The 115343-nt window shown below is 63.1% G+C and carries 94 protein-coding genes and 4 pseudogenes (2 of these 98 cut by a window edge); 52 read left to right on the top strand and 46 right to left on the bottom strand.

Features of this window, described 5'->3' with window-relative positions:
* The 13 genes from OCX61_RS01980 to OCX61_RS01920 all read left to right on the top strand — a co-directional run.
* Positions 1–388: the 3' portion of a YqgE/AlgH family protein gene (locus tag OCX61_RS01980; protein WP_261942389.1), read on the top strand. Its footprint begins 182 nt before the window's first position; the window shows 388 of its 570 coding nt (coding positions 183–570); its start codon lies off the left edge, out of view; the stop codon is at positions 386–388.
* Positions 388–813: a Holliday junction resolvase RuvX gene (gene ruvX / locus OCX61_RS01975; RefSeq protein WP_103445989.1), complete on the top strand. Its 426-nt coding sequence runs from the start codon at positions 388–390 to the stop codon at positions 811–813. Before OCX61_RS01980 ends, ruvX begins: the two co-directional genes overlap by 1 nt.
* 59 nt (positions 814–872) lie before the next feature.
* The gene (pyrR, locus tag OCX61_RS01970) at positions 873–1391 is read left to right on the top strand and encodes a bifunctional pyr operon transcriptional regulator/uracil phosphoribosyltransferase PyrR (RefSeq protein ID WP_261942388.1); all 519 of its coding nucleotides are present in this window, start codon (positions 873–875) and stop codon (positions 1389–1391) included.
* A gap of 13 nt (positions 1392–1404) precedes the next feature.
* The gene (locus OCX61_RS01965) at positions 1405–2409 is read left to right on the top strand and encodes an aspartate carbamoyltransferase catalytic subunit (RefSeq protein ID WP_261942387.1); all 1005 of its coding nucleotides are present in this window, start codon (positions 1405–1407) and stop codon (positions 2407–2409) included.
* Complete coding sequence (locus OCX61_RS01960) at positions 2406–3677, top strand: dihydroorotase (RefSeq protein WP_261942386.1); 1272 nt, start codon at positions 2406–2408, stop codon at positions 3675–3677. Before OCX61_RS01965 ends, OCX61_RS01960 begins: the two co-directional genes overlap by 4 nt.
* 213 nt (positions 3678–3890) lie before the next feature.
* Complete coding sequence (gene hslV, locus OCX61_RS01955) at positions 3891–4421, top strand: ATP-dependent protease subunit HslV (protein ID WP_027920652.1); 531 nt, start codon at positions 3891–3893, stop codon at positions 4419–4421.
* Positions 4422–4495: 74 nt separating this feature from the next.
* Positions 4496–5839, top strand: coding sequence for an ATP-dependent protease ATPase subunit HslU (gene hslU, locus OCX61_RS01950; RefSeq protein ID WP_027920651.1), 1344 nt, complete (start codon positions 4496–4498; stop codon positions 5837–5839).
* 188 nt (positions 5840–6027) lie between these two features.
* On the top strand, positions 6028–6405 hold the full coding sequence (locus OCX61_RS01945; RefSeq protein WP_012274559.1) for a gamma-butyrobetaine hydroxylase family protein: 378 nt from the start codon (positions 6028–6030) through the stop codon (positions 6403–6405).
* A gap of 353 nt (positions 6406–6758) precedes the next feature.
* Positions 6759–8438 carry a class II poly(R)-hydroxyalkanoic acid synthase gene (phaC, locus tag OCX61_RS01940; RefSeq protein WP_261942385.1) on the top strand — a complete coding sequence of 560 codons (1680 nt, stop codon included), beginning with the start codon at positions 6759–6761 and terminating at the stop codon, positions 8436–8438.
* Between the two features lie 63 nt (positions 8439–8501).
* On the top strand, positions 8502–9353 hold the full coding sequence (gene phaZ, locus OCX61_RS01935; protein WP_060509739.1) for a poly(3-hydroxyalkanoate) depolymerase: 852 nt from the start codon (positions 8502–8504) through the stop codon (positions 9351–9353).
* A 52-nt stretch (positions 9354–9405) separates the two neighbouring features.
* Entirely contained in the window at positions 9406–11088 is a 1683-nt protein-coding gene (phaC, locus tag OCX61_RS01930; protein ID WP_261942384.1) for a class II poly(R)-hydroxyalkanoic acid synthase, read from the top strand.
* A gap of 13 nt (positions 11089–11101) precedes the next feature.
* Positions 11102–11716, top strand: coding sequence for a TetR/AcrR family transcriptional regulator (locus tag OCX61_RS01925; RefSeq protein ID WP_261942383.1), 615 nt, complete (start codon positions 11102–11104; stop codon positions 11714–11716).
* A gap of 131 nt (positions 11717–11847) precedes the next feature.
* Positions 11848–15861, top strand: coding sequence for a dermonecrotic toxin domain-containing protein (locus OCX61_RS01920; RefSeq protein ID WP_261942382.1), 4014 nt, complete (start codon positions 11848–11850; stop codon positions 15859–15861).
* 118 nt (positions 15862–15979) lie between these two features.
* Here OCX61_RS01920 and OCX61_RS01915 read toward each other — a convergent pair whose 3' ends face one another.
* The 3 genes from OCX61_RS01915 to OCX61_RS01905 all read right to left on the bottom strand — a co-directional run bounded on the left by OCX61_RS01915 (position 15980) and on the right by OCX61_RS01905 (position 17580).
* Positions 15980–16762, bottom strand: a complete 783-nt coding sequence (locus OCX61_RS01915; protein WP_261942381.1) for a phasin family protein — start codon at positions 16760–16762, stop codon at positions 15980–15982.
* 10 nt (positions 16763–16772) lie between these two features.
* Complete coding sequence (locus OCX61_RS01910) at positions 16773–17192, bottom strand: phasin family protein (protein WP_261942380.1); 420 nt, start codon at positions 17190–17192, stop codon at positions 16773–16775.
* Positions 17193–17304: 112 nt separating this feature from the next.
* Complete coding sequence (locus tag OCX61_RS01905; RefSeq protein ID WP_261942379.1) at positions 17305–17580, bottom strand: polyhydroxyalkanoic acid system family protein; 276 nt, start codon at positions 17578–17580, stop codon at positions 17305–17307.
* Positions 17581–17704: 124 nt separating this feature from the next.
* Here OCX61_RS01905 and ubiE point away from each other — a divergent pair, with 124 nt between their 5' ends.
* The 13 genes and pseudogenes from ubiE to OCX61_RS27250 all read left to right on the top strand — a co-directional run bounded on the left by ubiE (position 17705) and on the right by OCX61_RS27250 (position 27778).
* Positions 17705–18475 (top strand): bifunctional demethylmenaquinone methyltransferase/2-methoxy-6-polyprenyl-1,4-benzoquinol methylase UbiE, encoded by a 771-nt coding sequence (ubiE, locus tag OCX61_RS01900; protein ID WP_261942378.1) that lies wholly within the window; start codon positions 17705–17707, stop codon positions 18473–18475.
* Positions 18475–19098, top strand: a complete 624-nt coding sequence (locus tag OCX61_RS01895; protein ID WP_261942377.1) for a ubiquinone biosynthesis accessory factor UbiJ — start codon at positions 18475–18477, stop codon at positions 19096–19098. Before ubiE ends, OCX61_RS01895 begins: the two co-directional genes overlap by 1 nt.
* Positions 19095–20717, top strand: a complete 1623-nt coding sequence (gene ubiB / locus OCX61_RS01890) for a ubiquinone biosynthesis regulatory protein kinase UbiB (protein WP_261942376.1) — start codon at positions 19095–19097, stop codon at positions 20715–20717. Before OCX61_RS01895 ends, ubiB begins: the two co-directional genes overlap by 4 nt.
* 72 nt (positions 20718–20789) lie before the next feature.
* Complete coding sequence (hisI, locus tag OCX61_RS01885; RefSeq protein WP_079229999.1) at positions 20790–21182, top strand: phosphoribosyl-AMP cyclohydrolase; 393 nt, start codon at positions 20790–20792, stop codon at positions 21180–21182.
* A 1-nt stretch (position 21183) separates the two neighbouring features.
* Positions 21184–21519, top strand: coding sequence for a phosphoribosyl-ATP diphosphatase (locus OCX61_RS01880; protein ID WP_013974545.1), 336 nt, complete (start codon positions 21184–21186; stop codon positions 21517–21519).
* Positions 21520–21544: 25 nt separating this feature from the next.
* On the top strand, positions 21545–21817 hold the full coding sequence (locus OCX61_RS01875; RefSeq protein WP_261942375.1) for a twin-arginine translocase TatA/TatE family subunit: 273 nt from the start codon (positions 21545–21547) through the stop codon (positions 21815–21817).
* A 3-nt stretch (positions 21818–21820) separates the two neighbouring features.
* A complete protein-coding gene (gene tatB / locus OCX61_RS01870; protein ID WP_261942374.1) occupies positions 21821–22195 on the top strand; it encodes a Sec-independent protein translocase protein TatB in 375 nt (124 codons plus the stop codon).
* Positions 22192–22983: a twin-arginine translocase subunit TatC gene (gene tatC, locus OCX61_RS01865; protein ID WP_261942373.1), complete on the top strand. Its 792-nt coding sequence runs from the start codon at positions 22192–22194 to the stop codon at positions 22981–22983. Before tatB ends, tatC begins: the two co-directional genes overlap by 4 nt.
* On the top strand, positions 22980–23687 hold the full coding sequence (locus OCX61_RS01860) for a 16S rRNA (uracil(1498)-N(3))-methyltransferase (RefSeq protein ID WP_261942372.1): 708 nt from the start codon (positions 22980–22982) through the stop codon (positions 23685–23687). The genes tatC and OCX61_RS01860 overlap by 4 nt, the downstream gene beginning before the upstream one ends.
* 100 nt (positions 23688–23787) lie before the next feature.
* A pseudogene (locus OCX61_RS27265) lies at positions 23788–24801 on the top strand (methyl-accepting chemotaxis protein); the annotation flags it as partial.
* Positions 24802–24831: 30 nt separating this feature from the next.
* Complete coding sequence (locus OCX61_RS27260) at positions 24832–25704, top strand: methyl-accepting chemotaxis protein (RefSeq protein WP_410011110.1); 873 nt, start codon at positions 24832–24834, stop codon at positions 25702–25704.
* Positions 25705–25780: 76 nt separating this feature from the next.
* Positions 25781–26875, top strand: a pseudogene (locus OCX61_RS27255) (methyl-accepting chemotaxis protein); the annotation flags it as partial.
* A gap of 9 nt (positions 26876–26884) precedes the next feature.
* Positions 26885–27778 carry a methyl-accepting chemotaxis protein gene (locus OCX61_RS27250; protein WP_400809050.1) on the top strand — a complete coding sequence of 298 codons (894 nt, stop codon included), beginning with the start codon at positions 26885–26887 and terminating at the stop codon, positions 27776–27778.
* Positions 27779–27888: 110 nt separating this feature from the next.
* Here OCX61_RS27250 and OCX61_RS01845 read toward each other — a convergent pair whose 3' ends face one another.
* The 14 genes from OCX61_RS01845 to hutC form a co-directional block, all read right to left on the bottom strand.
* Positions 27889–28623 carry an amino acid ABC transporter ATP-binding protein gene (locus OCX61_RS01845; protein WP_027921052.1) on the bottom strand — a complete coding sequence of 245 codons (735 nt, stop codon included), beginning with the start codon at positions 28621–28623 and terminating at the stop codon, positions 27889–27891.
* Positions 28616–29578, bottom strand: coding sequence for an amino acid ABC transporter permease (locus OCX61_RS01840; protein ID WP_261942369.1), 963 nt, complete (start codon positions 29576–29578; stop codon positions 28616–28618). The genes OCX61_RS01845 and OCX61_RS01840 overlap by 8 nt, the downstream gene beginning before the upstream one ends.
* Before the next feature lie 78 nt (positions 29579–29656).
* A complete protein-coding gene (locus OCX61_RS01835) occupies positions 29657–30454 on the bottom strand; it encodes a transporter substrate-binding domain-containing protein (protein WP_025752328.1) in 798 nt (265 codons plus the stop codon).
* Positions 30455–30668: 214 nt separating this feature from the next.
* On the bottom strand, positions 30669–33242 hold the full coding sequence (gene mdoH / locus OCX61_RS01830) for a glucans biosynthesis glucosyltransferase MdoH (RefSeq protein ID WP_261942368.1): 2574 nt from the start codon (positions 33240–33242) through the stop codon (positions 30669–30671).
* Positions 33235–34971, bottom strand: a complete 1737-nt coding sequence (locus OCX61_RS01825) for a glucan biosynthesis protein G (RefSeq protein ID WP_315973264.1) — start codon at positions 34969–34971, stop codon at positions 33235–33237. Before OCX61_RS01825 ends, mdoH begins: the two co-directional genes overlap by 8 nt.
* Before the next feature lie 263 nt (positions 34972–35234).
* Positions 35235–35672 (bottom strand): D-aminoacyl-tRNA deacylase, encoded by a 438-nt coding sequence (dtd, locus tag OCX61_RS01820; RefSeq protein WP_261942367.1) that lies wholly within the window; start codon positions 35670–35672, stop codon positions 35235–35237.
* On the bottom strand, positions 35669–36640 hold the full coding sequence (pip, locus tag OCX61_RS01815; protein WP_261942366.1) for a prolyl aminopeptidase: 972 nt from the start codon (positions 36638–36640) through the stop codon (positions 35669–35671). The genes dtd and pip overlap by 4 nt, the downstream gene beginning before the upstream one ends.
* Positions 36641–37123: 483 nt before the next feature.
* The gene (gene hutG, locus OCX61_RS01810; protein WP_261942365.1) at positions 37124–37939 is read right to left on the bottom strand and encodes an N-formylglutamate deformylase; all 816 of its coding nucleotides are present in this window, start codon (positions 37937–37939) and stop codon (positions 37124–37126) included.
* 10 nt (positions 37940–37949) lie between these two features.
* Positions 37950–39155 carry an imidazolonepropionase gene (gene hutI, locus OCX61_RS01805; protein WP_261942364.1) on the bottom strand — a complete coding sequence of 402 codons (1206 nt, stop codon included), beginning with the start codon at positions 39153–39155 and terminating at the stop codon, positions 37950–37952.
* 15 nt (positions 39156–39170) lie between these two features.
* The gene (gene hutT, locus OCX61_RS01800) at positions 39171–40562 is read right to left on the bottom strand and encodes an L-histidine transporter HutT (protein WP_261942363.1); all 1392 of its coding nucleotides are present in this window, start codon (positions 40560–40562) and stop codon (positions 39171–39173) included.
* Positions 40563–40728: 166 nt separating this feature from the next.
* Positions 40729–42261 (bottom strand): histidine ammonia-lyase, encoded by a 1533-nt coding sequence (gene hutH, locus OCX61_RS01795; RefSeq protein ID WP_261942362.1) that lies wholly within the window; start codon positions 42259–42261, stop codon positions 40729–40731.
* A gap of 70 nt (positions 42262–42331) precedes the next feature.
* Entirely contained in the window at positions 42332–44005 is a 1674-nt protein-coding gene (gene hutU, locus OCX61_RS01790; protein ID WP_261942361.1) for a urocanate hydratase, read from the bottom strand.
* A 255-nt stretch (positions 44006–44260) separates the two neighbouring features.
* Complete coding sequence (locus tag OCX61_RS01785; RefSeq protein WP_261942360.1) at positions 44261–44833, bottom strand: HutD/Ves family protein; 573 nt, start codon at positions 44831–44833, stop codon at positions 44261–44263.
* Positions 44830–45540: a histidine utilization transcriptional repressor HutC gene (gene hutC, locus OCX61_RS01780; RefSeq protein ID WP_152955680.1), complete on the bottom strand. Its 711-nt coding sequence runs from the start codon at positions 45538–45540 to the stop codon at positions 44830–44832. The genes OCX61_RS01785 and hutC overlap by 4 nt, the downstream gene beginning before the upstream one ends.
* A gap of 145 nt (positions 45541–45685) precedes the next feature.
* Here hutC and OCX61_RS01775 point away from each other — a divergent pair, with 145 nt between their 5' ends.
* Positions 45686–47050 carry a formimidoylglutamate deiminase gene (locus OCX61_RS01775; protein WP_261942359.1) on the top strand — a complete coding sequence of 455 codons (1365 nt, stop codon included), beginning with the start codon at positions 45686–45688 and terminating at the stop codon, positions 47048–47050.
* A 34-nt stretch (positions 47051–47084) separates the two neighbouring features.
* Here the strand turns inward: OCX61_RS01775 and OCX61_RS01770 are convergent, their stop codons facing one another.
* Both OCX61_RS01770 and bamE read right to left on the bottom strand, forming a co-directional pair.
* The gene (locus OCX61_RS01770; RefSeq protein WP_261942358.1) at positions 47085–47657 is read right to left on the bottom strand and encodes a lipocalin family protein; all 573 of its coding nucleotides are present in this window, start codon (positions 47655–47657) and stop codon (positions 47085–47087) included.
* Positions 47654–47908, bottom strand: a complete 255-nt coding sequence (gene bamE / locus OCX61_RS01765) for an outer membrane protein assembly factor BamE domain-containing protein (RefSeq protein ID WP_261942357.1) — start codon at positions 47906–47908, stop codon at positions 47654–47656. The genes OCX61_RS01770 and bamE overlap by 4 nt, the downstream gene beginning before the upstream one ends.
* A 197-nt stretch (positions 47909–48105) precedes the next feature.
* On the opposite strand from bamE, the pseudogene OCX61_RS27245 reads away from it, so the two are divergent.
* Both OCX61_RS27245 and OCX61_RS27240 read left to right on the top strand, forming a co-directional pair.
* Positions 48106–49122 (top strand): annotated as a pseudogene (locus OCX61_RS27245) (cache domain-containing protein); the annotation flags it as partial.
* Positions 49123–49194: 72 nt separating this feature from the next.
* Positions 49195–50025: a methyl-accepting chemotaxis protein gene (locus OCX61_RS27240; RefSeq protein WP_400809045.1), complete on the top strand. Its 831-nt coding sequence runs from the start codon at positions 49195–49197 to the stop codon at positions 50023–50025.
* A 109-nt stretch (positions 50026–50134) separates the two neighbouring features.
* Here the strand turns inward: OCX61_RS27240 and OCX61_RS01755 are convergent, their stop codons facing one another.
* The 3 genes from OCX61_RS01755 to OCX61_RS01745 form a co-directional block, all read right to left on the bottom strand.
* Positions 50135–50731, bottom strand: a complete 597-nt coding sequence (locus OCX61_RS01755; RefSeq protein WP_085677983.1) for a DUF924 family protein — start codon at positions 50729–50731, stop codon at positions 50135–50137.
* Positions 50732–50734: 3 nt separating this feature from the next.
* On the bottom strand, positions 50735–51745 hold the full coding sequence (locus OCX61_RS01750) for a class 1 fructose-bisphosphatase (RefSeq protein WP_016712457.1): 1011 nt from the start codon (positions 51743–51745) through the stop codon (positions 50735–50737).
* A gap of 190 nt (positions 51746–51935) precedes the next feature.
* Positions 51936–54386 (bottom strand): glycogen/starch/alpha-glucan phosphorylase, encoded by a 2451-nt coding sequence (locus OCX61_RS01745; RefSeq protein ID WP_261942355.1) that lies wholly within the window; start codon positions 54384–54386, stop codon positions 51936–51938.
* A 185-nt stretch (positions 54387–54571) separates the two neighbouring features.
* Here OCX61_RS01745 and OCX61_RS01740 point away from each other — a divergent pair, with 185 nt between their 5' ends.
* Both OCX61_RS01740 and OCX61_RS01735 read left to right on the top strand, forming a co-directional pair.
* On the top strand, positions 54572–54976 hold the full coding sequence (locus OCX61_RS01740) for a YkgJ family cysteine cluster protein (protein ID WP_003249225.1): 405 nt from the start codon (positions 54572–54574) through the stop codon (positions 54974–54976).
* Positions 54977–55275: 299 nt separating this feature from the next.
* Positions 55276–55497, top strand: coding sequence for a hypothetical protein (locus OCX61_RS01735; RefSeq protein WP_261942354.1), 222 nt, complete (start codon positions 55276–55278; stop codon positions 55495–55497).
* A 9-nt stretch (positions 55498–55506) separates the two neighbouring features.
* On the opposite strand, the gene OCX61_RS01730 is transcribed toward OCX61_RS01735, so the two are convergent.
* From OCX61_RS01730 to thiI, 3 genes are all read right to left on the bottom strand, one after another.
* Positions 55507–56931: a PhoPQ-activated pathogenicity-related family protein gene (locus OCX61_RS01730; protein WP_261942353.1), complete on the bottom strand. Its 1425-nt coding sequence runs from the start codon at positions 56929–56931 to the stop codon at positions 55507–55509.
* A gap of 189 nt (positions 56932–57120) precedes the next feature.
* Positions 57121–58941 (bottom strand): translational GTPase TypA, encoded by a 1821-nt coding sequence (gene typA / locus OCX61_RS01725; RefSeq protein ID WP_261942352.1) that lies wholly within the window; start codon positions 58939–58941, stop codon positions 57121–57123.
* A 127-nt stretch (positions 58942–59068) separates the two neighbouring features.
* Positions 59069–60523, bottom strand: a complete 1455-nt coding sequence (gene thiI, locus OCX61_RS01720) for a tRNA uracil 4-sulfurtransferase ThiI (RefSeq protein ID WP_261942351.1) — start codon at positions 60521–60523, stop codon at positions 59069–59071.
* Between the two features lie 617 nt (positions 60524–61140).
* Between thiI and glnA the strand changes: the two genes are divergently transcribed.
* From glnA to ntrC, 5 genes are all read left to right on the top strand, one after another.
* A complete protein-coding gene (gene glnA, locus OCX61_RS01715) occupies positions 61141–62547 on the top strand; it encodes a type I glutamate--ammonia ligase (protein ID WP_261942350.1) in 1407 nt (468 codons plus the stop codon).
* Between the two features lie 152 nt (positions 62548–62699).
* Positions 62700–63242 (top strand): chorismate mutase, encoded by a 543-nt coding sequence (locus OCX61_RS01710; protein WP_261942349.1) that lies wholly within the window; start codon positions 62700–62702, stop codon positions 63240–63242.
* Positions 63243–63254: 12 nt separating this feature from the next.
* Entirely contained in the window at positions 63255–63722 is a 468-nt protein-coding gene (locus OCX61_RS01705) for a cupin domain-containing protein (protein WP_261942348.1), read from the top strand.
* Between the two features lie 312 nt (positions 63723–64034).
* The gene (glnL, locus tag OCX61_RS01700) at positions 64035–65120 is read left to right on the top strand and encodes a nitrogen regulation protein NR(II) (protein WP_079230025.1); all 1086 of its coding nucleotides are present in this window, start codon (positions 64035–64037) and stop codon (positions 65118–65120) included.
* Positions 65117–66553 (top strand): nitrogen regulation protein NR(I), encoded by a 1437-nt coding sequence (gene ntrC, locus OCX61_RS01695; protein WP_060484298.1) that lies wholly within the window; start codon positions 65117–65119, stop codon positions 66551–66553. The genes glnL and ntrC overlap by 4 nt, the downstream gene beginning before the upstream one ends.
* Before the next feature lie 417 nt (positions 66554–66970).
* On the opposite strand, the gene OCX61_RS01690 is transcribed toward ntrC, so the two are convergent.
* The gene (locus OCX61_RS01690) at positions 66971–67408 is read right to left on the bottom strand and encodes a hypothetical protein (RefSeq protein ID WP_261942347.1); all 438 of its coding nucleotides are present in this window, start codon (positions 67406–67408) and stop codon (positions 66971–66973) included.
* On the opposite strand from OCX61_RS01690, the gene trmL reads away from it, so the two are divergent.
* Positions 67407–67868 (top strand): tRNA (uridine(34)/cytosine(34)/5-carboxymethylaminomethyluridine(34)-2'-O)-methyltransferase TrmL, encoded by a 462-nt coding sequence (gene trmL / locus OCX61_RS01685; RefSeq protein ID WP_054884254.1) that lies wholly within the window; start codon positions 67407–67409, stop codon positions 67866–67868. The genes OCX61_RS01690 and trmL overlap by 2 nt on opposite strands.
* A 316-nt stretch (positions 67869–68184) precedes the next feature.
* Here the strand turns inward: trmL and secB are convergent, their stop codons facing one another.
* Genes secB through OCX61_RS01670 form a run of 3 tightly spaced genes read right to left on the bottom strand, consistent with a single transcriptional unit; the run spans position 68185 to position 69380 of the window.
* The gene (gene secB / locus OCX61_RS01680; RefSeq protein ID WP_085677971.1) at positions 68185–68670 is read right to left on the bottom strand and encodes a protein-export chaperone SecB; all 486 of its coding nucleotides are present in this window, start codon (positions 68668–68670) and stop codon (positions 68185–68187) included.
* Positions 68671–68710: 40 nt separating this feature from the next.
* A complete protein-coding gene (grxC, locus tag OCX61_RS01675) occupies positions 68711–68965 on the bottom strand; it encodes a glutaredoxin 3 (protein ID WP_003249204.1) in 255 nt (84 codons plus the stop codon).
* A 1-nt stretch (position 68966) separates the two neighbouring features.
* Positions 68967–69380, bottom strand: coding sequence for a rhodanese-like domain-containing protein (locus OCX61_RS01670; RefSeq protein WP_261942346.1), 414 nt, complete (start codon positions 69378–69380; stop codon positions 68967–68969).
* A 206-nt stretch (positions 69381–69586) separates the two neighbouring features.
* Between OCX61_RS01670 and gpmI the strand changes: the two genes are divergently transcribed.
* The 5 genes from gpmI to OCX61_RS01645 all read left to right on the top strand — a co-directional run bounded on the left by gpmI (position 69587) and on the right by OCX61_RS01645 (position 76237).
* Positions 69587–71122, top strand: a complete 1536-nt coding sequence (gene gpmI, locus OCX61_RS01665) for a 2,3-bisphosphoglycerate-independent phosphoglycerate mutase (protein WP_261942345.1) — start codon at positions 69587–69589, stop codon at positions 71120–71122.
* Positions 71123–71263: 141 nt separating this feature from the next.
* On the top strand, positions 71264–72565 hold the full coding sequence (locus OCX61_RS01660) for a murein hydrolase activator EnvC family protein (protein WP_261942344.1): 1302 nt from the start codon (positions 71264–71266) through the stop codon (positions 72563–72565).
* Between the two features lie 79 nt (positions 72566–72644).
* A complete protein-coding gene (locus tag OCX61_RS01655) occupies positions 72645–73979 on the top strand; it encodes a S41 family peptidase (RefSeq protein ID WP_261942343.1) in 1335 nt (444 codons plus the stop codon).
* Positions 73980–73987: 8 nt separating this feature from the next.
* Positions 73988–74755 (top strand): divergent polysaccharide deacetylase family protein, encoded by a 768-nt coding sequence (locus OCX61_RS01650; RefSeq protein WP_261942342.1) that lies wholly within the window; start codon positions 73988–73990, stop codon positions 74753–74755.
* Between the two features lie 78 nt (positions 74756–74833).
* Positions 74834–76237 carry a S1 family peptidase gene (locus tag OCX61_RS01645; RefSeq protein ID WP_261942341.1) on the top strand — a complete coding sequence of 468 codons (1404 nt, stop codon included), beginning with the start codon at positions 74834–74836 and terminating at the stop codon, positions 76235–76237.
* A gap of 494 nt (positions 76238–76731) precedes the next feature.
* On the opposite strand, the pseudogene OCX61_RS01640 reads toward OCX61_RS01645, so the two are convergent.
* A pseudogene (locus OCX61_RS01640) lies at positions 76732–78257 on the bottom strand (BCCT family transporter); the annotation flags it as partial.
* 532 nt (positions 78258–78789) lie between these two features.
* On the opposite strand from OCX61_RS01640, the gene betI reads away from it, so the two are divergent.
* From betI to trxC, 7 genes are all read left to right on the top strand, one after another.
* Complete coding sequence (gene betI / locus OCX61_RS01635; protein WP_261942340.1) at positions 78790–79446, top strand: transcriptional regulator BetI; 657 nt, start codon at positions 78790–78792, stop codon at positions 79444–79446.
* A gap of 37 nt (positions 79447–79483) precedes the next feature.
* A complete protein-coding gene (gene betB, locus OCX61_RS01630; RefSeq protein ID WP_261942339.1) occupies positions 79484–80956 on the top strand; it encodes a betaine-aldehyde dehydrogenase in 1473 nt (490 codons plus the stop codon).
* Between the two features lie 78 nt (positions 80957–81034).
* Positions 81035–82732, top strand: coding sequence for a choline dehydrogenase (gene betA, locus OCX61_RS01625; protein ID WP_261942338.1), 1698 nt, complete (start codon positions 81035–81037; stop codon positions 82730–82732).
* 255 nt (positions 82733–82987) lie between these two features.
* Positions 82988–84730: a potassium/proton antiporter gene (locus OCX61_RS01620; protein WP_261942337.1), complete on the top strand. Its 1743-nt coding sequence runs from the start codon at positions 82988–82990 to the stop codon at positions 84728–84730.
* A gap of 35 nt (positions 84731–84765) precedes the next feature.
* Entirely contained in the window at positions 84766–88101 is a 3336-nt protein-coding gene (gene mscK, locus OCX61_RS01615) for a mechanosensitive channel MscK (RefSeq protein WP_261942336.1), read from the top strand.
* A 162-nt stretch (positions 88102–88263) separates the two neighbouring features.
* Positions 88264–89724 (top strand): protein adenylyltransferase SelO, encoded by a 1461-nt coding sequence (gene selO, locus OCX61_RS01610; RefSeq protein WP_261942335.1) that lies wholly within the window; start codon positions 88264–88266, stop codon positions 89722–89724.
* Between the two features lie 16 nt (positions 89725–89740).
* Entirely contained in the window at positions 89741–90175 is a 435-nt protein-coding gene (gene trxC / locus OCX61_RS01605) for a thioredoxin TrxC (protein ID WP_261942334.1), read from the top strand.
* 274 nt (positions 90176–90449) lie between these two features.
* Here the strand turns inward: trxC and OCX61_RS01600 are convergent, their stop codons facing one another.
* Entirely contained in the window at positions 90450–91223 is a 774-nt protein-coding gene (locus OCX61_RS01600) for a ParA family protein (protein ID WP_261942333.1), read from the bottom strand.
* Positions 91224–91320: 97 nt separating this feature from the next.
* The gene (locus OCX61_RS01595; protein ID WP_261942332.1) at positions 91321–92220 is read right to left on the bottom strand and encodes a LysR family transcriptional regulator; all 900 of its coding nucleotides are present in this window, start codon (positions 92218–92220) and stop codon (positions 91321–91323) included.
* Between the two features lie 164 nt (positions 92221–92384).
* On the opposite strand from OCX61_RS01595, the gene OCX61_RS01590 reads away from it, so the two are divergent.
* The gene (locus OCX61_RS01590) at positions 92385–93572 is read left to right on the top strand and encodes an MFS transporter (protein ID WP_261944255.1); all 1188 of its coding nucleotides are present in this window, start codon (positions 92385–92387) and stop codon (positions 93570–93572) included.
* A gap of 91 nt (positions 93573–93663) precedes the next feature.
* Here OCX61_RS01590 and OCX61_RS01585 read toward each other — a convergent pair whose 3' ends face one another.
* From OCX61_RS01585 to pilM, 11 genes are all read right to left on the bottom strand, one after another.
* Complete coding sequence (locus tag OCX61_RS01585; RefSeq protein WP_261942331.1) at positions 93664–94011, bottom strand: YgiW/YdeI family stress tolerance OB fold protein; 348 nt, start codon at positions 94009–94011, stop codon at positions 93664–93666.
* A 113-nt stretch (positions 94012–94124) separates the two neighbouring features.
* Positions 94125–95189, bottom strand: coding sequence for a uroporphyrinogen decarboxylase (hemE, locus tag OCX61_RS01580; protein WP_159412473.1), 1065 nt, complete (start codon positions 95187–95189; stop codon positions 94125–94127).
* Between the two features lie 195 nt (positions 95190–95384).
* Positions 95385–96803: a glutamate synthase small subunit GltD family protein gene (locus tag OCX61_RS01575; RefSeq protein ID WP_060484277.1), complete on the bottom strand. Its 1419-nt coding sequence runs from the start codon at positions 96801–96803 to the stop codon at positions 95385–95387.
* Positions 96804–96909: 106 nt separating this feature from the next.
* Positions 96910–101355 (bottom strand): glutamate synthase large subunit, encoded by a 4446-nt coding sequence (gene gltB, locus OCX61_RS01570; protein ID WP_261942330.1) that lies wholly within the window; start codon positions 101353–101355, stop codon positions 96910–96912.
* A 375-nt stretch (positions 101356–101730) separates the two neighbouring features.
* A complete protein-coding gene (locus tag OCX61_RS01565) occupies positions 101731–103356 on the bottom strand; it encodes an AAA family ATPase (RefSeq protein WP_261942329.1) in 1626 nt (541 codons plus the stop codon).
* Between the two features lie 15 nt (positions 103357–103371).
* Entirely contained in the window at positions 103372–104469 is a 1098-nt protein-coding gene (aroB, locus tag OCX61_RS01560) for a 3-dehydroquinate synthase (protein WP_085677950.1), read from the bottom strand.
* A 94-nt stretch (positions 104470–104563) separates the two neighbouring features.
* Positions 104564–105082 carry a shikimate kinase AroK gene (gene aroK, locus OCX61_RS01555; protein WP_261942328.1) on the bottom strand — a complete coding sequence of 173 codons (519 nt, stop codon included), beginning with the start codon at positions 105080–105082 and terminating at the stop codon, positions 104564–104566.
* A 4-nt stretch (positions 105083–105086) separates the two neighbouring features.
* The gene (locus OCX61_RS01550; protein ID WP_261942327.1) at positions 105087–106355 is read right to left on the bottom strand and encodes a type IV pilus secretin PilQ; all 1269 of its coding nucleotides are present in this window, start codon (positions 106353–106355) and stop codon (positions 105087–105089) included.
* The gene (locus tag OCX61_RS01545; protein WP_261942326.1) at positions 106279–107295 is read right to left on the bottom strand and encodes a pilus assembly protein PilP; all 1017 of its coding nucleotides are present in this window, start codon (positions 107293–107295) and stop codon (positions 106279–106281) included. The genes OCX61_RS01550 and OCX61_RS01545 overlap by 77 nt, the downstream gene beginning before the upstream one ends.
* On the bottom strand, positions 107292–107828 hold the full coding sequence (locus OCX61_RS01540; protein ID WP_261942325.1) for a PilN domain-containing protein: 537 nt from the start codon (positions 107826–107828) through the stop codon (positions 107292–107294). The genes OCX61_RS01545 and OCX61_RS01540 overlap by 4 nt, the downstream gene beginning before the upstream one ends.
* Positions 107828–108688, bottom strand: a complete 861-nt coding sequence (gene pilM, locus OCX61_RS01535; RefSeq protein ID WP_261944254.1) for a type IV pilus biogenesis protein PilM — start codon at positions 108686–108688, stop codon at positions 107828–107830. The genes OCX61_RS01540 and pilM overlap by 1 nt, the downstream gene beginning before the upstream one ends.
* A gap of 177 nt (positions 108689–108865) precedes the next feature.
* On the opposite strand from pilM, the gene OCX61_RS01530 reads away from it, so the two are divergent.
* Positions 108866–111319, top strand: a complete 2454-nt coding sequence (locus OCX61_RS01530; protein WP_261942324.1) for a penicillin-binding protein 1A — start codon at positions 108866–108868, stop codon at positions 111317–111319.
* Between the two features lie 326 nt (positions 111320–111645).
* On the opposite strand, the gene OCX61_RS01525 is transcribed toward OCX61_RS01530, so the two are convergent.
* The 3 genes from OCX61_RS01525 to rpmE form a co-directional block, all read right to left on the bottom strand.
* The gene (locus tag OCX61_RS01525; RefSeq protein WP_085677944.1) at positions 111646–112914 is read right to left on the bottom strand and encodes a malic enzyme-like NAD(P)-binding protein; all 1269 of its coding nucleotides are present in this window, start codon (positions 112912–112914) and stop codon (positions 111646–111648) included.
* A gap of 185 nt (positions 112915–113099) precedes the next feature.
* Positions 113100–113915: a thermonuclease family protein gene (locus OCX61_RS01520; RefSeq protein ID WP_261942323.1), complete on the bottom strand. Its 816-nt coding sequence runs from the start codon at positions 113913–113915 to the stop codon at positions 113100–113102.
* Between the two features lie 2 nt (positions 113916–113917).
* Positions 113918–114133 carry a 50S ribosomal protein L31 gene (gene rpmE / locus OCX61_RS01515; protein ID WP_027920990.1) on the bottom strand — a complete coding sequence of 72 codons (216 nt, stop codon included), beginning with the start codon at positions 114131–114133 and terminating at the stop codon, positions 113918–113920.
* A 167-nt stretch (positions 114134–114300) separates the two neighbouring features.
* Here rpmE and OCX61_RS01510 point away from each other — a divergent pair, with 167 nt between their 5' ends.
* Positions 114301–115343, top strand: the start of a protein-coding gene (locus tag OCX61_RS01510) for a primosomal protein N' (protein ID WP_261942322.1). 1177 nt of this gene lie beyond the right edge of the window; only the first 1043 of its 2220 coding nucleotides appear in the window; its start codon is at positions 114301–114303; its stop codon lies off the right edge, out of view.

Below are 115343 nucleotides of genomic sequence, written 5' to 3'. Positions count from 1 at the left end.
CCCGAACGAGGTACCACCGGCCAGCACCTTGCAGGTCCCCATCTATCAGGGTGGCCCGGTGCAGACCGACCGTGGTTTCGTGCTGCACAGCAGTGAATGCAGCTTCCAGGCCACTGTGGCCCTGGAAGGGTTGTCGCTGACTACCTCGCAGGACGTGCTGCTGGCCATCGCCGCCGGGGTGGGGCCGAAACAAAGCCTCATCACGCTCGGCTATGCCGGCTGGGAAGCGGGCCAACTGGAGGCCGAACTGGCCGACAACGCCTGGCTCAACTGCCCGTTCGACCCAGAGATCATCTTCGGCCTGGCCAGCGACCTGCGCCTGGACGCCGCTGCCGCCAGCCTGGGGATCAACCTCAGCCTGCTGACCAGCCAGGCGGGGCACGCCTGATGAGTGAATTGCGTTTACTGCTGGGCTTCGACTACGGCACCAAGCAGATCGGCGTAGCCGTCGGCCAGGTGGTCACCGGCCAGGCCCGCGAGCTGTGCACCCTGAAGGCGCAGAACGGCGTACCGGACTGGGCCCAGGTGGAAAAGCTCATCGCTGAATGGAAGCCCGATGCCATCGTCGTAGGCCTGCCGCTGAATATGGACGGCACACCGAGCGAAATGAGCGAGCGCGCGGAAAAGTTCGCCCGCCGCCTCAATGGCCGCTTCAACCTGCCCGTGCACACCCACGACGAACGCCTGACCACCTTCGAGGCCAAAGGCGAGCGCCTGGCCCGTGGCGGCCAGCGCGGCAGCTACCGTGACAACCCGGTCGACGCCATCGCCGCCGCCCTGCTGCTGCAAGGCTGGCTGGAGGCCAATACCTGATCTTTTCGCGTTTACGTCGGGGCAATCACTACGCCCCCGGCGCCCCCAGGAGATACGCAATGAGCCTACCCAATCCCGCCGACCTGATCCGGCAGATGGCTGTCGACCTTCGCGCCCATCTGGCCCGCCGCAACATCACCGAGCCGCGCTTCATCGGCATCCGTACCGGCGGCGTCTGGGTTGCCCAGGCCCTGCAGCAGGAAATGGCCGACCAGAGCCCGCTCGGCACCCTGGACGTGTCGTTCTATCGCGATGACTTCAGCCAGAACGGCCTGCACCCGCAGGTGCGCCCGTCGGAGCTGCCATTCGAGGTCGAAGGCCAGCACCTGGTGCTGATCGACGACGTGCTGATGAGCGGTCGCACCATCCGCGCCGCACTCAACGAACTGTTCGATTACGGCCGCCCCGCCAGCGTCACCTTGGTCTGCCTGCTCGATCTCGATGCCGGCGAACTGCCCATCCGCCCCAATGTGCTCGGCGCCACCCTGTCGCTGGCCGCCCATGAACGGGTAAAATTGACCGGACCCGCACCGCTCGCCCTCGAGCGCCAGGACCTCGCCACCGCTTCTGCCCTTTAAGAGTCCCCTCGCGATGACGCCAATCGACGCCAAGCGCCCGCTGCAGCTCAATGATCAGGGCCAGCTGCGCCACTTTCTCTCGCTCGACGGTTTGCCCCGCGAACTGCTCACCGAGATCCTCGACACCGCCGACTCGTTCCTCGAAGTCGGCGCCCGGGCCGTGAAGAAAGTCCCGTTGCTGCGCGGCAAGACCGTGTGCAACGTGTTCTTCGAGAACTCGACCCGTACCCGCACCACCTTCGAGCTGGCTGCCCAGCGCCTGTCCGCCGACGTGATCAGCCTGAACGTGTCGACCTCCTCGACCAGCAAGGGCGAGACCCTGTTCGACACCCTGCGCAACCTCGAAGCCATGGCTGCCGACATGTTCGTCGTACGCCACTCCGACTCCGGCGCCGCACACTTCATCGCCGAGCATGTGTGCCCGGACGTCGCCGTGATCAACGGCGGTGACGGCCGCCACGCGCACCCGACCCAGGGCATGCTCGACATGCTGACCATCCGCCGCCACAAGGGCAGCTTCGAGAACCTCTCGGTGGCGATCGTCGGTGACATCCTGCACTCGCGTGTGGCCCGCTCCGACATGCTCGCGCTCAAGGCGCTGGGCTGCCCGGACATCCGCGTGATCGGCCCGAAGACCCTGATCCCGATCGGCATCGAGCAGTACGGCGTGAAGGTCTACACCGACCTCGCCGAAGGCCTGAAGGACGTCGACGTGGTGATCATGCTGCGCCTGCAGCGTGAGCGCATGGCGGGTGGCCTGCTGCCCAGCGAAGGCGAGTTCTACCGCCTGTTCGGCCTGACCACCGCACGCCTGGCCGGCGCCAAGCCTGACGCCATCGTCATGCACCCAGGCCCGATCAACCGTGGCGTGGAAATCGAATCGGCAGTGGCCGACGGCAAACACTCGGTGATCCTCAACCAGGTCACCTACGGCATCGCCGTGCGCATGGCCGTGCTGTCCATGGCCATGAGCGGGCAGAACGCGCAACGTCAATTCGACCAGGAGATCGCCCAGTGACCATCAGTATTCTTGGCGCCCGGGTCATCGACCCTGTCAGCGGCCTGGACCAGGTCACCGACCTGCACCTGGACGGCGGGCGCATCGCCGCCATCGGCGCCGCCCCGGCCGGTTTCAGCGCCAGCCGCACGATCAAGGCCGACGGCCTGATCGCCGCGCCCGGCCTGGTCGACCTCGGCGTGTCGCTGCGCGAGCCGGGCTACAGCCGCAAGGGTTCCATCGCCAGCGAAACCCGCGCCGCCGTGGCCGGCGGCGTCACCAGCCTGTGCTGCCCCCCACAGACCAAGCCCGTGCTGGACACCTCGGCAGTGGCCGAACTGATCCTTGACCGCGCCCGCGAAGCCGCCAACAGCAAGGTCTACCCGATCGGCGCCCTGACCAAGGGCCTGGAGGGCGAACAGCTGGCCGAGCTGGTTGCCCTGCGCGACACCGGTTGCGTGGCCTTCGGCAACGGCCTGAAGGAAATCCCCAACAACCGTACCCTGGCCCGCGCCCTGGAGTACGCCGCCACCTTCGACCTGACCGTGGTGTTCCACTCCCAGGACCGCGACCTGGCCCAGGGTGGCCTGGCCCACGAAGGTGCCATGGCCAGCTTCCTCGGCCTGCCGGGCATCCCCGAAACCGCCGAGACCGTGGCCCTGGCGCGCAACCTGCTGCTGGTGGAACAGACTGGCGTGCGTGCGCACTTCACCCAGATCACCAGCGCCCGTGGCGCACGGCTGATCGAGCAGGCCCAGCAGCTGGGCCTGCCGGTGACGGCCGACGTGGCGCTGTATCAGCTGATCCTCACCGACGAGTCGCTGCGTGAGTTCTCCAGCCTGTACCACGTGCAACCGCCACTGCGCACCGCCGCCGACCGCGACGGCCTGCGCGCGGCGGTGAAATCGGGGGTGATCCAGGCGATCTCCAGCCACCACCAGCCCCACGAGCGTGATGCCAAGCTGGCTCCGTTCGGCGCCACCGAACCGGGCATCAGCAGCGTCGAACTGCTGCTGCCGCTGGCCATGACCCTGGTCGAGGACGGCCTGCTCGACCTGCCGACCCTGCTGGCCCGCCTGAGCAGCGGCCCGGCCAAGGCCATGCGCCTGCCGGCCGGTGAGCTGAAAGTCGGCGGCGCAGCCGACCTGGTGCTGTTCGACGCCAAGGCCTCGACGATTGCCGGCGAGCAATGGTTGTCGCGCGGCGACAACTGCCCGTTCATCGGCCACTGCCTGCCGGCTGCCGTGCGTTATACCTTGGTCGATGGGCACGTCTGCCACGAGGCCTGAGTAGGGCCCTTCGCGGGTAAACCCGCTCCCACAGGGACCCTGCTGCCCTCAGGCGCAGCACTATACCTGTGGGAGCGGGTTTACCCGCGAAGGAAGCAACGCAGATATTCCTGCCAAGCGCGACCATTCATCCCCCGCGGTTGAAATCTTCCCCCCCACCCCCATATGAGTCTGCATCAGGCAATTTTGCCCCGCTGCGTGGAGACTCTCCCCTTGACCACCATCGTTTCTGTCCGCCGTAACGGCAAAGTCGTCATGGGCGGCGACGGCCAGGTATCCCTCGGCAACACCGTGATGAAAGGCAACGCCAAGAAGGTTCGTCGCCTGTACAACGGCGAAGTGATCGCCGGTTTCGCCGGTGCCACCGCCGACGCCTTCACCCTGTTCGAGCGCTTTGAAGCCCAGCTGCAGAAACACTCCGGCCACCTGGTACGCGCCGCCGTCGAGCTGGCCAAGGAATGGCGTACCGACCGCTCCCTGAGCCGCCTGGAGGCCATGCTGGCGGTGGCCAACAAGGACGCATCGCTGATCATTACCGGCAACGGTGACGTGGTCGAACCGGAAGACGGCCTGATCGCCATGGGTTCCGGTGGTGGCTATGCCCAGGCTGCGGCCCGTGCCCTGCTGAACAAGACCGACCTGTCGGCCCGGGAAATCACCGAGGCTGCCCTGAACATCGCCGGTGACATCTGCGTGTTCACCAACCACAACCTGACCATCGAGGAGCAGGACCTGGCCGAGTAATCAGCTGTTCTGGCGTCCCGCTCATAGCGGGACTTTTCCACGCCGAGCACTCTGCCCAAGGACCATTTTTGATCATGTCCATGACCCCCCGCGAGATCGTCCACGAACTCAACCGCCACATCATCGGCCAGGACGACGCCAAACGCGCCGTCGCCATCGCCCTGCGCAACCGCTGGCGGCGCATGCAGCTCCCCGCCGAGCTGCGTGCCGAAGTGACACCGAAGAACATCCTGATGATCGGCCCTACCGGCGTCGGCAAGACCGAAATCGCCCGCCGCCTGGCCAAGCTGGCCAACGCGCCGTTCCTCAAGGTCGAAGCGACCAAGTTCACCGAAGTGGGCTACGTCGGCCGCGACGTCGAGTCGATCATCCGTGACCTGGCCGATGCCGCGCTGAAAATGCTGCGCGAGCAGGAAATCGTCCGCGTCCGCCACCGCGCCGAAGACGCCGCCGAAGACCGCATCCTCGACGCCCTGCTGCCACAGGCGCGGGTCAGCAGCTTCAGCGAAGAAGCCGCGCAGACCAGCACCGACTCCAACACTCGCCAGCTGTTCCGCAAGCGCCTGCGCGAAGGTCAGCTGGACGACAAGGAAATCGAGATCGAAGTGGCCGAGAACATGGGCGTCGAAATCGCCGCGCCACCCGGCATGGAAGAGATGACCAACCAGCTGCAGAGCCTGTTCGCCAACATGGGCAAGGGCAAGCGCAAGACCCGCAAGCTGAAGGTCAAGGAAGCGCTGAAGATGGTGCGCGACGAGGAAGCCAGCCGCCTGGTCAACGAGGAAGAGCTCAAGGGCAAGGCCCTGGAAGCGGTCGAGCAGCACGGCATCGTGTTCATCGACGAAATCGACAAGGTGGCCAAGCGCGGCAACGTCGGCGGTGCCGATGTATCCCGTGAAGGCGTGCAGCGTGACCTGCTGCCGCTGATCGAAGGCTGCACGGTAAACACCAAGCTGGGCATGGTCAAGACCGACCACATCCTGTTCATTGCCTCTGGTGCGTTCCACCTGAGCAAGCCGAGCGACCTGGTGCCAGAGCTGCAAGGCCGCCTGCCGATCCGCGTCGAACTGAAGGCGCTGACCCCGGAAGACTTCGAGCGCATCCTGCAAGAGCCGCATGCCTCGCTGACCGAGCAGTACAGTGCGCTGCTGAAGACCGAAGGCCTGAACATCGAGTTCGCTGCCGACGGCATCAAGCGCCTGGCCGAGATTGCCTATCAGGTCAACGAAAAGACCGAGAACATCGGTGCCCGCCGCCTGCACACCCTGCTCGAGCGCCTGCTCGAAGAAGTGTCGTTCAGTGCCGGTGACCTGGCCAGTACCCACGACGAAGCACCGATCCTGATCGATGCGGCGTATGTGAATGGCCACCTGGGTGAACTGGCACAGAACGAAGACCTGTCGCGCTACATCCTGTAAGACCACAGGGGGCCGCTTCGCGGCCCAATCGCCGGCAAGCTCGGCTCCCACAGGTACAGCGCATGGCTTGAGGTCGATGCGGTCGTGTGGGAGCCGGCTTGCCGGCGATGGGCTGCGCAGCAGCCCCACTTGCACAATGGCCTGAATCACTCGAAGCTTGCGCCATCAGCTCCCGAGAGATTCAAGCCATGGCCCGCCTGCCCACCGCCATCAACCTGCACAAAGCCTCCAAGACCCTCAGCCTCACCTACGCCCCCGGCGAGGTCTATCAGCTGCCCGCCGAATTCCTGCGCGTGCACTCGCCTTCCGCCGAGGTCCAGGGCCACGGCAATCCCATCCTGCAATTTGGCAAGATCAACGTCGGACTCGTCGGCCTGGAACCGGCTGGCCAATATGCACTGAAACTGACCTTCGATGACGGCCATGACAGCGGCCTGTTCACCTGGGAGTACCTCGAGCAACTGTGCCTGCGCCAGGAGCAGCTGTGGGCCGAGTACCTCGATGAACTGCACAAGGCCGGCAAGTCCCGCGACCCGGCCGAATCGGTGGTCAAACTCATGCTCTAACTCAAGCCTTCCATGCTTTAGAGCGCATTTTCTAATCTCATCTGTTTGAATGCCTTACAGACAACTCTTCAACGGGTTGTCTTGCGCATTACATGAAAGTCGGGTAACCAATGGAGCTGGCAAGTTCCCTGCATTGCCTTTCGGGCAATCAGGCACTGGCCGGTATGTAGAGGTCGCGAGCGAAAGCAGGCTGTCTTCACACGCAGAATCCCCCGCAGCTCATCGCCGAATGCATCCGGCCCGCAGCACCGCTGTTCCTTATCACTGGTCACCCGAGTAGCAGTACCGGGCTGTCCGCTGTGCGTTGCGCCACAGCAATCCGGTACTCGTCTCAGGACAACGGAGCGTCGTAGATGAGTAACAAGAACAACGATGAGTTGCAGCGGCAAGCCTCGGAAAACACCCTGGGGCTGAACCCGGTCATCGGCATCCGCCGCAAGGACCTGCTGAGCTCTGCGCGTACCGTGCTGCGTCAGGCCGTGCGCCAACCGCTGCACAGCGCCAAGCACGTCGCGCACTTCGGCCTGGAGCTGAAGAACGTGCTGCTGGGCAAGTCCAGCCTCGCCCCGGAAGGTGACGACCGTCGCTTCCAGGACCCAGCCTGGAGCAAGAACCCGCTGTACCGCCGTTACCTGCAGACTTACCTGGCCTGGCGCAAGGAACTGCAGGAGTGGATCGGCAACAGTGACCTGTCGCCCCAGGACATCAGCCGTGGTCAGTTCGTGATCAACCTGATGACCGAAGCCATGGCACCGACCAACACCCTGTCCAACCCGGCGGCGGTCAAACGCTTCTTCGAAACCGGCGGCAAGAGCCTGCTGGACGGCCTGTCCAACCTGGCCAAGGACGTGGTCAACAACGGTGGCATGCCCAGCCAGGTCAACATGGACGCGTTCGAGGTCGGCAAGAACCTTGGCACCAGCGAAGGCGCCGTGGTCTACCGCAACGATGTGCTGGAGCTGATCCAGTACAGCCCGATCACCGAGCAGGTGCATGCCCGCCCGCTGCTGGTGGTGCCACCGCAGATCAACAAGTTCTACGTCTTCGACCTGAGCCCGGAAAAGAGCCTGGCGCGCTTCTGCCTGCGTTCGCAGCAGCAGACCTTCATCATCAGCTGGCGCAACCCGACCAAGGCCCAGCGCGAGTGGGGCCTGTCGACCTACATCGATGCGCTGAAGGAAGCGGTCGACGCGGTACTGGCGATTACCGGCAGCAAAGACCTGAACATGCTCGGCGCCTGCTCCGGCGGTATTACCTGCACCGCCCTGGTCGGCCACTACGCCGCGCTGGGTGAGCAGAAGGTCAACGCCCTGACCCTGCTGGTCAGCGTGCTCGACACCACGATGGACACCGAGGTCGCCCTGTTCGTCGACGAACAGACGCTCGAGGCGGCCAAGCGCCACTCTTACCAGTCCGGGGTGCTCGAAGGCAGCGACATGGCCAAGGTGTTCGCCTGGATGCGCCCCAACGACCTGATCTGGAACTACTGGGTCAACAACTACCTGCTCGGCAACGAGCCTCCGGTGTTCGACATCCTGTTCTGGAACAACGACACCACGCGCTTGCCCGCAGCCTTCCACGGCGACCTGATCGAACTGTTCAAGAACAACCCGCTGACCCGCCCGGATGCCCTGGAAGTGTGCGGCACCGCCATCGACCTGAAGAACGTCCAGTGCGACATCTTCAGCGTCGCCGGCACCTCCGACCACATCACCCCGTGGCAATCGTGCTACCGCTCGGCGCACCTGTTCGGCGGCAAGATCGAGTTCGTGCTGTCCAACAGCGGCCACATCCAGAGCATCCTCAACCCACCCGGCAACCCCAAGGCCCGCTTCATGACCGGCGCCGACCGCCCGGGCGACCCGGTGGCCTGGCAGGAGAACGCTGAAAAGCATGCCGACTCCTGGTGGCTGCACTGGCAGACCTGGCTGGGTGAGCGCGCTGGCGAGCTGAAAAAGGCCCCGACGCGCCTGGGTAACCGCGCTTATGTCGCCGGCGAGGCTGCACCGGGGACTTACGTCCACGAGCGTTGAGTCGCAATGCCGTGGCCGCTTGGAGCGTGCCACGGTACATTTTCAAGCCACAGAGCCACGCGCATGCCGCTACCCTACATATTCCGCACCGTAGAGCTGGACGACCAATCCATCCGTACTGCGGTGCGCCCGGGCAAGCCGCACCTGACGCCGCTGCTGATCTTCAACGGCATCGGCGCCAACCTGGAGCTGGTGTTCCCGTTCATCGAAGCACTGGACCCGGACCTGGAAGTCATCGCCTTCGACGTCCCCGGCGTGGGCGGCTCATCCACCCCGCGCCACCCGTACCGTTTTCCCGGCCTGGCCAAGTTGACCGCACGCATGCTCGACTACCTGGACTACGGCCAGGTCAATGTCATCGGCGTGTCCTGGGGTGGCGCCCTGGCCCAGCAGTTCGCCCATGACTATCCCGAGCGCTGCAAGAAGCTGGTGCTGGCGGCCACTGCTGCCGGTGCGGTGATGGTGCCGGGCAAACCCAAGGTGCTGTGGATGATGGCAAGCCCCCGGCGCTACGTGCAGCCATCCCATGTCATCCGCATCGCGCCGCTGATCTATGGCGGCGGTTTTCGCCGCGACCCGGACCTGGCCATGCACCACGCAGCCAAGGTGCGCTCCGGCGGCAAGCTGGGCTACTACTGGCAGCTGTTCGCCGGGCTGGGCTGGACCAGCATTCACTGGCTGCACAAGATCCAGCAACCGACTCTGGTGCTGGCCGGCGACGACGATCCGTTGATCCCGCTGATCAACATGCGCCTGCTGGCCTGGCGAATTCCCAATGCCCAGCTACACATTATCGACGACGGTCATCTGTTCCTGATCACCCGGGCCGAGGCCGTCGCCCCCATCATCATGAAGTTTCTCCAGCAAGAACGTCAGCGCGCGGTCATGCACCCCAGCCCGGCCTCTGGTGGCTGAATTGTTGCTTGCTGCATGAACCCGACCGTGGCCTGACAAGGGAGTTGTTGCCATGAAAGAAAAACCGGCCAAAGGAACGTCAACGCTCCCCGCCACCAGCATGAACGTACAGAACGCCATCCTTGGCCTGCGCGGTCGCGACCTGATTTCCACCTTGCGCAGTGTTGGCCGCCATGGCCTGCGCAACCCGCTGCACACCGCCCGCCACCTGCTGGCCTTGAGCGGCCAGCTGGGCCGGGTGATGCTCGGCGACACGCCCTATCAGCCGAGCGCGCGCGATACACGTTTCAGCGATCCGACCTGGAGCCAGAACCCGTTCTACCGGCGCGGCCTGCAGGCCTACCTGGCCTGGCAGAAACAGACCCGCCTGTGGATCGATGAAAGCCATCTGAACGATGATGATCGGGCCCGTGCGCACTTTCTGTTCACCCTGATCAACGACGCCCTGGCACCAAGCAACTCGCTGCTCAACCCGCTGGCGGTCAAGGAGCTGTTCAATACCGGCGGGCAAAGCCTGGTACGCGGTGTCGCCCACCTGCTCGATGATTTGCGTCACAACGACGGCCTGCCGCGCCAGGTGGACGAGCGCGCCTTCGAAGTCGGCGGCAACCTGGCCGCCACGCCCGGCGCGGTAGTGTTCCGCAACGATCAGCTGGAGCTCATCCAGTACAAGCCGATGAGCGAGAAGCAGCACGCCCGGCCCGTGCTGGTGGTGCCGCCACAGATCAACAAGTACTACATCTTCGACCTGCAGCCGACCAACAGCTTCGTCCAGTACATGCTCAAGAACGGCTTGCAGGTGTTCATGGTCAGCTGGCGCAACCCCGACCCACGCCACCGTGAGTGGGGCCTGTCGAGTTACGTACAGGCGCTGGAAGAAGCGCTCAACGCCTGCCGCAGCATCAGCGGCAACCGTGACCCGAACCTGATGGGTGCCTGCGCCGGTGGCTTGACCATGGCCGCGCTGCAGGGTCACCTGCAGGCCAAGCACCAGCTGCGCCGGGTACGTAGCGCCACTTACCTGGTCAGCCTGCTCGACAGCAAGTTCGACAGCCCCGCCAGCCTGTTCGCCGACGAGCAGACCATCGAGGCAGCCAAGCGTCGCTCGTACCAGCGCGGCGTGCTGGACGGTGGCGAAGTGGCACGGATTTTCGCCTGGATGCGGCCTAACGACCTGATCTGGAATTACTGGGTCAACAACTACCTGCTCGGCAAGACCCCGCCAGCCTTCGACATTCTTTACTGGAACGCCGACAGCACACGCCTGCCGGCCGCCCTGCATGGCGACTTGCTGGACTTTTTCAAGGTCAACCCACTGACCCACCCTGCGGGCCTGGAAGTGTGCGGCACACCGATCGACCTCAAGCAGGTCGACCTCGACAGCTTCACCGTAGCTGGCAGCAACGACCACATCACGCCATGGGACGCAGTGTATCGCTCGGCCATGCTGCTCGGTGGCGACCGGCAGTTCGTGCTGGCCAACAGCGGGCACATCCAGAGCATCATCAACCCGCCGGGCAACCCCAAGGCGTACTACCTGGAAAACCCCAAGCTCTCCAGCGACCCACGCGCCTGGTTCCATGACGCGCAGCGCCGTGACGGCAGCTGGTGGCCGCTGTGGCTGGAGTGGATCACGCCGCGCTCCGGCCCGCTCAAGGCGCCACGCACGGAGCTGGGTAACGCCACCTATCCACCGCTGGGCCCTGCGCCAGGCACCTATGTCCTGACCCGATGAGCACCACGACTGGATGAAGACCCGCGACCGTATCCTCGAGTGCGCCCTGCAGCTGTTCAACTCACAGGGCGAACCCAATGTATCGACACTGGAGATTGCCAACGAACTGGGCATCAGCCCGGGCAACCTGTACTACCACTTCCACGGTAAGGAGCCGCTGATTCACGGGTTGTTCGACCGTTTCGAGGAAGCGCTGATGCCATTGCTCGACCCACCGCTGGAGGTGCGCCTGGAGGCCGAGGACTACTGGCTGTTCCTGCACCTGATCGTCGAACGCATGGCCCAGTACCGGTTTCTGTTCCAGGACCTGTCCAACCTGACCGGGCGCCTGCCCAAGCTGGCACGGGGCATGCGCAGCCTGATCAATGCGCTCAAGCGCACGCTGGCGGCACTGCTGGCCAGCCTCAAGGGCCAGGGGCAAGTGGTCAGTGAGACGCAAGCACTGGGGCAACTGGTGGAACAGATCACCCTGACCTTGATGTTCTCGCTGGACTACCAGCGGGTGCTGGGGCGCGAGGGCGACGTGGGCATCGTGGTGTATCAGGTGATGATGCTGGTGGCGCCGCATCTGCAGGAACAGGCACGGGGGGCAGCCGAGACGTTGGCAGTGCGGTATCTGGAGGGATAGCACTCGCCCAAGCTCACTGCATGGGACTGCACGGGCACGTAGATTCGCACTGCGGGTGCCGTAAACATATACGGCAGTGGCCATCGGGCTCGTGCTCAGACTGAGGCTCCATGCCAACAGTGAGCCAAGCCATGCCCCCCTCCCTTACCTTCGAAACCCTCGTTGCCAGCCAATTCTCTGATCGCCCGACTCTGCATCAGGTATTGGATATCAATGCATCGAAGATTCTGCTCACGCATTGCCCGCGAATTGCAGACCTGGACTCGCTGGAAGAGCTCTTTCTCATCCGCGAAAGCGCTCCAAACAAGCCTGTGAACATGGGAGAGCTGTTGCTCGAAACCTTCATGAAAGGTGAACCACTGACGCTTTCCGGCACTGATCATCTCGCCCTGACCACCTCGGCTGATGCGACTGAGAAATACGCACTCGGCGCTGGCGTCGCCGAGTCGTTGAACGCGGAACTGACCACGCTGCTCAATGGCCTGCTCCAGACGTTCGAAGAAGCTCAAGTCTCATTCTGGAATGCCTTGGCGGGCGGACTTGACGTTACTCGACTGCGATGGATGGAGCACGTATTGAAAGTCGCCTTGCTGACCTGCATCGAGCGACAAGGGCTAGGGGCCCACGAGAAAAAAAGCCTCTATGCCGCATTGGATGGCGACTCGGTGACAAGCCAGGCGTTCGCGCTACGGGTCAGCCTGCTGTATCAAGGGCTGAGCACTGAGTTGAAGCTGGCAGATTGGCTACTGATCGACAAGTCCAGCACCGAGGCGACCTACCTTTGGTGCAAGCCCTGCGGAATCGTTCATGGTTTCAGGAGTGAACAAGAACTGGGCAGCGCAATGCAGGCAGCGATGGCTGACCGTCATGACTTCGATGAACTGCATTGGTCGCACCATCCGCTGTCGATCAATCCGTTCGAATTCCAGGCTCTGCAATTACTCGCTGGCAGTATTGAAGGCGTCGAAAGCCTGGAACTCGGTTCATTCGAAAGCGCAGAGAAACTGCAAGAGCAGTTACATCACCTCAGCGACCCTGCCAGCCATTTTTCCGATTTGATCCAGATTGACGAGCACACATGGGAGAGCCTCATACCGAACTGGGTAAGACAAGCTTCACCCCAGCATCATTATGATTACGGTCGACTGCTGATGGAATGGGTCGTTGCCCAAACTAACAGCCACTATTCGTTGGGCAGCACCCATGTAGAAAGCATCGAGCAATATGCCATACGCCGCCTGTGCGAACAGATGCACACCGATCACCCGCAGCAGACCGCTCTCGATCCCAATCTGCTGATGATCACGGTTGAGGCCAACGAATCCACCGTCCCCATTGAAGATGTGTTTTCCGATATCGCGCTCCGACCGGCAACGCCAGACATCTCGACGCGTGATATCAGCCTTGCTCAGCTGGCGATCTTCAGGCTTGACGTAGACAAGGGTGAGTTCACGACACAGGTCCGCAGACGTGATAACGACCAACCCTTGCCTGACGGGTTGACACTTGAGTATCTAGAGAGCCTGATCGAGACGGTGGATATCGGCAGGACTTATCCATGCTATCTGAAGCAACAACTTGATGTCGCAGCCACTCACCCGGGCTGGCTTCGGGACTGCGCCCAGGCCTGGCGCAAGAGCCTCTTGCTCAATGCATTCAAAGCCGTTGCTACGAACCGCTTGAGCGCGGATGCGTTCAACATGATCGCCGACTTCTGTAACGCTCCCGAGGCGCACGGCCAGCTGGTCAGCATTGCGCCGCTTGCCTTTCAGACCGGACCGCAACCGAACAGTCAGGATGTCGTCGCCGGCATGTTTGTACTGCACTTGCCTTCACTGGGTCGCTGGCTGCTTCACCGCCCTTGGCAGCAGGACAACGCCTTGCTCGAGTTTGACGCCTTCAAGGGCATTCTGGAAAAGCTCATCCAGGATGAAAACCTACAGGCGAGCATTCTTCGCTGGATGGATGAAAAGGCCAGCACCCTTCATGCGATCGAGGGTTTGGCCCATCCCCATTTAAAATCCCTCCTCGAATCGACCCTGGAGTTCCTGAACCCCGAACGCGCTCTGCTGATGGACCTCCAACCCAAGCCATTGATGATATTCGCGCCCTTCCAGGGTGAGCTGGATCATCATCTTTATGAATCCTGGATCCTGTACCTTTCCAGGCTGTCCATGGCCCAGTCGCCTTCCAATGCCAAGCTCCGCTATGAACAGTGGAGGCAGATCGCATGGGCAATATTCGATGTGACATCAATGTTCGCCTATGGATGGGTGGGCGACATGGTCGTATTGATCAATACCCTGCGAACTCTCGAGCAAGACCTTCCAGCCCTCGCCGAAGGTGGCGATACCCAGAAAGCAGGGGCATTTGTTGACCTCTTGTACAACGCAATCATGGTGACGATGCATGGCGCAGGCAAAATCCATGAGGCATCCGCCCTCCCTGACTCCACGCCAACAAGCCTTGAAGGCAAAGTCAGCCCTGCGCGAAACAAGAGGGACACCTTCGACGAGCCCATGCCCAGCGCAGAAGCTGTCAACAGAACGTCGGAAAGCAGGCTGCCAGCCGATGAGCCGCACGGGCAAGCCGAGGCCTTGCAGGCCAGGATCGACCAGCATGAACAAAAACTGAAGAGCATCGAGGATGCCATCGAACGACGCGAGAAGGACCTGGGTGATGCCGCATCACTGCATCCAGAACCTGACGCTCTTGCTCTGCACGTCTTTCTGCAGGTCAAAAAATTGGGCCAGTTGGTAGCTGCCCTCGAACAAGCTACTCAAGGCAGGATGAGGGCGAACAGGCATTTCGCCGAAAACCTGAAAAAGCTCGGGCGCTACCGGGCGAGGCTGAACAGCGTCAATGATAGTTACTTCAGACTCACGAGAGATCGATTGACGGAGATACAGGTGCCAGATGGGCCTGGCGCATCCTTTGAGGACTACAACTACTATCAGTCGGCACTCAGAAACAACGTCAAACACCGACTCAAGTTACTGGAATCGCTAGCGCTGTTTGAAGACGCCCCGCCTGCCCAGCCGGGTAAGCCATCACCCAAACAGCGATTATTTGCGCAAGGCATGACTGAACTCAAGGTACTCGGCGATGTGAATAAAGAGCTTGAGCAGTTGTCGGTACTGCCACCTATCACCATCCATGATGTTCCCGACCGGCCGCTATCGTCCCGATTCGATGAGGTGTTGGTCACGCAGAAGGCCATCGAGTCATCACCTGAGGCATTCAGCGATGTGGAGAGGGTCGAGAAGCTCGGCGAAGCGCTGGATACCTACAACGCCTCCATCGCCAGGGTCGAATATGCACTGAAGGATCCCGACCCTTGGTTGGACAGCAAACGGCTCGGTGAACTGCTGAATTATCTGAAAAAGCTCAAGCGCCTTACCCTGAGGCAGCTCGACGAAGCGACACATGTGCAATTTTCCAGCGACACCGGTACAACGAAACCGCCGAGCACCCACAAGGTACCTGCAGAACAGATAAAAGCCACGCCTGCCCCAGCGCCCCTTGGCAAAGCAAGAATAAAGCACATAAAACAGATGCTGATGAATGCTGACCAAACGTTCAGCACATACGCGAAAGACTACGGTAGCCAACCCAGTACATTGGCCAACTTGATGGATGACTATATCGAAGGGCTCAAGCGCGCGGCCGCCGATGTTGTCGCCGCTGCCTCCCCACCCGAAGGGCTCGAGCGGAAACTACAGATGGCTGTCACGGAACTGGAGGAAAGATCACTCGCGCTACAGATCGAGGCTCGAATGAAAAGCCCTCTGCCAGATGTCGACTCACTGCATTACTTGTTGGCACACGACAAGGTGTATTTACGAGCGGACACAACCAATAAGCGCCTGCAGCGCGCAGACGACTTTCTCGACGTTTATACGATTCATCGACGGTCCGACGGCAGCAAATTGCTGTGGCAAGCACATTTCCATTATGGGCGGGACGTCAAGGATCCACTGGACTTCAGCGCCGGTCACCTGAAGTCAGGACAGTCCCCCAGCTACCGGATGATGAGTGCGCGAGCCATTGGCGCAAGCCAGAGGATTGATGTGAGCCGCGCCGTCCTGAAAAAAGACACGGCCAAACAACTAATCCCCTTTCCCAAGCAGCGCAAGCTGGCTTGAGTGCCACCGAGCACCCGCATAAAAGGCCCGCTGGGCCGGCGTATAGCGGGTAAGCCCGCCCAACAGAGCTGTGAGCCTTGTTGGAGCGGGTTTATCCGTGGAGGGCACTATACCGCTGTCAGAGCAGCGAGCCAGTGCTGGCCGGAGCCGAAGGCGGGTTGCTGGCCGGGGCCGCCGTAGGCGCCGGCGCTGCGGTAGCGGCCGGAGCGGCGCTGGCCGCTGGTGCTGCCGGTTTGGCGGCTGCCGGTTTGGCCGGGGCCTTCTTCACCGCTGGCTTCTTCGCTGCGGCTGGCTTGGCTGCAACAGGCTTGGCAGCCGGTTTTGCTGCTGGCTTGGCCGCTGCGGTCTTGGCTGCGGGTTTGGCCGCTGCCGGTTTAGCTGCAGTTTTAGCTGCCGGTTTGGCAGCCGCCGTTTTTGCCGCAGGCTTGGCCAATGGCTTGGCCGCCTTGCTCGCTGCGGGCTTGGCCGCTGCAGAGCGCGAGGAGATCGGGGTGACCGAAGCGCCGGTCAGTTTCTCGATCTGCTTGGTCAGGCTGTCGACCTGCTGGTGCAGGGCCTTGATCTCGTTGCGGCTCGGTACGCCCAGGCGCGAGATGGCGCTGTTCAGGCGCTTGTCGAAGGCTTCTTCGAGTTCGCTCCACTTGCCCAGGGCACGGTCCTTCACGCCGGAAACGCGCGAAGTGGTCGACGACTTGGCGCCTTGGGCCACGTCTTCTGCGGTCTTCTTGGCTTGCTTCTCGGCCTTCTCGCCATCCTTCACCAGCGAGTCGAACAGCTTCGGACCGTCCTGGTCGACTTTCGAATAGATACCCAGCCCCGCCAGCCAGATCTTGCGGGAGTACTTCTCGATCCCGCCGATCCAGGAGCTGCCTTCTTTATCGGAATTCTTCTTGCCAGCCATCCTGCTCTCCTTATGGTTTGTGCGCGACGCGCTCGAGCAGCTCATGCAGCTGTTCAAGCTTGATGGACAACGCCTCAACGTCATGTTTAGACGGAATGCCAAGGCGATTCAAGGCGCGACCTACCCGTGCGTCGAAAGCTTTTTCGATCTTGTCGAGTTGAATCTCGACCTTGCCGCGTACGCGGCTGACCTCTTGGGTGGCTTCGTCGATCTGGTTGTTGGCGGCATCGAGCTCTTTGTCGATACGCTTCTTGCCGCGTTTCTCGACGCCTTCACCGGCTTTCACCAGCTCCTGAAAGTAGTCGGAACCTTCCTGGCCAACCCGCGCATAAGCGCCGATGCCCGCCAGCCAGATCTTGCGCGCGTAGCCGCGCACCTCGCCCAGGGTGCTCTGGGCGTCTTCCTTTTTCTTCACAGTCACTTTGGCCATGCTCTGTACCTCATGCTCATGAGTGGAGGGAGGATGCGCCCATGGAGGCTGGGCTTGAGCACAAGGTAAAGAGGAAAATTAGAATCCTCACCCTAAGGCAAGGGCAGCCGCTTCAAGCCAGGGCCTTGTCCAGCGCGCGCTCGATCTCGCTCTTGATGGTGCTGCTCATCATCGACAGCATCATGCCGAGCTTGAGTTCAACGCGGATGCTGTCCTCGCCAATATGCACGCTACCGTTGGCGCCGCTGCGCGCCACGTCGACCCGGTCACCGTTCCAGGTGGCCTTGAGGTCGTATTCGCGGCTGAGCCTGTCGACCAGCGCTTCGGCCTTGGCGCGGGCGGCATCGCGGCCGAGGGAGTGTTTGCGTTCGACGCTGATCTGGGTCATGCGGGTGTTCCTGGGTATGTAGACATAATCTGCATTATGCCCGCCCCTGCCCCAAGGCACACCCCGCCAAGACAAATCCGCCCGTTCGCCCTAGAATGGCGGTAATTTTTTCCGGTGAAGCGATATGAACGACCAGCGCAAAGGCGACCACGCCGAACCCACCACCCATTTCGGCTACCAGGACGTCCCTGAAAGCCAGAAGGCGAAGAAAGTCGCCGAAGTGTTCCACTCGGTGGCCGCCAAGTACGACCTGATGAACGACGTGCTCTCCGGCGGCATGCACCGCCTGTGGAAGCGCTTTACCATCGAGCTGTCGGGCGTGCGCGCCGGCAACCGTGTGCTGGACATCGCCGGCGGCACCGGCGACCTGGCCGCCAAGTTCTCGCGCCTGGTCGGCCCGACGGGCCAGGTGGTACTGGCCGACATCAACGATTCGATGCTCAAGGTCGGCCGTGACCGCCTGCTCGACCGCGGCGTGGCCGGCAACATCGAGTTCGTCCAGGCCGATGCCGAAAAGCTGCCGTTCCCCGACAACCACTTCGACTGCGTGACCATTGCCTTCGGCCTGCGCAACGTCACCCACAAGGACGAAGCCATCCGCTCGATGCTGCGCGTGCTCAAGCCGGGCGGGCGCCTGTTGATCCTGGAGTTCTCCAAGCCGACCAACAAGCTGATGTCCAAGGCCTACGACGCCTACTCGTTCGCCTTCATGCCGCTGGCCGGCAAGCTGATCACCAACGACGCCGACAGCTACCGCTACCTCGCCGAGTCGATCCGCATGCACCCTGACCAGGAAACCCTCAAAAGCATGATGGTCGAGGCCGGTTTCGACCGCGTCACCTACCACAACATGACCAGCGGTATCGTTGCCGTGCACCGGGGAATCAAGCCCTGATGCTGCTGGCCGGGCTGCTCGCCAGTGTCGAACATGGCCTGAACCGCGTCCTGCGCATGGACAGCACGGCGCTGCCGCGGCTGGCCGCGCTGGAAGGCAAGGTCATCGAGATCGACTGCCGCCAACCGGCCTTGCAGGTGTTCATCCTGCCCGATGAAGAAGGCCTGATGCTCGCCGCCCATTGGGCGGGTGAGGTCGACTGCAGCCTGCGCGCTCCGGCTGGCAGCCTGGTGCAACTGGCCGTGACCCGGGACAAGACCGCCGTGTTGCACAGCCCGCAGGTCGAGCTGCATGGCGACAGCGCCGTGCTGCTGGACCTGTTCGGCGTGCTGCAGGACCTGGAACTGGACTGGGAACACGAGCTGCAGCGCTGGCTCGGCCCGGTCGCCACGGCGATGCTCGCCGGCCATATCCGCCTGCGAGCACGCTGGACACGTCAGGGCCTGGCACGTTTCAGCCAGAACCTGTCCGAGTACCTGGCCGAGGAATCACGCACCCTGGTGGGCCAGCGCGAAGCCGAAGCCGCTTTCAGCGAGCTCGACACCCTCAAGCTCGATATCGAACGCCTCGAGGCGCGCCTGCTGCGCCTCTCCCGATCCCTTGATACCAGCGATAACGCATGAAGCTGCTCGCCGTCCGCCGTCTTTTTCGCATCCAGCGTGTGGTGATCCGCTACCGTCTCGATGACCTGCTGTTCGATCAGCCCCTGCTGCCCTGGTGGCTGGCCAGCCTGCGCCTGCTGATGCCATGGCGCTGGCTGCCACGCAAACCCTCCGAGCTCAGCCGTGGTGCACGCCTGCGCCTGGCGCTGCAGGACCTGGGGCCGATCTTCATCAAGTTCGGCCAGTTGCTGTCCACGCGCCGCGACCTGCTGCCCACCGACATCGCCGACGAGCTGATGCTGCTGCAGGACCGCGTACCGCCATTCGACCCGAAAAAAGCCGTGGCGTTGATCGAAGATCAGCTCGGTGCCAAGGTCGGCGAAGTGTTCAGCCGCTTCGACGTCGAGCCGCTGGCCTCTGCCTCGGTAGCCCAGGTGCATGCCGCCCGTCTCAAGAGTGGCGAAGAGGTGGTGGTCAAGGTGGTTCGCCCGGGCCTGAAGCCAGTGATCGCCCAGGACCTGGCCTGGCTGTTCCTGATCGCCAAGGCCGCCGAACGCGCCTCGGCCGATGCCCGCCGCCTGCACCCGGTGGAAATCGTCGGCGACTACGAAAAGACCATCTACGACGAACTCGACCTGCTGCGCGAGGCGGCCAACGCCAGCCAGCTGCGGCGCAACTTCGAAGGCTCCGAGCTGATGTACGTGCCCCAGGTGTACTGGGACCTGTGCCGCCCCAAGGTGCTGGTGATGGAGCGCATCTACGGCGTGCCAGTGACCGACATGGCGACCCTGGCCGACCAGCGCACCGACATGAAGATGCTGGCCGAGCGCGGCGTGGAAGTGTTCTTCACCCAGGTGTTCCGCGACAGCTTCTTCCATGCCGACATGCACCCGGGCAACATCTTCGTCAGCACGGTCAAACCGTGGAGCCCGCAGTACATCGCCATCGACTGCGGCATCGTCGGCAGCCTCACCGCCGAGGACCAGGACTACCTGGCGCGCAACCTGATCGCCTTCTTCAAGCGCGACTACCGCCGCGTTGCCCAGCTGCACATCGACTCGGGCTGGGTGCCGGCGCACACCAAGGTCAACGAGTTCGAAGCGGCAATCCGCACGGTGTGCGAGCCGATCTTCGAAAAACCGTTGAAGGATATTTCCTTTGGCCAGGTGCTGATGCGCCTGTTCCAGACCGCACGGCGCTTCAACATGGAAGTCCAGCCGCAACTGGTGCTGCTGCAGAAGACCCTGCTCAACATCGAAGGCCTGGGCCGCCAGCTGTACCCGGACCTGGACCTGTGGAGCACCGCCAAGCCGTACCTGGAACGCTGGATGCGCGAGCGCATGAGCCCCAAGGCCGTGTTCGGCAACATTCATGGCCAGGTCGAGCAGCTGCCGCACCTGGCCGGCATGGCCCGCGACCTGCTCGAGCGCCTGTCGCAGCCGCACCTGGAAGACCCACAACTGCCGGAACGCCGTCGCCAGGGCGACCGCTGGGCGCTGCGCCTGCTCGGCGCCGGCCTGCTTGGCGGCGGTGCGGTGCTGGCCACTGGTGCCGCCGAGGCCGCCAGCCTGGCCGCGCCTGGGGCCTGGCCGGCGTGGCTGATGCTGGCCGCCGGCCTTTACCTGATCGTGCGCCAATAGCCAGCCGCGCTGCTGGCTGGCACACTAGCGCAAAGGGCCCGGCACAGGAGCGGGCCCGCTTTGGAGTCGACGATGAAAGACTGGCTGGACGAGATCAAGTGGAACAGCGACGGCCTGGTACCGGCGATCGCCCAGGACCACAAGACCGGACGCGTGCTGATGATGGCCTGGATGAACCGCGAATCGCTGGCGCTGACCGCCGCCGAGCAACGTGCCATCTACTGGTCGCGTTCCCGTGGCAAGCTGTGGCGCAAGGGCGAAGAGTCCGGCCATGTGCAGAAGCTGCATGAAATGCGCCTGGACTGCGATGCCGATGTGATCATCCTGATGGTAGAGCAACTGGGCCATATCGCTTGCCATACTGGCCGTGAAAGCTGCTTCTACCGCGTCTACGAAGACGGCCAGTGGAAAACCGTCGACCCGGTTCTGAAAGACCCGGATGCCATCTACAGCGCAGGACACTGACATGAGCGACACCCTCAACCGCCTGGCCGAAGTGCTCGAAGAGCGCAAACAAGCGGCTCCCGACAGCTCCTACGTGGCCAGCCTGTACCACAAGGGCCTGAACAAGATCCTCGAAAAGCTCGGCGAAGAGTCTGTCGAGACCATCATTGCGGCCAAAGACGCCGCCGTGAGCAAGGATTACAGCGATGTCATCTATGAAACCGCAGACCTGTGGTTCCATAGCCTGGTCATGCTCAGCGCGCTGGGCCAGCATCCACAAGCCGTGCTCGATGAACTGGAGCGCCGTTTCGGGCTGTCCGGGCACGATGAAAAGGCCGCGCGTCAGCCCTCGGCCTGAGCAAACCGCATTCTAGGAGAGCACCATGGGTATTTTTGACTGGAAACACTGGATCGTCCTGCTGATCGTCGTCGTCCTTGTGTTCGGCACCAAGAAGCTGAAGAACTTCGGCAGCGACCTGGGCGAATCGATCAAGGGCTTCCGCAAGGCCATGAGCGAAGAAGAGAACAAACCGGCCGAGCAGACCCCGCCACCGGCCCAGCCTGTGCCGCCAGTGCAGAATACTGTGCAGCCGCAGCAAGGCCACACCATCGAGGGCCAGGCCCAGCCGGTCCAAGAGCCGCAGCGGAAAGACTGACCCATGTTCGGCATCAGCTTCAGCGAGCTGCTGCTCGTCGGCCTGGTCGCCCTGCTGGTGCTCGGCCCCGAGCGCCTGCCGGGTGCCGCGCGTACTGCGGGGCTGTGGATCGGGCGGCTGAAACGCAGCTTCAACGCGATCAAGATGGAGGTCGAGCGCGAAATCGGCGCCGACGACATCCGTCGCCAGTTGCATAACGAGCACATCCTGCAGATGGAAGAGGAAGCCAAGCGTATCCTCAACCCGCAGATACCGCCTGCACCGTCGCCAACCGCCACCCAGCCTGCCGCAGCACCAACGGCAACACCGGTCGCGCCGGTAACGCCGACGGCCACGCCGACACCGCCCGAACAGCCTCAACCGCCGCGAGCCCCATGAGCGAAAATCCGGAACACGACCAGCCAATGCCGCTGGTCTCGCACCTGACCGAACTGCGTACCCGCCTGCTGCGCTGCGTGGCGGTCATTTTCCTGATCTTTGCCGGGCTGTTCTCGTTCGCCCAGCAGATCTACACCCTGGTGTCGGCACCGCTGCGTGACCATTTGCCGGCCAACGCGACGATGATCGCCACCGACGTGGCCTCGCCGTTCCTGACGCCGTTCAAGCTGACCATGATCGTTTCGCTGTTCCTGGCGATCCCGTTCATTCTCCAGCAGATCTGGGGCTTCATCGCACCAGGCCTGTACCGCCATGAAAAGCGCATCGCCATTCCGTTGCTGGTGTCGAGCATCCTGCTGTTCTACGCCGGCATGGCCTTCGCCTATTTCCTGGTGTTCCCGCTGATGTTCAGCTTCTTCGCCAAAGCCACGCCCGAAGGCGTGGCGATGATGACCGACATCGCCGCCTACCTTGATTTCGTCATGACGCTGTTCTTCGCCTTCGGTGTCGCTTTCGAGATCCCGGTGGCCGTGGTGCTGCTGGTGTGGATCGGCGTGGTCGACGTGAAGTACCTGAAGAAGGTCCGCCCGTACGTGATCATCGGCTGCTTCGTGGTCGGCATGATCCTCACCCCGCCAGACATCTTCTCGCAGACGTTGCTCGCCGTGCCCATGTGGCTGCTGTTCGAGATCGGCGTGCTGTGCGGCAGCCTGATCCGCAAGCGCAGCCATGCCGACGACGAAGCCACCAACGATCATAACGACCAGCCGCCAGCGACCCAGCCGTGAACCTGTTACTCCTTGAAGAGGCCGACTTCGTCTCGGCCGATCGCGTCGTCCTCGCTGATCGGCGCTTCACCCACATGCAGGACATCCACCGTGTCGCCGTGGGCGATACGCTGCGCGTGGGCCGCATCAACGGCCTGATGGGCAAGGCCACGGTGCTGCGCCTGGAAACCCACGAAGCCGAGCTGGAGGTCGCCTTCGATCAACAGCCACCGGCCAAGCTGCCGCTGACCCTGGTGTTGGCCGTGCCGCGACCGAAGATGCTGCGCCGGCTGTTCCAGACCGTGGCGACCTTGGGTGTGCCGCGGCTGATCCTGATCAACAGCTACAAGGTCGAGAAAAGCTTCTGGCAAACGCCCTTTCTCAACCCTGAAACCATTCGCGAGAACCTGATTCTCGGCCTGGAACAGGCCCGTGACACGGTGCTGCCCGAGGTGATCATCGAGAAGCGCTTCAAACCCTTCGTCGAAGACCGCCTGCCTGCCATCGCCGACGGCACCCTCGGCCTGGTCGGCCACCCCGGCCCCTACCCGGCCTGCCCACGCGCCGTCGAGGGGCCAGTCACCCTGGCGATCGGGCCTGAAGGTGGCTGGATTCCCTACGAGGTGGACTTGCTGGGCAAGGCTGGCCTGGCGCCCGTGCAGCTGGGTGAGCGCATTCTGCGTGTGGAAACGGCTGTAACTGCCTTGCTCTCAAGGATTTTCTGACGAACGGGTCAGCTTTTCCCTATAAAGTTTCCCCGGCGCAAGCCGATGGTGTTGGCAACACTACAATAATTCGTGCCGCCACGTTGCCGGGGAGTCGAACATGTACCAATGGTTTTCCCAATCGCTGGGGAATGTAAGCGTCAATCGCAAGTTGGGACTGGGCTTTGGCCTGGTGTTGTTGCTGACCCTGGCCATCACCTTCACCGGTTGGCAAGGCCTGGACAGCGTCACCGCGCGCGGCGACAAGCTGGGCAACATCTCGGTGATCCACCAGTACACTCAAGAGCTGCGCATCGCCCGCCAGCACTACCAGCGTGACCGCAACGAAGCGGCCATCGGCGAGCTGGAAAAGGCCCTGGGCACTCTCGAGCGCCAGATCAACTTCATGCTCGGGCAGATCGAGCAACCCACCGACCAGCAGCGCCTGCAACAGCAGCAGGCTGCCGTGAGCCAGTACCTGCAGGCCTTCAACGACCTCAAGCAAGCCGCCCAGCGCCGCGAGGCTGCGCGCGGCGTATTGGGCGACAGCGCCGACAAGGCCGTCGAACTGATCAGCCGGGTACAGCAACGCCTGCTGCAGGCTGGCGATATCAACCAGTACCAGCATGCCGTGGACGTCAGTGCACTGGTGCAACAGGCGCGCTTCCAGGTGCGTGGTTACACCTACAGCGGCAACGCCGAGTACCAGCAGACCGCGCTGACAGCCATCGACCAGGCCCTCACCGAGCTCAAGGCACTGCCCGCCAGGTTGCCGGCCGAATACGCTGCCAGCCTTGACGACTCAGCCACCGCACTGGCCGCCTACCGCGATGCGGTGACCCAGTTCGGCACGGCTCAAAGCGCCAGCGAACAGGCGCTGCAACGCATGAGTGACCAAGGCACGGTACTGCTGCAGACCAGCGAGGCGATGACCCTTTCGCAGACCGCAGTACGCGATGCCGGCACCCACCAGGCCAAGATCATGCTCGGCAGCGCCACCGCACTGGCCCTGGTACTGGGCCTGCTCGCGGCCTGGGCGATTACCCGGCAGATCATCATCCCCCTGCGCCAGACCCTGGCTGCCGCCGAGCGCGTGGCCAACGGCGACCTGCGCCAGGACCTGCATTCGACCCGCCGCGACGAACTCGGCCAGCTGCAATCCAGCATGCAGCGCATGACCCAGGGCTTGCGCGAGCTGATCGGGGGTATCGGCGATGGCGTGACACAGATCGCCAGCGCCGCCGAAGAGCTGTCGGCGGTCACCGAGCAGACCAGCGCCGGGGTCAACAATCAAAAGGTCGAGACTGACCAGGTGGCAACCGCGATGAACGAGATGGCCGCCACCGTGCATGAAGTGGCGCGCAATGCCGAACAGGCCTCGGAAGCCGCAGCCATGGCTGACCAGCAGGCGCGCGAGGGCGATCGCGTGGTAGGCGAAGCGGTCGTGCAGATCGAGCGCCTGGCCAGCGAGGTGGTCAATTCCAGCGAAGCGATGAACCAGCTCAAGGCCGAAAGCGACAAGATCGGCAGCGTGCTCGACGTGATCAAGTCGGTGGCCCAACAGACCAACCTGCTGGCGCTCAATGCCGCCATCGAAGCGGCGCGTGCCGGTGAGGCCGGCCGTGGCTTCGCGGTGGTCGCCGACGAAGTGCGCAGCCTGGCCCAGCGCACGCAGCAATCCACCGAAGAAATCGAAGAGCTGATCGCCGGCCTGCAAAGCGGTACCCAGCGCGTGGCCAGCGTGATGGACGCCAGCCGTCAGCTGACCGACAGCAGCGTCGAACTGACCCGCCGCGCCGGCAACTCGCTGGAGACCATCACCCACACGGTGTCGTCGATCCAGGCCATGAACCAGCAGATCGCCACGGCCGCCGAGCAACAGAGTGCCACGGCTGAAGAGATCAATCGCAGCGTGATGAATGTGCGCGATATCTCCGACCAGACATCGGCGGCGAGCGAGGAGACCGCCAGTTCCAGTGTCGAACTGGCTCGCCTGGGCACCCACCTGCAAGGGTTGGTTGGACGGTTCCGGCTCTGACACGTCAGTGCATGCGCTGAATTTTCCTACATAGTTTTCAGGTCAAGTCCTACAGGCCATAGGCCGATGGGCAGGGATGAGATGCCAGCACTACGCCAGCATCCCATCCCCACCCACAGGACGGAGACCTGCCATGTTCGGCTACCTCAATCACAGGCTCGGCAATATCAGTGTCGGCGCCAAGCTTGCTCTCGGCTTCGCCGTAGTCCTTGCGCTTACCCTGGCCACCACGGTCAGCGGCTGGCGTGCCCTGGACGGCGCCATCAGCCGCTCGGAACAACTCAGCGAAATTGGCCGGATCAATGATCTGGTCAAAGACCTGCGCGCCGAGCGCATCACCTACCGGGTGCTGGCCGACGACGCCAGCAAGGCGCAGATCGCCGGAATTCTGCAGCAGCTGGATGCCATGCTGACCACCCTGCAACACCGCAGCAGCGTCGATGAATCGCGCCAGATGCTGACCCAGAAGCTGCAGCTGCTGCAGCGCCTGCGCGAGAACTTCACCACCCTGCAGCGCAGCGTCGACACGCGTCGCGCACTTCGCGCCGGCATGCAGGCGCAGGAACAGAAGCTGAACGACGTCATCGACCAACTGCAGACCCAGGCCCTGCTGAAGATGCCGGCTGACAGCCAGGGCGGCTTGCTGGGCATGATGGACACCCTGAGCCGCCAGGTCGACACCGCCAACCAGCAGAGCCTGGTGCCGGCCTACACGTTCTCGCCGCTCGAGGACTTCGCCAAGGTCGGTGATAGCGCCTTGAATGCAGCCGATGCCAGCCTCGGCCAGTTGCTCAAGGGCCTCGCCCCGCTTGGCCTGCCACCCACGCTGACAGAACAGCCAGGCATCGAGCTGGCCAAGTACCGCACCAGCCTGGACCAGTACCGCCGCACGGCGCTGCAGGTCGAACAACTGCAGAATGAAATGGAGCAGATGGGCAACGAGCTCAGGTCGGTCAGCCTGGAACTGGGTAAACGGAAGGTGGAACAACGAGACAGCGAGGCCGTGGCCGCCCGTTCCTTGCTCACCAGCGTGGCGCTGCTGGCCCTGATCGTGGGTATCGTCGCCGGCTGGCTGATAACCCTGCAGATCACTCAACCCTTGCGCCAGACCCTGGGCTTGGCCGCGCGCATTGCCAAAGGCGACCTGAGCCAGCTCGAACCCGTGCAGCGCCGCGACGAGATGGGGCAGTTGCAGACCCGCATGGGCGAAATGACCGTGAGCCTGCGTGAGCTGATCGGCGGCATCGACCACGGTGTCGGCCAGCTGTCACAGGCCGCATCGCAGCTGGCAGCCAGCAGTGAGGACACCAAGCTGCGCATCAACCAGCAGCGCGAGGAGACCGACCAGGTGGCCACCGCGATGAACCAGATGAGCGCCACGGTACAAGAGGTTGCACAGAATGCTGAACAAGCCTCGCTGGCAGCCACCAACGCCGACCAGCAGGCGCAACTGGGTGATCAAGTGGTGGCCGAAGCCATCGGCCGCATCGAACAGCTGGCACGGCAGATGGACCATTGCCTGGCCGCCATGCAGCACCTGGCCGGCGAAAGCCTGCGCATCAGCAGCATTCTCGATGTCATCAAATCAGTGTCGGAGCAGACCAACCTGCTGGCCCTCAACGCGGCGATCGAAGCCGCCAGGGCAGGTGAAGCGGGCCGTGGTTTTGCCGTGGTGGCCGATGAGGTGCGCGGGCTGGCGCAGCGCACCCAGCAGTCCACCGAAGAAATCGAGCAGCTGATCGGCAGCCTGCACAGCGGTACCGACGAGGTCACCCGCCTGCTCGACGACAGCAAGCGGCTGACCGAGCAGAGCGTTGAGCTGAGCCGCAGGGCCGGGCATGCCTTGGCGCAGATCACCGACACGGTATCGAGCATTCAGGGGATGAACCAACAGATTGCCACGGCCAGCGAGCAACAGAGCGTGGTGGCCGAGCAGATCAACCGTAGCGTGATCAGTGTGCGGGATGTGTCCGAACAGACCAGTGCGGCCAGTGAGCAGACGGCGACTTCCAGTGGCGAGCTGGAACAGTTGGGGCAGCAGTTGCGGGGAATGGTGGGGCGGTTCAGCCTTTGAGACCGAGTCGCACTCTTCGCGGGCAAGCCCGCTCCCACAGGTCAATCACCAGCCTTGAGAGCGGTGCAGTAGCTGTGGGAGCGGGTTTACCCGCGAAGGGGGCGGCGCGCTTACAGCACCTGGCGCAGGAAGGCCTGTGCCCTAGGATCCTTGGGCGCGGCGAAGAACGCGGCCGGTGCCGAGTCTTCAAGCAGCTTGCCGTGATCGAAGAACAGCACACGATCCGCCACTTCGCGGGCAAAGCCCATTTCATGGGTGACGCAGACCATGGTCATGCCTTCCTGGGCCAGGGTCTTCATCACGTCCAGTACCTCGCCGACCATTTCCGGGTCGAGCGCCGAGGTCGGCTCGTCGAACAGCATCACCTTCGGGTCCATGGCCAGGGCGCGGGCGATTGCCACCCGCTGTTGCTGGCCGCCCGAGAGGCGCGATGGATATTCGTTGGCCTTCTGCGAAATACCCACCTTTTCCAGCAACGCCCGGGCCTTGGCTTCACGCTCGGCCTTGTTGCGCTTGCGCACCACTTTCTGCGCCAGGCACAGGTTCTCCAGCACCGTCATGTGCGGGAACAGGTTGAAATGCTGGAACACCATGCCGACTTCGCGGCGGTAGGCGTTGATGTCGGTCTTCGGGTCAGCCAGTTGCAGGCCGTCGATGGCCACATGGCCTTCGTCGAAATGCTCCAGGCCATTGAGGCAGCGCAGGAAGGTCGACTTGCCCGAACCCGACGGCCCAAGCACTACCACCACTTCGCCCTTGGCGACTTGCGTGGTGACGTTATCCACAGCCCGTACCACATGGCCACGGGTGTCGAAGACTTTCAGCAGATCACGGACTTCAATCACTTTGTGCAAGCCTCCGCTCGAGCCGGCTGGCGATGTGCGACAGCGGCAGGTTGATCAGCAGGTACAGGCCTGCCACGCAGAACCAGATCTCGAAGGTCGAGAACGACGTGGTGATGGCCTCGCGGCCGCTCTTGGTCAATTCGGTAATAGCGATCACCGACACCAGCGAGGTGTCCTTGACCAGGCTGATGAACTGCCCGGCCAACGGTGGCAGCACGCGTTTGAACCCCTGCGGCAGGATCACGTGGCGCATCGACTGGCCGGCGTTCAGGCCCAGCGAGCGCGCAGCCTCGTTCTGCCCCTTGGCGATGGATTGCACGCCGGCTCGGACGATTTCGGCAACATAGGCGCCAGTGAACAGTGCCAGCGCCGCCACACCGGCAAACTCGCGGGACAGGTTGAGCACGGTGCCAATGAAGAAGTAGAAGATGAAGATCTGCACCAGCAGCGGCGTACCGCGCACCAGCTCGACATAAACGGTCGACAGGTCGCGCAGGGTGGGGTTGTTCGACAACCGGCACAGGCCAGCGAACAGGCCGATCACCAGGCCCAGCGCACCGGACACCACCGAGATCCACAAGGTGGTCCACAGGCCCCAGGCCAGCGGTCCAGCTGCCCAGTGACGGGTCACACCAATCTGGTCACCTTCGGCAACATCGTCGCCGCGGCTCAGTTGCAGGCTGTCCTTGGCCACGTCGAGCACTTGCTCTTCGCCGTTTTCGTCCTTGAGCGTGACACGCGCGGTGTCACCGGAAACGACGATTTCCTGCACGGTACCGTAACCGGCGGCGCGCTGTACTTCCTCGGCCTTGTAGGCGAAGTACTGCGGTACGCGGTTCCAGCGCCACTCGTAGGAAATCATCGAGGTGGCCATGTACAGGCTGAACGCCAGGCCCACCAGGACCAGGGCGGTCAACCCGTGCCAGGGCCACTGGGCTTTCTTGTGTTTGATCACGTGGGGTACTTCCGTAAATGCGAACGCGCAGGGTTTGCCTGCGCGTCGGGGTCAAAAGCCGGGCTTGTGGCCTGGGCCTTATTCCATTTCCTTCAGCCAGTCCTTGTTCTTGAACCACTTGTCGTGAATACGATCGTAGGTCCCGTCATGCTTGATCTGGTGCAGGAAGTTGTTGATGAAGTTGATGCTGTCGTAGTCGCCTTTCTTCAGGCCGAAGGCCAGCGGCTCGTAGGTGAAGGGTTCTTCGAGGAACAGCAGCTTGCCAGCGCCGGCCTTCTCGACCGCCACCACGTTGTACGGCGCGTCGTAGACGAAGGCGTCAGCCTTGCCGTTGACCACGTCCATCACCGCTTCCTGCTCGTTGTCGTAGCCGTGGTACTTGGCTTTGCCGATCAGCTTCTTGGACACCATCTCGCCGGTGGTACCGAGCTTGGAGGTAAGGCGGTACTTCTCGTTGTTCAGGTCCTTGTACGACTTGATCTCGCCAGCCAGCTCCTTGCGGATCAGCAGAGTCTGGCCAACCACGATGAAAGGTTCGCTGAAGTTCAGGCGCAGGTTGCGTTCCTGGGTCAGGGTCATGCCGCTGCCGATCATGTCGAACTTGTCGGTCAGCAGGGCCGGGATGATGCCGTCGTAGGCGGTGGAAACTGCCTCGAACTTGACGCCCATGGATTTGGCCATGGCTTTGAGGATATCGACTTCGAAGCCGATGATCTCGCCGCGCTTGTTGGTCATCTGGAACGGCATGTAGGTTGGGTCCATGCCCACCCGCAGGGTGCCGCGCTTGACCGCATCATCGATGGCGCCGGCCTGGGCCGCCGTTACGGCGACCAGGGCGGTGACACCGACCAGCAGCCGCGAAAGGTATTTCTTGATCATCACCAAGTCCCCTAGCAAATAAAGAAGCGAATCTTATTGTCTTGGCACAGCCGTACCGGCCGATGCGGATTATCGGAGAGGGATGCTAACGCATGGCGGCCCTGGGACCTAGAGCCGGTGGGGACTTTGTTGGCCAAAAAAGCATCGCGGATAAATCCGCTCCTACAGACGTAACCCTCGCAGGAGCGGATTTATCCGCGATTGGCCATTATCAGGCGCCGACGAGTGCCGGCTGGCCTTCATTCTCCGGATGCAGTGGCAACAGCGGCGAATGCGGGTCGTTCTTGATCGAGGCACGCCACACATCGATCCACGCCGCATTGTGCTCGGCCCAGACCTGCTCGTGCAGGCGGCTCAAGGCCACCGGGTCGCTGAGCAAGGCCAGACGGGTGTTGAGGTCCAGCCCTTTCGGCCCGAGTTCGATCGCCTTGGCCACGCGCTCTGCACGCAGCGCCTCGATCGGCGCAGCCTGGCCGTGACGGGCAGTGGCCATGGCGCAGGCCAGGGCATTCTGCCGTGGGTCGACCACCGCACGCACGAAGCCGTCGTGCAGGGCATGCCAGCGGTTCTCGTGGGTGTACTGGTCGGTCGCCAACAGCTCTTGCGGCGTCGCGTATTCCTCAGGGATGAGGAACAGCTTCTCGTCCTTGGCCGCCAGGCCCAGGCGCGTGCGGCTGGAGATCACCGATACCGGGATCGACAGCACCAGCGAGCCGACAATTGGCGCCAACCACCACAGGAACGCCGGGTTCAGCCATGCCACCAGCCCGGCCCAGGCAAAGCCCAGCAGGGTCTGTGGACCATGGCGGCGCACCGCTTCGCTCCACGGGGTAGAGTCGTCGTCACGCTGCGGCGAGTTCCAGGTTGCCGCCCAGCCGAGGAATGCAGCCAGCACGAAGCGGGTGTGGAAGATCATCCGCACCGGCGCCAGCAGCATGGAGAACAGCATCTCCATCAGCATCGACAGTGTAACCTTGATGCGCCCGCCGAACTCGACGGCACCCTTGGCCCAGATCAGGATGACACTGAGCAGCTTGGGCAGGAACAGCAGCACGATGGTGGTGGAGAACAGCGCCACGGCCTTCTCCGGGTGCCACTGCGGCCACAGCGGGTAGAGCTGGTACGGCTCGATGAAGTACTGCGGCTCCATCAGCGTATTGGTCGCCAGCAGTGCGGTCGACAGCACCAGGAACAGGAACCACAGCGGCGCCGACAGGTACGACATCACGCCGGTGAGGAACACCGCACGGTGCACCGGGTGCATGCCCTTGACCAGGAACAGGCGGAAGTTCATCAGGTTGCCATGGCACCAGCGGCGGTCGCGCTTGAGCTCGTCGAGCAGGTTCGGCGGCAATTCTTCGTAGCTGCCCGGCAGGTCATAGGCAATCCACACACCCCAGCCGGCGCGGCGCATCAGCGCGGCTTCGACGAAGTCGTGGGAGAGAATGGCCCCGGCGAACGCGCCCTTGCCCGGCAACGGCGCCAGGGCGCAGTGCTCGATGAACGGCTTCATGCGGATGATCGCGTTGTGGCCCCAGTAGTGCGACTCGCCCAGCTGCCAGAAGTGCAGGCCGGCGGTGAACAGCGGGCCGTACACGCGGGTGGCGAACTGCTGCATGCGCGCATACAGGGTGTCCATGCCCGAGGCTTTCGGCCCGGTCTGGATGATGCCGGCGTCCGGGTTGGCCTCCATCAGGCGCACCAGGCTGCTCAGGCACTCGCCACTCATGACGCTGTCGGCGTCGAGCACGACCATGTACTTGTACTCGCCGCCCCAACGACGGCAGAAGTCGTCGAGGTTGCCGCTCTTGCGCTTCACGCGGCGGCGGCGGCGGCGGTAGAAGATGCGGCCGAAGCCCTTGGTCTCGCGGCACACGTCCAGCCAGGCCTGTTGCTCGGCCACGGCGATGTCGGTGTCGTTGGTGTCGCTGAGCACGAAGAAGTCGAAGCGATCGAGGTTGCCGCTGGCCGCCACCGACTCGAAGGTCGCCCGCAGGCCTGCGAACACGCGCGGCACGTCTTCGTTGCAGATCGGCATGACCAGCGCGGTACGCGCCTCGGGTGCAATCGGCTCATTGCCTGCACTGCTGCCCGAGATCTTGTACTTGTCACGCCCGGTGAGCAGTTCGAGGAAGCCCATCAGGGCGGTCCAGAAACCCGCCGAAACCCAGCAGAACAGGATGCCGAACAGCACCAGGATGGACGTCTGCAAGGCATACGGCCAGACCTGCACCACGGTATCCCACAGCGGCTGCTTGATCACTTCGTCGAGGTCGACGAACGACCAGCCCTGGTACGGCAGAATGCCCTTCATGTAGAAGCCGGCGACGATGGTCTGGCCGATCATGAGGGCGAGCAGGATGTAGCGGCGGATCGAGCCGACCGTGCGCCAGCGCGCCGCGGGCAGCTCACGCTTGGGTGGCTGCGGGGCGTTGGTGCGCCCCGTCATGCGCCGCCACAGGCGGATCAGCACGTTGGTGCGCCATGGCTCGGGCACGACCTTGGTGCGCTTGATCGGCGGTGCGATCTTCAGACACAGGCGGCCGCTGCCGTCGACACCGAGCATCTCGGCGTCTTCCAGCTCGGCGGCGCTGCCCACGGTCAGGCGCGGGCCGACCGAGGCCTGCACGGCCTCGGTGGCGTTGGCGGCCGGGTTGGCCGCCAGGCGTTGGTGCAGCTCACTGAACGAGGTGCAGCTGGCGAGTTCCGCGCGCTGCTCATCGCTCAGAGGGAGGTGGGCCAGGTATTCGCCAAGCGATTCTGGCCTTGCGCTTGAGTTACTCATCGGCAGGCAACTGATAGCTCCAGGTCTCGGTCAGCACTTTTTCAGTGGTGGCCGGGGTCCCGTTGGTGGGCGCCGCATCGGCGGCAGGTTGTTCGGCCTTGGCTGGTTCCGCCTTGGCGGTCTTCTCATGCTTGGCATGCTTGGCCGCAGCCTTTTCCTGCTTGGTTTCAGCGGCAGGCTTGGCCGGCTCTACCGGCACGTCTCGCACCAGCGCAGCGCGCATTTCGGTGGACTTGTTGGCTTCCTTGACCTTCAGACGCAGGGTCAGGCGCCAGCCCTTGGTCTCCGGGTTATAGCGCAGGTTGTTCTCGACCACCTCGGCGTTGTCGCCAACGCTGACCTGGCTGCGCACCGGGGTGTCTTCCGGCAGGGCGGCAAGTGCCGGGCCGGCGAAGTCGACCAGGAAAGCGACGCTGCCGTCTGGCTGGCGGATCAGGTTGGACTGCTTGACGTCGCCAGTGGAACGCAGGGTCTGCTTGACCCAGCCCAGGTCAGGAGCCTGGAACTGCTGCTCGTCGATGGTCCAGTGCAGGCGGTAGGCGTATTCGAACGGCTTGCCTGGCTCAGGCAGCTTCTCCGGGCTCCAGAAGGCAACGATGTTGTCGTTGGTTTCGTCGGCGGTCGGGATTTCCACCAGGTCGACGGTACCCTTGCCCCAGTCACCTTTCGGCTCGATCCAGGCGCTCGGGCGCTTCTGGTAGTTGTCGTCGAGGTCTTCGAAGTCGCTGAAGGCGCGCTGACGCTGCATCAGGCCGAAACCACGCGGGTTCTCGACACTGAAGTTGCTCACGGCCAGGTGTTTCGGGTTGTTCAGCGGGCGCCACAGCCACTCGCCGTTACCGGCGTGGATCGACAGGCCTTCGGAGTCATGCAGGGCCGGGCGATAGTTCAGCACCTTGGACGGCTGGTTGGGGCCGAACAGGAACATGCTGGTCAGCGGGGCGATACCCAGACGGCTGACCTGGTCACGCAGGAACACCCGCGACTGCACGTCGACCACGGTGTCGCTGCCCGGGCGCAGGATCAGCTTGTAGGCGCCGGTGGAGCGTGGCGAATCCAGCAGGGCATAGATCACCAGGTGCTTGTCGGCCGGCTTGGGCTTCTCGACCCAGAACTCGGTGAAGCGCGGGAACTCTTCGCCCGACGGCAGCGCGGTGTCGATTGCCAGGCCACGGGCCGACAGGCCGTACACGTGCCCCTTGCCGACCACGCGGAAATAGCTGGCCCCGAGCAGGGTCATGATCTCGTCCTGCTTGTCGGCCTTGTTGATCGGGTAGAGCACGCGGAACCCGGCGTAGCCGAGGTTCTTGACGGTGTCCGGGTCGTGCGGCACGTCACCGAACTCGAAGCGGCTCGGGTCGTACTTGATTTCTTCGACATTGGTGGCCGTGATCTCGTTGATCTTCACCGGCGTGTCGAAGTGCATGCCCTGGTGGTAGAAGGACAGCTTGAACGGGGTCTTGTCCTTGGCCCACTCGGCCTTTTCCTGCAGGAAATGAATTTTCTGGTAGTCCGCGAACTTCATGTCGCGGAATACTGCCGGCAGATTGCTTTTTGGTGCTTCGTATTTCTGGCCGGCCAGATCCTTTGCCTTGGCTGCAACATCGTCAAGATTGAATGCCCACAGCTGGCCCGCGCTCATCAGGCCGACCAGTGCCACACTGGCCATCAGGGCCTTGCGCAGCCCGGTGCCGGGGATTCTAGATGCTTTTTGGGGACTAACAATCACGAGCAACCCTCGCCGAAAACAGATCATGAAACCAACGGCCAGCGACAAATGCCGGGTTGGCGAGCACTGTTCGGACCCCATGAGGGCGTAATGATTCCCCAAACAGGTCCAGACAATGCTCGAGTCAGAGTGAAACGAACCTGCGAACGCAGGCTCACGCAGCGCGCGATTATCCAGCAGGATGCGTTACAACGCATCAGGCTGGACCAACTATTTATCGTACAAAACCCCTTGTTTTCCTATAAACAAAGGGTTTTTCGACCTCATATTTGTAACAAGAATGTCACAGGGCCATCATTGACCAGGTGCACCTGCATGTCTGCACCGAAGCGCCCGCTCGCCACATCGGCATGCTGGCCACGAGCCTTGTTCAAAAGATAGTCGAACAATTGCGCCCCGAGCGCCGGCGGCGCAGCCGTCGAGAAACTCGGGCGCATCCCGCTGCGGGTATCGGCCGCCAGGGTGAACTGGGACACCAGCAACAAGCCGCCACCCACATCCTTCAGCGACAGGTTCATTTTGCCCTGATCGTCGCTGAACACCCGATAATTCAGCAGTTTGTGCAACAGCTTGTCGGCATGTTCGCGGGTATCTTCAGGTTCGACGGCCACCAACACCAGCAACCCCTGGTCGATGGCCCCGACAATCTCCCCGCCCACTTCCACGCGTGCGCCACGCACGCGCTGCAGCAAGCCCCTCATGCTTCTTCCAGCGGCAGGTCGAGCAGACGGCGGGCCATCTGGTCGGCCGCACGCACCAGGGCATCGGTGATGCCGGGCTCGGAGGCGGCATGGCCGGCGTCGCGAATGACCTTCAGCTCGCTGTTCGGCCAGGCCTGGTGCAGCGCCCAGGCGTTGTCCAACGGGCAGATCACGTCGTAGCGGCCATGCACGATAACCGCCGGCAGGTGAGCGATCTTCGGCATGTCGCGAATCAGCTGGTCTGGCTCCAGGAACGCGTTGTTCATGAAGTAATGGCATTCGATGCGGGCGATCGACAGCGCGCGCTGCGGTTCGGAGAAGCGGTCGACCACCAGCGGATTCGGGCGCAGCGTGGCAGTGCGGCCTTCCCAGGTGGACCAGGCCTTGGCCGCATGCATCTGGGCAATCTGGTCGTTGCCGGTCAGGCGCTTGTGGAAGGCCTTGACCAGGTCACCCCGCTCTTCCGGCGGGATCGGCGCGATGTAGTCCTGCCAGTAGTCCGGGAACATGCGGCTGGCGCCTGCCTGGTAGAACCACTCGATTTCCTGTGGGCGGCACAGGAAGATGCCGCGCAGGATCAGGCCGTGCACGCGCTCGGGGTGGGTCTGGGCATAGGCCAGGGCCAGGGTCGAGCCCCAGGAGCCGCCGAACAGCACCCATTTGTCGATCCCGAGATGCTCGCGGATGCGCTCCAGGTCCTCGACCAGGTGCCAGGTGGTGTTGTTCTCCAGGCTCGCGTGCGGCGTGGAACGGCCGCAGCCACGCTGGTCAAAGGTGATGATGCGGTACAGATTGGGGTCGAAATAGCAACGGCTCTGGGCATCACAGCCCGCGCCCGGGCCACCGTGGATGAACACCACAGGCAGACCTTCCGGCGAGCCGCTTTCATCGACATACAGCACATGCGGCGCTTCCACGGCCAGATCGTGCCTGGCGTAGGGTTTGATCTGCGGGTAGAGGGTCTGCATTGCGCACTCCGTGTGAGGTTTGGTTCGGCCGTGGGCCATCATAAACCTGAATTGCGCGAAGAGCATGTGTCCGTGTGAATCGTCGGGTTCTTGGGCTTGCTGGCGATGGCAGGCACTGGTGGGGCGTGCTGACTGGGAGGTTATGGTTTGAGAGTGTGTCAGGGCTGGCGGGTGTCCGACGACGGCTCTTCAGCGCCCTCAAGATCGAGCGCCGCCCGCGCGGCGCATCGCGAGCTGCGCTCGCTCCTACGTTTGTTTCGGGCCAATTATTCCTGTTGGATTTGCGCGCGAACACCTTGGTGCATGACTCGATATCGCGTCGTACCAACAAAGCGGTCGCGCGCGCCTGCCACGGGCGTTACTGGCCTGAAACAAACGTAGGAGCGAGCGCAGCTCGCGATGCGCCGCGCGGGCGGCGCTCGATCTCATAGGCGCAGAAAGGGTCATGGCGAACACCTGCCAGCCCTGACACGGTCAAACGCCCTACCCTCGCGAACCACCTTGGTACCGCTCCTCACCCCACGCCAGCACAGTCTCCAGCAGGCGCTTGAGCACTACCTGCGTCGGCTCTGCCAGATCCTCACGATAGCCGAACGGCTCCACCTCATTCATATAGGTGCACTGCCCCAACTCCAGCTGTACGGCATGGATGTGATTGGCCGGTTCACCATAGTGGCGAGTGATGTGCCCGCCCTTGAAGCGGCCATTGAGTACATGGGTGTAGGCCGGGAACCCGGCGCAAACACCCTGCAGCCGCTCAGCCAAGAGCGGATCGCAACTGGCGCCATTGAAGGTCCCCAGGTTGAAATCCGGCAACTTGCCGTCGAACAGATGCGGTATCACCGACCGGATCGAGTGCGCATCCCACAGCAACGCATAACCGAACGCCTCACGCATCCGCGCCAGTTCGCGACGAATCGTGTCGTGGTACGGCCGCCAGATCTGCTCCAGGTACACAGCCCGCTGCTCAGGACTGGGCGCCTTGCCTTCCTTGAACAACGGCTCCCCCTCGAACAGCGTCGCCGGATACAACCCGGTAGTGGCGCCTGCGTACAAGGGCTTGTCGTCGTCCGGGCGGTTCAGGTCGATGACGAAGCGCGAATACTCCGCTGCCACCACGCTGGCACCCAGCTCGCGGGCGAAGTCATAAAGGCGCGGGATGTGCCAATCGGTGTCGGGCAGGCTGCGCGCCTGCTCGACCAGGCCCATGTCCACGGCCGGGGTCAGCTTGAGGCCGGCATGGGGCATGCTGATCAGCAGTGGCAGGCGGCCTTGGTGAAAACTCAGTACCTTGTCCATCGTGCCTCGCTCAGTTGGAAATTTCGTGACCCTTGCGCACCACGCGCTTGGGCAGGTCACCGCCCAGCCAGTAGGCCAGGTCGGCGGGGCGGGCGATCTGCCAGGCGACGAAATCGGCGACCTTGCCAACCTCCAGCGAGCCGTGGCTGTCACCCAGGCCGAGTGCCGTGGCCGCATGCAGCGTGACACCGGCCAGGGCTTCTTCCGGCGTCATGCGGAACAGCGTGCAGCCCATGTTCAGCATCAGGCGCAGCGACAGCCCGGGCGAGGTGCCTGGGTTGAGGTCGCTGGCCAGGGCAATCTTCACGCCGTGGCGACGCAGGGCCTCCATCGGCGGCAGCTGGGTTTCGCGCAGGAAGTAGAAGGCGCCCGGCAGCAGCACGGCGACCGTACCGGCGGCGGCCATGGCGATCGCGTCTTCCTCGGTCATGAACTCCAGGTGATCGGCCGACAGCGCCTGGTAGCGCGCCGCCAGGCTGGAGCCGTGCAGCGAAGACAGCTGCTCGGCATGCAGCTTCACCGGCAGGCCCAGTTCATGGGCCTTGATGAACACCCGTTCGACTTGCGCCGGGGAGAACGCCAGGTGTTCGCAGAAGGCGTCCACCGCATCCACCAGGCCCTCAGCGGCCAATGCTGGCAGCATCTCGTCGCAGATGTGCGCGATGTAGTCGTCGGCCCTGCCGGCGTATTCCGGCGGCAAGGCGTGGGCGGCCAGGCAGGTGGCGCGCACCGCCAATGGCAGCTCGTCGGCCAGGCGCCGCGCCACGCGCAGCATCTTGCGTTCGTTGGCCAGGTCCAGGCCGTAGCCGGACTTGACCTCGATAGTCGTCACGCCATCGCGCATCAACGCCTGGACCCGCTGGCGAGCACTGGCGAACAGCTCATCCTCGCTGGCCGCGCGGGTGGCCCGCACGGTGCTGGCGATACCACCGCCCTGGGCGGCGATCTCGGCATAGCTGACGCCTTGCAGGCGTTGCTCGAACTCGCCGCTGCGGTTACCACCGAACACCGCATGGGTGTGGCAATCGATCAGCCCTGGGGTGACCCAGGCGCCGCCCAGGTCCACCGTGCGGTCAACCTCGAACGGCTGCAGTTCGGCGCGGGGGCCGATCCACTCGATCAGCCCGGCGCTGGTGACGATGGCCGCATCCTCGATGATCGAGTAACGGCCCTCGGCCAGGGTTGCCGCGTGGCAGTGCTGCCAGAGGGTTCTCATGTGCAATCTCCTTGACTAGCGGTGCAGCTCGACCGGTGCGTGCTTGCCTGCGCGCGGCTTGCACCACAGCAGGTAGGACGCCACCAGGAACACCACCCAGAGCACGCCGACCAGCAAGGCCGCCTGGGTATCCGGGAAGTAACCGAGCACACCGAAAATGAACACCATGAAGGCAATGGCCATGGCCGGGCCGTAGGGCCAGAACGGTACCGGGAACTTCAGCTGGGCCACTTCTTCACGACTCATGCTGCGGCGCATGGCCACCTGGGTGACCAGGATCATCAGCCACACCCACACAGTGGCGAAGGTGGCGATGGAGGCGATCAGCAGGAACACGTTTTCCGGGATCAGGTAGTTGAGCAGCACGCCGACCAGCAGCGCCGCGCCCATCACCACCACGGTCATCCATGGCACGCCGTGCTTCGACAACTGGCCAAAGCTGCGTGGCGCGTGACCTTGCTGGGCCAGGCCGTACATCATGCGGCCGGCGCCGAAGATGTCGCTGTTGATTGCCGATATCGCGGCCGAGATCACCACGATGTTCAACACGGCAGCGGCCGAACCGATGCCCAGGTGGCTGAAGATCTGCACGAACGGGCTGCCTTCGCTGCCGATCTGCGGCCATGGGTACAGGCACATCAGCACGAACAGGGTCAGCACGTAGAACAGCAGGATGCGCAGCGGTACGGCGTTGATCGCCTTGGGGATGACGCGCTGCGGGTCCTTGGCTTCACCGGCGGTGACGCCGATGATCTCGATGCCGCCGAAGGCGAACATCACCACGGCGAAGGACGCGATCAGGCCGCCGATGCCATTGGGCATGAAGCCGCCATGCGCGATCAGGTTGCTGATACCCACGGCATGTTCGCCACTCACCTGGCTGAAGCCGAAGGCCATGATGCCGAGGCCGGCCAGGATCATCGCGACGATGGCGCCGACCTTGAGCAACGACAGCCAGAATTCCATTTCGCCGAACACTTTGACGTTGCACAGGTTGAGGCCGCCGATCACGAAGACGATGCCCAGCACCCAGATCCAGCGGGCTACTTCGGGGAACCAGAAGCCCATGTAGATACCGAAGGCGGTGATGTCGGCGATGGCGACGATGACCATCTCGAAGGCGTAGGTCCAGCCGAGGATGAAGCCGGCCATGGGGCCGAGGTAGGTGGTGGCATAGTGGCCGAAGGAACCGGCCACCGGGTTGTGCACGGCCATTTCGCCGAGGGCGCGCATGACCATGAATACGGCGGCGCCACCGATCAGGTACGCCAGCAGCACGGCCGGGCCGGCCATCTGGATGGCCGAGGCGGAGCCGTAGAACAGGCCGGTACCGATGGCGGAACCAAGGGCCATGAAGCGGATGTGGCGGGCCGTTAGCCCGCGCTTGAGACCTTGAGCTTGCTGCATGTCACGTCCTTAAATTGTTTTTGTGGTCGTGAGATCGAAGGGGGCTGCTGTGCAGCCCATTCGCGGGCAAGCCCGCTCCCACAGGTACAGCACCAGCCTTGAAGGCTTCGGTACTCCTGTAGGAGCGGGCGTGCCCGCGAAGGGCCGCGCAGCGGCCCCAAGGGCATCACAGACTAGGCAGGACGCCGGCAGGCAGCAGCCCGGTCAGGCTGCCCCTGGCCAGCAGCTCGACGGCGGCCTCGATGTCCGGCGCAAAGAAGCGGTCACGGTCATAGTGCGGCACTTCACGGCGCAGCGCCTGGCGCGCCTGCTCCAGCTTCGCCGAAGTCTTCAGGCCTTTGCGCAGGTCCAGCCCCTGACACGCACCCAGCCATTCGATGGCCAGCACGCCACGGGTGTTCTCGGCCATTTCCCACAGGCGCTTGCCAGCGGCCGGGGCCATCGACACGTGGTCTTCCTGGTTGGCCGAGGTCGGCAGGCTATCGACACTGTGCGGGTGCGACAAGGCCTTGTTCTCGCTGGCCAGGGCGGCAGCGGTGACCTGGGCGATCATGAAGCCGGAGTTGACCCCGCCGTTTTCCACCAGGAACGGCGGCAGCTGGGACATGTGCTTGTCCATCATCAGCGAGATGCGGCGCTCGCTCAGCGAACCGATTTCGGCGATCGCCAGGGCGATGTTGTCGGCGGCCATGGCTACCGGCTCGGCGTGGAAGTTGCCACCGGAAATCACGTCACCTTCGGCGGCGAACACCAACGGGTTGTCCGACACGGCGTTGGCTTCGATGCCCAGCACCTCGGCGGCCTGGCGGATCTGGGTCAGGCAGGCACCCATGACCTGTGGCTGGCAGCGCAGCGAGTACGGGTCCTGGACCTTGTCGCAGTTCTTGTGCGACAGCGACACTTCGCTGGCGTCGCCCAACAGGTCGCGGAAGCAGGCCGCGGTGTCGATCTGGCCACGCTGGCCACGCACTTCATGGATACGGGCATCGAACGGCGAACGCGAACCCAGTGCCGCTTCGACGCTCAGGCCACCGCAGGCGATGGCGGCGGCATACAGGTCTTCTGCCTGGAACAGGCCGCGCAGGGCGTAGGCGGTGGAAGCCTGGGTACCGTTGAGCAGGGCCAGGCCCTCCTTGGCAGCCAGGGTCAACGGCTCGAGGCCGGCGACAGCCAGCGCTTCGGTAGCCGGCAGCCACTGGCCCTGGTAACGGGCCTTGCCTTCGCCCAGCAGCACCAGCGACATGTGCGCCAGCGGTGCCAGGTCGCCAGAAGCGCCAACCGAGCCCTTGAGCGGGATGTGTGGGTAGACTTCGGCGTTGACCAGGGCGATCAGCGCATCGATGACCTTGCGGCGGATACCGGAGAAGCCACGGCTCAGGCTGTTGATCTTGAGGACCATGATCAGCCGCACCAGGGCGTCGTCCAGCGGCGCGCCGATACCGGCCGCGTGGGACAGCACCAGCGAGCGCTGCAGGTTCTCGAGATCGTGGCTGGCAATACGGGTCGAGGCCAGCAGGCCGAAACCGGTGTTGATGCCGTAGGCGGTACGGTCTTCGGCAATGATCTGCTCGACACAGGCGACGCTGGCGTCGATGGCCGATGCGGCGCTGGCATCCAGCTGCAGGCGCACGGGTGCGGCGTGGATCGCGCGCAGCTGGGCCAGGGTCAGGGTGCCGGGCTTGAGGGTGAGTTCGGTCACTTCGCTACTCCAATTCTGTCAGGGGCCCGCAGGCCCCTCTTGTTGTTCAGTATCACTCAAAGTGCAGCGATCAGCCCGTGATCATTGGCAGGTCGAGGCCCTGCTCTTTGGCGCAGTCGATGGCGATGTCGTAGCCGGCATCGGCGTGGCGCATCACGCCGGTCCCCGGGTCGTTGGTCAGCACGCGGGCGATACGCTCGGCGGCTTCATCGGTACCGTCACAGACGATGACCATGCCCGAGTGCTGGGAGAAGCCCATGCCCACGCCACCGCCGTGGTGCAGCGAAACCCAGGTGGCGCCGCCTGCAGTGTTGAGCAGGGCGTTGAGCAGCGGCCAATCGGAAACTGCGTCGGAGCCGTCGCGCATGGCTTCGGTTTCGCGGTTGGGGCTGGACACCGAACCGGAGTCCAGGTGGTCACGGCCGATCACCACCGGTGCCGACAGTTCGCCGCTGCGGACCATTTCGTTGAAGGCCAGGCCCAGCTTGGCGCGCAGGCCCAGGCCAACCCAGCAGATACGTGCCGGCAGGCCCTGGAAGCTGATGCGCTCGCGGGCCATGTCCAGCCAGCGGTGCAGGTGGGCGTCGTCCGGGATCAGCTCCTTGACCTTGGCGTCGGTCTTGTAGATGTCTTCGGCATCACCGGACAGCGCCGCCCAGCGGAACGGGCCGATGCCGCGGCAGAACAGCGGGCGGATATAGGCCGGGACGAAGCCTGGGAAGTCGAACGCGTTGCTCACGCCCTCTTCCTTGGCCATCTGGCGGATGTTGTTGCCATAGTCGAAGGTCGGGATGCCCTGCTTCTGGAAGTCGAGCATGGCCTGCACGTGCACGGCCATCGACTGCTTGGCGGCCTTGACCACAGCAGCCGGCTCGGTCTGCGCGCGGTCGCGGTACTGTTCCCAGGTCCAGCCGGCTGGCAGGTAGCCGTTCAGTGGGTCGTGGGCGCTGGTCTGGTCGGTGACCATGTCCGGGCGCACGCCGCGCTTGACCAGCTCAGGCAGGATTTCGGCGGCGTTGCCGTGCAGGGCGATGGAGATCGCCTTGCCTTCGGCGGTGTACTTGGCGATGCGCGCCAGGGCGTCGTCGAGGTCAGTGGCCTGTTCGTCGACGTAGCGGGTTTCCAGACGGAAGTCGATGCGGCTCTGTTGGCATTCGATGTTCAGCGAGCAGGCACCGGCCAGGGTCGCGGCCAGTGGCTGGGCGCCGCCCATGCCGCCGAGGCCCGCGGTCAGTACCCACTTGCCTTTGAGGCTGCCGCCGTAGTGCTGGCGACCGGCTTCGACGAAGGTTTCGTAGGTGCCCTGGACGATGCCCTGGCTACCGATGTAGATCCAGCTGCCGGCGGTCATCTGGCCGTACATGGCCAGGCCCTTGGCGTCCAGTTCGTTGAAGTGTTCCCAGTTGGCCCAGTGCGGCACCAGGTTGGAGTTGGCGATCAGCACGCGCGGAGCGTTGCTGTGGGTCTTGAACACGCCGACCGGCTTGCCCGACTGCACCAGCAGGGTTTCGTCGTCTTCCAGGCGGGTCAGGGTCTCGACGATCTTGTCATAGCAGGCCCAGTTGCGTGCGGCGCGGCCAATACCGCCATACACCACCAGCTCTTTCGGGTTTTCCGCGACCTGCGGGTCGAGGTTGTTCATCAGCATGCGCAGAGGAGCTTCGGTCAGCCAGCTCTTGGCGGTCAGCTTGTTGCCACGTGGGGCACGGATTTCAACGTCACGGTATTTGTTGTTGTCAGTCACGGGAAGGTCCTCGGCGGTTGTCCGCAGGCAGATGTGTCGTGGTCAATATACAAACACATCTTTACTTGTATGTACAAGCATGGACAACCAAAAAAAACGGACCACTCCTCCGAATTCATGAATGCACTGGGGCCGCTTCGCGCCCCATCGCCGGCAAGCTCGGCTCCCACAAGTACAGCGCACGCCTGGAAGCTGGCGATATTCCTGTGGGAGCCGCGCTTGCCGGCGATGGGGCGCGAAGCGGCCCCGGTTATCTCACGCTGGAATGAGTTCGATCAGGCAGAATCGCCCCTGCACATCCAGCCCGAGCAACTCATCATTGCCCTCGAGCCGCAGGCAGTCATAGCGACCCAGCCGCTGCGTTTCATGCCCAGCCATGGCCACCTCGACCTGGTTGCTCGCAGCAAACAACAACACCGTCGACGCCGAGCTGTACAAGCGGCTGGTGCCATCGAACCACTGCAAGCGCGCCCGATAGCGCAGCGGCGCATAGATCAGGTTGAAATCGCGGATCGGCCCACCGAGCAACTTGCAGCTGACCTGGCTCTCGCCACTGAAGGCGAACGCATCGAACGGCAGCAACGGCCGGCTGGCCTGGTCGTCGACCAGCAAACGCATGCCATCGCCCTGGAGCACGGTGATGATCCGCTGGTAGCCGGCGAACACGGAAAACCCGCCCGACTCCTCGATATCGGCGATCGACAGGCGCCAGCCGAAACCATCGAGCCCTTCGCCGTTGTCGCGGGTGATCTCTTCGGTGAAACCGCCACCGTTCTTCCAGGGCATGCGCGGATAATCCTGCGCACGCAGCAATTGCAACTGGGTCATTTACTGAAACGTCCTTCAAGGCGGTGACGGGAACCGGGATGGATCAACCGCGCCGCCGTCACTGGCTGGCGGCCGGACCAGGTGCGCCGGCGAATCAGCAGGCAGGGTTCGCCCCGCTCGATCTGCAGCAGGCGGCACTCTTCGGGCTCGGCAAGAATCGCCTCGACCACGTGCTCGCCCTCGGTCAACGGCGCGACCTGGGACAGATAGGCATAGGGCGTCTGCCGGGTGAAGTCCTGCTTGAGGTAGTCGGGGGCGATGGCCGCGTTGACGTAGCGGTCCTCGATCTGCACCGGCACGCCGTTCTCGTAATGCACGATCAGCGAATGGAACACCCGCTGCCCTTCACGCATGTCCAGCGCCAGGGCACGTTCGGAGCCTGCGGCCTCCTCGGCCAGCTTGATCACCTGGCAGCTATGCTGGTGGCCGCGGCCGGCGATCTCGTCGGCGATGTTGTTGACCTCGAACAGCGCCGAGCGGGTCTTGGGTTCGGCAACGAAGGTGCCCACGCCCTGCATGCGCACCAGCAGGCCTTCAGCGGTGAGTTCACGCAAGGCGCGGTTGATGGTCATGCGGCTGAAGCCCAGCTCGCTGACCAGTTCGCTCTCCGAGGGTACCCGGTGATGCGGTGGCCAGCTGCCGTTTTCGATCTGCTGGATGATCATCTGCTTGACCCGGGCATACAGCGGCGCCGGGCCCTCGCCCATCTGGGCAACCAGCGCGGAGACAGGAGGTGTCGGCACGGCGTTGAGTCCTTAGGCAATGGAATGAGCGGTAGCTTGCCGCAGTTTACCCGGCAGGCAAACGCCTGTATATGTATATACAAGTTAAACAATAACAGGATTCTTGCCGATGTCCGCCTATTTCGCCGAACGCGCCCTGCTGCCTACTGGTTGGGCCAGTAACGTCCGCTTCGAAGTATCCAGTGACGGCTTGCTCAGCCGGATCGAAGCCGACGCCTCGGCCGACGGCGCCGAGCGCCTGGCCGGGCCGTTGCTGCCAGGCATGCCCAACCTGCATTCGCATGCGTTCCAGCGAGCCATGGCGGGGCTGGCAGAAGTCGCAGGCAACCCCAACGACAGCTTCTGGACCTGGCGTGACCTGATGTATCGGCTGGTCGGCAAGATCACCCCGGAGCAGCTGCAGGTCATTGCCCGCCAGCTGTATATCGAGATGCTCAAGGCCGGCTACACCTCGGTGGCCGAATTCCACTATGTGCACCATGACCAGGCAGGCAAGGCGTACGCCGACCCCGCCGAGCTGTCCCGTCGCATCAGTGCGGCCGCCGCCAGCAGCGGCATCGGCCTGACCTTGCTGCCGGTGCTGTACAGCCACGCCGGCTTCGGCGGCCAAGCCCCGAACGAAGGGCAGCGGCGCTTCATCAATTCCACCGAACAGTACCTGCATTTGCAGGCGCAACTGGCGCCGCTGCTGGCGGCACAACCCGCCCAACAGCTGGGCTTGTGCTTCCACTCGCTGCGCGCGGTCACCCCTGGCCAGATCGCCGAGGTGCTGGCGGCCGGCAATCAGCAATGCCCGATTCATATCCACATCGCCGAACAGCAGAAGGAAGTCGATGACTGCCTGGCCTGGAGCGGGCTGCGGCCGCTGCAGTGGCTGTACGAGCATGTCGATGTAAACCCGCGTTGGTGCCTGGTGCATGCCACCCATGCCGAAGCGGATGAAGTCACGGCCATGGCGCGCAGTGGTGCTGTGGCCGGGTTGTGCCTGACCACTGAAGCCAATCTGGGCGACGGCATTTTCCCGGCCGTGGATTTCCTCGCCCAGGGCGGGCGCATGGGCATTGGGTCGGACAGCCACGTATCACTGAGCGTGGTCGAGGAACTGCGTTGGCTGGAGTATGGCCAACGCCTGCGGGATCAGCGGCGCAACCGGCTGTACCGCAGTGATCAACCAATGGTCGGGCGCACGCTCTACGACGCGGCCCTGGTCGGCGGCGCACAGGCACTGGGGCAGCCGGTGGGAGAGCTGGCGGTGGGCAAGCGGGCCGACTGGCTGGTGCTGGATGGGCAGGATCCGTATATCGCCATGGCCGAGGGCGACGGGATTCTCAACCGCTGGTTGTTCGCTGGCGGCGACCGTCAGGTGCGGGATGTGATGGTCAATGGGCAGTGGGTGGTGCGGCAGGGGCGGCATGCCCACGAAGAACAGAGCCGGCAGGCGTTTGCCGGAGTGCTGCGCGCGCTTCTGGGCTGAATACAGAGGGGCCGCCACAGCGGCCCCTGTCATCTCAATGCATCTGCACGATCTGCTTGTCGGGCGTGCGCCAGATCAGCCGGCTGGTGTCATAGCCCTGCTGACGAGCCTTGGACATCAGGCTCTCGCGCTCCCACACCGGCAAGGTCGGCGTGCGCGACAGGATCCACAGGTACTTGCGGTCCGGGCTGCCGACGATCGCCGTGCGGTAGCGATCATCCACGTACAGGATCCAGTATTCGCCCTTGGCCACACCTGGCACCAGGCGGGTGAACCAGTTGTCGAACTCGACCCACAACCTGTCGGTATGCCCCGGCTCCTGGATCTTGGCGTGCCCCTCGGCACGCAGCCACTCATCCCCCATCGTGCGGCAGCGGTTGAGCACGCCATACGAGCCATCGGGCTTGAGGTTGTAATGCGCTTCGGACTGCGCGCACTCGGCCTGGTACTTCATCGGCAGGCGCGCCAACTCGTACCACTTGCCCTGATAGCGCTTGAGGTCGACATCACCAGCGGTTTTCGGCGCCAGCGGGTCGTGGGCGGAGGTGGCGCAACCCCCCAGCAGCATCACCAGGCACAGCCCCAGCAGCAGATGCAGACGCCTCATTTGAGACCCTGCCCGGAGTAGATCAGCACCTTGTCGGCCGCGTATTGCACGCTGATGAAGCTCTTCTCGTCCCCCCAGGTACAGCTGCTCATGCCCAGCGCACCGGAGCACTCGGTGGGCGTGCCGAGCAGTTGCTCGACTTCGGCCTTGTTCATGCCGGTCTTGAGCTTGGAATAGTTTTCCTGATTGATCTTGCTGCACGCGGTCAGGACGACGCACAAGGACAACAGGGCGAGGGAACGCAACGACATGAAGGGACACTCCTGGAAAATAGACACAGGCGAGTGGCCTGCAGTGGTGTTCGACGGGAAAAACCCTCCCTGGTTCCCTGACAACCCCTCTTTCGTTGTACGCCGTTGGTCGGCTCCCCCTGCGCAAACGATTAATGTTTTGACGTACCGCGACGACACAGCGAGCACGCTGTGGCGAGTTGCCACAGCCCCCTCCTATGCCTTGCCTTGTGCAGACCAGAAAAATGACCAAGAACCTCAAGTTCAGCCACAAGATCCTGCTGGCCGCCGCCCTCGTGGTGGCCGTTGCCTTTACCTGTTTCGTGCTGTTCAACGACTACCGACAACGCCAGTCCCTGCGCAGCGACGTTCAGACCAACCTGCAGGACCTGGGCAGCCTCACCGCTGGCAACATCCGCAACTGGCTCGACAGCCGTATCCAGTTGCTCGACTCCCTGGCCCAGCAAATCGCGGTCGATGGGCCGGGCAAAGCCAGTTTGGACCGCAGCCTGGCCTTGCCGGTGTACAGCAAGAACTTCCAGCTCACCTATTTCGGCGGCCAGGACGGCAGCATGCAGTCGGTACCGGTGGGCAACCGCGCCGCCGACTACGACCCTCGGGTACGGGGCTGGTACAAGGCTGCCAGCGCCAGCGGCCAGACCATCGTCACCGAACCGTACATCTCCGCCTCGGCCGGCAAGCTGGTGATCACCCTGGCCACCCCGGTGCAGCAAGCGGGCCGGCTGATCGGTGTCAGCGGCGTCGACACCGACCTGCAGACCATCAGCAACCTGATCAACGCCCTGAACTTCGACGGCCAGGGCCATGCCTTCATCGTCAATGGCGAAGGCAAGATCCTGATCCACCCCAAAGCCGACCTGGCCCTGAAAACCCTGGCCGACGTCTACCCGCAAGACACACCCCGAATCGGCAGCGGCCTGAAGGAAGTCGAAGTCGATGGCCGCAAGCAGTTCATCAGCTTCACCCACGTCGACGGCTTGCCGTCGGCGGATTGGTACGTGGCCCTGGTACTCGACCAGGATGCAGCGTTCGCCATGCTGGGTGAACTGCGCACCTCGGCCATCGTCGCCACCCTGATCGCGGTGGTGGTGATCATCGCCCTGCTCGGCTTGCTGATCCGCGTCCTGATGGAGCCGCTGCACCTGATGGGCCGTGCCATGCATGACATCGCCGAAGGCGAAGGTGACCTGACCCGGCGCCTGAGCATCCACGCCCACGATGAATTCGGCAGCCTTGGCCAATCCTTCAACCGCTTTGTCGAGCGGATTCACGAGTCGATCCGCGAAGTGGCCTCGGCCACCGGGCAGGTCAACGCCGTGGCCGCCCAGGTGGTGGATGCCTCGAATGCCTCGATTGCCAACGCCGACCAGCAGTCCAGCCGCACCAGCAGTGTGGCTGCGGCCATCAATCAGCTAGGCGCCGCCGCCCAGGAAATCGCCCAGAACGCCGCGCTGGCGTCGCAGCACTCCAGCGAAGCACGCGGCCTGGCCGAGGATGGCCAGCAGGTGGTCGGGCGCACCATCGAGGTGATGAACCAGCTGTCGGCACGCATCAGCGACTCGTGCGGCAACATCGAGACACTCAATGCCCACACCGCCAACATCGGCCAGATCCTCGATGTGATCAGCGGCATATCCCAGCAGACCAACCTGCTGGCGCTCAACGCCGCGATCGAAGCGGCCCGCGCGGGCGAGGCCGGGCGTGGCTTTGCCGTGGTAGCCGACGAAGTACGCAACCTGGCGCACCGCACCCAGGAATCGGCTCAGCAGGTGCAGCGCCTGATCGAGGAACTTCAGGCCGGCGCGCAAGTAGCGGTCAGCACCATGAACCAGAGCCGCCAGCACAGCGACCACAGCGTGGGCATTGCCAACCAGGCCGGCGAGCGCCTGGGCAGCGTGACCCAGCGCATTGGCGAGATCGATGGCATGAACCAGTCGGTGGCCACCGCCACCGAAGAGCAGACGGCCGTGGTCGAGTCGATCAATGTCGACATTACCGAGATCAATACGTTGAATCAGGAAGGGGTACAGAACCTGCAGAGCACCTTGCGTGCCTGCACCGACCTGGAGCATCAGGTCGATCGGTTGAAGCATCTGGTGGGCAGTTTCAGGATCTGATCCGGCGGCGCCTGCTTCGCGGGTAAACCCGCTCCCAAAGGTACTGCACAGCCCTTGAAACCTGCGCTTTACCTGTGGGAGCGGGTTCACCCGCGAAGAGGCCCTTGCGTCAGAACCGGGAACCAGGCTCCAACAGGAAGTCCATCTCTTCGCTGGTACTCGGCCGCCCCAACACCAGGTTACGGTGCGGGAAGCGGCCGAACCGGGCAATTACCCGCTGGTGCTGTTCGGCGTAATCGAGAAAACCTTCGAACAAGCGCCGGTTGCCCTCTGGCTGCTCTTCGAGCAGCACCTGGTAACGTTCGACGCACAGGTTCTGCCAGTCCAGCACCTCGGCATGCTCCAGCACCAGCAGCACGAACACCCGCTGGATCGGCAGCAACTGGTAATCCCAGTGCTTCTGCAGCCCCTGCATGGCCACCACCTGGGCACGCCGATCGCCTTCAAAGGCGCGCGGCGTGTCGCGGTAGAGCATGCGCGGCAGCTGGTCCAGCAGGATCAGCAAGCCGAGCCAGCCTTGCGGGCTCTGCTGCCACTCGTCGAGCCCACCCGCCAGGGCGTGCTCGACCAGGTCGCCAAACAGCGCCTGGGCTTCGGCATCGTGATGCTTGCCGAACCACAGCGTGCTCTTCTCGTCAGCCACGGCCTGGGGACTGGTGCCCCAACCGAACCACCACTCCAGCAACGGCTGCCAAGGTGCGAGCATGACTTACTCCTTGTGGTAAGCGGTGACGCGCTCGACCTCTTCCTTCGAGCCGAGGATGACCGACACACGCTGGTGCAGGCTTTCTGGCTTGATATCGAGGATGCGATCGTAACCGTTGGTAGAGGCGCCGCCGGCCTGTTCGATGATGAACGACATCGGGTTGGCTTCGTACATCAGGCGCAGCTTGCCCGGCTTGCTCGGCTCGCGGGCGTCACGCGGGTACATGAACAGACCGCCACGGGTCAGGATGCGGTGCACGTCGGCCACCATCGAGGCGATCCAGCGCATGTTGTAGTTCTTCTTCAGCGGGCCGGTCTCGCCAGCCAGCAGTTCGCCCACGTAGCGCTGCACCGGGGCTTCCCAGTGACGCTGGTTGGACATGTTGATGGCGAACTCGGCAGTGCTTTCCGGTACGCGGATGTTTTCGTGGGTCAGGACGAAGCTGCCCAGTTCGCGGTCCAGGGTGAAGCCCTTGACGCCATTGCCCAGGGTCAGGATCAGCATGGTCTGCGGGCCATAGATGGCGTAACCGGCGGCGACCTGCTGGGTGCCTGGCTGCAGGAAGGCGTTTTCGTTCAGGGTTTCGTTCTGGCTCAGGTACTCGTTAGGGCAACGCAGTACCGAGAAGATGGTACCGACCGACACGTTGACGTCGATGTTGGACGAGCCGTCCAGCGGGTCGAAGACCAGCAGGTAGGCGCCTTTCGGGTACTTGCCCGGGATCTGGTAGGCGTTGTCCATTTCCTCGGAGGCCATGCCGGCCAGGTGACCGCCCCACTCGTTGGCTTCCAGCAGGATATCGTTGGAGATCACGTCCAGCTTCTTCTGGACTTCGCCCTGCACGTTCTCAGTGCCCATGCTGCCCAGCACGCCGCCGAGGGCGCCTTTGGACACGTGATGGCTGATTTCCTTGCACGCACGCGCCACCACTTCGATCAGGAAGCGCAGATCGGCAGGGGTATTGTTGCTGCGGGTCTGCTCAATCAGATAGCGACTCAGGGTAACGCGGGACATGTATGGCTCCGAAAGGATAAGGGGAGAAAAACCCCCGCAGTTTACAGGGAGAGTTGCAGGCTAGCGAGTGATGAGACTCGCCACGGCTCTCTGACGGCACAATAGGTCGGTAGTTCAGCAAGCACCAAGCCGATGGTCGGAGCCTGCCCCATTCGCGGGTAACCCGCGAAGAGGCCAGGACAGGCTTACCTCAATCCAAGGCCTTCCAGATCTCGGTTGCGTATTCACGAATGGTCCGGTCCGAGGAGAACCAGCCCATCCGCGCCGTGTTCAGCACCGCCATGCGCCACCATTCCTGCGGCGTGTGCCACAGCTCCTCGACCCGCCGCTGCGCATCCCAGTAGGCGTCGAAGTCGGCGCACACGAGGAAGCGGTCATAGCCAACCAGCCCATCGATCAGCCCCGTATAGCGCGACGGATCATCCGGCGAGAAGACGCCGCTGCGAATGGCCTGCAGCACATCGCTCAGGCGGTTCGACGCCGCGATCGCGGCGTTGGCACCGAAATCACCGGCCCGCTTGCGTGCCTCCACCTGCTGCGCGGTCAGGCCGAAGATGAACATGTTGTCCGCCCCCACCTGTTCGCACATCTCGACATTGGCACCATCGAGCGTGCCGATGGTCAGCGCGCCGTTGAGACCGAATTTCATGTTGCTGGTGCCGGAGGCCTCGTAACCGGCGGTGGAGATCTGCTCTGACAGGTCTGCGGCCGGGATGATGCTTTCGGCCAGGCTGACGTTGTAGTTGGGCAGGAATACCACTTTGAGCAGACCGCGCACGGTCGGGTCATTGTTGACCACCCGGGCGATATCGTTGGCCAGCTTGATGATCAGCTTGGCCTGGTGATAACTGGCCGCTGCCTTGCCGGCGAAGATCTTCACCCGCGGCACCCAGTTGGTGCCGGGGTCATTGCGCATGGCCTGGTACAGCGCCACGGTGTGCAGCAGGTTGAGCAACTGGCGCTTGTACTCGTGGATGCGCTTGACCTGCACGTCGAACAGCGCCTCGGGGTTGACCGTGACTCCAATCCGATCCTGGATGATGCTGGCCAGCGCGCGCTTGCTGTGCAGGCGTTGGGCGGCGAACTGTTTGCGGAAGCTGGGTTTGTCGGCAAATGGCACCAGCCCGGCCAAGCGCCCCTCGGGGTCGTCCTTGAGCTCCGGGCCCAGCGCCTCGACCAGCATCTCGGTCAACTGAGGGTTGGACTGGTACAGCCAGCGGCGGAAGGTGATGCCGTTGGTCTTGTTGTTGATTCGCTGCGGGTAAAGCTTGTGCAGCTCGGCGAACACCGTGCTCTTCATCAGCTTGCTGTGCAGCGCCGACACGCCGTTGACGCTGTGCGACCCAAGGAACGCCAGGTTGCCCATGCGCACCCGGCGGCCATTGTCCTCCTCGATCAGCGATACCGCGCGCAGCACGTCGAAGTCGTGCAGGCCTTTGGCCCGCAACGCGTCGATGTGATAGGCGTTGATCAGGTAGATGATCTGCATGTGCCGCGGCAGCATGCGCTCCATCAGCGCCACCGGCCAGGTTTCCAGGGCTTCGGGCAACAAGGTGTGGTTGGTGTAGGCCAGCGTGCCGACGGTCAGCTCCCAGGCTTTTTCCCAGGGCACTTCATGCTGGTCCACCAACAGCCGCATCAGCTCCGCCACGGCAATCGAAGGGTGCGTGTCGTTGAGCTGGATGGCTGCCGCATCAGGCAGGTTCAGCAGGTCTTTGTGCATGTTCAGGTGGCGGCGCAGCAAGTCTTGCAGCGAAGCCGACACGAAGAAGTATTCCTGGCGCAAGCGCAGCTCCTGCCCGGCCTCGGTGCTGTCGGCCGGGTACAGCACCCGCGAGATGCTCTCGGCCCGCGCCACTTCGGCCACGGCGCCCAGGTGGTCACCAGCATTGAAGCGCTCCAGATGCAGCTCTTCCAGCGCCCGCGCACGCCACAGGCGCAAGGTGTTGACGCTGGCACCGCGCCAGCCTACCACCGGCGTGTCGTAGGCCACCGCCCGCACCGTTTCGCCCGGCCACCAGACCTGGCGTTGAGTGCCACCGGCATCGTGCACGGTTTCGACACTGCCGCCGAAACTGATCGGGTAGATCACCTCCGCACGCTCGAACTCCCAGGGGTTGCCGAAGTCCAGCCAGTTTTCGGTCTGCTCCTGCTGCCAGCCATCCACCACTGCCTGGCGGAACAACCCATGTTCGTAGCGGATCCCGTAACCGTGGGCGGCAATGCCCAGGGTCGACATGCTCTCCATGAAGCAGGCCGCCAGGCGGCCCAAGCCGCCGTTGCCCAGCGCGGCGTCAGGTTCGAGCAGGCGGATGCGCTCCAGGTCCACGTCCAGCCCTTCCAGCGCATCACGGGCGATGTCCAGCAGCCCCAGGTTGCTCAGGCTGTCGTAGAGCAGGCGGCCGATGAGAAATTCCAGGGAAAGGTAATAGACCCGTTTCTGGCTACGACGGTAGGCCTGCCGGGTGTGGTCCATCCAGTGATCGACCATGTGATCACGCGCCGCCAGGGCAATGGCTTCGAACCAGTCGTGGTCGAACGCATGCTCCGGGTCCTTGCCGACCGCGTAGGTCAGTTTGTTCAGTACAGCGGCACGAAATTCGGCCACCTCGGCGTCACGTGCTTTGGGTTCCTGGGACATGCGGCATCCTCTGGCAAGTTGACGAAAGCGGAGGGAGATTGTTGAGACTAGACCCTTCGACAGGGAGTGACAGTTACTGTTCGCAGTTTTCATGCCGACGCTGTGATTCCGGCAAAAGGTTGTTCACAATTTGAACAACTCGGGTATGATCGCGCGCCCCAAGACCGTGATTCACCCCCATAACGATGAAAACGACCCTGATCGCTGCGGCCGAAGTCGACCGCCTGGAGACCTGGCAGCGCTACACCAGCAACATGTGCCACGGCTGCCATTCGACCTGTTGCACCCTGCCGGTGGAGGTGAAGATCAAGGATCTGATCCGTATCGGCGTGGTGGACGAGTTCGAGAAAGACGAACCGCCGAAGAACGTAGCCAAGCGTTTGCAGAAGGAAGGCATCATCGAGCGCTTCAACCAGAAGTCGGGGATTTTCACCCTGACCCGGATGAGCAACGATGACTGCATGTATCTGGATCGCAAGAGCCGGCTGTGCACCATTTATGACAAGCGCCCGGATACCTGCCGCAACCACCCCAAGGTCGGGCCGCGGCCGGGGTATTGTGCTTACAAGCCGAAGGTGGTCGGGCGGTGATTCGCCTTTTGATTGGGTGAGGGCCGCAGGGCGCATGCCTTGATTGTGATGGCGTGGCGGATATCGAGCGCCGCCCGCGCGGCGCATCGCGAGCTGCGCTCGCTCCTACATTTGTTTCGGGCCAGTAATGCCTGTGACAAGCGCGCGCGACCGCCTTGCTGGTACGACGCGATATCGAGCCATGCGCCACGGCGTACGCGCGCAAATCCCACAGGAAACATTGGCCCGAAACAAACGTAGGAGCGAGCGCAGCTCGCGATGCGCCGCGCGGGCGGCGCTCGATCTCATAGGCGCTGAAAATGTCGAGGCGGACCCATGGCAGCCCATCTGCAACCTCAAGACAGGCCCTCACCCACACCATCTGCGAAAACCTCATCCCCCTCGACCACGTCGTGGTCATCACCCACTACCTGATGATCGCCTACAACCACAGTCACCGCGCCCTGATCTGGGCTGCGCACTACCTCAGTGCATTGGCCAAGGCCCTGCTGGACGACGCCGAACTGGGCATGCCGGATTGAGCCTGTTGCTCAAGCGCTCTGCGCCGGGAAGCTGCGGCAAGCACCACCCTGATCCGTCGGCGGGTGCTCGGGGTACGTCTGCGGCAACACGCTGACCGGGCTGGTGGCGATGAAGCCATCAGCGAACTTCGCTTCGACGAACTGCGCCTGCCATCCCGTAGCGGGTGCCGTGCGTTGCAGGGTGAAGTGCTGCTTGGGCGCAAGCGTCTCGGACTGGTAGCGCACCCCGCAGGCATAGCGGAAGTCGCGGTCCCTGCTGTTGCTTGCCGTCCACACCCTCACCGCCACTGGCGGTTCGGAGAAGTCGACGAGCATCTGCCCGGCCTGCCCGGTTGCCGACACCTGCACGCTCGGCAGCGGTTTGCCATCGCGCAGGCGCGTCACCACCGGCACCAAGGTGCTGACCACCGCTTGTCGCACGCCACCGTGGTCGGAATTGGGCAACACCCTCAAGCTGGTCACGCCTGGCAGGCGCTGCTGATAATCAGTGACCGGATCAGGCGCGAAGAAGTCGTCACCGCTGGCGGACACCAGGTACTTGGGAATGGCCAGGCGCTGCCCCTCCTCGCCCAGGTACTGCATCGGATCCATCAACGCCATCAGCCGCTCGAATGCCGGGGTGCCCAGCTGTTGCAGAACACCGGCCTGCTGGTAGGAACCCAGCGCCAAGGGCCAGTGACCACCATAACGTTTGCGCAATCCGGCCAGCATGGCCGAAGTGTCCGCGACGTCGATCACGCTGGGCACGATGGCCATCACCCGCTCATCGGCCAATGCCGTGAGCCATGCACTCCAGCCGCGCTTGGAAGCACCCGTGATGATGAAACGGTCCACCGCCAGCCCCTGCTTGCCCAGTTCCTGCTCGGCCAGGTCCATCGCCCGGCTCGCCGCTGCGGCCATCGGCACATGCAGTGGCAGTTCCGGCGCCGCCCCACGCAGCGAATGGGCCCAGGTATGGGCCACCGCGTCATCCTCGCGCAAGGGCTTGTCGACATCGCCAAAGGTCACATACTGGTTGGGCACATCGCTGATCATGACCACGGCCATCTGCGCCTTGAGGGCGACTTCGCGCAACGCTTCACGGGCATAGTCAGGGGTTTGCGCCGGCCCGTGCCGCACGCCGTTGTTCACCACCAGCAAGGCTTTGCCAGGCACTGCATTGCCCGGGATGTGCAGCTCGACATTGTGCTCCCAGCGGCGCGGCTCAAGCACCGGGGCCGGTTCCCACACCTGCGAAACCAGCTGCAGGCGACGGAATGCGTAACCAGGCTCAAGGGCCTGCTCGAGCAATTCAGATTCCAAGGGTGTCTGGCGCACCTTGCCAATATGGCACTGAACGACGTCCTGCGGACGCGGATTGGCGCATTCCTGCACAGTGCAAGCCTGCAGGCCAACCATCAGGCAGGGGATGGCCATCGCCAAGCGATAACTCATGGTCATGCTTCCTATACGAGAGAATGCACTCCACGCTAGGCATGACAACGAGCACTCACAAGGCGCAAAAGGCAGTGGAAGATGCAACCTACGCCAGCTTGAGACATCACCTACAAAAACCTTGCACTCTACAAACAAAAACGCCCCCGGCCTTTCGACCGGGGGCGTTTTCATTCAGCCTGAGCTAACTCAGTTCTTGGCTTTCTTGGCAGCGCGGGTACGCTCGCCTTCGTCCAGGATCTTCTTGCGCAGACGGATCGACTTCGGCGTCACTTCGCACAGCTCGTCGTCCTGGATGAATTCCAGGGCCTGCTCGAGGGTGTGGCGAACCGGCGGAACCAGGGCGATGACTTCGTCCTTGCCCGAAGCACGCATGTTGTCGAGCTTCTTGCCTTTGGTCGGGTTCACGCCCAGGTCGTTGTCACGGCTGTTCAGGCCGATGATCTGACCGTTGTAGATCTCCTGGCCGTGTTCAACGAACAGCTTGCCACGAGCCTGCAGGGTTTCCAGCGAGTAGGTCAGTGCCTTGCCGGTCTCGACCGAAACCAGAACACCGTTCAGACGGCCGGACATCTGGCCCGACTTCATGGTGTCATAGCGATCGAAGATCGAAGTCAGGATGCCTGCACCGTTGGTCAGGGTCAGGAACTGGTTACGGAAACCGATCAGACCACGGGCTGGAATGTTGTACTCCAGGCGAACACGGCCCTTGCCATCCGGAACCATGTTGGTCAGGTCGCCTTTACGCAGACCCATCTCTTCCATGACCTTGCCCTGGGATTCTTCAGGGATGTCGATGGTGACGTTCTCGAACGGCTCCTGCTTCACGCCGTCGACTTCGCGGATGATCACTTCAGGACGGCCTACAGCCATCTCGAAGCCTTCACGGCGCATGGTTTCGATCAGAACGGACAGGTGCAGCTCACCACGGCCCGATACCTTGAACTTGTCAGGGGAATCGGTTTCCTGAACGCGCAGAGCAACGTTGTACAGCAGCTCCTTGTCCAGACGGTCCTTGATGTTACGGCTGGTGACGAACTTGCCTTCCTTACCGCAGAACGGCGAGTCGTTGACCTGGAAGGTCATCGAAACGGTCGGCTCGTCAACGGTCAGCGGCTTCATCGCTTCTACCGCATCCGGGGCGCACAGGGTGTCGGAGATGAACAGCTCGTCGAAACCGCTGATGCAGACGATGTCGCCAGCCTGGGCTTCTTCGACGTCGACGCGGTGCAGACCGTGGTGGCCCATCAGCTTGAGGATACGGCCGTTACGCTTCTTGCCATTGGTGTCGATGGCGACAACCGGGGTGTTCGGCTTGATGCGGCCACGGGCGATACGGCCAACACCGATAACGCCGAGGAAGCTGTTGTAGTCCAGTGCGGAGATCTGCATCTGGAACGAGCCGTCACGGTCAACGTCCGGCGCTGGTACGTTGTCGACGATCGACTGGTACAGGGCGGTCATGTCTTCGCCCATGGCGGTGTGGTCCAGACCGGCAATGCCGTTCAGGGCCGAGGCGTAGACGACTTTGAAGTCCAGCTGTTCGTCGGTGGCGCCGAGGTTGGCGAACAGGTCGAAGATCTGGTCCAGAACCCAGTCAGGACGCGCGCCCGGACGGTCGACCTTGTTGATCACGACGATCGGCTTCAGGCCGGCTTCGAAGGCCTTCTTGGTCACGAAGCGGGTTTGCGGCATCGGGCCGTCCTGGGCGTCGACCAGCAGCAGCACGGAGTCGACCATCGACATTACACGCTCAACCTCGCCACCGAAGTCGGCGTGGCCGGGGGTGTCGACGATGTTGATGTGGTAGCCGTTCCAGTTGATGGCGGTGTTTTTCGCCAGAATGGTAATACCGCGCTCTTTTTCCTGGTCGTTGGAGTCCATGACGCGCTCGTCGTTGAGCTCGTTACGCTCCAGAGTGCCGGACTGACGCAGGAGTTTGTCGACCAGGGTGGTTTTACCATGGTCAACGTGGGCGATGATGGCGATGTTACGCAGATTTTCGATCACAACTGTATCTCGATCAGAGGATTCGGTTGCCACCAGTTTAGGTGGCGAATATGTACGGTTTGAGGCTCAGCGGGCCCGATGGTCGGGAGGGCGATGGCGGATGCTGCCGCCATACAGCCCTGGCGTCTTATGTCGGACGATAAACACGCACATTGGCATGTCCCTCACTGAGCAGGTGGTGTGCGTGCAAACGGCTCATCACACCTTTGTCGCAATACAGCAAGTACTGGCGCGTAGGGTCCAGGTGCTTGAACTTGCTGTTGATCGCGTAGAACGGCATGGCCTGGACTTCGATACCCTCCAGCGCCAAGGGTTCGTCTTCCTGGGCATCGGGGTGACGAATGTCGATGACGATCTGGCCTGGCAATGCCTCGGCCACTTCCTCGACTTCGATGTCCTTGCCCAGCTCGTCGATCACGTGGTCGATGGAGATGAACTTGGCACGCTCCAGAGCGCGCTCGAGCACGGCCATGTCGAATTGCTTTTCTTCGTGCTCCATGCGGTGACGCTTGGCATGGGTGGTCGGGTTCACCGAGATCACGCCGCAGTATTCCGGCATGTGCTTGGCGAAGTCGGCAGTGCCGATTTCGGTGGCCTGGTCGATGATGTCCTGCTTGTGGCTGGCCAGCAACGGGCGCAGCACCAGCTTGTCGGTGGCCGAGTCGATGATCGACAGGTTCGGCAGGGTCTGGCTGGATACCTGGGAAATCGCCTCGCCGGTGACCAGCGCGTCGATCTGCAGGCGGTCGGCCATGTGCGCGGCACCGCGCAGCATCATGCGCTTGAGGGTCACGCCCATGTAGCTGTTGTCGACCTTGTTGAGGATCTCGCCGACCACTTCTTCGAACGGCACGCTGATGAACAGCACGCGCTGGCTGCTGCCGTACTTCTTCCACAGGTAGTGGGCCACTTCCATCACGCCCAGCTCGTGGGCACGACCACCGAGGTTGAAGAAGCAGAAGTGGGTCATCAGGCCGCGACGCATCATCTGGTAGGCCGCCACGGTGGAGTCGAAACCACCGGACATCAGCACCAGGGTCTGCTCCAGGGCACCCAGCGGGTAGCCGCCGATGCCGTTGTGCTGGTTGTGGATGACATACAGGCGCTGATCACGAATTTCGATGCGCACCAGCACTTCAGGGGTCTTCAGGTCGATGCCGGTGGCGCCGCACTGCTGGCGCAGCTGGCTGCCGACATAACGGTCGACATCCATCGAGGTGAAGTCGTGGTGGCCGCCGCGCTTGCAGCGCACGGCGAAGCGCTTGCCAGCCAGCAGGTGGCCAAAGTGGTGCTTGCACTTGGCGACGATGTCGTCGAAGTCGCCCAGCGGGTATTCCTCGACCTGCAGGAAGTGGGTAATGCCCGGGGTGCAGGTGAGGCGCTCGATCATCTCGCGCTGGACCTTCTCGTCCTCGACGCGGGTGACCACTTCGAGGTTATCCCAGACACCATCGACCGCGAGCTCTGGATCGAGGTCCTTGAGCACGTTGCGGATGTTCTTGCCGAGCTGGCGGATGAAACGCTTGCGCACCGGCCGGCTCTTGATGGTGATTTCTGGGAAGACTTTGACGATAAGTTTCATTGGTTAACAGCGCGCGCAGGGCCTGCCGAAAATGAGGGGCGCAAATTATAGCGGAAATTGCTCAGGATTTGACCAACTTTTGATCAGAAGCTTTGAGATATATGCTTGGGCCAGGTTTTGCGCTGCCTGTGAGATCGAGCGCCGCCCGCGCGGCGCATCGCGAGCTGCGCTCGCTCCTACGTTTGTTTCGGGCCAGTAACGCCTGTGACAGGCGCGCGCGACCGCCTTGTTGGTACCACGCAATATCGAGTCATGCGCCAAGGCGTACGCGCGCAAATCCCACAGAAAATATTGGCCAGAAACAAACGTAGGAGCGAGCGTAGCTCGCGATGCGCCGCGCGGGCGGCGCGTGATCCCAAGGGCACCACAAAAATCAAGCCACGCACCAACTTGGTGCCCAACACTCGATTCTTGCCTTCTAAGGGTGCACATTTTCCCGCAGCCAGCCTGGCAAATGCCCGCAAACGCCCCTTTTTATCTCGCCCTCGCCATTTTCGGGCACTGGCATGCAATTTGCTCCCTTGTGAGGCAGGTACGCTTGGCCGACTATCCGCGCCCGGCAACACCCTTTTTCCAGAGCAGCGGCCCACCGCGCTCTAGACCCTCCGGAGGACAACATGTCGAAGTCGGTTCAACTCATCAAAGATCATGACGTCAAGTGGATTGATCTGCGTTTCACGGACACCAAAGGTACTCAGCACCACGTGACCATGCCGGCGCGTGATGGCCTGGACGAAGACTTCTTCGAAGTCGGCAAGATGTTCGACGGCTCCTCCATCGCTGGCTGGAAAGGCATCGAAGCTTCCGACATGATCCTGATGCCAGTCGACGAGACTGCCGTTCTGGACCCGTTCACCGAAGAACCGACCCTGATCATCACCTGCGACATCGTCGACCCGTCGAGCATGCAAGGCTACGATCGCGACCCACGTGCGATCGCCAAGCGCGCCGAAGAGTACCTGAAGAGCACCGGTATCGGTGACACCGTATTCGCTGGCCCAGAGCCAGAGTTCTTCATCTTCGACGAAGTGAAGTTCCAGTCGGACATCTCCGGCTCGATGTTCAAGATCTTCTCCGAGCAAGGCTCGTGGATGACTGGCGCTGACGTCGAAGGCGGCAACAAAGGCCACCGTCCAGGCGTGAAAGGCGGCTACTTCCCGGTTCCGCCGTTCGACCACGACCACGAAATCCGCACCGCCATGTGCAACGCCCTGGAAGAAATGGGCCAGACCGTTGAAGTTCACCACCACGAAGTGGCGACTGCCGGCCAGAACGAAATCGGCGTCAAGTTCAACACCCTGGTGAAGAAAGCTGACGAAGTACAGGCCCTGAAATACGTCGTGCACAACGTTGCCGACGCTTACGGCCGTACCGCTACCTTCATGCCGAAGCCACTGTACGGCGACAACGGCTCGGGCATGCACGTGCACATGTCGATCTGGAAAGACGGCAAGAACACCTTCTCGGGTGAAGGCTATGCCGGCCTGTCCGAAACCGCTCTGTACTTCATCGGCGGTATCATCAAGCACGGTAAGGCCCTGAACGGCTTCACCAACCCGTCGACCAACTCGTACAAACGTCTGGTCCCAGGCTTCGAAGCCCCGGTAATGCTGGCCTACTCGGCTCGCAACCGTTCCGCCTCGATCCGTATTCCTTACGTCGGCAGCCCGAAAGCCCGCCGTATCGAAGCACGCTTCCCGGACCCATCGGCCAACCCATACCTGGCCTTCGCGGCCCTGCTGATGGCTGGCCTGGACGGCATCCAGAACAAGATCCACCCAGGCGATGCTGCCGACAAGAACCTGTACGACCTGCCGCCAGAAGAAGCCAAGGACATTCCGCAAGTGTGCGGCAGCCTGAAAGAAGCTCTGGAAGAGCTGGATAAAGGCCGTGCGTTCCTGACCAAGGGCGGCGTGTTCTCCGACGACTTCATCGATGCCTTCATCGAGCTGAAGAGCGAAGAAGAAATCAAGGTCCGCACCTTCGTGCACCCGCTGGAATACGAGCTGTACTACAGCTGCTGATCTGATTGGCGCCTTGCGCCGATCTGAATCACCGAAAACGGCCTTCTTCTGAAGGCCGTTTTTTGTTTTACGCCCGTCCGTTTCAGATGTTTCCTACAAGCGGCGGTTGCCTGCCTGCGCACAATCAATTCTCCAACAACAAGGAGATTGCCGTGCGCCTCATACAAATCGTGCTGTGCTTCACCTTCTTGCTCCTGGGCTGCAGCGCCAACTCGCCACCTGAACTCAGGCCCTTGCTGGCGGCGATCGGGCAGCGCCTGGACCTGGCCCACTCCGTGGCTGTGCACAAGTGGGACAACGCCCTGGCGGTCGAAGCGCCCGCCCGCGAACTGCAGATCTTGCAGCAGGTTCACGCCGCAGCGCATGACTATGGCCTGACGCCCGAGCGGGCGACTGTCTTTTTTGCCGACCAGATCGAAGCCAACAAGATGATCCAGTACGGGCTAATCGACCGCTGGACCGCACTGGGCAAGCGACCATCCCAGCAACCCCGGGATCTGGCCAACGAGCTACGCCCACGTCTGGACATGCTGCAGTCGACGTTGCTTTACGAACTGGACCGCCTTGACCGGCTATCGATGAAAGATTGCCCACGCAAGCGGGCGGATGCCCTTGCCAGTTATGCAAACGACCCCCTCCGGCACATGGCCCTGGTTCGAGCTACCGCGCATTTGTGCGCGCCTCACTCAAGCTGAAGGATAACGATCATGCGTATTGCACTGCCGCTGCTCACGACTTTACTGATCACAGGCTGTAACGAGCCACTACCATCAAACGCCGAGATAACGTCCAGGACACTCCTGCGCACAGGAGTTGCCTGGGACCAGACACCTTACACGCATTACCCGCAAGGCCAGCCCGAGCTGTCACTGCTGAAAATCAACATCCCGGCCCGTTCTACGCTGGACTGGCACTGCCATCTGGCGCCAAACATGGGCTACATGCTGAGCGGCGCGATCGAAGTGGAAAACGCAGCTGGCATTCGCGTCAGTCTCAAGGCCGGTGACGCCCTGGCCGAGATTGTCAACGGGCTACATCGGAGCCGCACTACCGATCAACCGGCCGAGATCCTGGTGTTCTACGCCAGCGCCAAGGGTATTCCGCCATTTACCTCCGCAGGCGAATGCCCACCCCCCTCCCCAGCGGAGGGAACGCCTGGATCCAGCGCTAGCTGAACCCTGCCAGGCACCTTGCCGGACCGTTGAAATCGAAACTTATCGGATACTCTCTATGCTCTATATTGGTGCACTTAACAGGCGGACGCCCTTGAGTGCACCCTAAAACAGGTCACAAGGTTCCTTGAATCAGGGCAATCTGGTCCGAATATGCGCAATTGCAGGTCTTTATCAGGCAATTCCGCTTCTTTTCGGAGCCTTGGTTTGTTTCTTGCATTTTCTTGTGCAGAGACTGGCATTCGCGGATCCGCCGCCTGCCCGGCCATGGCCGTGCCCTGCCTGACAAGCGCCAAAAGAGGTCAACGACGCCTTATGACCATCAGCGATGCACAGCACCGTCTGCTTCTGGACAACCTGACCACCGCCACGCTCCTGCTCAATGCCGAGCTGCGCCTGGAGTACATGAACCCGGCTGCGGAAATGCTCCTGGCGGTCAGTGGCCAGCGCAGCCACGGGCAGTTCATCAGTGAACTGTTCACCGAATCGACCGAGGCGCTCAACTCGCTGCGCCAGGCCGTGGAGCAGGCGCACCCGTTCACCAAGCGCGAAGCGCAACTGACCTCGCTGACCGGGCAGACCATCACCGTCGACTATGCGGTGACGCCGATCCTGCACCAGGGCAATACCTTGCTGCTACTGGAAGTGCACCCGCGGGATCGCCTGCTGCGCATCACCAAGGAAGAGGCCCAGCTGAGCAAGCAGGAAACCACCAAGATGCTGGTGCGCGGCCTGGCCCACGAGATCAAGAACCCGCTCGGCGGCATCCGTGGCGCAGCACAGCTGCTGGCCCGCGAGCTGCCCGAAGAGGGCCTGCGCGACTACACCAATGTGATCATCGAAGAGGCTGACCGCCTGCGCAACCTGGTCGACCGCATGCTCGGCTCGAACAAGTTGCCGTCGCTGGCCATGACCAACATCCACGAAGTACTGGAGCGGGTCTGCAGCCTGGTCGAGGCCGAAAGCCAAGGCTGCATCACTTTGGTGCGCGATTACGACCCGAGCCTGCCGGACGTGTTGATCGATCGCGAGCAGATGATCCAGGCGGTATTGAACATCGTGCGCAACGCGATGCAGGCGATCAGTTCACAAAACGAGCTGCGCCTGGGCCGCATCACCCTGCGCAGCCGCGCCGTGCGCCAGTTCACCATCGGCCATGTGCGCCATCGCCTGGCGGCGCGTATCGAGATCATCGACAACGGCCCGGGCATCCCTGCGGAACTGCAGGACACCCTTTTCTATCCCATGGTCAGTGGGCGCCCGGACGGTACCGGGCTCGGACTGGCCATTACCCAGAACATCATCAGCCAGCACCAGGGCCTGATCGAGTGTGAAAGCCACGCAGGGCATACCGCCTTCTCGATCTTCCTGCCCCTGGAACAAGGAGCCACCGCCTCATGAGCCGAAGTGAAACCGTATGGATCGTCGATGATGATCGCTCCATCCGCTGGGTCCTGGAAAAAGCCCTGCAACAGGAAGGCATGACCACCCAGAGCTTCGACAGCGCCGATGGTGTCATGGGCCGCCTGGCTCGCCAGCAGCCGGATGTGATCATTTCCGACATTCGCATGCCCGGTGCCAGCGGCCTCGACCTGCTGGCGCAGATCCGCGAGCAGCACCCACGCCTGCCAGTCATCATCATGACTGCCCATTCCGACCTGGACAGCGCCGTCGCGTCCTACCAGGGCGGTGCCTTCGAATATCTGCCCAAGCCGTTCGACGTCGACGAAGCAGTGTCGCTGGTCAAACGCGCCAATCAGCACGCGCAGGAACAGCAAGGCCTCGACGTACCGCAGGCCCTGGCCCGTACCCCGGAAATCATCGGCGAAGCGCCGGCGATGCAGGAAGTTTTCCGCGCCATCGGCCGCCTGAGCCACTCCAACATCACCGTGCTGATCAACGGCGAATCCGGTACCGGTAAAGAGCTGGTGGCGCACGCCCTGCACCGCCACAGCCCGCGCGCCGCATCGCCGTTCATCGCCCTGAACATGGCGGCCATTCCAAAGGACCTGATGGAATCCGAGCTGTTCGGCCACGAGAAAGGTGCCTTTACCGGCGCGGCCAACCTGCGCCGCGGCCGCTTCGAGCAGGCCGACGGTGGCACCTTGTTCCTTGACGAGATCGGCGACATGCCGGCCGACACCCAGACCCGCCTGCTGCGGGTGCTGGCCGATGGCGAGTTCTATCGGGTTGGCGGCCATGTGCCGGTGAAGGTCGATGTGCGGATCATCGCGGCGACCCACCAGAACCTGGAGTCGCTGGTAACAGCCGGCAAGTTCCGTGAAGACTTGTTCCACCGCCTCAACGTGATCCGCATCCATATCCCACGCCTGGCCGACCGCCGCGAGGACATCCCTGCGCTGGCACGGCATTTCCTCGGCCGTGCCGCCCAGGAGCTGGCCGTCGAGCCTAAGTTGCTCAAGCCGGAGACCGAAGAGTTCATCCGCAACCTGCCGTGGCCAGGCAACGTGCGCCAGCTGGAGAACACCTGCCGCTGGATCACCGTGATGGCCTCCAGCCGCGAAGTGCTGATCGGCGATTTGCCACCTGAGCTGCTGAACCTGCCGCAGGACGCCGCCCCAGTGACCAATTGGGAACAGGCGCTGCGCCAGTGGGCCGACCAGGCCTTGGCGCGCGGGCAGTCGAACCTGCTCGACAGCGCGGTACCCAGCTTTGAACGGATCATGATCGAGACTGCGCTCAAGCACACCGCCGGGCGCCGGCGTGATGCGGCAGTGCTGCTGGGCTGGGGCCGCAATACCCTGACCCGCAAGATCAAGGAGCTGGGCATGAATGTGGACGGCGGGGATGAGGATGAGGGCGAGGACCACTGACCTGCCAGTTAGCCTGGAACACCCCTGGGGCCGCTTTGCGGCCCCAGTCATTTCTGCCCTCCGATGCACCGATGCTGTGCCCGATGCACCTCACAAAGGCACAAAACCCCTCAAAACTCGGCCAAATCGCCCTGAAACCTAATGTTTCCGGGCATTGCAAAACTGGCACGCCCCCTGCAATAGCTAATACATATCCAGTTTCGGGGCCCTGGTACAGGCAGGCCGGGTGACCCCTCTTTTATTCGAAGTAACGCCGGTTTTGGGGACCTCGGTACAGGCAGGCCGGGCCATCCCCCCTTTAATTCGCTGTAACCCCTTTTGGGGACCTCGGTACAGGCAGGCCGGGATATCCCCCCTTTAATTCGCTGTAACCCCCTTTGGGGACCTCGGTACAGGCAGGCCGGGACATCCCCTCTTTTATTCGTGCAGCTTCACCTGCACCCGCCAACGCCCAGCGTCCTCTGCACCAGCCCATTCACCGTGCAGAGGGCGCGCGGCAATCACCGTCAGCAACAGTCCCTTGTCACTCTGCTGCAAGCGCCAGCCGACCGGCTTGCCGTTCAGGTCGAGCTGACCACGCTGCGCCTTGCCCTCGGCCTCGAACAGCAGCGCCACGGTACCTTCGACATTTTCGCCATGCAGCTTGGGCGCTGCGTTGAACCACAGGTCCAGGCCATCCTGCACCACCTCGACCTGCTCCAGCACATGCTCATCAGGGGCAGTCAAACGGCCAATCATCAGGCCCACCAGAACGCCGAACAGCGCCAGGGAAAGCAACATGCGCGGCCAGGCCTTCGAACGCAGGTCGGGTTCGGAGGTAGAATGTTCGTCATCTTCACGCTTGGAGCCGTGCATGTTTCACGTCATCCTTTTTCAACCAGAAATTCCGCCGAATACCGGCAACATCATCCGCCTCTGCGCCAATAGCGGCTGCGCCCTGCACCTGATCGAGCCGATCAGCTTCGAACTGGACGACAAGCGCCTGCGCCGTGCGGGGCTTGATTACCACGAGTATGCCACGCTCAAGCGCCACGAAAGCCTGGCCGGATGCCTGGAAAGCCTGGGCAATCCACGCCTTTTCGCCTTCACCACCAAGGGCTCGCACCCGTTCCATGAAGTGGCTTATCAGCCCGGCGATGCGTTCCTCTTCGGGCCAGAGAGCCGCGGCCTGCCGGCCGAGGTGCTCGACAGCCTGCCAGCCGAACAACGCCTGCGCCTGCCGATGCGGCCGGGGTGCCGCAGCCTGAACCTGTCCAACACGGTGGCAGTGACGGTGTATGAGGCCTGGCGGCAGAACGGGTTTGCCGGGAGTTAAGGTCTAAGTCTTGTGGTTGGGCGCAGATCGAGCGCCGCCCGCGCGGCGCATCGCGAGCTACGCTCGCTCCTACGTTTGTTTCGGGCCAGTAGCGCCTGTGACAGCCGCGCGCGACCGCCTTGTTGGTACCACGCAATATCGCGTCATGCGCCAAGGCGTACGCGCGCAAATCCCACAGAAAATATTGGCCAGAAACAAACGTAGGAGCGAGCGTAGCTCGCGATGCGCCGCGCGGGCGGCGCTCGATCTAACAGGCGCCAACAATCCACAGCCATAAAAAAGCGCCCCGAGAGGCGCTTTTTCCATATCGGCAGAATTACTGCACAGTCGGCACTTCGCCAGCTTCCTGCATGCGCTGCATTTCTTGCGCGTACAGGGCGTCGAAGTTGACCGGCGACAGCATCAGGGCCGGGAACGAACCGCGGGTCACCAGGCTGTCCAGGGTCTCACGGGCGTACGGGAACAGAATGTTCGGGCAGAACGCGCCGAGGGTGTGGCTCATCGAGGAAGCGTCGAGGTTCTTGATCAGGAAGATGCCAGCCTGCTGAACTTCAGCGATGAAGGCCACTTCGTCGCCGTTCTTGACGGTCACCGACAGGGTCAGCACCACTTCGTGGAAGTCGCCTTCCAGCGCTTTCTGCTTGGTGTTCAGGTCCAGGGCAACGCTCGGTTCCCAGGTCTGACGGAAGATCTGCGGGCTTTTCGGGGCTTCGAACGACAGGTCACGCACATAGATGCGCTGCATGGAGAACTGAGGGCTGTTGTCTTCTGCAGCAGCGCCGTTGGTCTGTTGGTCAGTCATGGCAGATCCTTAATCCTAATGTTTTTGAATGCAGTGCAAATCAGGCTGCCAGCAGCGCGTCGAGCTTGCCGGCGCGCTCCAGGGCATAGAGGTCATCGCATCCACCGACGTGGGTGCTGCCGATCCAGATCTGCGGCACCGAAGTACGGCCGGCCTTCTGACTCATCTCGGCACGAACCTGCGGCTTGCCGTCGACCTTGATTTCCTCGAAGGCCACGCCTTTGCTCTCGAGCAGGTACTTGGCGCGCATGCAGTAAGGGCAGTAGTCGCTGGAGTAGACGATGACAGGCTTCATATCACTTCACCAGGGGCAGGTTATCGGCTTTCCAGCTGGAAACGCCACCGCTCAGTTTGGCGGCGGTGTAACCGGCCTTGATCAGTTCACCGCAGACCGCGCCGGACTGCTGGCCCATCGCGTCGACCACGATCAGGGTCTTTTCTTTGTGCTTCTCGAGCTCGGTCATACGGTTGGCCAGCTTGTCCTGCGGGATGTTCAGCGCACCGACGATGTGGCCGGCGGAATATTCCTTGGACGGGCGAATGTCGATGACCAGTGCCTTGTCGGCATTGACCAGCGCGGTCAGCTGGCCGTTGCTCAGGCTCTGGCCGCCACGGCGCAGTTCATTGACGAGCAGTGCGACCAGCAGAACCACGAAGATCGCCACCAGGATGTAGTGATCTGTCGCGAATTGAATCAGGTGAGCAACCATCAGCGGTGTTCCAGGCGATTGAAAATGCCGGCCAGTATACACAGCCCCCCAGTGCCACCAAAGCCCGACGGGCTGGTGGTAAAGGTACCTTCATGTTACCGGGTGGCCTGCGCCGGTCGGCCGACAGGACGATTATTCGCCGCTGATGGCGCATTTGCCCTAAAATGCGTGTCTTTATCATCTTTGAACAACCGTGAGTTTGATTGATGACGAGTACGCCCAAACCCCTGGTCCTGATCATCCTGGATGGCTTCGGCCACAGCGAGAGCCCCGAATTTAACGCCATCTATGCCGCCAACACGCCGGTCTATGACCGCCTGCGCGCCACCCAGCCGCATGGCCTGATTTCCGGCTCCGGGATGGATGTCGGCCTGCCGGACGGGCAGATGGGCAACTCCGAAGTCGGCCACATGAACCTCGGCGCCGGGCGCGTCGTCTATCAGGACTTCACCCGGGTGACCAAGGCCATCCGCGATGGCGAGTTCTTCCAGAACCCGGTACTCACCGGCGCGGTGGACAAGGCAGTGGGCGCCGGCAAGGCCGTGCACATCCTCGGCCTGCTGTCCGACGGTGGCGTGCACAGCCATCAGGACCACCTGGTGGCCATGGCCGAACTGGCAGCGCAACGTGGCGCCGAGAAGATCTACCTGCACGCCTTCCTCGACGGCCGTGACACCCCGCCGCGCAGCGCGCAATCGTCGATCGAACTGCTCGACGCGACCTTCGCCAAGCTCGGCAAGGGCCGCATCGCCAGCCTGATCGGCCGCTACTTCGCGATGGACCGTGACAACCGCTGGGATCGCGTCAGCGCCGCCTACAACCTGATCGTCGACAGCGTTGCCGACTACACGGCCGACACCGCGCTGGCAGGCCTGGAAGCAGCCTACGCCCGCGAGGAGAACGACGAATTCGTCAAGGCCACGCGCATTGGCGAAGCCGTCAAGGTCGAGGACGGCGATGCCGTGATCTTCATGAACTTCCGCGCCGACCGCGCCCGTGAGCTGTCGCGTGCCTTCGTCGAGCCGGACTTCAACGAATTCCCCCGCGCGCGCCTGCCAAAAATGGCGGCCTACATCGGCCTGACCCAGTATTCGGCAAAAATCGCCGCGCCGGCAGCCTACGCCCCGTCCAGCCTGGACAACGTGCTGGGCGAGTACCTGGCGAAAAACGGCAAGACCCAGCTGCGCATCGCCGAAACCGAGAAATATGCACACGTCACGTTCTTCTTCTCCGGTGGCCGCGAAGAACCGTTCGAAGGCGAAGAGCGCATCCTGATCCCGTCGCCGAAGGTTGCCACCTACGACCTGCAACCGGAGATGAACGCACCTGAAGTGACCGACCGCATCGTCGAGGCCATCGAACAGCAGCGTTTTGACGTGATCGTGGTCAACTACGCCAACGGCGACATGGTCGGCCACACCGGCGTGTTCGAAGCCGCAGTAAAAGCAGTCGAGGCCCTGGATACCTGCGTCGGGCGCATCGTCGAGGCGCTGGACAAGGTCGGCGGCGAAGCACTGATCACCGCCGACCACGGCAACGTCGAACAGATGGAAGACGCCTGCACCGGCCAGGCGCACACTGCGCACACCAGCGAGCCGGTGCCGTTCATCTATGTCGGCAAGCGCAAGGTGCAGGTCCGCGAAGGCGGCGTGCTGGCCGACGTGGCACCGACCATGCTGAAACTGCTGGGCCTGGAAAAGCCGGCAGAAATGACCGGTACATCCATCCTGGTCGACGCCTGATTCCGTGCCTCGGGCCGCGCTGCGGCCCTCTTTGCACATGAATTCCAGACAAACGCCCCTCTGCCCCGGCAGCGAGGCGTTTTTTTTGCCTGCCTGCACGGGCATACTAGGCCAGTCTCTATCCTTGGTACGCCAAACCCCATGCTACGCGCCCTGATTCCTCTAGCCTTGTCCTGCCTGCTCAGTCCGGCCTTTGCCGATGAGCGCGCGCAGACCCAGCAGCAACTGGACGCCACCCGCCAGGACATTGCCGAGCTCAAGAAGACGCTGGGCAAGCTCCAGGAAGAAAAGGCCGGCGTGCAAAAAGACCTCAAGGCCACCGAAACCGACATCGGTAACCTGGAGAAGCAGGTGGAGGCCCTGCAACAAGAACTAAAAAAGACCGAGGGCGAGCTGGAGCGCCTTGATACCGAGAAAAAAAAACTCCAGAGCGCCCGCGTTGAACAACAACGGCTGATCGCCATCCAGGCCCGTTCGGCCTACCAGAACAATGGTCGCGAGGAATACCTCAAGCTGCTGCTGAACCAGCAGAATCCAGAGAAATTCGCCCGCACCCTGTCCTATTACGACTACCTGAGCAAAGCGCGCCTCGAGCAGCTCAAGGCGTTCAACGAGACCCTGCGCCAGCTGGCCAGCGTCGAGCAGGACATTTCCCGTCAGCAGGAACAACTGCTGGCCCAGCGCGCCGACCTCGACACGCGCCGACAGGCGCTGGACAGCGAGCGCAGCAAGCGCCAGCAGGTGCTGGCCAAGCTCAACAGCGACGTGAAAGACGGCGACCAGAAGCTGCAGGCACGCCAACAGGACCAGGCCGACCTGGCCAAGGTGCTCAAGACCATCGAGGAAACCCTGGCCCGTCAGGCCCGGGAAGCCGAAGAAGCGCGCAAGAAAGCCCTGCTTGCCCAGCAGGAAGCCGAGAAACGCCGCCAGCAGGAGGCCCTGGCCGCCCGAGCGGACAAGGAACAAGAGGATGCCGAGCCGCCGAAGAAGGCCCGCACCACCCTCGGCCCGTTGGTTTCCAGTGACGGCGCCAGCTACGGTGGTGCGTTTTCTGCCGCGCGGGGAAAACTTCCATGGCCGGTCAATGGTCGATTGCTGGCACGCTTCGGTGATGCCCGCGGCAATGATGCCCGGGCCAAATGGGACGGCGTGATGATCAGCGCCAGCCCCGGCACCCAGGTACACGCAGTGCACGGTGGGCGCGTGGTGTTTGCCGACTGGTTGCGTGGCGCTGGACTTCTGGTCATTCTCGACCATGGTAATGGTTACCTGAGCCTGTACGGCCACAACCAGAGCCTGCTCAAGAGCGCCGGCGACATCGTCAAGGCCGGCGAAGCCATCTCCACCGTTGGCGACAGCGGTGGCCAGGACAGCGCAGGCTTGTACTTCGCCATCCGCCAGCAGGGCCGGCCGACCGACCCCTCGCAGTGGTGCCGCGGCTGACACATTACATACGGTGTAGCACCATGCGCTGCGCCGATGCTCCGCAGGGAGCGTTTACAGGATCAGGAGTTCGTTCGACATGCTGCACTCGCCTCGCCTCACCCAGCTGGCCCTGACCATCGCCCTGGCGATCGGTGCGCCCCTGGCCAGTGCCGCGGAGCCGGCGAAAGCCTCGCCAGCCAAGCCTGCCGCCGTGCCGGCCACCGAGGTGACCGCCAAGGCGCCACTGCCGCTGGAAGAGCTGCGCACCTTTGCCGAAGTCATGGACCGCATCAAGGCCGCCTATGTCGAACCTGTGGACGACAAGACCCTGCTGGAAAATGCCATCAAGGGCATGCTCAGCAACCTTGACCCACACTCGGCCTACCTCGGCCCCGAGGACTTCCAGGAGCTGCAGGAAAGCACCAGCGGCGAATTCGGCGGCCTTGGCATCGAAGTGGGCCAGGAGGACGGCAATATCAAGGTAGTGTCACCAATCGACGACACCCCGGCCTCGCGTGCCGGCGTGCAGGCCGGTGACCTGATCGTCAAGATCAACGGCGCGCCAACCCGCGGCCAGACCATGACCGAAGCGGTCGACAAGATGCGCGGCAAGGTGGGCGAGAAGATTACCTTGACCCTGGTGCGCGACGGCGGCAACCCGTTCGACGTGACCCTTGCCCGCGCGGTGATCCAGGTCAAGAGCGTGAAGAGCCAGCTGTTGGAGAGCGGCTATGGCTACATTCGTATCACCCAGTTCCAGGTCAAGACCGGCGACGAAGTCGGCAAGGCCCTGGCCAAGCTGCGCAAGGACAACGGCAAGAAACTGCGCGGGGTGATCCTCGACCTGCGCAACAACCCTGGCGGCGTGCTGCAGTCGGCCGTGGAAGTGGCCGACCACTTCCTGACCAAGGGCCTGATCGTCTACACCAAGGGCCGCATCGCCAACTCCGAGCTGCGCTTCTATGCCGACCCGGCCGATGCCAGCGAAGGCGTGCCACTGGTGGTGCTGATCAACGGCGGCAGCGCCTCGGCCTCGGAAATCGTCGCCGGCGCGCTGCAAGACCAGAAACGTGCCGTGCTGATGGGCACCGACAGCTTCGGCAAGGGCTCGGTACAGACCGTGCTGCCGCTGGCCAACGACCGTGCGCTGAAACTCACCACCGCGCTGTACTACACCCCCAACGGCCGTTCGATCCAGGCCCAGGGCATCGTCCCCGACATCGAAGTGCGCCCAGCCAAGCTGACCGCCGATGCCAGCGACAACGACACCTTCAAGGAAGCCGACCTGCAGGGCCACCTGGGCAACGGCAACGGCGGCGCCGATCGCCCGACCGGCAGCAGCAAGCGCCAGGAGCGCCCACAGGACAGTGACTACCAGCTGAGCCAGGCGCTGAGCCTGCTCAAGGGCCTGAACATCACCAAGGGCGACTGATCCACCCCATGCGTTATCTGCTGTGTCTGCTGTTCTGCCTGATGGCCGGGGTCGCGCAAGCGGCGCCGGCCGGCAAGGCCTACCTGAGCATCATCATCGACGACCTGGGCCAGAGCCCCGAGCGCGACAGCCGCACCCTCGCCCTCCCCGGGCCGGTCACCATGGCGATCATGCCCGACACGCCACATGCCACCGACTTCGCCCGCCAAGCCCACAAGGCGGGCAAGACGGTGATCCTGCACATGCCCATGGACCCGGCCACAGGCCCCTACGCCTGGCACCCCGGCATCCCCATCGAAGAGCTGGGCCGGCGCCTGGACGCAGCCCTGGCCAAGGTCCCGTACGCCGCCGGCATCAACAACCACATGGGCAGCCGCATGACCGCTCAACGCGAACCGATGGCCTGGCTGATGGGCGAGCTGCAGAGGCGTCATCTGTTCTTCGTCGACAGCCGTACCAGTGCTGCCACGGTCGCAGCGGCAGAAGCACAGGCACAAGGGTTGGCGCATGTCTCACGGGATGTGTTCCTCGATGACGTACGCACCACCGAGGCGATCACCGGGCAACTGCAACAAGGTATCGCCCTGGCGCGCAAGCAAGGCTCGGCAGTGCTGATCGGCCACCCTTACCCGCAAACGCTCGAAGTGCTGGCGCGTGAGCTGCCACGGCTCAAAGACCAGGGTGTCACGCTGATAAGGCTGCAGCAGATGATCGCCGAGCGCGGCAACCAGGCCATGCCCGCCCATGGCAAGCATGGCCGCTACAGCAATCGCTGAGCGCGCTGTTCAACTATGTACCGCCAAACACGCGGGTAGGACCTTCACCCTTCGTCCTCCATCCAGAGGAGGTACGACATGCAAAAGCCATTACTCCTGGCAACGCTGGGCCTGATGCTGTTCAGTCACCTGGCGAACGCCAGCGATCGCCCTGACCCTCTCGCCACACCGCGAGTCCTGTACAACAGTGATGACCAAAGCAGGCAGTGGACCGGCGTTGGCCGGCTGGTCTCACATAACCGGCATTGCATCGGCACACTGCTGGACAGCCGAGCCGCTGACTCCGACACGACGGGGCCGGCCTACGTGCTGACAGCTGGCCACTGCGCAGGCGGTATCAATGGCAAGATCCTCGTTGACCAGCCACTTACCGGCAGCATCAGCTTCAACTACTTTGTCGACACACAGGACCAGCGTTACACCGTGCCGCTGAAACGTACGGTGTGGAACAGCTTGCAAGGTGCCGACCTGGCGCTTCTGGAGCTGGACGCCCCGCTCGAGCAACTGCTGGCACAAGGCATTACGCCTCTCAAGCTAGGCTCATCCCCCACACCAGAAGGCGCTGTACAGGTAGTCGGCGAGCCCAGTTCGCTCGGCAAAGGCCTGCGCCTGTCCAGCTGCACGGAGCGCGTCCAGGATACTTCCAGCGTTGGCAACTGGGTGTGGCGCAATGCCAGGCGCAATGACTGCCAGGGCCTTGATGAAGGAGCATCCGGCAGCCCGGTCGTCGCGACCGACAGCCAGCATCTGGTCAGCATTGCCAACAGCCTGCACGGTAGTGAGGTCGGTGCAATACCGGTGCATCGTGTTCAGGGCTGCTTCAGCGCAGGCCGGATGGACCTCGAACTGCCCACCTGTCAGTTGCTGCCAGGTTTTCAGCTCGAGCCCCAAGGCTCCGGCCTGAAAACGCTCACCAAGGCCAGAACCCTGGCTGATGGGTCAATTGAACAAGCCCGCTGGGACTTCCAGTTCCTGATCGACACACCGCGCTACCGCTACAAGACAGGCTCCGATGCACTGGCCTGCGAAGACCCGACCGGCTACAGCGGCACCATCCCCGCGAGCGAAGCCTTGATCAACGACCCGATCGGACCGGAGCCTGGTACTTACTACCTGTGCCTGGTCGGCGTACAGTCGCCAGACCAGTTGCCTTCTCGTGCGCTCATGGCCAACAGCCTGAGCATTGCCGTCGAACTGCTGCCACCAGGCAGGCCACAGGCACAGGTGAACACAGAACTGCTGGCTGACGGCAGCCTCCGGGTCAGCTGGCAGAAAGCTCCAGACATCATATTTTACCGGGTAAAGCGCGGTGCACCTGAAACCACCGACTGCAACGACCCATCAGGGTATCGCCTGCTGCCCGGGTACAGCCGCGATATACCTGCATCGGCACTGCCCTTGAAGTTGTGCAGCGTTGCCATTGACCTGATCAAGCAAAGCTCCGAATTGCGCACCGACCTGTTACAGGCCAAGGCACCTTGACCTAGCTCTTTCCACGCAAAGAAAAGGGCCCTGTTCTCGCGAACAGGGCCCTTTTTCATACCGTCAGCTTCGGTCAGCTATACACACGCCCCAGCAACTGGCGGTGGCTTTCGAACTGATCCAGCACATCACGCACGATCTGCTCGGGCGCAAAGCCCATCAGGTCGTACTCCTGGCTGCCATCGTGCAGGTACACCTCGGCACGGTAGAAGCGCTGGCGCACTTCCGGCTCGCCCTCCACCGGTGCCTCGCTCGGCGCGGCCATGTAGCCGTCCAGGCTCACTTCGTAAACGAACGGGTTGCCCTCGTCCATCATCACCCGCAGGCCCATCATGTTGCGCGACTGGCCAACCCGGGTTTCCACCTCGAAGCCCAGGGTCTGCAACTGCGCGGCAGCTTCTTTGAGCGCCGGGCTGACTTGCTTGTCCATAAAGCGCTGCACCACGGCCTGGGTCGGCTGCAAGTCCAGCTGGCTCAGGCGCTCGGTGAAGCCGCGACGGCCACGGGCGGCCAGCTCGGCGCGCTCCTGTTCGACCGCCACATCCTGTTTCATGGCCTTGTACAGGCCGAACATGAACAGCACCAGCACCACCGAGAACGGCAGGCCTGCCAGCACCACCATGGTCTGCATGGCTTCGAAGTTACCGGCGAACATCAGGCCGATGGTAACCAGGGTGATGACCACCGACCAGAACACCACCATCCAGTGCGGGGCGTCTTCATCGACCTTGCCGCCTTTGCACGACAGGTTGGCCATCATCACCGCGCCGGAGTCGGCCGGGGTGAGGAACAGCACGAAGCCGACGAACACCGCCACACCGATCACGATCTTGGCCGCCGGGAAGTATTCCAGCAGCTGGTAGATCGACATCGACGGCTGTTCAAGCGCGGTCTTGCCCAGCTCCACGGCGCCCTGGTTGATCACCAGGTCCAGCGCGGTGTTGCCGAAGATCGACAGCCAAGCCAGGGTGAAGCCCAGCGGGATCAGCAGCACGCCGCTGACCAGCTGGCGCACGGTACGGCCCTTGGAGATACGGGCAATGAACATGCCGACGAATGGGCCCCAGGAGATCCACCAGGCCCAGTAGAACACGGTCCACAGGCCCAGCCAGCGCTCGGACTTGCCGGCCTCGCCTTCATACACATACAGGTCGAAGGTCTTCAGCACGATACCGTTGAGGTAGTCGCCGATGTTCTGTACGAAGCCGTTGAGCAGGTGCAGGGTCTGGCCGCCCAGCAGGACGAAAATCAACAGGCCGCTGAACAGCATGATGTTCAGGTTGGACAGGCGGCGGATGCCGTTTTCCACACCCGAGACCGCAGCCACGGTGGCCACGCCGGCCATGACCAGGATCACCACCAGCAGGTTGGTCTTGCTGTGGTCCATGCCAAACAGGTATTCCAGGCCCGAGGCCACCTGCATCGAGCCGATCCCGAGGTTGGTGACCAGGCCCAGCAGGGTGACGAACATGCCGAAGATGTCGACGGCATTGCCCGCAGCACCCTTGACCCAACGCTCACCGACCAGCGGGTACAAGGCCGAGCGCAGTGCCAGCGGCTGGTTGTGGCGGTAGGCGAAGTAACCCACGGCCAGGCCGACCAAGGCGTAGATCGCCCAGCCATGCAGGCCCCAGTGCAGGAAGGTCAGCTGCAGGCCCTGGCGCGCGGCCTCGAGGCTGGCAGAGGTGCCTTCCGGCGGGTTGAAGTAGTGGTCCAGCGGCTCGGAGGCGCCGAAATACAGCAGCGAGATACCGATACCGGAGGAGAACAGCATGCCGGCCCAGGCGCCGTAACTGAAGTCAGGCTGGTCGTCCTTGCCGCCAAGCTTGAGCTTGCCGTAGTCGGAGAAGGCCAGATAGATGACGAACAGCAGGTAGCCGCCGATCACCAGCATGTAGTACCAGCCAAAGGTGCGCGTCAGCCATTTCTGGGCCACGCCCAGCACCTGGCCGGCGGTTTCGGGTACAGCGATCAGCAAGGCAGTCAGAACGAGGATCATCAGCGCGGAGGTGAAGAACACCACGCGGTTGACCCGTACCCTCTCGGCGGGGGGCTTGGTAAGTGAGGCAGAACTCATTGCACGAATGCTCCGGGCAGTACGGCTGTGGAGGCTAATCAATCTTTCCCGAGCAATTGGTGGAATTTCCCCACTGCATCAGGTGTTATAAAAGCACCCTGGAAACCGTGATCCCGAATCGATACGTTGCAAAAAAACAGACAGGTGGCCTGCTGAAAAGCCACACCTCCACTGAGGTGCGCGCATTCGTCACAGACCACCCCGCCCGCTCCAAGGGCCTGCCGCAGGGCCAGTGACCGTACGGCAGAATCTGCATTTCGCATCGCTGATGCCCGTCAACGCCTTGTATTCCGGGGGTTACGCGATTTCCTGGGGTGTCAATCCGTGCCTTCTCGACCGCCTGAAAAACTGTCAATGGCACAAATTGTCGCAGAGCTTATTCTTTATTGATTGAACGTTCAATCAAAACAAAATAGACTGGCCTTCGCCGAGTCAGCCGCCTGTCGTCTGCTCGCAGGCCTGAGGAGATAGCAAGATGCCCAAGGTCGGTATGCAACCCATCCGCCGCCAGCAGTTGATCGAAGCCACGTTGCAGGCGGTCGATCAGGTCGGACTGGGGGACGCCAGCATTGCGCTGATTGCTCGTTTGGCCGGTGTGTCAAACGGCATCATCAGTCACTACTTTCGGGACAAGAACGGCCTGATCGCAGCGACGATGGGTTACATCATGAACATGCTCAACGAAGGCGTTAGAGCACGTCGCCAGGCCCTGACGGACGACAGCCCGCGCGCCCACCTGAAAGTGATCATCGAGGGCAACTTCGATGCCAGCCAGGTGAACGGCCCGGCAATGAAAACCTGGTTGGCCTTCTGGGCTTCCAGCATGCACCAGCCCGATTTGCACAGGTTGCAGCGGATCAACGATCACCGCCTGTATTCCAACCTGTGCTGCCAGTTCCGCCGCGCCCTGCCGCTTTACCATGCGCGCAAGGCAGCCCGCGGCCTGGCGGCCCTGATCGACGGCCTGTGGCTGCGTGGTGCCCTGTCGGGTGACGCATTCGACACCGACCAGGCGATACGGATTGCATACGAATACATGGATCTACAACTGGCTAAACAGCACACCCTGGACACAGCCGACCAGGCCGCTGATCAAGCACGCACGGCCCTTGCCCACCCGGCAGGAGCGTGACGCGCAGCCAACCACACACTGCACTTGCGAGGACACTATGGCCCGTTTCGGAACGCAAAAACTCTACATTGATGGCGATTACGTCGACGCTGGCAGCGATGCCACCTTCGAAGCCATCAACCCGGCCACCGGCGAAGTCCTCGCCCACGTGCAACGTGCCACCCAGGCCGACGTCGAAAAGGCCGTGGAAAGCGCCGAGCGCGGCCAGAAGGTCTGGGCAGCGATGACCGCCATGCAGCGCTCGCGCATCCTGCGTCGCGCCGTCGACATCCTGCGCGAGCGCAACGACGAGCTGGCCATGCTGGAAACCCTGGACACCGGCAAGTCGTACTCGGAAACCCGCTACGTCGACATCGTCACCGGTGCCGATGTGCTGGAGTACTACGCTGGCCTGGTACCGGCCATCGAAGGTGAGCAGATCCCGCTGCGCGAATCGTCCTTCGTCTACACCCGCCGCGAGCCGCTGGGCGTGACCGTCGGTATCGGTGCCTGGAACTACCCGATCCAGATCGCCCTGTGGAAATCCGCCCCGGCCCTGGCCGCTGGCAACGCAATGATCTTCAAGCCATCGGAAGTCACTTCGCTGACCACCCTGAAACTGGCCGAGATCTACACCGAAGCCGGCCTGCCGAACGGCGTGTTCAACGTCCTGACCGGCAGCGGCCGCGAAGTCGGCACCTGGCTGACCGAGCACCCACGCATCGAGAAAGTCTCGTTCACCGGCGGCACCACCACCGGCAAGAAGGTCATGGCCAGCGCCTCGAGCTCGTCGCTCAAGGAAGTCACCATGGAACTGGGCGGCAAGTCGCCACTGATCATCTGCGCCGACGCCGACCTGGACAAGGCCGCCGACATCGCCATGATGGCCAACTTCTACAGCTCCGGTCAGGTTTGCACCAACGGCACTCGCGTGTTCATCCCGGCTGAAATGAAGGCGGCCTTCGAAGCCAAGATCGCCGAGCGCGTTGCCCGCATCCGCGTCGGCAACCCGGAAGACGAGAACACCAACTTCGGCCCGCTGGTCAGCTTCCAGCACATGGAAAGCGTGCTCGGCTACATCGCCAAAGGTAAAGAGGAAGGCGCCCGCGTACTGTGTGGCGGCGAGCGTCTGACTGCCGGTGATTTCGCCAAAGGTGCCTTCGTCGCGCCGACCGTGTTCACCGACTGCAGCGACGACATGACCATCGTCAAGGAAGAGATCTTCGGCCCGGTGATGAGCATCCTCACCTACGAAACCGAAGAAGAAGTCATCCGCCGTGCCAACGACACCGACTACGGCCTGGCCGCTGGTGTCTGCACCAACGATATCTCCCGCGCCCACCGCATCATCCACCAGCTGGAAGCCGGTATCTGCTGGATCAACGCCTGGGGCGAATCGCCGGCCGAAATGCCGGTTGGCGGCTACAAGCAATCGGGCGTCGGCCGTGAGAACGGTGTCAGCTCGCTGGCTCAATACACTCGCATCAAGTCGGTCCAGGTCGAGCTGGGCGGCTACAACTCGGTCTTCTAAGGCCCTGTCCAGCCACGCCCGTGCCACCGCGCACGGGCGTTCCCGCTCCCTGATCACCGCCAACACGAGGGTACTTCCATGTCCCAAGAATTCGATTACATCATCGTCGGAGCAGGCTCCGCCGGTAACACCCTGGCTACCCGCCTGACCGAAGATGCCGGCGTCAGCGTACTGCTGCTGGAAGCCGGTGGGCCCGACTACCGCTTCGACTTTCGCACCCAGATGCCGGCCGCCCTGGCCTTCCCGCTGCAGGGCCGCCGCTACAACTGGGCCTACGAGACCGATCCGGAGCCGTTCATGGACGGCCGCCGCATGGAATGTGGCCGCGGCAAGGGCCTGGGTGGCTCGTCGCTGATCAACGGCATGTGCTACATCCGCGGCAACGCCCTGGACTTCGACGGCTGGGCAGAACTGCCAGGCCTGGAAGACTGGACCTACCTGGACTGCCTGCCGTACTTCCGTAAAGCCGAAACCCGTGACATCGGCCCGAACGACTACCACGGCGGCGAAGGCCCGGTCAGCGTGACCACGCCGAAAGCCGGCAACAACCCACTGTTCCACGCCATGGTCGAAGCCGGCGTGCAGGCCGGCTACCCGCGCACTGAAGACCTCAACGGCTACCAGCAGGAAGGCTTCGGTCCGATGGACCGCACCGTGACCAAGCAAGGCCGCCGCTCCAGCACCGCCCGTGGCTACCTGGACCAGGCCAAGAAGCGCCCGAACCTGACCATCGTCACCCACGCCTTGACTGACCGCGTGCTGTTCGACGGCAAACGCGCCATTGGCGTGACCTATCTGGTCGGCGACAGCGAAGAGCGCGTCGAAGCCCGTGCCCGCAAGGAGGTGATCGTCAGCTCCGGCGCCATTGCTTCGCCGCAACTGCTGCAGCGCTCTGGCGTAGGCCCGCGCGCCCTGCTGGAAAGCCTCGACATCCCGGTCGTGCACGACCTGCCGGGCGTCGGCGAGAACCTGCAGGACCACCTTGAGCTGTACCTGCAGTACGCCTGCACCCAGCCCGTGTCGCTGTACCCATCGCTGCTGTGGTGGAACCAGCCGGCCATCGGTGCCGAGTGGATGTTCAACGGTACCGGTATCGGCGCCAGCAACCAGTTCGAGGCCGGCGGTTTCATCCGTACCCGTCCTGAGTTCAAGTGGCCGAACATCCAGTACCACTTCCTGCCGGTGGCGATCAACTACAACGGCTCCAACGGTGTCAAGGAACACGGCTTCCAGGCGCACATGGGCTCCATGCGCTCGCCTGCCCGTGGTCGTATCCAGGTCAAGTCGAAGAACCCGCGCCAGCACCCGAGCATCCTGTTCAACTACATGTCCACCGAGCAGGACTGGCAGGAATTCCGCGACGGCATCCGCCTGACCCGCGAAATCATGGCCCAGCCGGCGCTGGACCCGTACCGCGGCCGCGAGATCAGCCCGGGCGAGCACGTGCAGACCGACGAGGAACTGGACAAGTTCATCCGCGAGCACGCCGAAACCGCCTTCCACCCGTCCTGCTCGTGCAAGATGGGCACCGACGACATGGCAGTGGTCGACGGCGAAGGCCGCGTGCATGGAATGAAAGGCCTGCGTGTGGTCGATGCGTCGATCATGCCGCTGATCATTACCGGCAACCTCAACGCCACCACGATCATGATCGCCGAGAAAATCTCCGACAAGATCCGTGGGCGCAAGCCGCTGCCACGCAGCACCGCCAAGTACTATGTGGCGGGCGATGCACCGGTGAAGGGCAAGCCGATGCGTGAAGTGAAGCAGGCGTAAGCCTGCACTGGCCTCTTCGCGGGCAAGCCCGCTCCCACAGGGTTATCACAGGGCCTGAGCCGGTGAGCAACATGTGGGAGCGGGCTTGCCCGCGAAAGGGCCCTCAGAGGCAACACAAGAAAAGGCACCCATCGTGGTGCCTTTTTTACATCTGCAGAAACGCTTTACAGCCTGCCAATTCATCAGGTTAGAATCGATTGGCACGCGACTTGCGAGTCAAGTCATTTTCCCCGCGCCACCCCGGAGTACCTGCCTTTGGATGCCAGCACCATCAACAGCCTGTTTCTGATCGGCGCATTGCTGGTGGGCGCAAGTATCCTGGTCAGCTCACTGTCGTCGCGCCTGGGCATCCCTATTCTGGTCATCATCCTCGCCGTCGGCATGGTCGCTGGCGTCGATGGTGGCGGCATCATCTTCAACAACTACCCGACCGCCTACCTGGTGGGCAACCTGGCACTGGCCGTGATCCTGCTCGACGGTGGCCTGCGCACGCGGGTGGCGAGTTTCCGCGTGGCACTGTGGCCAGCGCTGTCGCTGGCCACGATCGGCGTGATGATCACCACCGCGCTCACCGGCATGGTGGCTGCCTGGCTGTTCAACCTGAGCCTGATCCAGGGCTTGCTGATTGGCGCCATCGTCGGCTCCACCGACGCTGCGGCAGTGTTTTCGTTGCTCGGCGGCAAAGGCTTGAACGAGCGGGTTACCGCCACCCTGGAAATCGAATCGGGCAGCAACGACCCGATGGCCGTATTCCTCACCGTTACCCTGATCGACATGATCGCCAGCGGCCAGACCGGCCTGCACTGGAGCCTGCTGACCCATCTGATACGCGAGTTCGGTATCGGCAGCCTGCTCGGCCTGGGCGGCGGCTGGCTGATGCTGCAGCTGGTCAACCGCATCAACCTGGCTGGCGGTTTGTACCCGATCCTGGTGGTGGCCGGCGGCCTGGTGGTGTTCTCGCTGACCAACGCCCTGCACGGCAGCGGCTTCCTCGCCGTGTACCTGTGCGGCCTGGTGCTGGGCAACAAGCCGATCCGCAGCCGCCACGGCATCCTGCACATGCTCGACGGCATGGCCTGGCTGGCACAGATCGGCATGTTCCTGGTGCTGGGTCTGCTGGTCACGCCCCACGACCTGCTGCCGATCGCCTTGCCGGCACTGGGCCTGGCACTGTGGATGATCCTGGTGGCGCGGCCGCTGTCGGTGGTAGCCGCGCTGCTGCCGTTCAAGGCCTTCCATGGCCGCGAAAAGGGCTTCATCTCCTGGGTCGGCCTGCGTGGCGCGGTACCGATCATTCTGGCGGTGTTCCCGCTGATGGCCGGCCTGCCGGACGCCCAGCTGTTCTTCAACCTGGCGTTCTTCATCGTGCTGGTATCGCTGTTGGTCCAGGGCACCAGCCTGCCGTGGATGGCCAAGCTACTGAAGGTCACCGTACCACCAGACCCTGCGCCGATTTCCCGCTCCGCGCTGGAAGTGCATATCACCAGCGAGTGGGAGCTGTTCGTCTACCGCCTGGGTGCGGAAAAATGGTGCATCGGCGCCGCCCTGCGCGAACTGAAAATGCCCGAAGGCACGCGTATCGCCGCACTGTTCCGCGGCGAGCAACTGCTGCACCCGTCCGGCAGTACCGTACTGGAAGTGGGCGACATGCTCTGTGTGATCGGCCACGAACATAACCTGCCGGCCCTGGGCAAGCTGTTCAGCCAGGCGCCACAACGTGGCCTGGACCTGCGCTTCTTCGGCGACTTCGTGCTCGAAGGCGATGCCGAGCTGGGCGCGGTGGCCGCCCTTTATGGCCTCAAGCTGGACGGCCTGGACGCGAAAATGCCGCTGGCGCAGTTCATCCGACAAAAGGTCGGAGGCGCTCCAGTAGTAGGTGACCAGGTCGAATGGCATGGCACGATCTGGACCGTGGCGACCATGGACGGGAACAAGATCCAGAAAGTCGGCGTCAGATTCCCCGAAGGAACGCGACCCGGACCAGGATTGTTCCTCTAAACTTCGTATCTGCCGGATCCACAAGTAGTCTGCCTATGTCCCTGCGCGTGTACCTTCGCACAGCCCTGCTCGGGCTGTGCCTGTCCCTCTCGTTCGCCGTTTGCGCGGCCGAGCTCCCCACCACGACCAGCATCCAGAGCAGCCTGAACAAGATTTCCCAGCCCAAGGGTGGCGAGGCCGACCCCAAGGCTGCGCAACAGACACCGGAGCAGAAGGCCCAGCAACAAGTGCTGGAACAGACCCTGGCGCTGCTGCTCAGCAAGGAAGACAGCGAAAAGAAGCTTGAGGCACTCAAGCAGCAATTGGCTGGCGCGCCGAAGGAAACCGCCGACAGCCAGCGCGAGCTGATCAAGCTCAAGGCCAGCAAGCCACTGCCGGTAGCCCAGCGCTACGCCAACCTGAACGTGCCACAGCTGGAACAGATGCTCAGCGAGCGCAGCACGCAGCAAGGCGAACTGCAAAAGGCGCTGTCGGATGCCAACAGCCTGATCATCAACTCGCAGACCCGTCCGGAGCGCGCTCAGGCAGAAATCAGCAACAACCAGACGCGCACCCAGCAGATCAACTCCAGCCTCAAGAGCGGCAAGGAGAACGGCAAGCCACTCAACAGCGACCAACGCAACAAGCTCAACGCCGAGCTGGCGTCGCTCAATGCCCTGACCTTGCTGCGCCGCCAGGAACTGGCCGGCAACGGCCTGCTGCAGGACCTGGGCAATGCCCGCCACGACTTGTTGATCGAGCGCGCCACACGGATGGAGCAGGAAATCCAGGACCTGCAATCGCTGATCAACGAAAAGCGCCTGGCCCAGTCGCAACAGACGGTCACCCAGCAATCGATCGAAGCGCAGAAAGCCGGCGGCAGCACCCTGCTGGCCAACGAGAGCGCTGCCAACCTGAAACTGTCCGACTACCTGCTCAAGAGCACCGACCGGCTCAACGAACTGACCCAGCAGAACTTGCGCAGCAAGCAGCAGCTCGACAGCCTGACCCAGGCCGACCAGGCCCTGGACGAACAGATCAGCGTGCTCAAGGGCAGCCTGCTGCTGTCCAAGATCCTCTACAAGCAGAAACAGGCCCTGCCGCACCTGAAAGTCGACCGCGACCTGGCAGACCAGATCGCCGATATCCGTCTTTACCAGTTCGAAGTGAACCAGCAGCGCGAGCAGATGAGCAGCCCGGCCGCGTACGTCGACAACCTGCTGGTCGGCCAGCCGCAGGAACAGGTTACCCCGCAGCTGCGCAAGGCCCTGCTGGAGGTGATGATTACCCGCGCCGACCTGCTCGAACGGCTCAGCCGCGAGCTGTCGGCACTGCTCAACGAATCGATCACCTTGCAGCTCAACCAGAAGCAGCTGCTTGGCACCGCCCAGGGCTTGCGCACCACGCTCGAAGAGCAGATGTTCTGGATCCCCAGCAACAAGCCACTGGACTGGGAATGGCTGAGCCTGGTGCCGGCACGCTTCACCGATCAGGTAGCCAACCTGCCCTGGGGCTCGGGCCTCAAGGAGCTGGCCGATGGGCTGGGCCAGCGGCCGCTGCTGTTCCTGCCCTTGCTGCTGGTGATCGGCGCCCTGCTGTGGCGGCGCAAGTACCTGCACCAGCGGCTCGGCAAGGTGCATCAGGATATTGGCCATTTCCGCCGTGACAGCCAGTGGCACACGCCCCAGGCCATCCTGATCAATATCCTGCTCGCCATGCCGGTCAGCCTGGGCCTTGCGCTGTGCAGCTATGCGCTGCAGATCGACGCCCGCGGTCAGAACGCCAACCTGGGCGCCGCCTTGTGGCAGTTGGCCCAGGCCTGGCTGGTGTTCTACACCGCCTATCGCATCCTCGCCCCCGGTGGCGTGGCAGAAATCCACTTCCGCTGGCACAAGCCACAGGTCGAGTTCCTGCGTGGCTGGGTACGCCGCCTGGGCACCGTGGTGCTGGCCCTGGTCGGGGTGGTGGCGGTGGCCGAACACCAACCCTCGGCGCTGGCCGAAGATGTGCTGGGTATCGCCATCGTGCTGACCTGCTACGCACTGATGGCCTGGCTGCTCAGCCGCCTGCTGCTGAGCAGCCCGGCGCACCGCGACACCTCGCTGTTCCGCAAGGCCGTCGGGGTGGCCTTCACCGCCCTGCCGATCGCGCTGTTCGTGGCGGTCTGCTTTGGCTATTACTACACCGCGCTGAAACTGACCGACCGGCTGATCTACACGCTCTACCTGCTGCTGTTCTGGCTGGTGATCGAGGCCGCCTTCGTCCGTGGTCTGTCGGTGGCGGCACGGCGCCTGGCCTACCAGCGCGCACTGAGCAAACGCCAGGCGGCCAAGGAAGGGCTGGACGGCGAAGTCATCACCGAAGAGCCGACCCTGGACATCGAACAGGTCAACCAGCAGTCGCTGCGCCTGATCCGCCTGGCCCTGCTCGGCGGCTTCATCGCCGGCCTGTACTGGGTGTGGTCGGACCTGATCTCGGTGTTCGCCTACCTCAACAATTTCACCCTGTACGAGTACACCAGCGGCACCGGCGCCACCGCCAGCATGGTGCCGATCAGCCTGGGCGACTTCCTCGGTGCACTGGTCATCATCGGCATCACCTTCGCGCTCGCACGCAACTTGCCCGGCCTGCTCGAAGTCCTGGTGCTGTCGCGGCTCAACCTGGCCCAGGGCAGTGCGTACGCCACCACCACCTTGCTGTCCTATGTCATCGTCGGCGTCGGCATCGTCAGCACCCTGTCGACCCTCGGGGTGAGCTGGGACAAGCTGCAATGGCTGGTGGCGGCGCTATCGGTGGGCCTGGGCTTCGGCATGCAGGAGATCTTCGCCAACTTCATCTCCGGCATCATGATCCTGTTCGAGCGCCCGGTGCGGATCGGCGACACCATCACCATCGGCAACCTGTCCGGCACGGTGAGCAAGATCCGCATCCGCGCCACCACCATCACCGATTTCGACCGCAAGGACATCATCGTCCCCAACAAGACCTTCATCACCGGCCAGCTGATCAACTGGTCGCTGACTGACACGGTCACCCGGGTGACGCTGAAACTGGGCATCGACTACGGGTCGGACCTGGATCTGGTGCGCGAGCTGCTGCTCAAGGGCGCCCACGAGAACCCGCGGGTACTCAAGGATCCAGAGCCGATCGTGTACTTCCTCAACTTCGGCGAGAGCTCGCTGGACCACGAGCTGCGCATGCACGTGCGTGACCTCGGTGATCGCAACCCGACGCTGGACGAGATCAACCGCTACATCAACCGCGAGTTCAAGGCCCACGACATCAAGATCTCGGTGCGCCAGGTGGAGGTGTTCCTGATGGACCAGAAAGGCGGCAAGCAGCAGTTGATCCCGATGGAACAACCTAAACCGGATGGCACTGCACCGGCCTGAATGGGCTCGAATACTTTATTCTGTGCAAATCCCCTGCGAGGGCTTCGCCCTCGTTCGCGGGCAAGCCCGCTCCCACAGAGACCGCACATTACCTTAGGGAGCGGGCTTGCCCGCGAAGGGCCGCAAAGCGGCCCCGATGTCCCGACTTCAGGAGCCGGCCCCGTGAAAGCCCTCGACCAACTCACCTTCGACAACCGCTTCGCCCGCCTGGGCGATGCGTTCTCCACCCAGGTCCTGCCCGAGCCGATTGCCGAGCCGCGCCTGGTGGTGGCGAGCGAGTCGGCCATGGCCCTGCTCGACCTCGACCCGGCCCAAGCCGAATTGCCAGTGTTCGCCGAGCTGTTCAGCGGCCACAAGCTCTGGGAACAGGCCGATCCGCGGGCAATGGTGTATTCCGGCCACCAGTTCGGCTCCTACAACCCGCGCCTGGGCGATGGCCGCGGCCTGCTGCTGGCCGAAGTGCTGAATGACCAGGGCGAGCACTGGGACCTGCACCTCAAGGGTGCCGGCCAGACGCCATATTCGCGCATGGGCGATGGCCGCGCCGTGCTGCGCTCGTCAATCCGTGAATTCCTCGCCTCCGAAGCCCTGCACGCCCTCGGCATCCCCAGCAGCCGGGCACTGTGCGTGATCGGCTCGAGCACCCCGGTATGGCGCGAAACCCGCGAGCGCGCGGCAATGCTCACCCGCCTGGCGCAGAGCCATGTTCGGTTCGGGCATTTCGAATACTTCTACTACACCAAGCAGCCAGAACAGCAGCGGGTGCTGATCGACCACGTGCTGGAGCAGCACTACCCCGAATGCCGCGATGCCGAGCAGCCTTATCTGGCCATGTTCCGCACCATCGTCGAGCGCAATGCCGAGCTGATCGCCCGCTGGCAGGCCTATGGCTTCTGCCACGGGGTGATGAACACCGACAACATGTCGATCCTCGGCATCACCTTCGATTTCGGCCCTTTCGCCTTCCTCGACGACTTCGACGCCAACTTCATCTGCAACCACTCCGACGACCGTGGCCGCTACAGCTACGCCAACCAGGTGCCGATCGCCCACTGGAACCTCAGCGCGCTGGCCCAGGCTCTGACCACGGTGATCGAGGTCGAAGCCCTCAAGCAAGCGCTGGGCCTGTTCCTGCCGCTGTACCAGGCGCACTACCTTGACCTGATGCGACGGCGCCTGGGCCTGACCACTGCAGAAGACGACGACATGGCGCTGGTCGAGCGCCTGCTGCAGCGTATGCAGAGCGGTGGCGTGGACTACAACCTGTTCTTCCGCAAGCTGGGTGACCAGCCCGTCGCCGAGGCGCTGAAAGTGGTGCGCGACGACTTCATCGACCTCGCCGGCTTCGATGCCTGGGGTGCGGATTACCTGGCCCGTTGCCAGCGCGAGCAGGGTAATGCCGAAGGCCGTCGTGAACGGATGCATGCGGTGAACCCGCTGTACGTGCTGCGCAACTACCTGGCACAGAAGGCCATCGAAGCGGCCGAAGCGGGGGACTACAGTGAAGTGCGTCGTCTGCACCAGGTGCTGAGCAAGCCGTTCGAGGAGCAAGCGGGGATGCAGGCCTATGCCGAGCGCCCACCGGAGTGGGGCAAGCACCTGGAAATCAGCTGTTCTTCGTAATGATCAAGGAGTTCACATGTCCGACCCACTGGTAATCCCCTGCCCCCACTGCAACGGCCTCAACCGCCTGCCGGCGGCGCGCCTGGGTGATGCCCCGAAATGCGGCCGCTGCAAGCAGGACGTGCTGCTGAGCACCCCCTTCGAACTCAGCGAAGCCAACTATGCCAGCCAGATCAAGGGCGACCTGCCCCTGCTGATCGACGTCTGGGCCGACTGGTGCGGCCCGTGCAAATCCTTCGCCCCGACCTTCAAGCAGGCCGCGCGCCAGCTCAGCGGCCGCTGCCGCCTGGCCAAGCTCGACAGCGAGGCCAACCGCACCCTCGCCGGGCAACTGGGCATCCGCTCGATCCCCAGCCTGATCCTGTTCAAAAACGGCCGCGAGATCAGCCGCCAGGCCGGGGCGTTTCCACTCCAGTCGTTGCTGGAGTGGGTGCGCAGCCAGGGGGTCTGAAGCGCATGTCTTGAGCTGTCTGGCGCCTATGACATCGAGCGCCGCCCGCGCGGCGCATCGCGAGCTGCGCTCGCTCCTACGTTTGTTTCGGGCCAATTGATCCTGTTGAATTTGCGCGCGGACGCCCTGGCGCATGGCGCGATATCGCGTCGTACCCACTAGGCGGTCGCGCGCGCCTGTCACAGGCGTTACTGGCCCGAAACAAACGTAGGAGCGAGCACAGCTCGCGATGCGCCGCGCGGGCGGCGCTCGGTCTGATAGGCGCTGAAGATCTTCAGCCATTCTCTTCGAGCAGCGAGTGCAACTCGACAAACTGCTGGGTCAGCTTGTGCCGCGGTTCCAGGTGAATCAGCGGCAGGCTGGCATGGTGCGATTCGCGCATCTTCACTGAGCTGCCCAGGTACACCGGTAACACCGGCAGCCCTTCGGCCAGCAGCTCGTCGAGCATCTGCTGGGGCAGGCTGGCGCGGGACTGGAACTGGTTGACCACGATACCTTCGACCACCAGGTCTTCATTGTGGTCGTCCTTGAGCTCTTCGATTTCAGCCAGCAGGCCATACAGCGCCTGGCGCGAGAAGCTGTCGCAGTCGAAGGGGATGAGCACGCGATCAGCGGCGATCAATGCGGAAACCGCATAGAAGTTGAGGGCCGGCGGCGTGTCGATGTAGATCCGCTCGTAGTCCTCGTCCAGCTCGTCGAGCAACTTACGCAGCTTGTTGATCTTGTGCTTGGCTTCCAGCTTGGGTTGAAGGTCGGCCAACTCCGCCGTGGCAGTGACCACATGCAGGTTGTCGAACGGGGTTTCGTAGATATCGACCTTGTTCTTCTTGCTGAACGGTCCACTGGACAGGCTCTGCTTGAAGAAATCGGCGATGCCCATGGGGATCTCATCGCCGGTCAGGCCGGTCAGGTACTGGGTCGAGTTGGCCTGGGCATCCAGGTCGATCAGCAAGGTCCGATAACCTTCGCTGGCGCTCACTGCCGCCAGGTTGCAAGCAATGCTCGACTTGCCCACGCCACCTTTCTGATTGAACACCACGCGCCGCATGATTGACCTCCGTGTATCAACGAATGCCCGAGTATGTGGCGGTGCAGCGGCAATGGCCAGCGCCATTTGCCCCAGTGGCCGGCGCAGGCTGCAAACATCACCCCTGGCCTGCCATCAGCCCCGTGAGCAACTCGGCGAACGCCCGTGCCATCGCCGAACCGCCACGCTCGCGTTGCACCAGCCACACCGCCGACATCGCCCCTTCATCCAGCAAAGTTCGGTACACCACGCCTTCGATACGCATGCGCTGGAACGACGCAGGCAGCACCGAGACCCCAAGCCCCGCTGACACCAGGCCGATGATGGTCATCGCCTCGCCCGCTTCCTGAGCGAAATGCGGGTTGAAACCCGCCTGGCGCGCCAGGCTCAGCAACTGCGCATGCAACCCGCTGCCATAGCTGCGCGGGAAGAACACGAACGGTTCCTGGGCCAGGGCGGCCATGTGCACGCCATGCTCGGTACCTTCGGCCAACGGGTGCGAGGCGTTGATCACCGCCACCAGCGGCTCGCGGAACAGTTCAGTGGCCACCAGGCCCTCCGGCAGCGGCATTGGCCGCATCAGCCCCACTTCGATGGATTCGTCGAACACCCCTTCGGCGACATCCCGGCTGCTCATTTCCTTCAAGTTAAGGTGCACGGCCGGGAAACGCTGGCGAAAGGCATGGATGGCCTTGGGAATCTTCGATGTGAACGGCGCCGACGAAGTGAAGCCGATCTTCATCTCGCCCAGCTCACCCAACTGCGCACGGCGCGCCACATCGGCCGCCTTTTCCACTTGCGCCAGCACCTGGCGCGCCTCTTCAAGGAACAGTCGGCCGGCCTCACTCAGCTCGACCCGACGGTTGGTCCGCTCGAACAGGCGCGCCCCCAGTTCCTGTTCCAGCGCCTGGATCTGCTGGCTCAACGGCGGCTGGGAGATGCCCAGTTGCTGAGCCGCGCGGCCGAAGTGCAGCTCTTCGGCGACGGCGATGAAATAACGCAAATGACGCAGCTCCATGATCGACTCCAATTAGGTCGCGAAACGTCTCAAATAGGTCGAACAATATATTGGATCTAATCGTTAGCCAGCTATATGCTTTTTTCATTGCGCCAGAGGTACCGCCCGTGAAAACTGCTGTAGCCCCCCTTCCTGCCGACCCAGAACCTGCCCCCCTGAACGAAATGTGGATCGAGAAAGGCACCCCAGCCTTCATGAAGACCGTGCTGGCACTGTTCAGCGGCGGCTTCGCCACGTTCGCCCTGCTGTACTGCGTGCAGCCAATGATGCCGTTGCTGTCGAAGGAGTTTTCCATCAACGCGGCGCAAAGCAGCCTGGTGCTCTCGGTATCGACCGCGATGTTGGCGTTCGGCCTGTTGATCACCGGCCCGATCTCCGACCGCATCGGCCGCAAGCCGGTCATGGTCTTTGCCCTGGTCTGCGCCGCCCTGTCGACCCTGGCCAGCGCAGTGATGCCGAGCTGGGAACTGGTACTGGCCACCCGCGCCCTGGTGGGCCTTTCGCTGAGTGGCCTGGCAGCGGTGGCGATGACCTACCTGAGCGAAGAGATCCACCCGCAGCACATCGGCCTGGCCATGGGCCTGTACATTGGTGGCAACGCAATCGGCGGTATGAGTGGGCGATTGATTACCGGGGTATTGATCGACTTCGTCAGTTGGCACACAGCGATGCTGACCATCGGCGGCCTGGCCCTGGTGGCGGCGCTGGTGTTCTGGAAAGTGCTGCCCGAGTCGCGCAACTTCCGCCCACAGCTGATGAGCCCGCGCAACCTGCTCGATGGCTTCGTCATGCATTTCAAGGATGCCGGGCTGCCGTGGCTGTTCCTCGAGGCCTTCCTGCTCATGGGCGCCTTCGTCACCCTGTTCAACTACATCGGCTACCGCCTGCTGGCGGAGCCTTACCACATGAACCAGGCGCTGGTCGGTTTGTTGTCAGTGGTGTACCTGTCGGGTATCTATAGCTCGGCGCAAGTTGGCGCACTGGCTGACAAGCTGGGCCGGCGCAAGGTGTTCTGGGCCAGTATCGTGGTAATGGCAAGTGGTTTGCTGATGACCTTGGCCAGCCCGCTGGCGCTGGTGATTATCGGCATGCTGGTGTTCACCTTCGGCTTCTTCGGTGCGCACTCTGTGGCCAGCAGCTGGATCGGCCGCCGGGCGCTGAAGGCCAAGGGACAGGCTTCATCACTGTACCTGTTCAGTTACTACGCGGGCTCGAGCGTGGCCGGTACTGCGGGCGGGGTGTTCTGGCACCAGTGGGGCTGGAACGGGATCGGTCTGTTCATTGGTAACCTGCTGGCGGTAGCGTTGCTGGTGGCATTGCACTTGAGCAAGCTAGCGCCAAAAACGGTGTGAAGCACTCGCGGACGAACCCGCTCCCACAGTGACCGCGCTACACCTGAAGCCAAGCTGTGGGAGCGGGTTTACCCGCGATTGGGCCCTCGGATCAGTTGATGATCTCGACGATGTCCACATCCACCTCACGGCTCATCAGGTGCTTCTCCACCTCGCCGGTCAGCTTGACCTTGGTCTTGTCGTTGAACGGCGTCGGCGGCAGGTCTTCGTCGTCGATCTCGACGGTGATGGTGCCGGTATTGTCCTTGAACTCGTACTTGTCGTCGTTGTTGATCTTCTTGGTAACGTAGCCCTGCAGTACTACCGGGGTGTCATCGGCGGCATCTTGGGCAGCCGCAACGGTAGTCACCGACAGGGCACCCGGACCGGTGTAGCCAGCGGCCAGGGCAGCGGTGCTGAACAACGGGGCGAGGATCAGCGCGAGGTAACGGGTCTTCATGGGGATCGGTTCCTGTTCAGGTTTTGATAGCCCCAGATTAACGACGATCGCTGAATTAAAACTTAATGCAGTAAAAAGCCCGGCACTTGGCCGGGCTGTTCGTTTCAAATCGCTTACTGGTGATATTGCGCCGACAGTTCATGCACGGCGTTGATGAACACGCCCGCGTGCTCCGGGTCGACTTCCGGTGTGATGCCATGGCCCAGGTTGAACACATGTCCAGTGCCCTTGCCATAGCTGGCGAGGATGCGTGCCACTTCCTGGCGGATGGCTTCGGGCTTGGCGTACAACACGGTCGGGTCCATGTTGCCTTGCAGTGCCACCTTGTCACCGACGCGTCGGCGGGCGTCGCCGATTTCGCAGGTCCAGTCCAGGCCCAGTGCATCGGCGCCGGCTTCGGCGATGCTTTCCAGCCACAGGCCGCCATTCTTGGTGAACAGGATCACCGGCACCTTGCGCCCTTCGTGTTCGCGGATCAGGCCGCTGACGATCTTGCGCATGTAGGCCAGGGAGAATTCCTGGTAGGCCGCCGCCGACAGGTTGCCGCCCCAGGTGTCGAAGATCTGCACGGCCTGGGCGCCGGCAAGGATCTGGCCGTTGAGGTAGCTGGTGACCGACTGGGCCAGCTTGTCCAGCAGCAGGTGCAAGGCTTGCGGGTTGTCGTAGGCCATGGCCTTGGTCTTGCGGAAGTCCTTCGACGAGCCGCCTTCGACCATGTAGGTGGCCAGCGTCCAGGGGCTGCCGGAGAAGCCGATCAACGGGACGCGGCCATTGAGCTCGCGGCGGATGGTGCTGACCGCGTCCATCACGTAGCCGAGGTCCTTCTGCGGGTCAGGGATCGGCAGCGCTTCGATATCGGCCGGGGTGCTGATGACCTTCTTGAAACGCGGGCCTTCGCCGGTTTCGAAGTACAGGCCCAGGCCCATGGCGTCAGGGATGGTGAGGATGTCCGAGAACAGGATCGCCGCGTCCAGCGGGTAGCGGTCCAGCGGCTGCAGGGTAACCTCGCAGGCGAACTGCGGGTTCATGCACAGGCTCATGAAATCACCGGCCTTGGCGCGGCTGGCGCGGTACTCCGGCAGGTAACGGCCGGCCTGGCGCATCATCCAGACAGGGGTAACGTCTACGGGTTGCTTGAGCAGTGCACGCAGGAAACGATCGTTCTTCAGGGCAGTCATGTCGGCATCCGGAAAAATAGTGCGGGCATTTTCTCAGACGCCAGCGCAAAAGGCACGGTCAAGACCATGCGTTTTGTCTATTGGGTGCCACAGATCAAACGATTTTGTATACAAAAAAGCTTCGCGGGCAAGCCCGCTCCCACAGGATATGCACATCATCCTGTGGGAGCGGGGCTTGCCCGCGAATGCGATGGATCAGACTTCGAGGTAGTCCAGGATCCCTTCGGCGGCGTTGCGGCCTTCGAAGATCGCCGTCACCACCAGGTCCGAACCGCGCACCATGTCGCCACCGGCGAACACTTTCGGGTTGCTGGTCTGGTGCTTGAACTTGGCTTTCTCTGGTGCCACCACGCGGCCCTGGCTGTCCAGCTGGATGCCATGCTGCTCGAACCACGGTGCCGGGCTCGGGCGGAAGCCGAAAGCGATCACCACGGCGTCGGCCGGCAGGATCTCTTCGGAGCCCGGGATCGGCTCGGGGCTGCGACGGCCACGGGCATCCGGCTCGCCGAGACGGGTCTCGACCACCTTCACGCCTTCGACCTTGTCCTCGCCGACGATTGCGATGGGCTGGCGGTTATAGAGGAACTTCACGCCCTCTTCCTTGGCGTTCTTCACCTCTTTGCGCGAACCCGGCATGTTGGCTTCGTCACGGCGATAGGCGCAGGTCACCGACTTGGCGCCCTGGCGGATCGAGGTGCGGTTGCAGTCCATCGCGGTGTCGCCACCGCCCAGCACCACGACCTTCTTGCCCTGCATGTCGACGAAGTCTTCCGGCGACTTCTCGAAGCCGAGGTTGCGGTTGACGTTGGCGATCAGGAAATCCAGCGCGTCGTGCACGCCTGGCAGGTCCTCACCCGGGAAACCGCCCTTCATGTAGGTGTAGGTGCCCATACCCATGAACACCGCGTCGTACTCGGCGAGCAGTTGTTCCATGGTGATGTCCTTGCCCACCTCGGTGTTCAGGCGGAACTCGATGCCCATGCCGGTGAAGACTTCGCGACGATTGCTCAGTACGGTCTTTTCCAGCTTGAACTCGGGGATGCCGAAGGTCAGCAGGCCGCCGATTTCCGGGTTCTTGTCGAACACCACCGGGGTCACGCCGCCACGCACCAGCACGTCGGCACAGCCCAGGCCAGCCGGGCCGGCGCCGATGATGGCGACGCGCTTGCCGGTTGGCTTGACCTTGGACATGTCCGGGCGCCAGCCCATGGCGAAGGCGGTGTCGGTGATGTACTTCTCGACCGAGCCGATGGTCACCGCGCCGAAACCGTCGTTCAGGGTGCAGGCACCCTCGCACAGACGGTCCTGCGGGCACACGCGGCCGCATACTTCCGGCAGGGTGTTGGTCTGGTGCGACAGTTCGGCCGCCGCCAGGATGTTGCCTTCGGAGACCAGCTTCAGCCAGTTGGGGATGAAGTTGTGTACCGGGCACTTCCATTCGCAGTACGGGTTACCGCAGCCCAGGCAGCGGTGCGCCTGTTCCACGGACTGCTGCGGCTTGAAAGGCTCGTAGATTTCCACGAACTCCTTCTTGCGCTGGCGCAGCAGCTTTTTCTTCGGGTCCTTGCGGCCCACTTCGATGAACTGGAAGTCGTTGTTCAGACGTTCAGCCATTTTTCAAAACCTCTTTACCGCAGTTGCCAGCCTCAGGCTGCAAGCTGCAAGACGATCACTTGAGCACGACGGGCCCCGCGCACGGGGCCGTCACTTGCAGCTGTTCTTACTGCGGGTTGGCACGGGTGCTGGACAGCAGTTGCTTGAGGTTGGCCGCCTTCGGCTTGACCAGCCAGAAGCGCCGCACGTAGTCGTCCAGGTTCTCGAAGAGCTCACGCCCCCACTCGCTGCCGGTCTCTTCCACGTATTCGCCAAGGACCCGCGCCAGGTGGCTGCGGTAGGCTTCCATCGCCTCACCACTGATGCGCTGGATTTCCACCAGCTCGTGGTTGAGTTTGTCGACGAAGCTGTTGTCCATGTCGAGCACGTAGGCGAAGCCGCCAGTCATGCCAGAACCGAAGTTGTAACCGGTCTTGCCCAGAACGCAGACAAAGCCGCCGGTCATGTATTCACAGCAGTGATCGCCAGTACCCTCGACAACAGCGTGGGCGCCGGAGTTACGCACAGCGAAGCGTTCGCCCGCAGTACCAGCGGCGAACAGCTTGCCACCGGTGGCGCCGTACAGGCAGGTGTTGCCGACGATGGCACTGTGCTGGGTTGCAAACGGGCTGCCGGCTGGCGGCACGATGGTGACCTTGCCACCGGTCATGCCTTTGCCGACGTAGTCGTTGGCGTCGCCTTCCAGATGCAGGTTCAGGCCACCGGCGTTCCATACGCCGAAGCTCTGCCCGGCAGTACCCTTGAAGCGGAAGGTGACCGGCTTGTCAGCCATGCCCTGGTTGCCGTACAGCTTGGCGATTTCGCCAGAGATACGGGCACCGATGGAACGGTCGCAGTTGCAGATGTCGAGGCTGAACTCGCCACCGGCCTGGTCGCGGATCGCCGGCAGGGCCATCTCGACCATCTTCTCGGCCAGCTCGCCCTTGTCGAACGGCGGGTTCTTGTCGACTTCGCAGAACTGCGGCTTGTCGGCCGGGATGTGCGAGCTGCCCAGCAGCGGCGTCAGGTCCAGGTACTGCTGGCGCTCGGTGTCGCCTGGCAGCACGTCGAGCAGGTCGGTACGGCCGATCAGCTCGCCGAGGCTGCGCACGCCCAGCTTGGCCAGCCATTCACGGGTCTCGCTGGCGACGAAGGTGAAGAAGTTGATCACCATGTCGACGGTGCCGATGTAGTGGTCCTTGCGCAGCTTGTCGTTCTGGGTAGCCACGCCGGTGGCGCAGTTGTTCAGGTGGCAGATGCGCAGGTACTTGCAGCCCAGGGCGATCATCGGCGCGGTGCCGAAGCCGAAGCTCTCGGCGCCGAGGATGGCCGCCTTGATCACGTCCAGGCCGGTCTTCAGGCCGCCGTCGGTCTGTACCCGCACCTTGCCGCGCAGGTCGTTGCCGCGCAGGGTCTGGTGGGTTTCGGCCAGGCCCAGTTCCCACGGGGCGCCGGCGTACTTGATCGAGGTCAGCGGCGAAGCGCCGGTGCCACCGTCGTAACCAGAGATGGTGATCAGGTCGGCATAGGCCTTGGCCACACCTGCGGCGATGGTGCCAACACCCGCCTCAGCCACCAGCTTGACCGACACCAGGGCCTGCGGGTTGACCTGCTTGAGGTCGTAGATCAGCTGGGCCAGGTCTTCGATCGAGTAGATGTCGTGGTGCGGCGGTGGCGAAATCAGGGTCACGCCCGGTACCGCATAGCGCAGCTTGGCGATCAGGCCGTTGACCTTGCCGCCTGGCAGCTGGCCGCCCTCGCCAGGCTTGGCGCCCTGGGCAACCTTGATCTGCAGCACTTCGGCGTTGACCAGGTATTCCGGGGTCACGCCAAAGCGGCCGGTAGCCACCTGCTTGATCTTCGAGCTCTTGATGGTGCCGTAGCGCGACGGGTCTTCACCGCCCTCACCGGAGTTGGAGCGTGCACCCAGGCGGTTCATCGCCTCGGCCAGGGCTTCGTGTGCTTCCGGCGACAGTGCGCCCAGCGAGATACCGGCGGAGTCGAAGCGCTTGAGGATGGCCTCCAGCGGCTCGATCTGATCCAGCGGCAGGGGCTCGTCGGCCACCTTCACTTTCAGCAGGTCGCGAATCATCGACACCGGGCGCTGGTCGACCAGCGTGGTGTATTCCTTGAACTTGGCGTAGTCGCCCTGCTGCACGGCGGCCTGCAGGGTGTTGACCACATCCGGGTTGTAGGCGTGGTATTCGCCACCGTGGACGAACTTCAGCAGGCCACCTTGCTGGATCGGCTTGCGCGCGCTCCAGGCTTCGGCTGCCAGCAGCTTCTGGTCGCCTTCGAGGTCGACGAAACGCGCACCCTTGATGCGGCTGGACACGCCCTTGAAGCTCAGGCCGACCACTTCCTCGGACAGGCCCACGGCTTCGAACAGCTGGGCGCCACGGTACGAGGCGATGGTGGAGATACCCATCTTCGACAGGATCTTCAGCAGGCCCTTGGAAATACCTTTGCGGTAGTACTTGAAGACTTCGTCCAGATCGCCCAGCACTTCACCGGTACGGATCAGGTCGGCCAGCACTTCGTAGGCCAGGTACGGATACACGGCCGAGGCCCCGAAGCCCAGCAGCACGGCGAAGTGGTGCGGGTCACGGGCAGTAGCAGTCTCGACCAGGATGTTGCTGTCGCAACGCAGGCCCTGCTCGGTCAGGCGGTGGTGCACGGCACCCACCGCCAGCGAAGCGTGCACAGGCAGTTTGCCCGGAGCGATGTAGCGGTCGCTCAGCACCAGCTGGGTCTTGCCGCCGCGCACGGCTTCTTCAGCCTGGTCGGCGATGTTGCGGATGGCCGCTTCCAGGCCGACGCTCTCGTCATAGTTGAGGTCGATCAGCTGGCGGTCGAAGCCTTCGCGCTCTAGGTTCATCAGCGAACGCCACTTGGCAGGCGAGATGACCGGCGAGCTGAGGATCACCCGCGAAGCGTGCTCCGGGGATTCCTGGAAGATGTTGCGCTCGGCGCCCAGGCAGATTTCCAGGGACATGACGATCGCTTCGCGCAGTGGGTCGATCGGTGGGTTGGTCACCTGGGCGAACTGCTGGCGGAAGAAGTCGTACGGCGAACGCACGCGCTGCGAAAGCACGGCCATCGGCGTGTCATCACCCATCGAGCCGACCGCTTCCTGGCCCTGCTCGCCGAGTGGGCGCAGCACCTGGTCACGCTCTTCGAAGGTGACCTGGAACATCTTCATGTACTGCTTGAGCTGGTCAGCGTCGTAGCTGGCCACGCCCTGGTCGTCGGTCAAGGTCGCCTGGATGCGCAGGGCGTGCTGACGCAGCCAGCGCTTGTACGGGTGGCGCGATTTCAGACGGTTGTCGATGGCATCGGTATCGAGGATCTGGCCGGTCTCGGTGTCCACGGCGAGGATCTGGCCCGGGCCGACACGGCCCTTGGCCAGGACTTCCTCAGGCTGGTAGCCCCACACGCCGATTTCCGAGGCGATGGTGATGTAGCCATTGGTGGTCGTCACCCAGCGCGCCGGGCGCAGGCCGTTACGGTCGAGCAGGCACACCGCGTGGCGACCTTCGGTCATGACGATACCGGCCGGACCATCCCACGGTTCCATGTGCATGGAGTTGTATTCGTAGAAGGCGCGCAGGTCGGCATCCATGGTCTCGACGTTCTGCCAGGCTGGCGGTACCAGCATGCGCACACCGCGGAACAGGTCGATGCCGCCGGTGACCATCAGCTCCAGCATGTTGTCCATGCTCGAGGAGTCGGAACCGACGCGGTTGACCAGCGGGCCGAGCTCTTCGAGGTCGGGGATCAGGTCGTTGGCGAACTTGGTGCGACGGGCCATGGCCCAGTTGCGGTTGCCGGTGATGGTGTTGATCTCGCCGTTGTGGGCGAGGAAGCGGAATGGCTGCGCCAGCGGCCATTTCGGCAGGGTGTTGGTGGAGAAGCGCTGGTGGAACACGCAGATCGCGGTTTGCAGGCGCTCGTCACCGAGGTCTGGATAGAACGCCGCGAGATCGCGCGGCATCATCAGGCCTTTGTAGATGATGGTCTTGTGCGAGAAGCTGCAGATGTAGTGGTCGGCGTCGTGGGCGTTGGCCACGGACGAACGGCGACGGGCACTGAACAGCTTGATGGCGAATTCCTGATCGCTCAGGCCTTCACCGCCGATGAACACCTGCTCGATCTGCGGCAGGCGCTCAAGGGCCAGGCGACCGAGCACGCTGGTGTCGATCGGGACCTTGCGCCAGCCGACCAGCTTCAGGCCGGCGGCGACGATTTCGCGGTCCATGTTGGCACGGGCAGCTTCGGCTTTGACCGGGTCCTGGTTGAAGAACACCATGCCGACGGCGTACTGCTTGGGCAGCTCGACGGCGAAGTGTTCCTGGGCCACGGCACGCAGGAATTGATCAGGCTTCTGCATGAGCAGACCGCAACCGTCACCGGTCTTGCCGTCGGCGTTGATGCCGCCGCGGTGGGTCATGCAGGTCAGTGCCTGCATGGCGGTTTGCAGAAGGTGGTGGCTCGGTTCGCCCGTCATATGGGCGATCAGGCCAAAACCACAGTTGTCCTTGAATTCTTCGGGATGGTACAGACCTGTTTTCATAGACACTTTCTCACCAGGTTCACCTCTCAACCGGAGGTAAATCTCTTTTATGTACAACCACTTACCATCCACGCCGATCAAACGCCAGCTTTTTTGCGGTGGCCATGGAAAACCATTGTTGCACAGCGACAGTCATACCCACAAATTTTCATGTCTCACCATTGAAAATTTATGTCGCAATTTTGAATGTTTTTGCGCCATCCGCCGTGATAGCGGCTTGGCTCGAGTCTGAAGCGTTTCAGCCATGACTGCAACAGAGGCTTGTGGCCGGCAGCCTGGGACAGAAAAGCCTGCCGCGCTCAGGCGCAGCAGGCTATTCGAATGTCGTTAATCGCTCAGCAACTGGGCGGCGGGGGTGATGCCGCCCGGCAGGTATCAGCGGGCCGAAGCGAGCTCTTGTTGGACGCTGGCAACGGTACGTGGCCAAGGTTTACCAGCCTGGACCTTCGCTGGCAAGTTCTTGATTGCCGCAACCGCTGCGTCGCGGTTGGCAAAGTTGCCGTAGGTGACCACGTAGAGTGGCTTGCCCTGCAGGTTTTTCTTGAAGTAGCGATAGTCGCCACCCTGCGCCTTGACGAAGGCCTGGGCCGACGCCTCGGAACTGGTGCCGAGAATCTGCACCACATAGTTGCCTGGCTTCTGGCCAGAGTACCAGCTACTGCTGCCGGTGCCGCCGGCTGCCGGTTTTTCCACCGGCTTGGCGGCTGGCTTGGCGGTAGCGACCTGAGTCGGTGCCGGTGCCGGTGCCGGCTTGGCAGGCGCAACCGGTTTGGCAGGCTGGGTAGCGACAGGCTTCGGTGCTGGCGCAACCGGCTGCACTGGCGCGGTAGCCTGGGCCATGCTCGGCGCCGGGCCGGCAGGCACGCCCTGCGGCGGCGCGATGGTGGTCACGGTAGGCGGGTTGCCAGGCTGCAAGGCGGTATTGCCGGCCGGGCCACCCTCTTCGCCGTCACCCATGCCGGCAGCTTGTGCCAGAGGCTCGCGCATGACCGGCTGGGACTGCCCCACCAGGGGCAGTGGCATCGGCTGCGACTGGCCGGAGAACTCGATGGCCGGGTTGCCATTGTTCGATTGGGCGGCGCCTGGCTGGCCCTCGCCCAACGGCAGCTGAGCCTGGGCCACAGGCGCCTCGGCGGGGGCCTTGTCGCCTTTCTTGGGCATCAGCACCGCAGCACCTACGGCGACCACGACGACAGCGGACAGCGCGAGCACGTGTTTCTTAGGCATTTTGAACCCCATGGATGGTCGCTTGACCGTGGTACGGCTGGCGATCATGGCTTCGATCAAAGTATCGCGGGCGACCTGGTTGATGTTGCCAGGCCATCCGTCGGAGTTTTCATGAATATCGACTAGCTGTTCACGGCTGAACACCTCGATGCCCCGGCCAGCGCCTTCCAGGCGTTGCTCCAGGTACTCGCGGGTTTCTTCCTCGCTGTACGGTGCGAGTTCTATGACGTGGAAGCGCTCTTCCTCGACCTGGATCTCGTCCAACCCGGCAATCAGCGACGGCTCGCCGAACAGGAACACGTGCGGGCGCCCTTCCGGTAGCCCAGCTGCCAGTTCCAGCAACGCTTGGAGTGCCGACTCGTCGAGTTGTTCCGCATCGTCGACCAGCAAATAGACTTCCTGCCCGGTCAGTGCCAGCTGCACCACCTTGTTCAGGATCGCCTGCACTTCAGGCTGGGCCACTTCCAGGGTTTGCGCCACCTGGCCAAGCACACTGGCGGCATCACTGGCGCCGCGGGCAGACACCACCACGCTCAGCACCGACTGCTTGTTGGTACTGGCCACCAGGGCCTGGCGCAACAGGGTCTTGCCGCTGCCCACAGGGCCGGTGACCACCAGCATCAGCTGGCTGTAGCGGGCCAGGTGATGCAACTGACCCAGTACCGGCTTGCGCTGGGCGGGGAAGAACTTGAAGCCGGGCACACGCGGCGCGAACGGATCGTGGCTCAACTGGTAATGTTCGAGGAACGCCTCATCGGCATGCAAACTGGTCATTACGCTGTCACAACCTCAAAGCTGGGCCACGATCGCGCGGTAATCCGCCGACAGCGTGGCCTGAAGAATCTCTTTCGGATAGTCGTCGGTGATCACGGCCTCGCCCAGCTGGCGCAGCAGCACCAACCGCAGGCGGCCATCGAGCACCTTCTTGTCGACCGCCATATGCTCCATGAAATGCGCCGGGGTCATTTCCTGTGGTGGCACCACCGGCAAACCTGCGTCCTGCAGCAGGCGGATTGCGCGATCACGCTCGGCCTGGTCGATCCAGCCCAGGCGCATGGACATTTCCAGGGCCATTACCGTGCCCGCGGCCACGGCTTCGCCGTGCAGCCATACACCGTAGCCCATGTGGGTTTCGATGGCGTGGCCAAAGGTATGGCCCAGGTTCAGCGTGGCACGCACGCCGGACTCACGCTCGTCGGCGCCGACCACGGCAGCCTTGGCAGCGCAGGAGCGGCTGATCGCTTCGGTCAGCGCAGCGGGCTCCAGCGCACGCAGGGCCTGCATATTGTCTTCGAGCCAGGCCAGGAACGGCTTGTCGCAGATCAGGCCGTACTTGATCACTTCAGCCAGGCCTGCCGACAGCTCGCGCGCGGGCAGGGTCTTGAGGCTGGTGGTGTCGATCAGCACCGCGTTGGGCTGGTAGAAGGCACCGACCATGTTCTTGCCCAGCGGGTGGTTGATGCCGGTCTTGCCGCCGACCGAGGAGTCGACCTGGGACAACAGGGTGGTCGGCACCTGGATGAAGTCGACACCACGCTGGTAGCAAGCGGCCGCAAAGCCGGCCATGTCGCCGATCACGCCGCCACCGAGGGCTACCACGGTGGTACGGCGGTCATGCCGCGCCGTCAGCAGGCCGTCGAAGATCAGCTGCAGGGTTTCCCAGTTTTTGTGGGCTTCGCCGTCCGGCAGGATCACCGGCAGCACCGAGTAGGCACCGAGGGTCTTGCTCAGGCGTTCGAGATACAGAGGCGCGACGGTTTCGTTGGAAACGATGGCGACCTGCCGCCCGCGGATATGCGGCGCCAGCAGTTCGGCCTGGTCCAGCAGGCCTTCGCCAATGTAGATCGGGTAGCTACGCTCGCCGAGGTCGACCTTTAGTGTCTGCATGTATCCCCACAATGTACTTGGGCGCGGCGCCGGCTGTGCGACCCGCGCGGTAACGTTGAACCTCGCCTCGGCGCTGGCCGAGAATAGTCCCGGCTTAGCGGGGCGGCAACTGCTGCAGGCGCTCGAGAATATCGAGCACCACCATGCGCGGCGGCCGTTCGTCGGTTTCCACCACCAGGTCGGCGATCTCGCGATAGAGCGGGTCGCGCGCCTCCAGCAAGGCGCGCAGGGTCGCCTCCGGGTTGGCGGTGCGCAACAACGGGCGGTTGCGATCGCGCGCAGTGCGCCCGACCTGCTGCTCCACCGAGGCGTGCAGGTAGATGACCCGGCCACCCGCGTGCAGCGCCTTGCGGTTTTCCGCGCGCATTACCGCGCCGCCGCCGGTCGCCACGACCACGCCATCGAGCGCGCAGAGCTCGGCGATCATCGCCTGCTCGCGGTCACGGAAGCCCGGTTCGCCTTCTTTATCGAAGATCCACGGGATGTTGGCGCCGGTTCGCAGCTCGATTTCCTTGTCGGAATCCTTGAACAGCAGGCGCAGCTCTTTGGCCAACAGGCGCCCGATGGTGCTTTTACCAGCGCCCATAGGCCCTACAAGTATCAAATTTCGCACAGAATCAACGACTCACAGCAATCGCCTGGTCACTCATGATACGCGGAGTCAGGAAGACCAGCAGCTCGGATTTTTTCTCTTGTAATGCATCGCGTCGAAACAGCCGCCCAACATACGGCAGATCGCCGAAAAATGGCACCTTGTCGACCACATTGTTTTGCGTGGTCGAGTAGACGCCACCGATGACTATGGTCTCACCGTCCGCCACACGAACCTTGGCATTGACCTCGTTCTTGCGAATCGGCGGCACGTCGTTCAGGGCATTGACGAAGTCAGGCTCGTCCTTGGTCACCTTGACCGTCATGATGACCTTGCCGCCCGGGGTGATCTGTGGCGTGACCTCCAGCGACAGCGAGGCCTCGCGAAAGGCCACGGAGGTAGCGCCACTCTTGCTGGTTTCCTGGTAGGGTACCTCGGTGCCCTTGAGGATCCTGGCGGTTTCCTTGTCGGCCGTGACCACCTTGGGCTGGGAGATGATTTCCCCGTTGCCGCTCTTTTCCATCGCACTGAGCTCCAGGTCCAGCAGCACTCCGCCACGTAAAAGCCCTATACCGATGCTGGCACCGCCGCGCTCCATGCCCAGGTCGACGAACAGGTCCTTGCCCAATTGCGGCGCTTCTCCGTATAGCTGGCGCCCCCAGCGCACGCCCAGGCCTTTTTCATAGTCGACATTGGCCTCCACGATGCGCGCCTCGATCTCCACCTGCTGTACTGGCACATCGAGCTGAGCGACCAACTGCCGCAACTCGGCCAGGCGATCTGCAGGCTGGTGGGCCACCAACGTGTTGGTGCGCGCGTCGACGCTCAGGCTGCCACGACCGCTCAGAATGCCGTCATCCGCCAGCGTTGCCAGCAGCAGCTCTGCAAGGTCGGAAGCCTTGGCGTGATGGATGGGCAACAGCTCACGTCGCAACGGTTGCAGTTGCGCATCCAGTTCCTGCCCGATACGGGCGCCGCGGGACTGCTCGGCCAATTCGGCGCCAGGCGCCACCAGCAGCACATTGCCCTCCTCGCGCCGCGCCAGCCCCTTGCTGCGAAGGACCAATTCCAACGCCTGATCCCAGGGGACTTCGTGCAGCCGCAAGGTGACATTGCCTTGCACCGTGTCGCTGGCCACCAGGTTGATCCCTGCGTAGTCCGCCAGCACCTGAAGCACCGAGCGCACCTCGACATCCTGAAAATTCAGCGATATGGGCTCACCCCGATAGGGCGTCGCCATGCACCACTGGCTGGGTATCAGGGCCACTGCCATGCACATCAACAGCCATCTCATCACCTTCCCTGGCCTCCCTGTTCACGCTCTTCCTGAGCGTCAGCATTACCGTGCGCTCTCGCCACACGCCCCCTATGAACAGCCGCTCGCGTACCTCCAGCTGTCGCTCGCCGACCTGCACCACAGCCCCACCTTCACGCCCCAGCCGGTCACCGGGGCGCACGCGATACAGGCGCCCTGCCGACACCAGCAACGCTTCTCGCTGCTGCCCCCGTTGCAGGCTGCCGACCATCTGCAACTGTGCCAGCGGGACACTGGCAAGCCCTCCCTGGGCAACACGCGTGGCCCAGGCGGAAAACGGATCGAGCCCCACAGGCAGCACCTCTGCGCGCGCAGGCGAATCGGCCAGGGATACCGGTTCCGGCACTGCGCCGACGGCTTGATAGGCATGGACCCGCATGCCAAGGCGCAACAACCCGGGCTTGCCATCGACAGGTTCCAGCCACAACGCCTCGGCACGCAGCAGGCGCACCTGGCCAAGCCAGTCGTCCAGCCACATTCGCAGCCCCGAATAACGCCCGACGACCTGCATGTCCAATGGTGTCTGCCAGTAGCCGGGCTGCTCAACTTCATCACGCACATCGAGTTGCTCGAAGTGCAAGCCATGCGCATGCCCCGAGGCTGCCAACTGGTCCAGCAAATCGCTCATGCCAGCCCCGGCAGCAAGGCGCCAGCGAGCGTCCTGCAAAAGCCGCTCAGCATCCTCGAGCGCCTCGCGCACTTCAGACAGCGCCAGTGCCTGCGCAGCCTTGGCATCATGATCCTGAAGCAACCGGCTCTGCCTGGTCTGCTCTGCCTCCTGCAACTGCAACCATTGCGGCAGGCGAAACAGACAGCCAAGCCCAAACACAATGAGGCCTGCGGCGCATGGCAGCGCGAAGCGGGCAAACCGCGAGCGCTCGACAAGGGCCAGCCACGCCCCTTGCTGCAACAGAATCACGACCACAACGCCGACAGACGAGCCAGCAACACAAACTCATCGCCACCCGGCTGGCTCCTGAGGCTTTTCAGTTCCAGATCACGCATCACACCAGAGCGCTCAAGCTCACGCATGAGCTGTGCCACGACGGCGCCGGAGGCGGCCATACCGACCATGCGCAACCGTGGGCCTTCCAGCTCGAGCTTGCGCAGCTGAACGCCTTCCGGCAGCGCCCGCTCCAGGTCGGCGAACACGGCAGTCACCAGCCCCTGCTCGGCGCGCAAGCCTGCCAATGCGGCGGCCTGCGCACGCACCACGTCATAGGATTGCCTGATGCGGCCATGCTCGGCCACCTGCGCCTCAAGCACATCGATTGCGGCCTGCTGGCCATTATTGGCAACGGCCTGCTGCCGCACGCGCTGGCGGGCCAGCTGATCCACCAACATCACGGTACATAGCGCCACGACTGCCGCCCCCACCACCATCAGGCGCAAACGCCGGAGCGCAGCCAGGCGCTGCTGCTCGCGCCATGGCATCAGATTCAGACGCAGCATCAGTGCACGCTCCCCATCGCCAGGGCGAAAGCCAAGGCCATGCTGCCGTCACTGCAATCCACGCCCGCCACAGGCGGCAGTGGCCGGCATGGCAAGCCGAGATCCTCACTCATTTGGACGAGCGAGCCTTGCCCGGTCGCCGGAGCGCCGACGACAAGCACTTCTTCCGGCCCCTTCCCTTCAGCGAATACATCGCCGGGCAGACCCGGCACCGCCCCCGCCAGCAACTCCCGCCGCAATGGCAACGTACCGCCAAGCCAGCCATGCAGCGTCGCACCGCCAGGCTCGATGCGCAGCAGCGCTGCTGCATCGTTGGCTTGACGTGGCATCAGCCGGCGCAAGGCAATGCTGTCTACCTCCACGACCTCCAGCTCCAGCCCCGCAGACTCGAATGCCGCGGCCAAAGGCTGCAGTGCGCTCTGGCGACTGGCCGCCACCAGCACATCCTGGCAACCAGGCTGCAGCTGCGAGGCACCCAGCACTTGAAAGTCCAGCGCCAGGTCTTCCAGGGGAAAGGGAAACAGCCGATCCGCCTCCGCCAGCAGTTGTGCCTCCATCTGGCTCGGGGCCTGATGGACAGGCAGCTGGCACAGCTTGCAGATCACTTGCGAGGCTGGCAGTGCCACAGCTGCTCGGCGCTGGCGACTGCCAGACTGCTGAAAAGCACTGCGCAAGGCAGCCACGACTCGCTCAGGGTCCTGCCAGCCGTTACCAGGCGAAATCGGCTCGAATGGCTGAAGTGCCCAGACCAGCTGCTCATAGCGCCCCCTGCGGCGGCGCACCTGTGCAATACGTACGGAGTCAGAGGCGATTTCCACCCCCAGCAGTGAACTGGCATCCTTGCCAAAACGTGCAAACATCACAACTTCCTTGTTACAACCATGAACCGCTCCATTGCCGGGCCTGAACGGCCAGACGGTGCAGCGGGCCGCCTGGCCGGTCACCCGGCGAGGCGAAAAATGCTTATAATGCCCAGCGTTTTTTTCGTCCGCCGGCCCCGTGCGCAATTCACCTCTCAATCTGGACACCGAAAAGCCTTGATACGCCTGCTGAAGTTCTTCTGGTGGTCTTTCGTCGCAGTCATCTGCGCGCTCGTACTCGGTGTGAGCGGTGCGTTTCTGTATCTTAGCCCCAACCTGCCATCGGTCGATTCGCTCAGAAGCATCCAGTTGCAGATCCCCCTGCGGGTGTACAGCAGCGACGGCAAGCTGATTGCCGAGTTCGGCGAAATGCGCCGCTCGCCGATCCGCTTCTCGGAAATTCCCCCACAGTTCATTCAGGCGCTTCTGTCAGCCGAGGACGACAATTTCCTCAATCACTACGGGGTCGACCCAAGCAGCCTGATGCGTGCTGCGACCCAACTGGTGAAGACCGGCCACATCCAGACCGGCGGCAGCACCATCACCATGCAGGTGGCGAAGAACTTCTTCCTCACCAGCGAACGCAGCTTCTCGCGCAAGACCAACGAAATCCTGCTGGCCCTGCAGATCGAGCGCGAACTGACCAAGGACGAGATCCTCGAGCTGTACGTCAACAAGATCTACCTGGGCAACCGTGCCTACGGTATCGATGCTGCCGCGCAGGTCTACTACGGCAAGTCGATCCGTGACGTCAGCCTGGCCCAGATGGCAATGATCGCCGGCCTGCCCAAGGCACCGTCGCGCTTCAACCCGCTGGCCAACCCGGTCCGCGCCAAAGAGCGCCGCGACTGGATCCTCGGCCGCATGTACAAGCTCGGCAAGATCGACGAGGCAAGCTATCAGGCCGCCCTGGCCGAGCCGCTCAATGCCAGCTACCACGTGCCGACTCCTGAAGTGAACGCGCCTTACGTCGCCGAAATGGCCCGCGCCGAGATGGTCGGCCGCTATGGCAGTGACGCCTACACTGAAGGTTTCCGCGTCACCACCACCGTGCCGAGCGACATGCAGGAAATGGCCAACAAAGCCATCCTCACCGGCCTGACCGAATATGACGAGCGCCACGGCTACCGAGGCCCTGAAGCACGCTTCCCAGGCAAGACCCTTGCCGCCTGGCAGCAGGAGCTGAACAAGCAACGCACCCTCGGCGCACTGGAGCCGGCCATCGTCACCCAGGTCGAAAAACATGGCCTCAAGGTATTGACCCGTGACGGCAAGGAAGAAGACGTCGCGTGGGACACCATGAAGTGGGCGCGCCCGTTCATCAACACCAACTCCCAGGGGCGCGCGCCACAAGCGCCGGCCGATGTCGCTCAGGTCGGCGACCTCGTGCGCCTGCAGCGCCTGGACGACGGCAAGCTCAAGTTCAGCCAGGTGCCTGGCGCGCAGAGTGCGCTGGTCACCCTCGACCCATACAACGGCGCCATCCGCGCCCTGGTGGGGGGCTTCTCGTTCGAGCAGAGCAACTACAACCGCGCCATGCAGGCCAAGCGCCAGCCGGGCTCCAGCTTCAAGCCGTTCATCTATAGCGCGGCCCTGGACAGCGGCTACACCGCCTCCAGCCTGGTCAACGATGCACCGATCGTGTTCGTCGACCAATACCTGGACAAGGAATGGCGGCCGAAGAACGACACCAATACCTTCCTGGGCCCGATCCGCCTGCGCGAAGCGCTGTACAAGTCGCGCAACCTGGTATCGATCCGCCTGCTGCAGGCCATGGGTGTGGACCGCACCATCGATTACATCGCCAAGTTCGGCTTCAACAAGCAGGACCTGCCACGCAACCTGTCGCTGGCCTTGGGTACCGCGACCCTGACCCCGATGGAAATCGCCACCGGCTGGAGCACCTTTGCCAACGGCGGCTACAAGGTCAACCCATACCTGATCGACCGCATCGAAAGCCGCAATGGCGAGACGCTGTTCACCGCCAATCCGGCCCGCGTTCCGCAAGGCGCCGAGGACCATGCCGGGCTGGCCGCGCCGGAACAGCCGATCAGCACCGCCGCCCTGCCAGGCGAGGCGCCCTCGGCCCTCGGCCAGATCGCCCCGCCACCGCAGACCCCGGCCATTGCCGAACAGATCGTCGACGGCCGCACCACCTACATTCTCACCAGCATGCTGCAGGACGTGATCAAGCGCGGCACCGGCCGCCGTGCGCTGGCCTTGGGCCGCGATGACCTGGCGGGCAAGACCGGTACCACCAATGAGTCCAAGGACGCCTGGTTCTCCGGCTACAACGCCGACTACGTGACCACCGTGTGGGTCGGTTTCGACCAGCCGGAAAGCCTCGGCCGCCGTGAATACGGCGGCACTGCGGCACTGCCGATCTGGATGAACTTCATGGGTGCGGCCCTGAAGGGCAAGCCAAGCCATGCACCGGCCCAGCCGGAGGGCATCCTCAGCCTGCGGGTTGACCCGGTGAGCGGCCGCGCGGCCTCACCGAGCACGCCTGATGCCTACTTCGAGCTGTTCAAGGCCGAGGATTCGCCGCCTTCGGTGGATGAGCTGGGTAACGGCGCAGCGCCAGGCAGCCCGCTGCCGGCCGATGAAGCGGCGCCAATGGACCTGTTCTGACCTCAGCTTTTGTGTGATGCACAAATCGAGCGCCGCCCACGCGGCGCATCGCGAGCTAACGCTCGCTCCTACGTTTGTTTCGGGCCAGTTATTCCTGGGGGATTCGCGCGCGAACGCCTTGGTACATGGCGCGGTGTCGCGTCGTACCAACAAGGCGGTCGCGCGAGCCTGTCACAGGCGTTACTGGCCAGAAACAAACGTAGGAGCGAGCGTTAGCTCGCGATGCGCCGCGCAGGCGGCGCTCGATCTCCCAGGCGCTAAAACTCTAAACACAAAAAAGCCCCGACTCTCACGAGCCGGGGCTTTTTGTGTCGCTACAGCTGCAATCAGCCGTTGAACACTTCATCCACGCTGTTCAGCGGGTAGTGCTTCGGATACGGCAGGGTAGCCACGCCGGATTCGATGGCAGCCTTGGCCACCGCGTCGGAAACGACGGTGATCAGACGAGCGTCCAGCGGCTTCGGAATGATGTACTCGCGACCGAACTCCAGGCCTTCAACGCCGTAGGCTTCGCAGACTTCCTTCGGTACCGGCAGCTTGGCCAGGTCTTTCAGGGCGATGGCGGCGGCGATCTTCATTTCTTCGTTGATGCGCTTGGCGCGAACGTCCAGGGCACCGCGGAAGATGAACGGGAAGCCCAGCACGTTGTTGACCTGGTTCGGGTAGTCGGAACGACCGGTGGCCATGATCACGTCGCTGCGAGTGGCGTGAGCCAGCTCTGGGGAGATTTCCGGGTCCGGGTTCGAGCAGGCGAACACGATCGGGTTGGCCGCCATCGACTTCAGGCCTTCCGGGCTCAGCAGGTTCGGGCCGGACAGACCAACGAACACGTCTGCACCGTCCAGGGCGTCAGCCAGGGTGCGCTTGTCGGTCGCGTGGGCGAACTGAGCCTTGTACTGGTTCAGGTCGTCGCGGCCAGCGTGGATCACGCCGCTGCGGTCGATCATGAAGATGTTCTCGACCTTGGCACCCATGCTGACCAGCAGCTTCATGCAGGAGATCGCGGCAGCGCCAGCACCCAGGCAGACGATCTTGGCGTCTTCCAGCTTCTTGCCGGCGATTTCCAGGGCGTTGATCATGCCGGCCGCGGTAACGATCGCGGTACCGTGCTGATCATCGTGGAACACCGGAATGTCGCACTGCTCGATCAGGGTGCGCTCGATTTCGAAGCACTCTGGGGCCTTGATGTCTTCGAGGTTGATGCCACCGAAGGTGATCGAGATGCGCTTGACGGTGTCGATGAACGCCTGCGGGCTTTCCGAGTCGACTTCGATGTCGAACACGTCGATACCGGCAAAACGCTTGAACAGAACGCCCTTGCCTTCCATCACTGGCTTGGAAGCCAGTGGGCCGAGGTCACCCAGACCGAGGATGGCGGTGCCATCGGAAATGACCGCGACCAGGTTGCCCTTGCCGGTGTATTTGTAGGCCAGCTCTGGATCACGGCCGATTTCGCGCACGGGCTCTGCAACACCTGGGCTGTAGGCCAGGGCGAGATCGCGGGCGGTGGCGGTGGGCTTGGAGAGCTCGACGCTCAGTTTCCCCGGACGAGGTTGAGCGTGGTATTCGAGAGCGGCGGTTTTCAGGTCTGACATGGTGGGCATTCCGCTATTTACTGTTCTGACGGACCGCCGAGGATACGCAAAGAGCCGGGGAGCCACAAGACTGGTCAGTCACTTGTGTCAAGGCCTTTGGCCTACGACTTTAAGCTATCACGCACGGGGGCATTCGACTAACAGTGTGTACAATCTGACATCGAACTGTCTACATCTTTTCAGCCTCAAGTGCGCTCCAACATGGCCGGATCGGTCAACGGCAACACCCAGCGTCGCTGCCCTGGCTTGAGCCCGCCCTTGCGGGAACGATCCAGCACCCAGCCGCGCGCCTCGACCTGGCGTCCCTTGAGGTTAACGAAGAAGCTGTCAGGGAAGGTGCGTTGCAGACGAGCGGGAATCTGCAGCACCACGGTGTCGTCCAGCTCCAGCCAGATACCGCCACGATTGCGCTGGATGCCACGGATGGTGCCAGCGACCACGGCAAAGCCTGATTGCTTCACGTTTGCCGCCTTGAGCACTGGCGAGCTGCGCCACAGGCCCGCCTGCGCTGCGCGCGCCACCCGCTCGGCCGCTTGCTGGCAGCCCGCCAGGCGCACATTGGGGGCGATTGCTACGTGATAGCCAAGCCCTTCACTGAGCAGCTGCGCCTCAAGATTGTCGCCATTGCGATCATAGATGTGCGCCAGGGTGCGGCCGTACTTGTCCTTGCGCTCGACACCCGGCACCAACCCGACGCGCCCATCACTGGCCTTGACCAATGCCTGCAGGCGCCGCCTGGCAGCCTCGGCGTAAGGTTCACTGGTGCGTCCCTTGCGCCCGATTTCAGGGGCATTGATGCCGATCATGCGCACACTGCGACCGTCGGTCAGGCGCAGCGTGTCGCCATCCACCACCTGGCGCACCGCCACCGGCTGCGGTTGCTCCGGCAACGGGCACAACGCCAGGGCGGGGAGCTGCCAGATCGCGCCCACAAAAAAGGCGCCCACAAGGGGCGCCTTATTCAGCAACAACGCGAAGCCCGAAGGATTCGCCATGCGCATGATTACTTCTTGGTACCGAACATACCGAAGCGATCGGCGAACTTCTGTACGCGACCACCGGTGTCCAGGACTTTCTGCTTACCGGTGTAGAACGGGTGGCACAGGTTGCAAACGTCGATCGCCAGGGTGTTGCCCAGGGTCGAACGAGTTTCGAACTTGTTACCGCAGCTGCAGGTGACTGCAACTACTTCGTAGTTCGGGTGGATACCTTCTTTCATGGTCACTTCCTCGAGCTGCGTGCCGCCACCCAACACCTATTGTTGAATACCGCACGTAATTAGGCGGCGAATAATACCAGAGCATCGCGCCAACGCAAGTTGTCGCTTGCACCGACCGTCGTCTGCTAGGCTCGCCAGTCTTTGAAACGCCCTCCGAGATCTGCCGCGTGCCCGACGTCATCCTGCGCCTTGCCCTGCCCTCCCCGTTGCGCCGCCTGTTCGATTACAAGGCGCCAGCGAACATGGCGCGCCAGGTACTGACCCCAGGCATGCGCATCCGCGTACCTTTCGGGCGCCGCGAGATGATCGGCGTGCTGGTGGAAGTGTGCGAGCAGAGCGAAGTGCCTGCCGACAAGCTCAAGCCCGCCAGTGCCTTGCTCGACCCGGTTTCACCGATCCCGCCAGCGCTGTTCAAGCTGTGCCTGTGGACCGCCCAGTATTACCAGCACAGCCTCGGCGACACCCTGAGCTGGGCGCTCCCCACGCTGCTGCGCCAGGGCGAACCTGCCGAAATGCGCCAGGAACGCTTCTGGCACGTGGCCCCTGGCGCACGCCTGGAGGACCCACGCATCGCCCGCGCCCCGCGCCAGCGCGACGCGCTCAAGACCCTGGCCCAGCACCCGCATGGCGTGGCGCACAGCCTGCTGAGCAATCTCAACCTGAACAAGGACAGCCTCGACCTGCTGCTGGCCAAAGAGCTGGTACAGCTGGAAGTACGCCGCCACCTGCCGGCGCATCGCCATGAGCACTGGCTGGCGCAGCCGGAACTGCCCCTCAACGATGAACAACGCGAGGCCTTCGACGCCGTGCGCGAGGGCTTTGGCGGCTTCGGCGCCTTCCTGCTGGCCGGTGTCACCGGCAGCGGCAAGACCGAGGTGTACCTGCAACTGATCCGCGAAACCCTGGAAGCCGGCAAGCAGGCGCTGGTGCTGATCCCCGAGATCAACCTCGGCCCGCAGACCCTGGCGCGCTTCGAGCAACGCTTCAACGCTCGCATCGCCCTGCTGCATTCGGCCGTGAATGACCGCGAGCGCCTCGATGCCTGGCTGGCCGCCCGCGACGGCGAGGCCGACATCATCATCGGCACGCGCTCGGCGCTGTTCACGCCGATGAAGAACCCCGGCCTGATCATCATCGACGAAGAGCACGACGGCTCTTACAAACAACAGGAAGGCCTGCGCTACCACGCCCGCGACCTGGCACTGGTGCG

This window comes from Pseudomonas sp. LRP2-20 (genome assembly GCF_024349685.1).
Classification (GTDB): domain Bacteria; phylum Pseudomonadota; class Gammaproteobacteria; order Pseudomonadales; family Pseudomonadaceae; genus Aquipseudomonas.
This window is presented reverse-complemented; position numbering and strand designations above follow the sequence as displayed.

Coding starts and splice junctions, on each gene's coding strand:
- ruvX (WP_103445989.1), top strand. CDS start 388: ATGAGTGAATTGCGTTTACTGCTGGGCTTCGACTACGGCACCAAGCAG.
- pyrR (WP_261942388.1), top strand. CDS start 873: ATGAGCCTACCCAATCCCGCCGACCTGATCCGGCAGATGGCTGTCGAC.
- OCX61_RS01965 (WP_261942387.1), top strand. CDS start 1,405: ATGACGCCAATCGACGCCAAGCGCCCGCTGCAGCTCAATGATCAGGGC.
- hslU (WP_027920651.1), top strand. CDS start 4,496: ATGTCCATGACCCCCCGCGAGATCGTCCACGAACTCAACCGCCACATC.
- OCX61_RS01945 (WP_012274559.1), top strand. CDS start 6,028: ATGGCCCGCCTGCCCACCGCCATCAACCTGCACAAAGCCTCCAAGACC.
- phaC (WP_261942385.1), top strand. CDS start 6,759: ATGAGTAACAAGAACAACGATGAGTTGCAGCGGCAAGCCTCGGAAAAC.
- phaZ (WP_060509739.1), top strand. CDS start 8,502: ATGCCGCTACCCTACATATTCCGCACCGTAGAGCTGGACGACCAATCC.
- phaC (WP_261942384.1), top strand. CDS start 9,406: ATGAAAGAAAAACCGGCCAAAGGAACGTCAACGCTCCCCGCCACCAGC.
- OCX61_RS01925 (WP_261942383.1), top strand. CDS start 11,102: ATGAAGACCCGCGACCGTATCCTCGAGTGCGCCCTGCAGCTGTTCAAC.
- OCX61_RS01920 (WP_261942382.1), top strand. CDS start 11,848: ATGCCCCCCTCCCTTACCTTCGAAACCCTCGTTGCCAGCCAATTCTCT.
- OCX61_RS01915 (WP_261942381.1), bottom strand. CDS start 16,762: ATGGCTGGCAAGAAGAATTCCGATAAAGAAGGCAGCTCCTGGATCGGC.
- OCX61_RS01910 (WP_261942380.1), bottom strand. CDS start 17,192: ATGGCCAAAGTGACTGTGAAGAAAAAGGAAGACGCCCAGAGCACCCTG.
- OCX61_RS01905 (WP_261942379.1), bottom strand. CDS start 17,580: ATGACCCAGATCAGCGTCGAACGCAAACACTCCCTCGGCCGCGATGCC.
- ubiE (WP_261942378.1), top strand. CDS start 17,705: ATGAACGACCAGCGCAAAGGCGACCACGCCGAACCCACCACCCATTTC.
- OCX61_RS01895 (WP_261942377.1), top strand. CDS start 18,475: ATGCTGCTGGCCGGGCTGCTCGCCAGTGTCGAACATGGCCTGAACCGC.
- ubiB (WP_261942376.1), top strand. CDS start 19,095: ATGAAGCTGCTCGCCGTCCGCCGTCTTTTTCGCATCCAGCGTGTGGTG.
- hisI (WP_079229999.1), top strand. CDS start 20,790: ATGAAAGACTGGCTGGACGAGATCAAGTGGAACAGCGACGGCCTGGTA.
- OCX61_RS01880 (WP_013974545.1), top strand. CDS start 21,184: ATGAGCGACACCCTCAACCGCCTGGCCGAAGTGCTCGAAGAGCGCAAA.
- OCX61_RS01875 (WP_261942375.1), top strand. CDS start 21,545: ATGGGTATTTTTGACTGGAAACACTGGATCGTCCTGCTGATCGTCGTC.
- tatB (WP_261942374.1), top strand. CDS start 21,821: ATGTTCGGCATCAGCTTCAGCGAGCTGCTGCTCGTCGGCCTGGTCGCC.
- tatC (WP_261942373.1), top strand. CDS start 22,192: ATGAGCGAAAATCCGGAACACGACCAGCCAATGCCGCTGGTCTCGCAC.
- OCX61_RS27260 (WP_410011110.1), top strand. CDS start 24,832: ATGCAGCGCATGACCCAGGGCTTGCGCGAGCTGATCGGGGGTATCGGC.
- OCX61_RS27250 (WP_400809050.1), top strand. CDS start 26,885: ATGGGGCAGTTGCAGACCCGCATGGGCGAAATGACCGTGAGCCTGCGT.
- mdoH (WP_261942368.1), bottom strand. CDS start 33,242: ATGAGTAACTCAAGCGCAAGGCCAGAATCGCTTGGCGAATACCTGGCC.
- dtd (WP_261942367.1), bottom strand. CDS start 35,672: ATGAGGGGCTTGCTGCAGCGCGTGCGTGGCGCACGCGTGGAAGTGGGC.
- pip (WP_261942366.1), bottom strand. CDS start 36,640: ATGCAGACCCTCTACCCGCAGATCAAACCCTACGCCAGGCACGATCTG.
- hutG (WP_261942365.1), bottom strand. CDS start 37,939: ATGGACAAGGTACTGAGTTTTCACCAAGGCCGCCTGCCACTGCTGATC.
- hutI (WP_261942364.1), bottom strand. CDS start 39,155: ATGAGAACCCTCTGGCAGCACTGCCACGCGGCAACCCTGGCCGAGGGC.
- hutT (WP_261942363.1), bottom strand. CDS start 40,562: ATGCAGCAAGCTCAAGGTCTCAAGCGCGGGCTAACGGCCCGCCACATC.
- OCX61_RS01785 (WP_261942360.1), bottom strand. CDS start 44,833: ATGACCCAGTTGCAATTGCTGCGTGCGCAGGATTATCCGCGCATGCCC.
- hutC (WP_152955680.1), bottom strand. CDS start 45,540: ATGGGCGAGGGCCCGGCGCCGCTGTATGCCCGGGTCAAGCAGATGATC.
- OCX61_RS01775 (WP_261942359.1), top strand. CDS start 45,686: ATGTCCGCCTATTTCGCCGAACGCGCCCTGCTGCCTACTGGTTGGGCC.
- OCX61_RS01770 (WP_261942358.1), bottom strand. CDS start 47,657: ATGAGGCGTCTGCATCTGCTGCTGGGGCTGTGCCTGGTGATGCTGCTG.
- bamE (WP_261942357.1), bottom strand. CDS start 47,908: ATGTCGTTGCGTTCCCTCGCCCTGTTGTCCTTGTGCGTCGTCCTGACC.
- OCX61_RS01755 (WP_085677983.1), bottom strand. CDS start 50,731: ATGCTCGCACCTTGGCAGCCGTTGCTGGAGTGGTGGTTCGGTTGGGGC.
- OCX61_RS01750 (WP_016712457.1), bottom strand. CDS start 51,745: ATGTCCCGCGTTACCCTGAGTCGCTATCTGATTGAGCAGACCCGCAGC.
- OCX61_RS01745 (WP_261942355.1), bottom strand. CDS start 54,386: ATGTCCCAGGAACCCAAAGCACGTGACGCCGAGGTGGCCGAATTTCGT.
- OCX61_RS01740 (WP_003249225.1), top strand. CDS start 54,572: ATGAAAACGACCCTGATCGCTGCGGCCGAAGTCGACCGCCTGGAGACC.
- OCX61_RS01735 (WP_261942354.1), top strand. CDS start 55,276: ATGTCGAGGCGGACCCATGGCAGCCCATCTGCAACCTCAAGACAGGCC.
- OCX61_RS01730 (WP_261942353.1), bottom strand. CDS start 56,931: ATGAGTTATCGCTTGGCGATGGCCATCCCCTGCCTGATGGTTGGCCTG.
- thiI (WP_261942351.1), bottom strand. CDS start 60,523: ATGAAACTTATCGTCAAAGTCTTCCCAGAAATCACCATCAAGAGCCGG.
- glnA (WP_261942350.1), top strand. CDS start 61,141: ATGTCGAAGTCGGTTCAACTCATCAAAGATCATGACGTCAAGTGGATT.
- OCX61_RS01705 (WP_261942348.1), top strand. CDS start 63,255: ATGCGTATTGCACTGCCGCTGCTCACGACTTTACTGATCACAGGCTGT.
- glnL (WP_079230025.1), top strand. CDS start 64,035: ATGACCATCAGCGATGCACAGCACCGTCTGCTTCTGGACAACCTGACC.
- ntrC (WP_060484298.1), top strand. CDS start 65,117: ATGAGCCGAAGTGAAACCGTATGGATCGTCGATGATGATCGCTCCATC.
- trmL (WP_054884254.1), top strand. CDS start 67,407: ATGTTTCACGTCATCCTTTTTCAACCAGAAATTCCGCCGAATACCGGC.
- OCX61_RS01690 (WP_261942347.1), bottom strand. CDS start 67,408: ATGCACGGCTCCAAGCGTGAAGATGACGAACATTCTACCTCCGAACCC.
- secB (WP_085677971.1), bottom strand. CDS start 68,670: ATGACTGACCAACAGACCAACGGCGCTGCTGCAGAAGACAACAGCCCT.
- grxC (WP_003249204.1), bottom strand. CDS start 68,965: ATGAAGCCTGTCATCGTCTACTCCAGCGACTACTGCCCTTACTGCATG.
- OCX61_RS01670 (WP_261942346.1), bottom strand. CDS start 69,380: ATGGTTGCTCACCTGATTCAATTCGCGACAGATCACTACATCCTGGTG.
- gpmI (WP_261942345.1), top strand. CDS start 69,587: ATGACGAGTACGCCCAAACCCCTGGTCCTGATCATCCTGGATGGCTTC.
- OCX61_RS01660 (WP_261942344.1), top strand. CDS start 71,264: ATGCTACGCGCCCTGATTCCTCTAGCCTTGTCCTGCCTGCTCAGTCCG.
- OCX61_RS01655 (WP_261942343.1), top strand. CDS start 72,645: ATGCTGCACTCGCCTCGCCTCACCCAGCTGGCCCTGACCATCGCCCTG.
- OCX61_RS01650 (WP_261942342.1), top strand. CDS start 73,988: ATGCGTTATCTGCTGTGTCTGCTGTTCTGCCTGATGGCCGGGGTCGCG.
- OCX61_RS01645 (WP_261942341.1), top strand. CDS start 74,834: ATGCAAAAGCCATTACTCCTGGCAACGCTGGGCCTGATGCTGTTCAGT.
- betI (WP_261942340.1), top strand. CDS start 78,790: ATGCCCAAGGTCGGTATGCAACCCATCCGCCGCCAGCAGTTGATCGAA.
- betB (WP_261942339.1), top strand. CDS start 79,484: ATGGCCCGTTTCGGAACGCAAAAACTCTACATTGATGGCGATTACGTC.
- betA (WP_261942338.1), top strand. CDS start 81,035: ATGTCCCAAGAATTCGATTACATCATCGTCGGAGCAGGCTCCGCCGGT.
- mscK (WP_261942336.1), top strand. CDS start 84,766: ATGTCCCTGCGCGTGTACCTTCGCACAGCCCTGCTCGGGCTGTGCCTG.
- trxC (WP_261942334.1), top strand. CDS start 89,741: ATGTCCGACCCACTGGTAATCCCCTGCCCCCACTGCAACGGCCTCAAC.
- OCX61_RS01600 (WP_261942333.1), bottom strand. CDS start 91,223: ATGCGGCGCGTGGTGTTCAATCAGAAAGGTGGCGTGGGCAAGTCGAGC.
- OCX61_RS01595 (WP_261942332.1), bottom strand. CDS start 92,220: ATGGAGCTGCGTCATTTGCGTTATTTCATCGCCGTCGCCGAAGAGCTG.
- OCX61_RS01590 (WP_261944255.1), top strand. CDS start 92,385: ATGTGGATCGAGAAAGGCACCCCAGCCTTCATGAAGACCGTGCTGGCA.
- OCX61_RS01585 (WP_261942331.1), bottom strand. CDS start 94,011: ATGAAGACCCGTTACCTCGCGCTGATCCTCGCCCCGTTGTTCAGCACC.
- hemE (WP_159412473.1), bottom strand. CDS start 95,189: ATGACTGCCCTGAAGAACGATCGTTTCCTGCGTGCACTGCTCAAGCAA.
- OCX61_RS01575 (WP_060484277.1), bottom strand. CDS start 96,803: ATGGCTGAACGTCTGAACAACGACTTCCAGTTCATCGAAGTGGGCCGC.
- gltB (WP_261942330.1), bottom strand. CDS start 101,355: ATGAAAACAGGTCTGTACCATCCCGAAGAATTCAAGGACAACTGTGGT.
- OCX61_RS01565 (WP_261942329.1), bottom strand. CDS start 103,356: ATGACCAGTTTGCATGCCGATGAGGCGTTCCTCGAACATTACCAGTTG.
- aroB (WP_085677950.1), bottom strand. CDS start 104,469: ATGCAGACACTAAAGGTCGACCTCGGCGAGCGTAGCTACCCGATCTAC.
- OCX61_RS01550 (WP_261942327.1), bottom strand. CDS start 106,355: ATGAGATGGCTGTTGATGTGCATGGCAGTGGCCCTGATACCCAGCCAG.
- OCX61_RS01540 (WP_261942325.1), bottom strand. CDS start 107,828: ATGCTGCGTCTGAATCTGATGCCATGGCGCGAGCAGCAGCGCCTGGCT.
- pilM (WP_261944254.1), bottom strand. CDS start 108,688: ATGTTTGCACGTTTTGGCAAGGATGCCAGTTCACTGCTGGGGGTGGAA.
- OCX61_RS01525 (WP_085677944.1), bottom strand. CDS start 112,914: ATGTCAGACCTGAAAACCGCCGCTCTCGAATACCACGCTCAACCTCGT.
- OCX61_RS01520 (WP_261942323.1), bottom strand. CDS start 113,915: ATGCGCATGGCGAATCCTTCGGGCTTCGCGTTGTTGCTGAATAAGGCG.
- rpmE (WP_027920990.1), bottom strand. CDS start 114,133: ATGAAAGAAGGTATCCACCCGAACTACGAAGTAGTTGCAGTCACCTGC.